Genomic DNA, 113,464 nt, shown 5'->3' on the forward strand with positions numbered 1-113,464 from the left:
GGGTTGGCTTCGAGCAGCGTGCCGAGCATGCGGAAGCCGCCTTCCTCGACCCTGGGCGCGGGCACGTGCTTCAGCACGAGATCGAAGAGCGGCGCCATGTCGTCCTTCGGACCGTCCGGCTCCTCGGCCATCCAGCCCTGCTTGGCCGAGCCGTAGATGATGGGGAAGTCAAGCTGTTCGTCGGTCGCGTCGAGGGCGGCGAAAAGGTCGAAGACCTCGTTGACGACTTCCGAGACGCGCGCGTCGGGCTTGTCCACCTTGTTGACGCAGACGATGGGCTTCAGCCCGATCTTGAGCGCCTTGCCGACGACGAATTTCGTTTGCGGCATGGGGCCTTCGGCCGCGTCGACGAGCACGATGGCGCCGTCGACCATGGAGAGGATGCGCTCCACCTCGCCGCCGAAGTCGGCGTGGCCGGGGGTGTCGACGATGTTGATGCGGATGTCCTTCCAGACGACCGAGGTCGCCTTGGCGAGAATGGTGATGCCGCGCTCTTTTTCGAGATCGTTGGAGTCCATCACGCGCTCGGCGACGCGCTGGTTCTCGCGAAAGGCGCCCGACTGACGCAGGAGACAGTCGACGAGCGTGGTCTTGCCGTGGTCGACGTGGGCGATGATGGCGATATTGCGCAGCTGCATGTGCCGGCTTTCAAATGAAACAGCCGCGACCCGGTCCGGGGCGGGGAGCGGCCCGGAGCGCGGCGGCGGCTTCATGTTGCGATGCGGCGGGTTTTAGCCGAACGCGGGGGGAATTGGAATGGGGAAGACTAAGGGGGCGGGAATCGGAGCGGGAGCGTCTCCGAGCGCTGGGCGCGACAGCGGCCATTACTTCCTTTCAACCGAAAAGTTCTACAAGATTAATAAAATTCGTAAATAAGGAGCGGAATCCGATCAAATGGCATCGGCGGCAGCACTCCAGAGCCGATACCGGACAACAAGCGCAGCTTTGCTCGACTCAGACTACTCGGATTCTGCTCCGGCTTGCCTTTGCAAGCAAAGCGGCCACAGCTCAATTACGTAAATCATTTTAATTTTACGTTTACAAAAAGAGCCTATAAATTCGACAGCGGCTAACTGATTTTTGAGATTTAATACTTGAGTATGAAAAAAATTAGTGTATGCTCCAATTGAAGCAATTTTTAAATTGCTTCAAGGATGAAGTAGCAAAAATTTGAGCGAATAAGGAGCTTATAAAAATGGTTTTACAACTTCTGAAATCTGAAGATACGACAATTGTCGACATCAAAGAGCACCAGGGCTGGTACGCTTGGGAAAACCTCCAACCGCCGGGACCACACAGGCTTCACGTCATAGGGGATGTTGTGGTCTCGAATCCGGGCGTGGAGGCGAGCTTGGTCGAAAAATATCCTCAAGGCTTCAACCCAACCATTCTACTCCTTGAATTAATTTTGGTTCAAAGACCGGGAATCTGGCCGCAGGTGCTCGTTAAGAAGCAAGTTCATTTCGAAAAGATTACTCAAGACATCCCTTACAAATATAGGTCTGTGGAGATTTTCTCAGGTGGAGATATACAGCCAATCGTTGCCCTTCCCGTGGATGAAGTGAAATAATGGCAACCTGATCCAAGCAATATACAGCTACGCAGCTCAAACGCTGCGTAGCTCTCAACTCACATAAACCTTGTCCGGCAGTTCATCCCCCTCCGCCCCCGGCGGCGCCGCGCGCGCCAGCAGCCGGCCGCATTCCTCGATCGCCGCCACAAACCCATCCGCGCACCGCCCCTGACCCAAAAAGGTCAGCAAAGGCTCCAGCGCGGCCTTCCATTCCGCGTCGGAAATCTTCCCCGTCAGCCCCTCGTCGGCGACGATGCGGGCGTAGTGCTCCGCGAAGGAGACGAAGATCAGCACGCCCGTGCGGCCCTTCGTTCCCGTCACGCCCCGCGCGAAAAACTGCTCGATGGCGGCGCGCTCGGCGCGGCGTTTCTTCACAAAGCGGGGGGTGAGCGCGAGGCGCAGCGGCATCCGCCCCACGATGAGCGCCGCGAACATGAAGACGCCGATCTGGATCGCATAGATGTCGATGGCCGACAGCGCGGTGAATTCCGCCAGCGGCCAGGGCGTGGCCAGCGCGAAAAAGGCCGCCCAGAGCGGCGGCACATAGGCGTAATCCGACGCGCGGCGCGCGAGCGCGCAGACGATTTCGCCGGACGTCTTTTTCTCCGCCTCGCCGATGGCCTGCGCGATGCGGTCGAGATCCTGCTCCGAGAGCCGCATCACCAATCCCCCGAGGCGCCGCCGCCGCCCGACGAGCCGCCGCCGCCGGAGAAACTGTCGAAGCCCCCGCCGCCGCCCCAGGAGGAGCCGCCCGAGGAGCCGAAGTCGTCCCATCCGCCGCCTGACGGCGGCAGGATGATGACGGGCGGCCCGCCGCGGCGATAGCGCCGGTAATGCGCCGGCCGCGAACCGGCGCTCCTCGCCATCATGATGAAAATGAAGATGAACAGCGCAAAGATGACGAGCGGCAGAAGCTCCTCGAACAGCGAGGGCTCCGGCGGCAGCTTCTTCACCCACTCTGATTTGTCGCCGCTCAATATCTCGATGATCCCGTCGACGCCGCTCTCGATCCCGGCGTTGAAATCGCCCGCCTTGAATTTGGGCGTGACCGCGCTCGCGATGACGACCTTGGAGAGCGCGTCGGTGAGCACGCCCTCGAGCCCGTAGCCAACCTCGATGCGCATCTTGCGCTCGTTGGGCGCGACGAGAAAAAGGACGCCATTGTTTTTTTTCGCCTGCCCGAGCTTCCAGTAACGGAAGAGTCCGTTGGCGTAGGTCTCGATGTCATAGCCTTCGAGCGAGCGAACCGTCGCGACGACGAGCTGGATGCTCGATTTGTCTTCGAGATCGCGCAGTTTCGAGCCGAGCGCGGCCCGGGTGGAGGCCTGCAAAATCCCCGCCTGATCGACGACGCGGCCGGTGAGTTCGGGATAGGTTGGCGCCGCGATGGCGAGCCCGGCGAGCAAAGCGAAGACCAGGGCGAGAAGCCCCCCCAGCGCGCGGCGATCGGCGAGGGCGCGCATGGTCAGCCGCCGGCGCAGCGGGCGCAGCGCCCGGCGATCTCGACGACCCGCGTGCGCGCCTTGAAGCCGGCGGCGCCGGCGAGCGCCGCGAGTTCGCGCGCGAGCCCGGCGGAGGTCGCCTCCTTCACCTCCCCGCATTGCTCGCAGATGAGGAACACCACCGGCTCCTCGGCGCCATGGGAATGGCCGCAGACGACGAAGGCGTTCTTGGATTCGAGCCGGTGCGCGAGGCCGTTGTCGAGCAGAAAGGCGAGCGCGCGATAGACGGAGACGGGCGCCGGGCGCTTGCCCTCGGCGTCGGCCATGAGGTCGATCATTTCATAGGCGCCGACGGGGCGGTTCGCTTGGGTGAGAATGTCGAGCGCGCGGCGGCGCGCAGGCGTCATGCCGGAGATTTTTGCCGTGTCGTGCGGCGAAGGACTGCTCATACGCGCATTGTAGCGGGCGGCGGACGGAAAAACGAGACCGCGCGCCACGTCCCCGAGGGAAAACGGCCCCTGCAAGACTAAGTCACAGACGCGCAAGGCGTCTGAATGAAAAACTTGCGACAATACCGGATCAGCCGTCCGATCCCGGAAACAGAAAAAAGCAGATCAACGGCAAAACGAGCGTAACCGACGTGCGAAGCGCCGTGAAGCCGGCGCCGCGCGGACCGATAAACTTGGAGAAAATTCGATGAGTCCTGAATTCACCGCTTTGTTCATGATCGTCGCTTTCATGCTTGGCGTCGTCATGGTCGTCCTTGGCGGCGTCGGCTTCATGCGCGGCAATCTCGTGCTCATGCAGACGCGCTCGAAACTCGCGCAGGGGATCGTTTTCGCCGCAGCGGGGGCCATGTTCGTCGGCGGAATCGGCGTGCATTTCACCGGCAGCAGCAACACCGCCTTTCTCAAGGGCCAGATGCAGCGCGCCTCCGCCTGCGAACTCGAAGGCGAGAACGCTCATCCCGACGCCCGAGGCGGCAGGAGCGGCGTGATCGGTCGCCATATCGTCGCCTGCATGAACGCCGCGGGCTTCCGCTGGACGGACGCTGCCCCGCGCTGCCAAGAGGCGCCGGTCGCGACCAACGCCTATTGCTACGAGCCGGCGGACTGGTTCGATCGCGCGATCGTCACGGCGCAACTCGCCTTCGATTGAGACAGGGCCCCTGAGTCATGGCCTCGCGCAGGCGGCGGCGAATTTACGGAACTTCTCGGCGGCGCCCTTCAGGGGCGCCGTCTGCCGGGAGGCGCCAATGACGACCGTCAGCGCGTCCGCCCCCGCGAGCGCTGCGAAAATCGGGTCGCCGGCGCCGATGCGCCCCTCGAAACCGGGAACGCCGGCTTCTTCGTTGGGCGTCAGCTTTCCGGTTATCCTGGCCGAGACGCCGCCCGCGGAAATCACGGCGGTCGCGCTTTTTCCGGGCTTCAGCTTTTCCGAGGTCTCGGTAACGAAAAACGTCGCCGTTCCGCTTCGCGGCTTGCAGGAAAAGCCGCCAAAACTGTCGTCCGACTCGGGGACGGCGTAGCTGAGAAAGACCCGCCCGGGCTTTTTCTCTTCGAGCCCGGCGAGCGTCCAGACGCGCGTCTCCCCGGCGACGGCGGCCGGCGGCCCCCAGAGAAGCGCGCACAGGCCCAGACCCACAAACGCGCAGTTTACCATCGACGCCGCTTTGAGAGCCATGATTCCCCCGCCTCCCCGCTTTTCATCGACAGTAAAGCTTTCATTGGAAGAGTGCAGCAGCTTTCAATTCTTGCAGGAGTTTTTCATGTCTTTGGACGAACAGGCCGCGCTTTCGCTGCGACGCGAAATTTATGCGGACGGGGCCGCCCTGACGGCGGACCTCATCCGCCTCCTCGACTTGGGCCGCGCGGAAAAAGCCGAGCCTTCGCCGGCCTTCGCCGACCTCCTCGCCGAAGTCGCGACCGACGTCCTGCTCCGCCAGGTCGATCCGCCGAACTATATCCGCCAAGGCGACGCGGACACGCTCGTCCGGCGGCTCTCGCAGGGCGGCGGCCTCGCCAACCGCGCCGAATACGGCATGTTGATCCGAGTCATCCGCAACGCCGTGTCGGTCCCGCCCTCGCTCGCGGCCTTCGCCGTCGGCGAGATCGAGCGCGCGATCGTGTCGGGCGCGGCCGGCCATGCGACGGGCGTCGTCGCCCTCGAGGACATGGAGGCGTTGCGCACGGTCGTCTTCGCGGCGACCGCGGCGGACGCGGATTTGCGACGTTCTGGCGCAGTTGAAGTCTTCCCCGGCGCTGAAAACCTTAGTCGGCGGCCGCGCGCGCGGCGCATGACGGCCTGCGCCGTCTGCTCGGCGAGAGCTGAGGCGCGCCGCCGCGGCGGATGAAATTTCAAATTGCGTCGCCGGGCCCGCTCACTATAGTCCGCCGCGAATTTCCACCGAGCCCGAGCCGCACATGACCCGCGCCAAGAAAGAGATCAAGAAAGTCGTCCTCGCCTATTCCGGGGGCCTCGACACCTCCATCATCCTCAAATGGCTGCAGACGACCTATGGCGCGGAGGTCGTCACCTTCACCGCCGATCTTGGCCAGGGCGAGGAGCTGGGGCCGGCGCGCGAGAAGGCGCTGCTTCTGGGCGTCAAGCCCGAAAACGTCTTCATCGAGGATCTGCGCGAGGAATTCGTGCGCGATTACGTCTTCCCGATGTTTCGCGCCAACGCCGTCTATGAGGGCCTTTATCTCCTCGGCACCTCCATCGCGCGGCCCCTGATCGCCAAAAAGCAGATCGAGATCGCAAGGCGGATGGGCGCGGATGCGGTCTGCCACGGCGCGACGGGCAAGGGCAATGATCAGGTCCGCTTCGAACTCGGCTACTACGCGCTCGAGCCTGACATCGCCGTCATCGCGCCCTGGCGCGAGTGGGATTTCCAGTCCCGCACCGATCTCATCGCCTTCGCGGAAGCGCATCAGATCCCGATCGCCAAGGACAAACGCGGCGAGGCGCCCTTCTCCACCGACGCCAACCTCCTGCACACCTCCTCCGAAGGGAAGGTGCTTGAGGATCCGGCGCAGGAGACGCCCGATTACGTCTATTCGCGCACGGGCCATCCCGAAGACGCGCCGAACGAAGCGCAATATGTCACGATCGACTTCGAGAAAGGCGACGCGATCGCGATCGACGGCGTGACGATGTCGCCCGCGACGCTGCTCGCGAAGCTCAACGAGCTCGGCCGCCTGCACGGGATCGGCCGGCTCGATCTCGTCGAGAATCGTTTCGTCGGCATGAAGTCGCGCGGCATGTACGAGACGCCCGGCGGCACGATCCTGCTCGTCGCGCATCGCGGCATGGAGAGCCTCACGCTCGACCGCGGCGCCGCGCATCTCAAGGACGAGCTGATGCCGCGCTATGCGGAACTGATCTACAACGGCTTCTGGTTCTCGCCCGAGCGCGAGATGTTGCAGGCCGCGATCGACCATTCGCAACAGCATGTCACCGGCCGCGTGCGGCTGAAGCTCTACAAGGGCTCCGCGACGCTGGTGGGCCGCGAGAGCCCATGGTCGCTCTACGACCAGGATCTCGTCACCTTCGAAGAGGGCGGAACCTACGACCAGCGCGACGCCGAAGGCTTCATCAAGCTCAACGCGCTGCGGCTGCGGACGCTTGCGAAGAGGGCGGCGCGCGGCGCAAAGAGGTAACGGACGGGCGGCCTGCCTGCCCCTGTCTCTCCCCGCAGCGGGAAAATATCGGGGCCGGGAGGTCAGCGCCGCTCCCGAGCCACCTCCCGCCAGCCGATGTCTCGGCGGCAGAAGCCGCCCGGCCAGTCGATCGCGTCGACCGCCGCATAGGCCTTGGCCTGCGCCTCGGCGACGCTTGCCGCCAGCGCCGTGACGTTCAGCACGCGGCCGCCCGCCGCGAGTAGGCGCGCGCCTTCGACGCGCGTGCCGGCGTGGGTGACGATCACGTCCGCCATCGCCTCGGCCTTTTCGACGCCCTTGATCTCCGAGCCCGTCAGCGGCGCGCCGGGATAGCCCTTCGCCGCGAGCACGACAGTGAGCGCCGCCCGCGGCGAGAAACGCGGGCGCTTTCCGGCAAGGTCGCCGCGCGCGGCGGCGAGCGCGAGGGCGAGCAGATCGTCCTCGAGCCGGGGGAGGATGGCCTGCGCCTCCGGGTCGCCGAAGCGGTTGTTGTATTCGATGAGCTTCGGGCCATCGGCCGTCAGCATCAGCCCGGCGTAGAGAACGCCCTTGAAGGGCGCGCCTTTCTCCCGCATCGCGCGCATAGTCGGTTCGATGATCTCGGCCATGACGCGCGCCTCGATCTCCGGCGTCACGACGGAGGCCGGGGAATAGGCGCCCATGCCCCCCGTATTCGGCCCCGTATCCCCGTCGCCGACGCGCTTGTGGTCCTGCGCCGTGGCGAAGGGAACGGCGCGCGTTCCATCGCAGATCGCGAAGAAGGAAGCCTCCTCGCCTTCGAGAAACGCCTCGATCACCACCTCCGCGCCCGACTGGCCGAAGAGTCCCGCGAACATGGCCTCGACCGCCCGCTCCGCCTCCTCCAGCGTCTGCGCGACGACGACGCCCTTGCCGGCCGCGAGGCCATCCGCCTTCACGACGATGGGCGCGCCCTTTTCGCGCAGCCAGGCGAGCGCCGCGTCCTTGTCCGAGAAGCGCTCATAGGCGGCCGTGGGGATGCCGTAGTCCCGGCAGAGATCCTTGGTGAAGCCCTTGGAGCCTTCGAGCTGCGCCGCCGCCTGCGTCGGACCGAAAGCCAGAATTTCGGCGCGCGCGAGCGCGTCGACGAGGCCGCCGATCAGCGGCTGCTCCGGGCCGACGACGACGAGCGCGACTCCGTTCTCGCGGCAGAAGCGAATGACCGCGCCATGATCGCCCGCGTCGAGATCGACGTTGACGCCCACGCGCGCGGTCCCTGGATTGCCGGGGGCGACGTAAAGGCTCGTCAACAGAGGGCTTTTCGCCAGCGCATTGGCCATGGCGCACTCGCGCCCGCCCGATCCGATGAGAAGCACGTTCATGAGCGCCTTTTCCCTGCCTCGACCCGCGACGCGGCCCCGTTTACGCGGTTGCGCGCGGAAAGGAAACCGCTTCCCTCCGCGCCCGCAAATGCTCTAAACACGGCCGCACGTTTTCCTGAACCCCCGAGACGAAGCCAATGGCGCGCCAATTCATCTATCACATGCAGGGCCTCACCAAGACCTATCCGGGCGGCAAGAAGGTTCTCGACAACATCAACCTTTCCTTCTACCCGGACGCCAAGATCGGCGTGCTCGGCGTCAACGGGGCCGGCAAGTCAACGCTGCTGCGCATCATGGCCGGCATCGACAAGGACTTTACGGGCGAGGGCTTCGTCGCCGAAGGCGCGCGCGTCGGCTATCTGCCTCAGGAGCCGCAGCTCGATCCGGCGCTGAACGTGCGCGAAAACGTCATGCTCGGCGTGGCGGAGAAGAAAGCCATTCTCGATCGCTACAACGATCTCGCCATGAATTATTCGGACGAGACCGCGGACGAGATGACGAAGCTCCAGGACGAGATCGAGGCCAAGGGCCTGTGGGATCTGGACAGCCAAGTCGATCAGGCCATGGACGCGCTAGGCTGCCCGCCGGACGACGCCGACGTGACCAAGCTCTCGGGCGGAGAGCGGCGCCGCGTGGCGTTGTGCCGGCTGCTGCTCGAAAAGCCCGACATGCTGCTGCTCGACGAACCGACCAACCATCTCGACGCCGAGACGGTGAACTGGCTCGAGGGCCATTTGCGCAACTATCCGGGCGCGATCCTGATCGTCACCCACGACCGCTACTTCCTCGACAATGTGACGGGCTGGATCCTGGAGCTCGATCGCGGCCGCGGCATTCCCTATGAGGGCAATTACACCAGCTGGCTTAAGCAGAAGCAGAAGCGTCTCGCGCAGGAGGCGAGCGAGGACAAGGCGCGCCAGCGCGCGCTGGAAGCCGAAAGCGAGTGGATCGCGGCCAGCCCCAAGGCGCGCCAGGCCAAGAGCAAGGCGCGCATCCAGCGTTATGAGGAGCTCGTCGCCAAGCAGAACGACAAGGCGCCCACCACCGCGCAGATCATCATTCCGGTCGCGGAGCGCCTGGGCCAGAACGTCATCGACTTCGAGCACATCTCCAAGGCCTTCGGCGACAAGCTGCTGATCGACGATCTTTCCTTCAAGCTGCCGCCCGGCGGCATCGTCGGCGTGATCGGCCCGAACGGCGCGGGCAAGACGACGCTCTTCCGCATGATCACGGGGCAGGAAAAGCCCGACAGCGGCACGATCACGATCGGCGAGAGCGTGCAGCTCGGCTATGTCGACCAGTCGCGCGACGCGCTGCACGCCAACAAGACCGTCTGGGAGGAGATTTCGGAAGGCAATGAGGTGATCTACCTCGGCAAGCGCGAGATCAACTCCCGCGCCTATTGCTCGGCCTTCAACTTCAAGGGCGCGGACCAGCAGAAGAAGGTCGGCCAGCTCTCGGGCGGCGAACGCAACCGCGTGCATCTCGCCAAAATGCTCAAGAGCGGCGCGAATGTCCTGCTGCTCGACGAGCCGACGAACGATCTCGACGTCGACACGCTGCGCGCGCTGGAAGAAGCGCTGACGGACTTCGCCGGCTGCGCCGTGATCATCTCGCACGACCGGTTTTTCCTCGACCGCATCGCCACGCATATTCTCGCTTACGAAGGCGACTCGCATGTCGAGTGGTTCGAAGGAAACTTCGCCGATTACGAGGAAGACAAGAAGCGCCGGCTGGGCGTCGACAGCGTCATTCCTCACCGGTTGAAATACAAGAAGTTTACGAGGTGACCCCAAAAACCCGACGCCGGAGATCTGCCGCATGGCCCTTCGCCACGACGAACTGAAAAAAATTATCGCGGAAGGCGAAGGGCCTCTTGTCGAATTCAAGGAATCGGCGGCAGCAAAGAAAATTCCAGAGGCGGTCTGCGCATTCGCCAACGACATCAACGGCTCGGCGAAGCCGGGGCTCATTCTGATCGGCGTAAAGGACGACGGGACTGTCGTCGGCGCCACCAGTGACGACGAGTCGCTACAGAAGTTGGCGCAGATCCGCACGGATGGCAGCATTACGCCGACGCCCTCGATGACGATTGAGCCTCTGGAAGTTGATGGAAAGACCGTTGTAGCGATCAGCGTCAGCCCATCGGATTCCCCCCCTGTCCGATATAAGGGAGCCGCCTTCATCCGGGTGGGAACCACAGTCAGCCGCGCTACGGCCGAAGAAGAGCGCCGTCTTACCGAACAGCGCAGGAGTCGGTCCCTGCCGTTTGATGCGCGGGGAATCGCTGGATGCGGGATAGACGAACTGGATCTGAATCGATTCCGCCTCGACTATCTCCCGCAAGCGGTCAATCAGGCGGTTCTAGAGGAAAATGGCCGGACAACAGATGAGCAATTGTCGGCGCTGAAGCTGACCGACTACGGTGGATGTGTCACCCCCACAGGCCTGCTTGTTGCCGGTAAAGACCCGCTGCGGTTTCTGCCTGGCGCCTTCGTGCAATTCCGCCGGGTCGCTGGAAGGGAAATCACCGACGAAACCGACGATGAAATGCGCGCGTCCGGGACGCTCGACGTCGTCGTGCGGCTCATCGAGGATAAGCTCCGCGCGCACAATACGATTTCGCTCACGATTGGCGGCTCGCGCCATGAACGCCGGGCCCTTTATCCGGAAGCTGCGCTCCAGCAGGTTTTTCGCAATGCAATCATGCATCGCGACTACGAAGTATCCACGCCGGTCCGAGTGACTTGGTTCGATGATCGAATCCAAATCGACAACCCCGGGGGCCCGTTTCAGATTCCCTTGAACAGTTTCGGCAAGCCGGGATTCACCGGATATCGAAACCCCAACATCGCGGAGGCGATGCGGAATCTTGGACTTGTCGAAAGATTTGGCGTTGGATTGCCTCTCGCGAAAAAGGCTTTGAGAGAAAATGGAAATCCAGATCTCGATCTCCGGGCGGATGAAAATTTCGTATTTGCGGTATTGAGGAGACGTCCGTGAAAACAATCGCTTTTTTCAACAACAAGGGAGGCGTGGGCAAAACGTCGCTCGTCTTTCATCTTGCCTGGATATTGAACGACCTTGGCCATCGGGTCGTCGTTGCCGATCTTGATCCGCAAGCGAACGTAACGACCTTTTTTCTAGGAGAGGAGCGCGCGGCGAGTCTGCTGGAGTCGAAGAATGAGACCTATACGATCTATCAGGCGTTGCTGCCCCTGCTCGAAGGCATAGGGGATCTTGCCGAGATTGATCCTCAAAACATATCGAATGGTTTGAGCCTCATACCCGGCGACCTCGCGCTTTCGAGCGCGGAGGGTGAGCTCTCGACGCAGTGGTCGCAAACCCTATCGTCCGACGAGGCGCAAAAAAAGAGAGCTTTCCGCATCGTATGCAGCTTCTACCGAGCGATCGAACGCGTCGCTCGAAAGACGGATGCCACAATTGCATTGATCGACGTCGGGCCCAATCTCGGGCCACTCAACCGCACCGCCCTCGTTGCGAGCGATTATGTCGTTCTACCGATAGGCAGTGACGCCTTTTCGCTTCAAGGACTGAAGAATGTCGGCAAGACCTTGAGCGGTTGGAGGACGGAGTGGGCCGAAAAGCGTCGGCGATTTCCTGCAGGACTGCAGATCGCCCTGCCGGAAGGCGAGATGAAGGCCATCGGTTATGTCGTCAGCCGCTTCGCCATGCGCTCCGGCCGGCCAGCCAAGGCCTACTTCAATTGGGCGTCGCAAATGCCCCGCGCCTACCGTGAGTATGTTCTGGGAGAGAGCGACGGCGCCTGCGCGGATCCTGCGGATGATCCTCATTGCCTCGCTGAGTTGAAAGACTACCGGTCTTTGATGCCGATGGCGCAAGACGCCAACAAGCCCATTTTTTATCTCCGCGCATCGGATGGGGCCATTGGCGCGCATCAGGCGGGCGTCGCCGACGCTGGCCGGGATTTTAGGAGCTTGGCGACAAAAATACTGGAGCGCCTGCAATAGAAGGCTGTCAACGACGCTCCCGTCTATACAGTTTCCGCAGCTCGTCCTTCGCATTCTTCAGCACGCGGCGGCGGTCGGCGGGCAAGTCCCTGCCGGCGCGGTTGATGTAAAAGGTCAGCATCGACATGGCGGATCGGAAAGGCGTCTCCTTGCGGCGCGCGCTCTCCTCCGCCGACCGCTTGAGCGACAGCGCGATTTCCCGCGGGTCGTCGCGCGTGAAGACGCCCGGCTCGAGGTCGAGCGCATTGCTGCGGCGCGAAACTTCCGCGGACCAGCGGGCCTCCTTCCGCGCGTCGCGCGCCGTCATGACATCCTCGCTAAAACGCCCCCGGGCGAAAGAATAACTGAACGCCCCGCGAGAAAGGAAAAGGCCCGGCCGCTTTCGCGACCGGGCCGACGCCCCTTGAAAACCTGCCCTGAAACGCCAACCCCTCGAGAACGCCCCTGAAACAACTGCATCGAACACACATAAGGTGACCCTTTTTTAACTCCCTGTGTGTGCGCCGCCGCACGGAACGCGCGTGAAGCAGCGCCCTTGCCGCCACGATTTCGCCATCTGGCCGTGGCGACTTACGTCGAGAAATGTGCGGGGCGCAGAGAGGGGAAACGTCTCACAAATGAAATCAATCGCCTATTGCACGCTGGCGGCTCTCGCCCTCGCGGGCTGCGCGCAAACCGGATCGCCCATCGCCTCGGCGCCCGAATCCTATGTCAACGAGCCGCGGCCCGAGGAGACGCTGAAGGGCAAGGACGCGCTCGGGTCCCGGATCGCCCATTTCGCGCGGCTCTACGACATTCCCGAATCTCTTATTCACCGCTCCGTGCGGCGCGAGAGCAATTACAATCCGGCGGCGCGGCACGGGCCCTATTGGGGGCTGATGCAGATCCGTCACGACACCGCGAGGGGCATGGGCTATCACGGTCCGGCGAGCGGCCTGCTCGACCCCGACACGAACCTCACCTATGCGGTTCCCTATCTCGCCAACGCCTACAAACTCTCGGGCGGCGACGAGGCCCGCGCCATCCGGCTCTACGCCGGCGGCTATTATTACGAGGCCAAGCGCCGCCACATGCTCGACGAACTCCACAAGACGGCGCTCACCTCCGAATGACGCTCGGCTACTGGCTTTTGGGCGTGAAGGTGGAGCGCACGCGACCGCCTTGCGCCCCGCCGCCCTGCACGGTCGCGACGCCGCTCGTCACGTCATAGACGAGCCGGTCGCCCTTCACCACATTGTCGCCCTGGGTCAGGGTCACATTGCCGGTGAGATAGACCTTGTTCTCGGCCTTGTCGTAGCTGCCGCGGTCGCCCGCGCCGATCTGATCCTTGGAAACGAGCGTCACCGGCCCGTCGGCGTCGATGTGCCGGACGCGGTCGTTGCTCGTCGCGCCGCCGGCGGCGGCCCCTTTCCCTTCCAGAAAAATTGTCAGGCGCGAAGCCTTCAGCGTCGACGGCCCATTCGTGACGATCACGCCGCCGGAATAGACGAGCTTCTGCTCCTGGTCGAAATAATCGAGCTTGCCGGCGTCGATGTTGAGGGGATCCCTGGCGGTGGCGCCGGGGAGAATGCCCCCCGAACGGCCGCTCTTCGCGCATGCCGGCGCAGCGACGAGAACCGACGCCGCGACTGCGGCGAAAATGATCTGGCGTTTCATCTGTCTCTCATTGCGCCGCGCGCGCTCCATCCCCGGGCGCCCCGCTTTCCCCATAGAGCACGGAGCGCACATGGCCCGAGAACGTCGCGCGCCGCTCCTTTTGCGAAAATTCCGCGCGATCCGCAACGACGTCGCCGCCCTCGATCTTCAGGGTCACGGGCTTGTCGGTGGTCATCACGCCCGCTTTGAAATCCATCACGGCGGCGTCCATCCGCATGTCGAGATCCTTGTCGGCGCGGATCGTTACGCCGCCGCTCATCTCGGCGCGATCGTTTTTCGCGGTGTAGTGGGCCTTCGCCGCCGTCATGACGACCGAGCTTTCCCCCTGTGTCTCGACCCGCACGTCGAGGCCGTCCAGATCGAAGACCTCGGGCGTGCTGATGTCCTGAACGCCAACGCGCGCCCGGATTTCGTAGGGGCGGCCGTCCTTGCGATAGCCGACGAGCTTGGGCGCCTCGATGACGATGCGGTTTCCCTTCAGCGCCACCCTGGCCAGATTGAGGTCCACGGGCAGGAAGCGCAACGACCCGGCCAGAAGGCCAAGGCCGACGATCGCGACGGTTCCGCCGACGCCCCAGAGAATCAATCTGCGCAGCCGGGCGACGCGCGCCGTGTGGCGAAGGGCGTCCGGAAACGCGCTTTCGCGCCGCGCGGTGAGCGCGGAGAGGCGGTCGCGCGACGCCGCCGGGCGATTGGCCGCCGCCCGGACGTTGACGGGCGCGGGCGCGCCCGGCGTAGGTTTCTCTGGCGAGGTCGTGGCGGCCGGGACGTCTCCGGCGCTTCCGTCTGTCATGGCGCGATCATGGGGCGGCGCGGTGGCGAATTCGAGGCGCCGCGCCGCTCATTCGTGCGAGAAAATATCCGCCTCCTGCCAGCCGGCGAGATCGAGCCGCACCCGCGTGGGGAGAAAATCGAAGCAGGCCCGGGCGAGATCAGTCCTGCCCTCGCGGGCCAGCATGGCGTCGAGCTTCTCCTTGAGCTGGTGCAGATACAGCACGTCCGAGGCGGCGTAGGCCTGCTGCGCGTCGCTCAGCGTCGCCGCGCCCCAGTCTGAGGACTGCTGTTGCTTGGAGATTTCGACGCCCGCCAGTTCCCGCGCGAGATCCTTCAGCCCGTGACGGTCGGTGTAGGTGCGGGTCAATTTCGAGGCGATCTTGGTGCAATAGACCGGAGCGGGCATCACGCCGAATGTCTTCGCCAGGATCGCCAGATCGAAGCGGGCGAAATGGAAGAGTTTCAGAACGTTCGGATCGGCGAGAAGCTTTTCGAGATTGGGCGCCCGCGTTTGGCCGCGCGCGATCTGGACCAGATCGGCGTAGCCGTCGCCAAAGGAGAGTTGCACGACGCACAGCCGGTCCCGATGCGGGTTGAGCCCGAGCGTCTCCGTGTCGATGGCGACGATCCCGGCGGCGGGGACCGCGGACGGAAGGTCGCCCTGATGCAAGCGAATGGTCATGAGAGTCGATTCGTCGATGGCGCTTTCCGCTTTCCTTACCCAAAAGCGGAAAGCTTGTCGAAAGGGGCGGCTAGGCCCTCTTTCCCGGCGACCGGCCTCGGGAGGCCGACCCGCCGGTGAAAGGGCGCTCGCCTTCCTGCAGCCGGTCGCCCACGAAGCGGGCCCATCCGATCAGCAATTCGCAAACGGACGAGGTGATGGCGGCGTAACGGAACCTTTTGTTGGCCGCGAGGGCGCGCAGCGACAGGCCGAGATAATGAGCCTCGACCAGCGCCTGCTCGAGCCGAACCTCGTCATTGTCGATTTCCTTGGCGTTTTCGTCGTTTTCGTTCAATTTCCGATCTCCTGGGGTCCGGCGCCCGCCGGGGGCGTCCGTTTTCGACGAAAACGATCATTGCGGGAGCTTCGGCTCGACGGCAGGCACGTTCCCGGCGTTAACATGTGACCGTAACGGACGGGTTGCTTGGGAGCATTGGATTTGAACGGTTTCACGATGGCCGACTCTCAGCTGAAATTGACCGTGCTCGAGGAGTTGCACCGCGCTTTCGACAGCGGCCTCGACGGCGTGAGCGACCGCCAGCGCCGGCTTCTTTCCTATCTCGTGACAGAGGAGCTCGAGGGGCGCGGCGACCGCCTCAAGGCCTATACGATCGCGACGGAGGCGCTTGGCCGCCAGAAGGACTTCGATCCGCAGCAGGACAGCATCGTCCGGGTCGAAATCGGCCGGCTGCGTCAGACGCTGGAGCGTTATTATCTAACTGACGGCAAGAACGCCCCGGTCGTCATTTCGATCCCCAAGGGCCAGTATCGCCCGGTCTTCCTCGCCGCGCCGGCGCCGCCAGAGCCCCCGCCAGCCCTCGCGGCGCCCGCCCGCCGACCCCGGCGGTTCGCGCCTTTCGCGGCAGCAGCGCTAGTCGTTGCGTGCCTCGCGGGACTCGGCGCCTGGAAATTCGCGCTTTCCCCCGGCGAGCCGCCCGAGGTCGCAGCCGGCGCGCGCAGGGGGCCCGTGGTTGCGATCACGCCCTTCGACCTCCATGCCGACAAGGACGGGGTCGCATATGTCGCCGGCGGGCTGCAGGCCGATCTCGCGGACGCCCTGTCGGGCTTTCAATGGCTGACGGTCGTTCCCCTCAACGACGAGGGCGACCTCTCCGGCGCCGAGGCGCCGGGCGCGCGGCCGGATTTCATCGTTCGCGGATCCCTGCGCCTGATCGGCGACGCGGTGAAGGCGAACGTTCTGCTGCTGCACGGCCGCACACGGAGCGTCCGCTGGACGAAAAGCTACGACTTCAGATTGCGCGCGGGCGAGGTCATGGCCATGCAGCGCGATCTCGTCCTGGCGATCGGCCGGGACGTCGGCAGCCCCTTCGGCATCGTGGCCGACATCGCCCTTGCTGAACAATCGGCCGGCTCCGCGCCGTCGGACGAAGCCTTCGCCTGCCAGCTGCGCGCCTTCAATTACTGGAAGACCCTCAAATCGCAGGATTACGCGCCGGCCCGCCGGTGCTTCGACCAAGCCGCGGCGCGGGGGCCGCTCGACGCCGCGAGCCTCGCGATGGACGCCATCCTGACGCTCGATCCGCAAAACCAGACCTTTTCCCGCCGGTCGCTTCAGGAGGCGCGCAACGAGGCCGCGCAACTTGCCGCGCGCGCCTATGACATGAACAGGGTCGAATTCTTTCCGCGCGCCGCCCGCTATATTTCGGCGCTCTGCATGGGCGACGTCGAGACCTTCGAGGCGGTGGCGTCGGAAACGATCGAGCGATTTCCCAATAATCCCATTGCGCTCGCGGATGTCGGCTCCCGCTTCGTGCTGAGTTCCGGCGACCCCGCGCGAGGGGCGCCGCTGATCGAGCGGGCGCGGGCCATCGCGCCGGATCTAACGCCGGTGGACACGGTCGCGCTGGCCGTCGACGCGCTCCGGCGCGGGGCCTACGACGACCGCCCGCGCCTGCGCCGCGCGGCCGCGAGGACGGATTACGCCATCCTGCTGATCGTCGAACTGGCGCTCGCCGCCGCGCGCGGCGATGACGAGGAAAGCGACCGGATGCGGGCGCGCCTCGCGAGCCTCGGCTTTCCGGACCAGAAAACTATCGGCGACGCGCTCGAGACGACCTGCTGGTCGCAAAATATCCGCGACCTCGTGAAATCCAAGGCGACCCTCGCCTTTCGGGACGCGCGCGCCCCATAGGCGGGCGTTCCGGTCGCGGGAATTCGCGCGAGCGGCAAAAAATCGCGCCAAAGCCGAAAACTGGGGCGCAGTACGATCGCAAAAGTCCGCCAACTTCTTCGGATTGCGCTCGGACCGCGACGATGCGCCCCTTGCCAGCCGGTTCGCCGGCGTCCAATCTCGCTGCACCGCAGCGCAACCTAGGAAAAACGCTTGGCCGACGAGACCAGCAGCTTCAACGGCGTCGAAAAACGCTTCAACGCCCTTTTCATCGAACTGTCGATTCGCCTGTTCGTGATCGGCTTTCTGGCCTACTGGACATTTGTCATCATCGCCCCTTTCGGAGCAATGATCGTCTGGAGCGTCGTGCTCGCCGTCGCGCTCTACCCGCTGTTCGACCGCCTCGCCGCGGCGCTGGGCGGCCGCCCGACAATGGCCGCCGTGCTGATCGCTCTCGCCGCGCTCGTTCTCGTCATCGGGCCGGTGACCTGGATGGGCGTCGGCTTCATCGACCCGGTGAAGAGCTTTCTCGCTGGCTTCGACAACGGCGACATCGCCGTTCCGCCGCCGCCGGAAACCGTCAAGAACTGGCCGCTCGTCGGCGCGCAAATATACGCTTTCTGGGAGCTCGCCTCGACCAATCTGCAAGGGGCGCTCGCCCAGATCATGCCCCAGCTCAAGCCGGTCGGCGAATATCTGCTGGGCATGGCGCGCAACGCCGGCGTCGGCACGCTCAAATTCCTGCTGTCGGTGATCCTTTCCGGCTTTCTGCTCGCCTACGCGCGGCAGCTCATGGTCGGCATGCGGGCGCTGGCGCGGCGCATCGACCCGACGAACGGCGAAAACTACCTCAACCTCGCCGGCGCCACGATCAACGCCGTCTCCCGCGGCGTCATGGGCCTTTCCATTATGCAGGCGGTGGTCGGCGCGGCCGGCATGTATCTGTCGAACGTCCCTGGCGCAAGCCTGCTGACGATCGCTATTCTCGTTCTAGGCATTGTGCAGATCGGTCCGCTGATCGTCGTCGCGCCCGTCGTCTTCTGGGCCTGGACGACCCTCTCGACGCCCGGGGCCATCGGCCTGACGGTGTGCATGCTCACTGTTAATTACATGGATAACGTGCTGAAACCATTCATCTTCGCCCATGGCTTGTCGACGCCGATCCCGGTGATCTTCATCGGCGTCATCGGCGGCGTGCTGGCGCATGGCGTCGCAGGCCTCTTCGTGGGGCCGGTCGTGCTCGCCGTCGTCTGGGAGGTGGGCAACGCCTGGATCGCGGAAGATATGGCCCCGGCCGCGACGGCGACGGCCTCAGAGGCGCCGGAAGCGCTCGCCCCGCCGCCGCAGGCGGGAGAGATCGAAGCCTCCTGACGCCTATTTGCCGCGCAGGGCGTTGAGCACCTTCAGGCTGGCGCGGCCGTTGCGCGGGAGGCCGACGCGGCCCTGATAGTCGGCGATCGCCTCTTTGGTTTTGGTTCCGATCACCCCGTCGGGATCGCCGACGTCATAGCCGGCGCGGATCAGGAGCGACTGCAATTCGCGCCGCTCGGCGCGCGAGAGGCCGGGGTCGTCCGTCGGCCAGGGCGTCTGGATGCCGGGACGCCCGCGCAGCATGTCGGAGAGAACGCAGATGGCCAGCGCGTAAGACTCGGCGGCGTTGTAGGCGTAGATCGCGTCGAAGTTTTTCGTCACGAGGAAGGCCGGGCCGTTCCTCCCGGCCGGCAACAGCAGCCCGGCCGAACCGCCGCCGAGGCCGCCGCCGTCGAGCCGCGTGACGCCGCGCGACTCCCAGAAGGACATGGGCTGCTTGCGCGTGCGGCCGGAGGGGCCGGCATAGCCGTCCGGCAACTTCACCTCGAAGCCCCAGGCTTCGCCGGGCCGCCAGCCGCTCCTGCGCAGGTAATTCGCCGTGGAGCCGAGCGAGTCGGCGGCGGAGCTCGCGATGTTGCGCCGCCCGTCGCCGTCGAGATCGACCGCCGCGCCGAGGAAGGTCGAGGGCATGAACTGCGTGTGGCCGAAGGCCCCGGCCCAGGAGCCCATGAATTCCTCGGCGCGAATGTCGCCGCTGTCCAAAATCTTCAGCGCGGCGACGAACTCCTTGCGCCAGTAATCGTTGCGCCGCGGAGCCTCGCAGGCGAGCGTGGCGAGCGACTGCACGACCGGGCGCTTGCCGAAGCTCTTGCCGAAATCGCTCTCGACGCCCCATACGGCGACCACGGTGGCCGGATCGACTCCGTAGCGCGACTGGGCCGCGTGGAGCGCGCCCGAATATTTGTGCAGCATCGCGCGCCCTTCCTCGACGCGCTCATCGTCGACGAGGCCGGCGACATAGTCCCAGACCGGAGTCGTGAACTCCGGCTGCTTGTCCATGAAGCTTACGGCGTCATTGGGCTCCATGCCGTCCGTCGCCGAAGCGATGGTCTGCTGGCTGACGCCGGCGCCAGCGGCCGCGTGACGCAGGCCAGAGAGGCAGGAGGTCCATTCCGCGCGGGCGGGCGCGGAAAACGCGAAAAGCGCGGCGGACGCGAGGAGGAGATGATTCGCCTTCATGACGGCAGGGTAACGCAAGAAGGCGGGATTTTCACCGCCAGAGGCGCTTCTCCATGGCGTTTGCCTCCATCGGCCTTGCATGAAATCCGGCGGATGAAGGCGAGCGCGCGGCGACGATCGAGCAACCGACACGCCATGCAAAAGAAGCGCGCGCCGACCCGCTGCGGCGGCTCGGCGCGCCGAATGAGCCGATTCCGAAATTTACTCGCAGATGCGGCGCGGCCGGAAGCCGATCACCTCGCCATATTCGTCGAACACCGGCCGACGCTGCGTCCAGCAATGCACGGGCGGCGGCGGAGGCTCGACATAAACGACCGGCGGCGGGGCGGGCTGGGCGAGCGCGCCGCCCGCGAGCGCGCCAAGCGCGAAGCCGCCGATGCCCGCGGCGACGGCGGCGCCGGCCGAATCGGCGCGCGCGGGCGCGGCGGCGGAAAGCGTGACAGCCCCGATCGCCAAGGCGGCGACAATCGCGGCGAGGATCTTTCGCATCTCAACTCTCCCAAAGGGCGACGGCGCCCGAAAAGCCTCTTCGCTTCGTGACGTTAACCGTCAAGGAGTCGACGAAAGGTAAATGCTAGGCGAAAACTCGGAACCCTCGCCGCGCGTTTTCTCAGATGGACGACACCTTGGCCTTGGCGCCGGGCCTCGTCGCGGGGCGCGCGGCGGCGCCCGCGTCCTTAACGGCCTCCCAGCCGCCCTTTGGCGGCAGCACGTCGTTGGCTTCGCGGATCGGCTCCTTAGCATGGAAACCGGCCGCCAGCGCCTTGGCCGCGGCAAGATCCTTCGAGTCCAGCCGCGCGCCGACCTCGTCGCGCTTCTTGGCGGCGTCCGCGTCGCCCTGATCCGCCGCGGCCGAAAACCAGAGATAGGACTGGGTCAGGCTCTGGCTGACGCCGAGACCGCGAGCGCAGAGGATCGCCAGATTGTACTGGCTGTCGCGTACGCCGAACTCGGCCGCCTTGCGGAACCATTCCGACGCCGCGGCGTAGTCCGGTTTGCCGCCGTCGCCGCCCTCGGCGAGCAGCACGGCCAGATTGTGCATCGCGCGGGCGTTGCCGGCCTCGGCCGCCGATAGATACCACTTGCGGGCGCGCGTATAGTCGCGATCGACGCCGACGCCCTTCTCGTAGAGCGATCCCAGCCGGTACTGGGCGGGAGCGAGGCCCTGCGCCGCGGCCTTTTCGAACCATTGCGCGGCGGTCTTGGCGTCGCGGGCGACGCCCCGGCCGTCGGCGTAGCGCACGCCGAGCTCATATTGGGCGGCGGGCTCGCCCTGCTGCGCCAATGTCTTGATGACGGCGATCGAGTCTGGCGCGGCGAGCGGATTGGGTTGGCCGATGGCGCCGACGGGCGTCGAATCCACGGGGGCGGCCAGGCTCGCGGCGCCGCCTGCCGGCTTGTCTGACGGAACATTGTCCACATGGGGCGGCGCAATCATGCGCGGCGGCGGCGGCGCGGGCTTTTCTGGCGCGGGCGCGGGCGGCGCCTCCTTCGGCGCGACGGCGGGCGCGGGCGGGGCCGCCTCGGCCTCCGCCGGCGCGGCCTCGGCCTGCTGATGCTCCTGATGCGCGCCCGGCCCGTCGACGCCCTGGATGCCGACGCGCGCGATCTGATAGGCGCCGATCAGAAGAACCAGCGCGCCGAGGCCGAGCAGCAGCGGACGCTTGCGCTCCTGAATGGCGGCGCCGATCGCCGACGCCTTGCCGGCGGCGCGCGCGCGATCTTCCTCGACGGATTCAGCGCGGGCTGCGCCGCGACGAGTCTGCTGCGCCCTGGCGGCGGCTTCCGCGTCCACCGCGGCCTGCTGCGCGGCGCGGCGCGCGGCGGCGATGAAATCCGTTTGCACCGAGCCGCTCCGACCGCCGCGATCCTCCGCGTCGGCGCGCGCCGGCGCGGAGAAGTCGGGCTCGCGCCGCGCGGGCTTCGGGGCGCCGGGGGGAACAAGGAAATCCATCAAATCCTCGTCGCCGCTCGTCTCGACGCGCGAACGGCGCGGCTCCACGGCCGGCTCGGGAACGCGCGCGGCGGCGTCGGGACGGCGCGCCGGGGCGGGATTGCCGGCGGGCGCGAAGGCGGCGGCCGGGGCCGCGCGCTCCGGCGCGTTGCGGATTTCGCTCAGCTCGTCCTCGAACATGGCGAGGCGGTCGACCACGCGCTCCAGCGTTTCGTGCACCGCGAGCAGCGTTTCATGGGTGCGCTGGCCGCTCTCGTCCTGAATCTTGCGGATGTCGGCGAGCTCGCGCTCCAACGCCTCGCGCAGCGCGCCGGGGCCCGGGCTCGCCTGCCGCAGAATGTCCTGCGTCGCGCGGCGCACGGCCTCCTCGGCCGCCTGGGTCGTCGCAGCCTTGGCGTCCTCCATCTGGGCGACGAGCGCGCCGATCCGCGACTCTATGCCCGCGAGCGCGGCGGCGCTGTGGTCGTTTCGGTCGAGGCGCTGCGAGAGCGCGCTGATCTGGCTTTCGAGCGCCTTCAACGCGCCCGCGTCGTCGCGCGGATCGAGCGCATTGTTCATGCGCGCGGCGAGCTGCTCGACGAGCGCGGCGAGGTCGTTCTGCCGCGCCTCGACGCGCGCGCCTTCCTCGACGCGCTGCACAAGCGCCGACTGCATCCGCTCGAGACGCTGGGAAATTTCGTCGAGCTGCGGGTTATTCAGCGGCCGCGCGAGGAAGGCGCCGAGTTTCGGATTGGCGCTCGGATCCTCGAGGCGTTCGACCTTGTAGGCGATCTGCGCGAGCTGGTTCTCGATCGCCGCGAGATCGGGGCCCTTCGCGCCGGCGGCGAGCGCGCTCTCGATCTTGTGATCGAGTCCGCGCACGAGTTCCTCGATATAGCCCACGTCGGCGGACTGATCGGAGGCGGCGCCCTGCTCCAGCCGTTGCGCCAGCGTGCGGTGGACGAGGTCGATGCGATGGGCAAGTTCCGCGAAGCGCTCGTCGGCGACCGGCCGCGCGAGCATCGCCTCGATGCGCGCGATCGACTCCGCGGGCAAGGGATCGACGATGCGCGTTTCGAGCTGTTCGATCTTGCGGCCGATTTCTTCGAATCCCGGAGCCGGATCGGCGAGGCGCGTCTCAAGCCGCTCGATCTTGCGGCCGATCTCCTCGAAGCCCGGCGCATGGGGCTTGGCGTCGAGCGCCGCGTCGATCTTCTTGGCGAGCTTCGCGATGAGCTGCTCGAGCGGCGCGGTGTCGACGGACTTTTGGGCGCTCTTGTCGATGCGTTGCGAGAGCGTCTTGCCGAGGGCGTCGATGCGCTCGCCGAGTTCGTCGAACCGCCTGGCGCCCGCGCGGGCGACTGCGTCGTCGAACTTGCTCGCCAATTGCTCCAGCCGGCGGTTGAAGGTTTCGAAGCCGCTGCTCGTCTCGGCCGAGACGATCGCGCGAATGGAGCGGACGAGTTCACCCATGTCGAGCGCGGCGGCCGCCTTGGCGGCTCCGGGCCCCGTATGCGCGAGCGCATCGACGCGCTGGGTGAGGTCGAAGAGCCGCGTCTCGATCTTTTCGAGCGGCAGCGGACGCGCGGCAAGAGCGCCGAGCTGTTCCTTGATTTCGCGCGTCTGCGCGGCGAGCGCCTCGATCGCGGCGGCGTCGGCCCCGGCCGGCTGCTGCAGCGCGTCGAGCCTTCGGCCGATGGTCTGCACGTCGGCGTGGAGATTGCGCACGATGGGGCTCGGATCGAGCTCCTTGATCACGGCGCGCAATTCGCCCGCGATGCGCTCGGCCGGCGCGAGCAGGTCGTCGGCGACGCCGCGATGGCGCTGCATGTCGACGCGGTGCGCAAGATCGCGCAGCGCCGTTTCGACGGCGGCGACGGAGGCGCGCGGCGCGAGATCGCCGATGGCGCGCGACATGTCCTCGACCTCGCGGCGCAGCCCCTCGACCTGACGCATCACGACCATCTGCTGGTCGGCCCGCTCGCCGGCGTCCTGCCGGATATCGTCGAGTTGATGCGAGAGCGCGTCGAGCGAGGCGTTGAGGGCGGCGAAACGCTTCGCGGGCGGCTCGCCCTCCCACGGATCGGGCGCGGGCGGCGGCGCAATGGGTTCGTCCAGCGCGCGCTGACGCTGGGTGATGTCGGCGATGGCGTCGACGAGCGGCCGGCGCGGGGCCGGGTCGGCGCGGCGCAGACCCTGCTCCAGGGCGGCGGCGCTGGCGCCGTTCAGATTCGCCGCGGCGACGGCCGGGGCCGGCGGCGGGACGGCCGGTGCGGCGGGCGCCGCCGCTTTCGTCGCGCGGTCGCGCGCGTCGTCGTCGAGGCGGCGGGCGATCTCGGCGAGGCGTTGGTCGAGGCCGCTCAGCGCATGTTCGAAGTCGGCCGTGCGGTCCTCGCTGGAAAGACGGTCGAGACGCGATTCAAGACGCGCGAGCGCGGAGCGGATCGGCCGCACGCTGGCGCTGGCGGCTGGCTGTTCGCTGAGGCGGCTCTCGATACGGCCGAGCCGCTCCGCGAGATAGGCGAGCCCTTCCTCGGCCGTCTCGCGGCCGCGCTGGCCGTTCTCGATCAGGCCGGCGATATTGTTGAGCGCGCGGGCCGTCTGGCGCTCGCTTTCCGCCGCGCGCTGCGCCAAGGCTGCGACGGCGCGCTTGACGGCCTGGCCCTCGGCGCCGCGCTGGCCGCGCTTGATCAGATCCGCGAGATTTTCGAAGGCGCGCGCCGTGTGGCGCTCGCTTTCGGCGACGCGGCGCTCCACGATGGCGGCGGCGTCCGCGACGATCGCCTGCGGATCGAGCCGCGGCTCGTCGCCGGAGTCGCGCCCGGGGCGTCCGCCGAATGTCGGCTCGCGCTTTTCGCGGCCCCGGCGTCCGCGCGGTTCGCGGTCGGCGGCGTCGATCTCGTCGCGGCGCTGGCGGCGGGACGCCTCGCGGCGCTCTTCCGCGTCGCGACGCTCCTGCGCCTCGTCGCGCCAGCGACGCGGCTGCTCGTGATCGTCGCGCGGGCGGCGGGCGTCGTCGGCGTCTCCCCGCGAGCGGGCGAGACGGCGGGCGACGGCGTCGAGCCGGTCGCCGTCGTCGTTCGCCTCGTCGCGGTCGAACGCCTCGTCGAGATCGTCCTCCGCCTTGTCGCGAATGGCGTCGTCGAGCCAGTCGCCGAGGCCTTTTCCCGATCGACGCGCCTCGGCGCGGGCGCTCTCGCGCGCATCGTAATCGAGACCACGGAATTTGCGGGAAAAAGCCTTGGTCATGGGTGTGTCCGGCGAGTCCGGCCTGCGGAGTGCTCGAGAGAGAACGAAGGGAACCGACTCAGGGCCGCGCGAATCGCGGGATACTCTCGACGCCTCGGCGCCGTCGCCATGGACTTTCCGTCAATCAAGGTAAATAAGCCGTTAAGGGCATCCTTTAGAAACCTATTTCCATTCACGATTCTTTGCGAACCCTGTCACCCGCCCGCGATTCGGGCGTCCCGGAACAGAAAACATTGCCGACCGCCCCCATCAAGCCGCCTTGAGCCGCGTTCACGGACTATTGCGCGGGTCGCGCGCGCTCTCTACCTAACATTCGAAGGACGTCTCCCCGGCCAGCGAAACATGGTCGGCGGCCGACATGCAAGGAGCACTCGATGCCGAGCTACAGAGCGCCTGTCGACGACACGCTTTTCCTTCTCAACGACGTCCTGCAATTCCAGAGATTCGCCAATCTCAAGGGTTTCGCCGACGTCACCCCCGAGGTGATGGCGCAGGCGCTCTCCGAGGCGGGCAGGCTCTGCGAGGAGATTCTCGCGCCGCTCAACCAGTCCGGCGACGCGAACGGCTGCAAGCGCAATCCCGACGGGAGCGTGACGGCGCCGGCGGGATTCCGGGCGGCCTACGCGGCCTACGCCGCCGGCGGCTGGATCAGCCTCCCCGTTCCGGAGGAATATGGCGGTCAGGGCCTGCCCTATACGCTCTCCATGCCGATGAACGAATTCGCCTCGTCGGCGAACATGGCCTTCGCCATGTATCCGGGGCTGACGCAGGGCGCGCTCGCCGCGCTGCTGACCCATGGCTCGGAGGAGCAGAAGAGGCTCTATGTTCCGAAGATGGCGGAGGGCCGCTGGACCGGCACGATGAACCTCACCGAGCCGCAATGCGGCACGGACCTCGGGCTTCTCACCGCCAGGGCCGTCCCGCGCGGCGACGGCAGCTATTCGATCTCCGGGCAGAAGATTTTCATCTCCGCCGGCGAGCACGATCTCGCCGAGAACATCATCCATCTCGTCCTCGCGCGCATCGAGGGCGCGCCGGCGGGCGTGAAGGGCATTTCGCTCTTCATCGCGCCTAAATTCCTCGTCAATCCGGACGGATCGCTCGGCGAACGCAACCGCGTCTCCTGCGGCTCGATCGAAGAGAAGATGGGCATTCACGGCAACGCCACCTGCGTGATGAATTACGACGGCGCGCGAGGCTTTCTGATCGGCGAGGAAAATCGCGGCCTCGCCGCCATGTTCGTGATGATGAACGAGGCGCGGCTCGGCGTCGCCGTGCAGGGGCTGTCGCAGTCGGAAGTCGCCTATCAGAACGCTCTCGCCTATGCGAAGGAGCGCCTTCAGGGCCGCGCGCTGAGCGGGCCGAAACATCCGGACAAGAAAGCCGATCCGATCATCGTGCATCCGGACGTGCGCCGCATGCTGCTCGAAATCAAGGCCTTCAACGAGGCCGCGCGCGGCCTCGCCCTCGCCGCCGCTCTAGACAGCGATGTGGCCCACCGCTCGGACGATCCGGCCGCGCGACAGGCGGCGGCGGATCGCCTTGGCCTGATGACGCCCGTGCTGAAGGGCATGTTCACCGACATCGGTTTTGAAAATGCGGTGAAGGCGCAGCAGGTCTTCGGCGGCCATGGCTACATTCGCGAATGGGGCATGGAGCAGTTCGTGCGCGACGCGCGCATCGCCATGATCTACGAAGGCGCCAACGGCATTCAGGCGCTCGACCTCGTGGGCCGCAAGCTGCCGCGCGACGGCGGCCGCGCCATCATGGCCTATTTCAAGGACGCCGCCGAACTTCTGGGAGGCTTCGCCGTCAACGAAGCCATGAAACCCTATACGCTTCCTGCGCAAGCGGCGCTGGACGATCTGCAAAAGGCGTCGATGTGGCTGATGCAGAACGCCATGGCGAAGCCCGACAACGCCGGCGCCGCCTCCTATGACTACATGCATCTCCTCGGCCGCGTGGCGCTCGCCCTGATGTGGGTGCGGATCGTCGCCGCGGCGTTGGCGAAGAAGGCGCGCGAACCCGAATCGGCGCCGCTAATGGACGCCAAGCTCGCGACGGCGCGCTTCTACATGGAGCGAATGCTGCCCGAGACCGCGCTGCGCCTCGCCCGCATCACGAGCGGCGCCGACACGATGATGTCGCTTGCGCCTGAGATGTTTTGAGGCCGCCGCAAAAAGAATGAGAAAGAGGAAACGTCATGCCCGAAGCCTTTATTTACGACGCCGTCCGGACGCCGCGCGGCCGCGGCAAGCCGGACGGTTCGCTGCATGAGGTCTCCTCGCTCGGCCTCGCGGTCGCCGCGCTGACGGCGATCAAGACGCGCAACCATCTCGAAGGCCCCGAGGTTGACGACGTCATTCTCGGCTGCGTCGACCCGGTTGGCGAAGCGGGCGGCGACATTGCGCGCGCGGCGGCGATTGCGTCGGGCTATTCGCACAAGGTTCCCGGCGTGCAAATCAACCGATTCTGCGCGTCGGGGCTCGACTCGGTTAATTTCGCGGCCGCGGAGATCATGTCGGGACAGCACGAGCTCGCGATCGGCGGCGGCGTCGAAAGCATGAGCCGGGTCGGCATCGGCGCCTCGGGCGGCGCCTGGCCGGTCGATCCGACCATCGCCGTCCCCTCCTATTTCATGCCGCAGGGCGTCTCGGCCGATCTCATCGCGACGAAATACGGCTTCTCGCGCGACGACGTCGACGCCTACGCTGTCGAGTCGCAAAGGCGCGCCGCGAGGGCCTGGGACGAAGGCCGCTTCAAGAAGTCGGTCGTTCCCGTGAAGGACGTGAACGGCATAACCATCCTCGACCGCGACGAACATATGCGGCCCGGCACGGACATGCAGTCGCTGGCGAGCCTCAAGCCCTCCTTCGCCTTCTATGCGGAGCAGGGCGGCTTCGACGCCGTGGCGATCCAGGCCTACCCCGCCATTGAGAAGCTGAATTACGTGCATCACGCCGGCAATTCGTCGGGCATCGTCGACGGGGCGGCCGCCGTGCTCGTCGGCTCGAAGGAAGCCGGCGAGAAGCTGGGGCTGAAGCCGCGCGCCCGTGTGCGCGCCTTCGCCAATATCGGCTCGGAGCCCGCCATCATGCTCACCGGCCCGGTGGACGTCACGAACAAGCTGCTCGCGCGCGCGGGCATGGCGCTGTCGGACATCGACCTCTTCGAGGTGAACGAGGCTTTCGCCGCCGTCGTGCTGCGCTATTTGCAGGCGTTCGATCTCGATCCCGCGAAAGTGAACGTCAACGGCGGCGCCATCGCCATGGGGCATCCTCTTGGCGCGACCGGCGCGATGCTCGTCGGCACCGCGCTGGACGAATTGGAGCGCAGCGGCAAATCGACCGCGCTCGTGACGCTCTGCATCGGCGCCGGCATGGGCACCGCGACGATCATCGAGCGGGTGTGATTCAGGCCCCCTCCCCACCCCTCCCCCGCTGACGCGGGAGAGGGAGCAGAGCGCCGCTTTCATCGAGACTGTTGATCGCGAGCGTCCCCTCTCCCGCAAAGCGGGGGAGGGACAGGGGGGGGGGAAACCAACAATTCGGGAGCGAAACAATGAACTTCGCCAATTTCCGCTACGAGACCGGCGCCGACGGCGTTGCGCTCCTCACCTGGGACATGCCCGGCCGTTCGATGAACGTCATCACGCCGGAGGTGATGACCGAACTGGAGCAGGCGATCGACACGGTCGTCGCCGACCCGAACGTCAAGGGCTGTGTCATCGCCTCCGGCAAGAACGCCTTCTCGGGCGGGGCGGACCTGACCATGCTGCAACAGGGCGCCGCGCAATACGCCAAGGCGCTCAAGGAGCAGGGCGAGGAAGCGGCGAACAGGCTCTTCTTCGAGAATTCGCGCAAGCTCTCTTTGCTTTATCGCAAGCTGGAGACCTGCGGAAAGCCCTTCGCCGTCGCGATTAACGGCGTCTGCCTCGGCGGCGCCTTCGAACTCGCCCTCGCCTGCCATTATCGCGTGATGGCCGACGACGACAAGACCAAGGTCGGCCTGCCGGAGATCAAGGTCGGCCTCTTCCCCGGCGCCGGCGGCACGCAGCGCGTCGCGCGCATCATGCAGACGGGCGACGCGCTTCAGTTCCTGTTCCGCGGCGATCAGGTGAAACCAAAAGCGGCGCTCGGCGCCAAGCTCGTGCACGAGATCGCGCCGAAGGCCGAGATCGTCGATCGCGCTCGCGCCTTTATCGTCAATGGCGGCAAGGCGCAGGCGCCGTGGGACGCGAAGGACTTCAAGAACCCGTCCGGGAAGGTGTTCTCGCCGACCGGCATGATGATCTGGCCGGCGGCCAACGCCATTCTGCGCCGCGAGACCTACAACAATTATCCGGCCGCCCGCGCGATTTTGCATTCGGTTTATGAAGGGCTGCAATTGCCGATGGATCAGGCCCTGACCGTCGAGTCGCGCTGGTTTGCGCATATACTGCGCTCGAAGGAAGCCGCGGCCATGATCCGCTCGCTCTTCCTCTCGAAGAACGAGCTAGAGAAGGGCGCGCATCGCCCGGCCGATGTTCCTCCGACAAACTTGAAGAGGATCGGCATTCTCGGGGCCGGCTTCATGGGCGCGGGCGTCGGCTATGTGTCGGCGCTGAACGGGCTCGAGGTCGTTCTGATCGACCGCGATCAGGAAAGCGCCGACAAGGGAAGAGCGACGATCGACAAGCTCATCTCCGGCTCCGTCGCCAAGGGACGCGCGACCCAGGCGGACAAGGACGCGCTGCTGGCGCGCGTCAACGCCACGCCCGATTATGCGGCGCTCGCGGGCTGCGACCTTGTGCTCGAAGCCGTGTTCGAAGACCGCGCGGCGAAGGCGGAAGCGACGAAGCGCGCACAGGACGTGGTCGGCGGCGACGTCATCTTCGCCTCCAACACCTCGACGCTGCCGATCACCTCGCTCGCCGAGACGGCGCAAATCCCAGAAAACTTCATCGGCATCCATTTCTTCTCGCCCGTCGAGAAGATGCTGCTCGTCGAAGTCATCATGGGCGAGAAGACCAATGACCGCGCGCTGGCGACGGCGCTCGACTTCATCCGCATCATCAAGAAGACGCCCATCGTCGTGAACGATACGCGCGGCTTCTACGCCAATCGCTGCGTGCTGAACTTCGTGCGCGAAGGGCAGATCATGCTGACCGAGGGCGTGCCGGCGGCGATGATCGAGAATGTCGCCAAAATGGCCGGCATGCCGGTGGGCCCGCTCTCGCTCAACGACGAAGTGGCGCTCGATCTTGGCTGGAAAATCCTTCAGGCGACGAAGAAGGATCTCGGCCCCGCGGCAATAGATCCGCGCCAGGAGCGCGTGCTGCGCTACATGGTGGAGGAGCAGGGGCGCTTCGGCCGAAAAAACGGCAAGGGCTTCTACGACTATCATCCCGACGGCAAGAAAAGCCTGTGGCTTGGCCTCTCCGCGCTCGCCGAAGCGAAGCTCGATCCCGATGCGCTCGACGTGAATGAATTGAAGCAGCGCTTCCTCGTCACGCAGGCCGTCGAGGCGGCGCGCACCATCGCTGAGGGCGTCGTGACCGATCCGCGCGAGGCCGACGTCGGCTCGATCCTCGGCTTCGGCTTCGCGCCGTTCACCGGCGGCACGCTGAGCTATATCGACGGCATGGGGACGAAGGCTTTCGTCGCGCTCTGCGACAGTCTCGTCGCCAAATACGGCCCGCGCTTCGAGCCGCCGCAGCTTCTGCGCGACATGGCGGCGACGGGCGAGACTTTCTATGGGCGCTTCATGCCCAAGCCGCTGGCGGCGTGACCGCCGCGAAGCGCGCCGGAGCGGCCCGGAACGTCGACGCGACAATGGCGCGCTTCGCCCCCGACGACGGGGGACATGACATCCCCCCGCGCCGCCGTTAAAAGATTGACGCGGCGCAGTCGGTGAGTCGCGCGCCCGTCCGGACTTTCTGATGCCTTTCTTCGTCCTTCCTTTCCCGACCATCGACCCGGTCGCGATCAACGTCGGGCCCTTGCCGATCCGCTGGTATGCGCTCGCCTATATCGGTGGGTTCGTCTTCGCCTGGATCGGGATGCGCCGGCTTGCCGGCGAGCGCGGGCTCTGGGGTCCGGATCAGCCGAGGCCCACGGTCGAAGGAATCGACGACCTTCTCGTCAACGCCGCGCTCGGAGTCATCATCGGCGGACGGCTCGGCCATGTGCTGATCTACGATCCCTCCTTCTACCTCGCCCATCCGCTGGAGATTTTTCAGACATGGAAGGGCGGGATGGCCTTTCACGGCGGCCTCCTCGGCGCGCTCGTCGGGATGGCGCTCTTCGCCCGCAGCCACAAAACGTCGTTTCTGACGGTCACGGATCTCTGCGCGGCGGTGACGCCCGTGGGCCTCTTTTTCGGCAGGCTCGCCAATTTCATCAAGCCGGAGATGTGGGGGCGCCCGACCGACGTTCCCTGGGCCATGGTCTTTCCGCCGGCGGGCGACGCGCCGCGCCATCCGAGCCAGCTGTATGAAGCGGGCCTCGAGGGCGTTGCGCTGTTCGTCGTGCTGTGGTTCGCCGCGAAGAGCGGCGCGCTGAAGCGGCCCGGGCTCGTCACCGGCCTGTTCGGGATCGGCTATGGACTCGCCCGCATCTTTTGCGAATTCTTCCGTGAACCCGACCCCGTGCAGGAGGCGCTTCCCCACGGCTTCACCATGGGCATGGTCCTGTCCCTGCCCCTCGTCGTCATCGGCGCGATCGTGGCGACGGTCTCGCTGCGCCGCCGGAGCGCGCTCGCATGAACCCGCTGAAACAGGAAATCGCCGCGACAATCGCCCATGACGGGCCGATGACTCTCGAACGCTACATGAGCCTGTGCCTCAGCCATCCGCGTTACGGCTATTACATGACGCGCGATCCTTTCGGCGCGGGCGGCGACTTCATCACCGCGCCGGAGATCAGCCAGATGTTCGGCGAGCTCGTCGGCGTCTGGGCGACCGAGGCCTGGCGGATGAGCGGTTCGCCCACGCCCGCGCGGCTCATCGAGCTCGGGCCGGGCCGCGGCACGCTGATGTCGGACGTGCTGCGCGTCGCGCGCATCGCGCCGGGCTTTCTGGACGCCGTCACCGTGCATCTCGTCGAAACGAGCGAGACCCTGCGCGCCGCGCAGAAGCAGACGCTCGCGAACGCCGGCATGGAGGTGAGCTGGAGCGCGGACGTCGATCAGACGCCGCCCGGCCCCGCCTTTATCCTCGCCAATGAATTTTTCGACGCGCTGCCCGTTCGCCATTACGTGAAAACGATGACAGGCTGGCGCGAGCGCCTCGTGGGGCTCGACGCCGCCGGCGACCTCGTCTTCGGCCTCTCCGATCAGGCGGAGACGTCGCTCGCCGCCCCCGCCCGCGAGGGCTCGATCATCGAGGTGAGCGCCATCGCGCAACGGCTGATGGGGGAGATCGCGGCGCGGCTCGCGCGCGAGGGCGGCGCGATTCTCGTCATCGACTACGGCTATCTGGAGACCTCGCTCGGCGACAGTCTCCAGGCCGTCGCGCGGCACGCCTATGTCGATCCGCTGGCGGAGCCGGGCGAGGCGGATCTGACAGCCCACGTCGATTTCGCGGCCCTCGCCCGCGCGGCCACGGCGCGGGGGGCGAAAGTGATGGGGCCGGTGACGCAGGCGCATTTCCTGCTTCAGCTCGGCATAGAGCGTCGCGCGCAAGCGCTCATGAAGCGGGCGACGCCGGAACAGGCGCAGGACATCGTCGACGCTTTCGACCGCCTCACCGGAACTGAGGATCCCCGCCGCCATATGGGCGCATTGTTCAAGGTAATGGCGGTGACGCATCCGGACATGCCCGACATGCCGGGGTTCATCGTGTGACGCCTCGTCCGCTCCCCGCTCGCGGGGAAAGGACGCGGCGCTTCATCAGGATCGACTCATGACCATCCCCCCCGCCCTCACCGCGCGCAACCTCCATCTGCCCGGCGTGCGCCACGCCTTTTTCACCCGGCAGGGCGGCGTATCCGACGGGGTCTACGGCTCGCTCAACGGCGGGGTCGGCTCAAGGGACGCGCCGGAGCGGGTCGCCGAAAATCGCGCGCGCATGGCCGCGCGGGTCGGCGTGCCTGCGGAGCGCCTGCTCGTGCCGTTCCAGATCCATTCGGCGGACGCCCTGACGGTCGCCGCGCCCTGGACGTCGGAGGAAAGGCCCCGCTGCGACGGGCTCGTGACGCGCGAGGCGTCGCTCGCGCTCGGCGTCACCGGCGCCGACTGCGGCATGCTGCTCTTCGCCGACGCGCGAGCCGGCGTCGTCGGCGCCTGCCATGCGGGCTGGAAGGGCGCGCTCACCGGGATGATCGAGGCGACCGTCGCCGCCATGGAGGCGCAAGGCGCGCGCCGCGCCGACATCCACGTGGCGCTCGGCCCGGCGATTGGATCGGCGAGCTACGAAGTGGGGCCGGAGTTCTCGGCCCGCTTCATCGCCGAAGACGCCGACTATGCGCGCTTCTTTTCGCCCTCCCCGCGGGCGGGCCATTCCATGTTCGACCTGCAGGGCTTCATCGCCGCCCGCGTCGAGCGGATCGACGTCGCCTCCTACGAGGCCCTCGGCCTCGACACCTACGCCGACGAATCGCGCTGCTTCAGCTACCGGCGCAGCGTGCATCGGGGGGAGCCCGATTACGGGCGGCTCGTCTCGGCGATCGCGCTCGCCTGACGTTGTCTCTCGCGCTGGCGTTCCGCTACTTCGTCGCGTAGGTGAACAGCATGGAATGCGGCAGGCCGCGCGGCGGCGGCGGGAAGGGCGCCGCGGCGCGCACGGCGGCAAGCGCGGCGGCGTCGAGGTCCGGCAACCCGCTCGTCCGATAAACCGCCTGATGGGTGAGATTGCCCATTTCGTCGATGTAGAAGGCCACGACGCCCTTCGACGGCATTTGCAGATCGCGCACGCGCGGCGGAATCCGCATATGCGGCATGATGAGGCCGTAAAGGATGCTCAGATAGGTCGTCTTCGCCTGGCCGCCGCCGACCGGCGACGTCTTGGGCGGCGCCGCCAGCTTGAAATCGGGCAAGGGCGCGAGCGCCGCCACCTGATCGGCGATGGACATGGCGTCGCCCTTCTTGGCGGGCTTCGCATCCTTCGTCTCGGGCTTGTCGATCGGCGTCGGAACCTTCTCCGCGCGCTCGATGATTTCGGCGTCGGGCTTGTCCTCAACCTCCTTCTGCGGCGCGGGCTCGGGCGACTTGTCGCCGTCGGCGTCGTCTTCGGCGTCCTTCAGCCCTTGCGGCTTCTCATCCTTGGGCGCGACTTTCTCGGGCTCGTTGCGCTTGGTCTTGGCCTCTTTCGCCTCCTCCGGCGCATTCTGCTCGCTCTTCTCCTTGCTCACGGCCTTGGGCGCGTCAAAGGCGGGTTTCTCCTCGATCGGCGGCGGCGGAGGCGGCGGCGGCTTCTGCTGCTCCTGCTGTTTCTGCTCGGGCGGCGGCTCCGGCGGCGGCGGCTCCTCTTTCTTCTCTTCCGGCGGCGGAGGCGGCTCGGTGATCACCTCGACCGGAATCTCCTCGACGGCCGGCGGAACGAGCGCCGATCGCCGGTCCTCCCACAGCAGGAAGGCCAGAACGGCGAGATGAAGGAAGAGACAGAGGAGCAGAAAGGCCAGGAACCGGGGACGCGGCGACATGCCTCCGCCGCGGCGCGGCTCGAACAGCCGCTCCATGGCGACAGCGGCGAGCGCTGCGCCCCGCGGCTTCTGTCTGACCGTCTCGTTCATCTCGATGGAGAAACCCGTCGCCGCAATGGCGCACCCTGCCCGCCAAGCACAGGAAAGAAATTAGAAGAGTTTTGCCACAGGCGACGCCCGCTTCGCAAACTTTCCCGCCTTTTTTTCGACCATTGCGGGAATGGCGCTTTATGCCGCAGCCATTTCGGCCCCCGCCGGGCTTATATGATGATTAGCTAATTAAACAGGCGCGGCGCGGCCGTGCTTTGCGAAGGGACGGACATATGCGCAAAAGGCTCGGGCTCACGCGGCGCGGATTCCTGCTCACGGCGGCGGCGCTGGCGACGCCGTCTTTCGTCCAGGGCCAATCCATGTCCCGCGTCGCCCCCCGCAAGGCGAGCGAAGACTTCGCCGCGGACGTGGACATCGAATTGGTCTGCAAGCGCGAGGCGGTTCGGATTCTCGACGGGCGGCCGACGCAGGTCTGGCGTTACGTCGGCAATCTCCTGAAGGGTCCGGCCAATGCGCTGACCGCGCTGCCCGACTCCTATCTCGGGCCGCTTCTGCGCTTCACGAAGGGCCAGAAGGTCCGCATCCGCCTGCGCAACGATTTGCCGGAGCGGACGATCGCCCACTGGCACGGGCTGCATGTCCCCATGGCGATGGACGGCCATCCCTCGGCCGCGATCGAGCCCGGCGAGACCTATGTCTACGAGTTCGAGATCCGCAATCGCGCGAGCATGAATTTCTACCATCCGCACACCCACGAGGCGACGGCGACGCAGGTCTATCACGGGCTCGCGGGCGGCATCGTCATAGAAGACGAGGAAGAGCGCGCGCTCGGCCTGCCGTCGGGCGAATACGAGATTCCGCTCGTCATTCAGGACCGCACGTTCGACGACGCCAATCAGCTCGCTTATTGGGGCGGCATGCACCGCGACATGTTCGGCTTCTACGGCGAACGCATTCTCGTCAACGGACGTCCCGATTACCGCCTCGACGTCGCGAGCCGCGCCTATCGCCTGCGCATCCTCAACGGCTCCAACGCGCGCATCTACAAGCTGCAATGGGACGACGGGACGCCGCTGACGGTCATCGGCGTCGACGGCGGCCTGCTGGAGAAGCCGGAAGCGCGCCCCTATGCGATGCTGGCGCCGGCGGAGCGCGTCGATCTCTTCGTCGATTTCAGCGGGCGGAAAGTCGGCTCGAAGCTCGTCATGCGCAGCGGCGAATTCGACGGTCTCGTGCCGCCGATGGCGCAGCGCATGGGCGGCGGCGGTCTGATCGTCGGGGACGACTATCCGCTGTTCACGGTCAATGTGGCGCGCGACGCGACGGAGACCGTAAGGCTACCTGAGAAACTCGCGACGATCCGGCGCTACCGGCCAGAAGACATCGCCAACAACGACGATCCGCGCCCGATCGCGATTTCGATGGGGCACATGTCGATGATGCTCAATGGCCGCGGCTACGAGCACGACAACGTGCTGCCGATCGAGCGCATCCCCGTCGACACGGTGCAACTCTTCGAAATCTTCCACGACCATGGCGGCATGCGCGGCGGCATGGGAATGCGCGGCGGCATGGGAATGCGCGGCGGCATGGGGATGCGCGGCCGCATGATGGGCGGGGGCATGATGGGCGGGGGCATGATGGGCATGATGAACATGGCCCATCCCATTCACCTGCACGGGCAACCCTTCGAAGTGCTGAGCCGCGTCTATGAAGGCGGCGACGAAGAGGCCTATGCGACCATTCGCGAAGGGCTCGTCGACAGCGGTCTCAAGGATACGGTGCTCGTCGCGCCGGGCGAGCGCATCCGCATCGCCAAGCCCTTCGGCGACTTCAAGGGCCGCTTCATGTATCACTGCCACAACCTCGAACATGAGGACATGGGCATGATGCGCGAGTTTCTGGTGGAGTGAACCGAGCCGCCGCCCGCGAAACGGGATTGGCGGCAGGTCAGCAAATAAAAGGGCCTCGCGCAAAACGCGCGAGGCCCCTGTCATTTCGCAGCCGAAAAATCAGTGCTGCATGCCGCCCATGCCGCCGCCGTGGCTCATGCCGCCCATCATACCGCCCATGCCGCCCATCATGCCGCCGCCGCCGCCCATCATGGACCCGCCGACTTTCATGATGGAGGTCATGGTTTCGCTGGCGATCTTCTTCTGCTCGTCGGAAAGCGCAGTGAAGAGCGGCTCGATGGCCGCCTTCTGCGCGCGTACGATCTCGAGATGATCCGCCATGTGGTTCTCCATTTTCTCGAGCTTCTTCAGAACGGCGGGCTTTGCCGGGTCCGCGCGCTCCTCGGCCGGCGCGCATTTGGCCTGCGCCTTTTGCGCCGCGGCGCGCCAGGCGTCGGCGAAATTGTTCCATGCTGAGATCTGCTGATCGGTGAGCTTCAGTTCCGCCTTCAGATAGGCGAGGCGTCCTTCAAGATGTTCGGTGAAGCCGCACATCATGGTCTGCATCATGCCGGCCATGCCTCCACCGCCGCCATGAGACATCCCCCCCATGCCGCCGCCCGACATGCCGCTCATCCCGCCGCCGCCATGGTTCATTCCGCCGCCCGAACCGCCGCCGTGGCTCATGCCGCCCATCATGCCGCCCATGCCGCCGCCGCCATGGTCCATGCCCTTCATTCCGCCCATTCCCCCCATGCCGCCCATCATGCCGCCGCCGTGATGGCCCGCATGTTCATCGGCCGGCGTCGCGGCCGCGGCGGGAGCGGCGTCCGGTTTGGCGGCCTCGGCCGCCGGCGCGGCGGTCTGCGCCTTGCCTGGGTCGGCCCATTGCGTGGGCGCGGGCGCCGCTCCGCCGTGCATCGAGTGGTCCATTTTGCTGTGGTCCATCTCTGCATGCTCTTCGGCGCGGGCCGAGGCGAGGCCGGCGGCGAGCAGCAAGGCGACCGCGCTCGCCGTGAAAGCTTTGCCGCGCAAAAATCTGTTCTGCGTCGTCATGAGAACCTCCCCCGAAAAATTGCTCTCTGTCCGCCGTGGCGTCGAGACGAGCGCCGTGCGGCGATGCGCCCGCGACACTCGCGAACCTGCGCGCCGATCGCGCGAAGGTCCGTAACTTTGTCACAGATCAAACTCTCAAGCGAGCCGACACATCGTCGCGCCGCAGCAATCAGGCGGCCTTGTTTTTCTCCGCGATTCCGACCAGGGCGCGCAGAATACGGCGTGCGCCGGCGAGACGCTGCTTCATGGTGTCGAATTCGCGAATGAAGACGATGCGCATGTCTGGGCGCACCTTCGCCGAGGCGCCCTGTTCCGCGACATAGCGCACGAGCCCGGCGGGATCCGCGAAATGATTGTCGCGGAAGGATATGATGATTCCTTTCGGCCCCGCGTCGACCTTTTCGACATGCGCGCGGCGGCACATGGCCTTGATCGCGACGATCTCGAACAGTTGCTCCACTTCGGGCGGAATCGGGCCGAAGCGGTCGATCATCTCGGCGGCGAAGGCCTCGATGTCCTGATCGGTCTCGAGCGTCGAAAGACGGCGATAGAGCTGCAGACGCAGCGTAAGATCGGGGATGTAATCTTCCGGGATCGTGACCGGCGCGCCGATGGCGATGGTCGGCGACCAGGCCTCTTCCTGCGGCTCCTCGACGCCCGCTTTCAGCAGCGTGATCGCGTCGGAGAGCATCTGCTGATAGAGTTCGTAACCGACTTCCTTGATGTGTCCCGACTGCTCCTCGCCGAGCAGATTGCCCGCGCCGCGAATGTCGAGATCGTGGCTCGCGAGCTGGAAGCCCGCGCCGAGCGTATCGAGCGATTGCAGCACTTCGAGACGCTTTTGCGCCTGCGGCGTGATCGCGCGGTTTGCGGGGGTGGTGAAGAGCGCATAGGCGCGCGTCTTCGAACGGCCGACGCGACCGCGCAACTGGTAAAGCTGCGCGAGGCCGAACATGTCCGCGCGCCAGACGATGAGCGTATTGGCGGAGGGAATGTCGAGCCCCGATTCGACGATCGTCGTCGAGAGCAGGATGTCGTACTTTCCGTCGTAAAAGGCCGACATTTTCTCTTCGAGTTCGCTGGCCGGCATTTGCCCGTGCGCAACGACAAACTTCGCCTCGGGCAGATTCTCGCGCAGGAAGGCGGCGGCCTCTTCGAGATCGTCGATGCGCGGGCACACGAAAAAAGCCTGCCCGCCGCGATAACGCTCGCGCAACAGCGCCTCGCGAACGATCAGGGGATCGAAGGGCGAGATGAAGCTGCGCACGGCGAGGCGATCCACCGGCGGCGTGGTGATGAGCGAGAGTTCGCGCACGCCCGTCATGGCGAGTTGCAGCGTGCGCGGAATGGGCGTCGCGGAAAGCGTCAGCACATGCACTTCCGCGCGCAGCTCTTTCAGGCGCTCCTTGTGGCCGACGCCGAAATGCTGCTCCTCGTCGATGATGACCAGGCCGAGATCCTTGAAGCTTACGCCCTTGCCGAGAAGGGCGTGCGTGCCGACGAGAATGTCGACTTTGCCTTCGCCGAGCTCCTTCTTCGTCTCGCGAACCTCCGCCGCGCCGACCATGCGCGACAGCCGCCCGATCTTCACCGGCAGGCCCGCGAAGCGCTCGCTAAAGGTTTTGTAATGCTGACGCGCGAGCAGCGTCGTCGGCGCGACGACGGCGACCTGCTTGCCGTTGATCGCCGCTGTGAAAGCGGCGCGCAAAGCGACCTCCGTCTTGCCGAAGCCGACGTCGCCACACACCAGCCGGTCCATCGGCCGGCCCGAGGCGAGATCGTCCAGCACGGCCTCGATCGCGGCGAGCTGGTCTTCCGTCTCGTCATAGGGAAAGCGCGCGCAAAATTCGTCGTAGAGCCCTTCCGGCGGAACGAGCTTGGGCGCCTGCCGCAACTGCCGCTGCGCGGCGATGGCGATGAGGCCCTTCGCCATTTCGCGGATGCGGTTCTTCATCCGCGCCTTGCGCGTCTGCCAGCCCGCGCCGCCCAGTCTGTCGAGCTGCGCTTCCGTATCCTCGCCGCCGTAGCGTGTCAGAAGCTCGATGTTCTCGACCGGCAGATACAGCTTGTCCCCGCCCGCGTAATGCAGTTCGAGACAGTCGTGCGGCGCGCCCGCGGCGGTGATGGTTTCGAGCCCGACGAAGCGGCCGATGCCGTGGTCGACATGCACGACGAGATCGCCCGCCATGAGCGCGGCGACCTCGCCGAGAAGATTTTCCGTCGCCTTGCGCTTGCGCCGGCGGCGCACGAGACGGTCGCCGAGAATGTCCTGCTCGCCGAGCACGACATAGGCGTCGGTCTCGAAGCCGCGCTCGACGCCCAGAACCGCGAGCGCGACGCCGCCCCGCCCCCTGGCGAGCGCGGCCGGGAGGGCGCCGACGAGCGCGAGATCGTCGAGCCCGTGCTCCTGCAACACATGGCCGAGACGCTCGCAGGAGCCGTCCGACCAGCCAGCGACGATGACGGTCTTGCCCGCGGCGCGCAGCGCCTGCACATGATCCGCAGCCGCCTGGAAGACGTTCACCTCCGGCTCGTTGCGCTCGGGGGCGAAATCGCGGCCCGGCCGCGCGCCGCAATCTATGGCGCCGGACTCGTCGGCGGCGAAAGGCGTGAATTGCGCGCCGGCGCGCGCCTCGACTGCGTCGCGCCATTCCTCGCGCGTGAGATAAAGCGCGCGCGGCTCCAGCGGCTTGTAGTTCGACGCGCCGGGGTCGAGGTCGTGCGCCTCCTTGCGCGCGTCGTAATAGTCGGCGATCTGCTTCAGACGCTCATCCGCCGCGTCCGCGATCAGCGAATCGAGCATCAGCGGCGCGTCGCCGAGATAGTCGAAGAGCGTGTCCATCCGCTCGTAGAAGAGCGGCAACCAGTGCTCCATGCCATGATGGCGCCGGCCCTCGCTCACCGCCTCGTAAAGGGCGTCGCCGCGCGTCTGCCCGCCGAAGCGCGCCGCGTAATTCTGCCGGAACCGCCGCATCGTGTCGGAGGTGAGCCGCAATTCGCTCATAGGCGTGAGATCGAGCGCGCGCAGTTGCCCCGTCGCGCGCTGCGTCTCGGGGTCGAAACTGCGGATCGATTCGAGCGTGTCGCCAAAGAAATCAAGGCGGATCGGTGCCGGCAGTCCCGGCGGAAAAAGGTCGATGAGGCCGCCGCGCTGGGCGTATTCGCCGGTCTCGCGGACCGTGCTCGCGCGCAGGAAGCCGTTCGCCTCGAGCCAGAGCGCCAGCTCGTCGAGCTTCACAACATTGCCAGGCGCCGCGGAGAAGCTCTCGGCCGCGACCATCTTTCTCGGCGGCACGCGCTGGAGCAGACAGTCGGCGGTGGTCGTGACGACCCGCGGCCGGTCGGCGGAAGAACTGGCGCGGGCGAGGCGCGAGAGCGCCGTCATGCGGCGCGCGACGACATTGGCGTGGGGGGACACGCGGTCGTAGGGCTGGCAGTCCCAGGCGGGAATGTCGAGGACTTCGACCTCGGGATTTGCGAAGCGCAGCGCCTCGCGGAACGTCGCCGAACGGGCCGCGTCGCGCGCGACATGGACGAAGACGGCCGGCCGGCCTTCCGATTCGCGCGCCAGCGCCCGGGCGAGGTCGGCGCAGAGAAAGGCGTCGAACCCCTCGGGGGCGTGGGAGAAAAGCACACGCTCGCCCTTTTCCAGACGCGCCCGCGCGGTTTCGAGGGCGCCCGCCGCGCCCGCCGTTTTCAGCGCAGCTTTGCTCAATGGATCGGTCCGTCGTGCGTGTGGAAGGCGACGATGGCCCGGTAAAGGGCGGTGTCGCGCTCGGGCGGCGGCGCGACCGCGCCGGAGAGCCAGCTCAAAAGCTCCGCGTCCGGCAGGTCGAGCAGGGTCTCCAGCTCGTCGAGGTCCGACTCGCTCAGCGCGTCGAGCCGGGCGTCGACGAAGCCGCCCATCAGAATGTCGAGCTCCCGCATGCCGCGCCGCCAGGAGCGAATTTTGATGCGACGGCGGCGGATGTCGCTGTCGCTCGGCGCGGAGCCGTCGGTGGGGCAATGGTCGGACATGCGAGGAATCTGGGCTGCGCGGCCCGGAAAACCGCGGGCCGCAGTGGAAAGAGGCTTAGCCCAGCATGCCGCGAAAGGAAAGCAGGGGCGCGGGCGCCGCGCGAGGCGCTTGACTTCGGAAAGCGACTGCCCTATCCCGCAGTCCTCGCGCGAACAACGCGCCGCGCGGGGGAGTAGCTCAGTTGGTTAGAGCGCCGGCCTGTCACGCCGGAGGTCGCGGGTTCGAGCCCCGTCTCTCTCGCCATCCCAATCAACGACTTGCCGTTTCTTTCGACGATCCGTTTCGCAGGGGTTCGGCGGCCTCCGCGGCGTCGAGGTCCGCGGGAACGTCAGGCCGCATGAGATGCGGGCGCGACGCCCCGTGATTGGCGCGCCGCCGGCGCCGTCTCTGCGCGTGGCGGCGCGTCGGCAAGGACCATGGGTCCGGGCCGTGCGCGGATCGAACTTCCCGGCCCGCTTACCTGACGAGGGGCGCGGCCGGGTCCAACGCCCTGCCGAAGACCTCGAACACGTGACTCAGTTCGTCGCGGCTGGGAGGGATGTCGAGGATCACCGTCCGGAAGCCCAAGGCGAGATAGCGCCGGAACTCCTCGGCGACGCGGGAATAATCGCCGACGAGATAGGGGCAGAACGTCTTGTAGTTCTGCATTGGGCCGAGCCAGTAGATCGAGTTCCCCTGCACCGGCTGTTCGCCGAGCGCCGAGAGCTGCTTGTGCCAGACCGAGTCGCTCACTTTCATCGCGAGCTGGTGCGTCACCTGCCCCCGGCGATCCTCGGGGAATCTCTCCCGCGCGACGCGCCACGCCTCTTCGTCGCTGGACCGAGAAACGATTCCAACGCGCAAGCCGCTGTCGAGTTCGCTGTCGACAGGAGCGCCTTCGGCGGCCTCGATCTCGGCAGGCTGCGGGTATTTGATCGCCGTCGCGCCGATCGCCCTCGCTGCGGCGACTCCCGCAGGGGAAGAACCGGAAATGAGAATCTCGGGAAAGAGCTCCGGGGGCAGCGGCGGCGTGAGCTTCAGCTTCGTTACCGCGTAATATTTTCCGGAGAAGTCCACGGGCTCCACGCCTTCGAGGAGCTTCCGAATGATCTGCGTGTATTCCGTCGTGCGCACATAGCGATCGTCATGCGGCGTGACGTCGCCGAGCGCCGCCAGATCGGTGACGAAACCGCCCGCAAGCATGTTGAGGGCGATGCGCCGTTTGTGCAGGAAGGCGATCGTCGAAATCATTTTCGCGACCGTGTAGGGATGCATATAGATCGGCTGAACGGCCACGAGCGGCATGAGCCTGTCGGTGTTCTCGACGACGACCTGAGCCACGAGCCAGGGATCGACCAGACCATTGTCGGTATAGATCAACATGCCGGCGCAGCCGAACTCCTCGCTCCATTGGGCCGTCTCGACGACGCGCGCGAGATAATGATCGCGACCGACGTCCTTGGACTGGGGGCAAGTGGAGAAGATCTGGACACCCTTGTCGGAAAGAGCGTTTCTCATGTTCATTTTCATTGCCTCCCGCTGTTATGGTCTTTAGTGAAATCGAGGGGGCTCGCACGGCGAGGTCGGACGTGGTTTCTTTTTTCGTCGTCGGCGAAGGCCGGCCGGCCAGAGCCGTTCTCGACGCGATGGTCAAGACGCCGGCTGCGACGGTCGACGGCGTCGCGCTCGTCGATCCGCCGACGAATCCGCTCGCCCCTTTCGCACAAGCTCACGGCCTGCCTGTCATGGAGGTCGCCCGCTTTCTGACGGAAGCAAAGACGTTGCCCCTGCAGCCGGGCGGATGGCTGATCAATGCGAACAGCACGACAATCATTCCCGCCGACGCGCTCGCCCGCTTTCAGGGACGCAGCCTGAATCTTCATCCGGGCCTCTTGCCGGAATACGCCGGCCTCCATACCCATCAATGGGCCATTCGCAACGGCGAAACCGAATTCGGCGTGACGATTCACCGGATGGAGGCGGGGGTCGACACCGGCGCGATCGTCGGCCAGCTGCGCTTCCCCATCAAACCGGAGGATACGGGACTGTCGCTGTTTAGCCGATGTCTGGCCGCTGGATCGGATCTGTTCGCACGCGTCGTCGGACAGATCGTTCGCGGCGAGACGCTCGCCGACATTCCGCAAGATCTCTCCAGGCGCAGGCTCTACCGAAGCCGGGACGCGATGGACGGGCGCATCGATTGGCGCAACCACGCGCAGGCGGTCGTCGATTTCATCCGGGCCGGAAACTATGAGCCCTTCGCCTCGCCCACCTATACCGCGCGGCTCGACCGAGCGGCGGGCGGCGACGTCGAGGCGTTGCGCGGCCTTCGCGAAGACCGGGCGTCGACGGGCGAGGCGGGATCTCTCCTGGAGATTTCCGAAGAGGGCCCGCTCATCATGTGCGGGGACGGCGGCGCGGTGCGCATCGTCAAGGCGCGTTGCGATGGACAACCAATGTCCGTCGAGCGCTGGCGCGCGTATTTTGCGCAACTTCCGTCCGCCCGCCTGCAAGGGCGAGGCGGCGGAGACGCAGAAGGGTGCGTCGTCGCGCTCAATTGAACAGAAAGCCATCGTCCCCCTGTAGTTCGGTCAGATTGAACACGCCCGCGGCAAGCGGCGGCTTGTCCGTTCCCCACCAGAAGGCCGGGATCTGTTTTCTGCGCCAGAAGCCGAGCGCTGACATGGCGCGCGCGGTCATCGGACAAGAGGTGCGGCTGTAGATCGCCCCGGCGCCGCGCTCGACAAGCGCATGGACAGTCGCGCTCACGATCCAGTCGACGACGTCGAAGCGCGCTGCGTGCACATGCGTAATTCTCGCCAAAAGCCCGCCGTTCGGCGTCTCGTGCAATCTGCTGATGGAGACGCCCACGAGCCGGCCGTCGCAAAAGAAATTCAGGACATGAAAATTCCCCAAAATCGAAGGAGCCCGCATGAGCCAATCGAGAAAGTCGGCCTCGAGCTCGGGCGCGAGGCCGTAGGGCGCCGCGGCGGGTATGTTCGCGATCTCGCCGCGCACATGCGTCTTGACCTCACAGCCGCTGGAGGGGGCCGGGAAGCGCGGCATGTTCCATGTCAGCGGAATATCCGGAACGAATCGCGCCAGACGCAGAGCGGCCCATGACCGTCTGCGCGCAATCAGCTCGGCAAGCGTCTTCGCCGAGACGCCGAGGAAGAAATATTCGACATCGGGAAGCCGCATCCATTTCAGTCGGGGCAACAATTCCTGCGTATCGCTCGTGCCGCCGACAACGACGATCGGCTCCGGCCGGCGCATCACCCGGCGCATCAGATGCAACCCGAGGCCGAGCGACCGGTATTCGGGCAGGCAATACCAGTCGCAGGTCTCGCGAACCGTCTCCTGTGCGCGGCCGATCCGATAGGGGCGAAGGAACGAGTCCAGAATGCCGACGCATCGCCCGTCATCGAAGGCGACCAGGGCATCCCCATGCGGCCGATCCAGATAGCGCCAGGAGAAAAATCCGTTCGCTGTCTCCTCCGTCCAATCTCGCTTCCAGGAAAATTTGACGAGGAGGTCGCGCACTTTCGCGTGATCGGCGTCCGCAAGCGCAAGAAAGGTGATGCTCAACGCCGTCTCCGGTGGAAATAGCTCATCGAAACGCGGTTTCGCAATCCTATGTCTCCGCGGATCGCGCCGTCGCTACGAAGGGTCGAAAGCATCGACGAGACTGCCGAGCGTAATTCCCTTCTCGGCGTCGATACGCTCCGGGTTGAACAGAACGCCGCAGCGGTTTTCAACCTCGAGAATAATGTCCAGCAAATCCTTCGAACTGACCAGGCCGACGTCCAGAAGACGGGTCGAAAGATCGATTCCGGCGCCGTTTCCGGAAGGGGATCGCGCTGCAAAAGGGCCAAGCATGTCGAGGATCGCGTCCAGGATCATCTTGCTCTTCGTTTCGGTCTGTAACATTGCGCTTTCGCCTGGTTCAAAGAGTTACTTTTCGAGGAGCGTTTTCAACGCTCCATAGTCGGTCTTTCCGTTGGCGTTGAGGGGCAGTCGGGAAATTTCGCGCACCTCGTCCGGAACCATGTAGAGCGGCAGCCGCTCGCGGCATTTTTCGATGATGTCCGCCGGGCTTCGGCCGGATCCGGAAACGAAGCCGACGAGGCCCAGCGCGAGGCCGCCATCGGAAACGGGCCAGGCGATGACGGCGACCGAATCCGTCGCCGCCGCGGATCTCATCGCGTTCTCGACTTCGAGCAGCTCCACGCGATGGCCGCGGATCTTCGTCTGTCGATCGAGGCGTCCGCGGAAAACAAGCCCCAGCTCCCCGGCGTCGACCGCCAGATCCCCGGTTCGGTACCACCCAAGCCCGGGTTCATCCGCGCCGTGAGGCGGTTTGAAACGCGCCGCCGTCAGTTCCGCGTTTCGCCAATAGCCGCCCGCGACCTGCGAGCCGCCGAGACACAATTCTCCGGCCTCCCCTTCCCTGACCGGATAGCCGCAGTCGTCGATCAACATCGTCCTCTGGCCAGGCAGAGGCGTTCCGATGGGAACGGTCTCCAGATTGTCGAGCTCCGCACAGGGATCGCTCGGCAGGCGATAGGCGGTGAAGGCGATCGTCGCTTCGGTCGGACCGTAAAGATTCTCGACGGTCGAATTGGAGGCTGCGGCCTGCCAGCTGCGCGCCAGCGCGACAGGCAGCGCCTCGCCGCAAAAAAGACTCCATCGCAACGACGGGAAACAACCCGGCTTGAGCATCCGCATCTGCCGCATGAAAGCCGCCGTCGAGGGCACCGAAAGCCAAAATGTGAGTTCTTGCTTGCGAATGAAATCGCTGATGCCGACGAGAGCGCCTTCGGGAATGCAGCAGACGCATGCGCCGGCGCTCCAGGCGAGAAACATGTCGTGCACGGACAGGTCGAAAGAAAAGTCGAACAGCTGGCTGAATCTGTCCGTGGACGTCGGCTGGAAACGCTCGCGGACGTTTTCGATATAGGTCAGCGCATTCGCGTGGCTGACCAGCACGCCTTTTGGCGCGCCGGTGCTGCCCGAGGTGAACAGCAAATATGCGCCGTCATTCGCAGAAGACTCCGGGCGCGCAGCCGCCGGGTCAGAGTTTTCGATGTCCCGGGCTGAGACGAAGCGATGTTGCGGCGCGCGCGCGATCCACTCGACCGGCGCAGGAAGATCCGGCGACAACACCGTGAGTGGGCGATCGAAGCACTCGACGAGCGGCAGGACAACCTCGGCTGAACGCGCATCCACGATGAGCGTGTCGATCATCGACGCCGATAAAATCGCTCTCAACCGCTCGATCGGGAATTTGGGATTGAGCGGCGCATAGGCGCTGCCCGCCATGAGGCTCGCCAGGACGCCCGCATAGGCCGTCAGGCTCCTGTTCGCCAGAACCCCGCACTGGGTCTCGACGCGCGCAAGCCCTGCGCCGCGCGCCGCATTAATCGCGCCGGCAAGTCGAGCGGCCGTCCGGCGAAGCTCCGCATAGGAGACGTGGCCCCCGTCGACCCAAAGAGCGGGCCGATCGGCGTTCGCCGCGCTCGACGCAAAAAACAGATCGAAAAGCGAGGCGGACACAGTTTGCGTTTTATCGACGTTTGCAACAGGACAATTCACTGGAACGATACTCTTTAGCTACGCTTGAACGATTTCATGTTAGCATAGCCGCTCCAGACGAAAAACGAAAAGTCAATTTATGGAAAAGACGCTCGGACTTTGCTTGAGCTTGTCTGCTAGCGTCAGCAAAACGTTCAGCATCGGACGTTCCGGCGAAGCGGCGTAGCTGGGGGTTCACGAAATGCATAAATTCGATCCATGGCGTATCGACTCGCCCAAGGTTGCGCTTATGCGCCAGGATCGCCGCTCTATCGAGGGGGCGCTGATCGAACTCGGGCCGCGCGCTCGAAACGCATGCGACGACTAATCAAGCGCATGAACGCCCGCCTCGACATCTCCGCTGCCTTCTTCCTATCAACCAAGAGCAGGACAATGCCGGAAAAAGAAGAAAATAAACGGCCAATCGCGGTGATCATCGGTCAGCTGGGCCACGGCGGAAGCGAGCGGCAACTCTATATGTTTCTCGCCCATTGCGACCGTAGCCGCTGGTCGCCGACGCTTTATGTATCCAGCGACCTCGGCGAACTGGTGACGTGGCGCGATCCCATTGCCGCCTTGGGCGTTCCGATCGTGCAGCTGAATGGTGGACGGCTCGCCAAGATGCGGCAATTCCGTTCCGCCTGCATCGCTCAAGGCGCGCGCAGTTTCTTTTCATGGTCGTCTTATACGAACGGCTTTGGCCTCGCTTTGACGGGCCTCGGCGTGCACAGGATCGGTTCGTTTCGCAATGCGTCTTTCGCGGATCTTCCGAGCCGCTTTCGAGGCGTCTGGGAGTGGGCCGGGCTGGCGGGCGTTTCCGCGGTGGTTTGCAACTCCCTCGAAACTCAGGTCGAACTCCAGAAACGCGTCGGCAAGACCAAGACGATCGTTTACGCGCCGAATGCGGTGAACATATTCGACGTCGAGCAGATTCGAAGCTGGCGCGAAGCGTGGCGCGCGCGGCTTGGCGTTCCTCCTGACGCGGTCTTGATCATCGGAGTCGGCCGAATCGCGCCTCAGAAAAATTTCGGGAGATTTATCGACGCTATCGCCGAGGTAAGAAAATATGCTCCGGTCAGCGCCATCATCGTCGGCCGAGACGACGGGCCACTGCCGGAACTTCTCGAGAGAGCGGCCGAGCTCGGTGTGCAGGAGATTGTGCGATTCCTTGGACAGGCGCCTGATGCGCGGGAGGTGATGTGCGCCGCCGACGTTTTTCTGCTGACCTCCGATTACGAGGGGATGCCGAATGTGATCCTCGAGGCGATGGCTGCGGGTTTGCCATGCGTGTCGACAAGGGTGAATGGCGTCGCCGATCTGATCGACGAAGGCTCCTCCGGTTTTATCGCGGACAACAATGCCCTTGCGATTTCGAAGCCGCTGATCGAATTGGCCGCCAATAGAGAGTTGCGACTCGAGATGGGCGCGCACGCGCGCCGATCGATGGAGCAAAGGAGGCCGGAAATCGTGGTCCCGGAATTGTGGAAACTGTGCGAGGGGTGAGAGCGCGGCAAGGTTTTGCTTCAGTTCGAGCCACCGACTTGGCCATGGCGACGAAGCGTTTTGCTCGCGTTCGGCCCATGTTTCGGCCCATGTTCAAGCCGCCGCCTGCAGCTTCCGCAGTCGGACCAAATTAATGGCGGCCGCGAAGGCGAAAGCCGAGTCGAGCCTCTCTCTGTCTGGAAAATTCCCCTTCGATTTTCCGGCGTCGGTCTTGATTCAGCCGAAGCCCTCCGCGATCCGCGCCGCGGATGCGCCGGCTGAGCCCGCAGCCTTCGCGCCGCGCGTCGAGCGCCGACAATCAGCCGCCGGATGTTCTGCGCCACAGGCGGCGTCACTCGCATCGTCCCTGCTTGGTAGACGACGTCCGCGGCGCCATGGGGCTTGTCGACGCCGAGCATGGTTCGCATGGCAGCCGGTCGGCGCACTGTTCGACAATATGGGGAACAACATCGGCGCGTATGGCGCGAGGGGCTTTTAAACAGCCCTGAAGCGAGCCTTGCTGGATGTAAACCGGCAAAACCGAGGGGCAGGAGGCCCCTCCGCAGCGGGGCCTCCTCGGTCACGAAATCAACAGCCGCTTTGTCTGGCCGGACAAGTTGTCAGGGCGTCCACGCCTCTGGAAGAAAACTGCCTGGATTGGTGTTGCTGCGGTTGCCCGTGAAGGTTACGCCCCCCGGCCATCTATCCGCGGTAATGACGCCAGGGAAGACCGTGTTGCTTTGGATGATGACGTTACTCATGCTGCCCGACCCGTATGACACGGCCTGCCGCCGGGGAGCCTTCATGACGTTGTCCTTTATGATTGCGTTGTTGAGACTGGCGTAGATATAGATATGCCCGTCGCGCCATCTGTTCGCGCCAATAAAGGTATTGTTGAGCACCCTCAGTCCGTTGCTCGTCCCTGGATAGAGTTGAATCGGCCATCCGTGACTGATGTTGTAGAATAGGTTGTTCGTGACTGAGAGATTATGAGTGCCGTCGACATACAGGCCGTGATCGTGATTCTGGTAATAGAGATTGCCAGGAGCGCACCCGTTTTCGCCCGGACCAAGACGGCCGATATCATGGAAGATATTGCGGTCCAGAGTGATATTCACGCCACCTTGACTGTAGTAACCGGCGATGCCCGTCGACATGTCCGTGCAGAAACGGCCAATATCATGCACGAGATTTCCCTTTAGCGTGATGTTGGACCCCCGCAGACTGAAAGCGATCGTGCGGAACCCAGAAAGTTCGAAATCTTCGAAACGGACGTAATTCACGCTCGAACTCACATAGACGCCCGAGGTCGTGGAATAATCTCTACCACTGAGCTTCGCGCCCCATTTGTTCGCCGACCGGAAGGTGATCCAGGCGCCCGGCGTTCCGCTCCGCCATACGTTGATCAACTGGGCCGATGTCGTAGTGAAGACGCCGTCCCCGACGAGAACGATATCTCCAGGCACAACTATGTCCGCGGCTCTCTGTATCGTTCGAAATGCGGAAGTCGACGAAAGACCCGAATTGGAGTCGCTTCCCGCGACTGACACATAGTAAGTGGCGGCCCAACCGCTTGCCGGCCACAGCGCCGCGACAAGCGACGCCTTTCGCAGGATTGTCGAGATCATTCGCACAGTGATGGTCCCCTCTCGTTGCAGGATGCTCGAAAGATGCGCATGCAGATCAGCCGGAGTCGGAAACCTGAGCTCGAATATCAATCAGCCCCCATGGCTCATGATTCGTTCGGCTGAATTCCAGCTATAAGCTCCAACATGGCGAGAACTTGCCCAAGACAGCGCAGCTTTCGGATAAGATCCGACAAAACGATGCGCCCCATCCCATTTTCCGCCATCCTCACCGCGTGAACCTTGCTCAACGAAATAATTCCAAGAGCGCCGATCGCTGAGGCGAGGATGTCGGCCCACAATCTTCAACTTGACTACTTGAGTTGGCGTTTCACTACGAGACGCCATACTGCGATCCAACCAGCCGTTCGGGACGCCGCCAACGCGCCAAACAGTCAAGCTTGAATTTGCTGCGCTCCCGGCGAGAATCTCAGAAGAGCTTCAAACCCTAGGAAGAGATTGGTTACCAAAGTGCTACTCAAGGAAATTGGCGATACCGGCGTTGAAGCGCCGGAACTGGCTCAGGGCACCTGGCAATATCGCGGCGGTCCGGAAGCGCTACGCCTCGGGATCGAATGCGGCGCATGCTTCATCGACACGGCCGAGGGCTACCGAAACGAAGCCCTGGTCGGAGAAGCAATCAAAGGAATCCGTGACCGCGTCTTTCTTGCCAGCAAAGTGTCGCCGCGTCACTTCCGTTACAATGACGTGATCAAGGCCGCGGAATGCAGTCTGAAACGGCTCGGCACAGACTATCTGGACCTTTATCAGCTCCACTGGCCGAACTACACCATCACGCTCTCGGAAACCATGTCAGCGATGGAAAAACTCGTCCAAGACGGAAAGGTGCGCTTCATCGGCGTCAGCAATTTCTCGGCTGCGGAGCTCGCGCGCGCGCAAGCCCAGCTTTCGAAGACGCGCATCGTCTCCAATCAGATTCGCTATAATCTTCTGGATCGCTCCGCAGAGGCGGAGATGCTTCCTTATTGCGAGCGTCAAAGGATTACGCTGCTCGCATACAGTCCCTTGGCGACCGGTCTCGACGATCTTCTGCGCGCAGACGCCGAGGATGCGATTGGCCAAGTCGCCCGGAGCCTCGGCAAGACTCGCGCGCAAGTGGCCCTCAACTGGTGTGTCTCCCAGCCGGCGGTCGCCGCCATCTTCAAAGCTGAAAAGACCGAACATGTCGAGGAAAATTGCGGAGCGTCGGACTGGCGTCTTACGCCCGACCAGCGGCGCTTCATCTCAGAGCGCGTTACGCCAAATCGTAACAGAAACGGCGTCGAGCGCCTGGCGCGACGGATCTTGCGTCGCGTTCTTCAGCACACCGGACGCGATCTCGGGAATCCGGAAAGCCTGCAAAGATACTGAGCCTTCGAGCGCGCTAACCCATCTTATTCAGCGATGAGGTCATTTTGGGTTGGCGAGCGTAGCGTAAGACATTGAATTAGTGTATGGATTAGTTGCTTACGCTGATCCCTCACGCCATCGCATCGCAGCCACACCCGCCATGACCGAAGATAACCTCCTCCCATTCTCGTTTCCAGCCGTTGGCCGCAAGAAGATCACTGCAGCCTTCGATGGTGGCCGCATCACCTCGGATGCTGGCGTGATGCTCTTGGGGCAAGCCGAGCATCGTCTGGGCCTGGCGGACAAGCTCGCCGCGGTCATTGCCGATCCGCGTAATCCTTTGTTGATCACCCATTCGCTCGCCAGCATTTTTCGCGCGCGCATTCTTGCTATCGCCTGCGGTTACGAGGATGCGGACGATCTCGATCATCTCCGCAAGGATCCGGCCTTTAAGATCGCCTGCGGGCGCTTGCCCGATACCGGGAACGATTTGTGTTCGCAGCCGACCATGTCGCGTTGGGAGAATGCGCCGACCTTGCGCGAAATCGTGAAGCTCGGCCGCGTGCTGATCGATCTTTATTGCGCCAGCTACGCCTCGCCTCCGGAAGCCGTGACGCTCGATATCGACGACACCTGCGACGTCGTGCATGGTCATCAACAACTGTCGCTGTTCAACGCGCATTACGATGAGCGCTGCTTCCTGCCGATCCATATTTACGACACCGCGACTGGACGCCCTGTCGCCATCATTCTACGTCCGGGGAAGACGCCGACGGGCAAGGAAGCGTGCGGTCATTTGCGCCGCATCATCCGTCGCATCCGCGCCCATTGGCCGACGACCAAGATCACCATTCGGGGCGACGGCCACTATGGCCGCCGCGAGGTGATGGATTGGTGCGAGGACAATGGCCTCGATTATGTTTTCGGCCTGTCCGGCAATAAGCTTCTCGCCGCGGCCGTCGAAGAAAGGGCCGACGATATCCGCACCCGTCGCGCGTTGGAACAGATGCCTGTCCTACGTGGCTACGCGGAAACGAACTACGGCGCCAGATCTTGGCGGGCCGAGCGCCGCGTCTGCGCCCGCATCGAAGCGACGGAACTGGGGCTCGATATTCGCTATGTTGTCACCAACATCGCAAATGGCTCGCCCGAACATATCTACGACACGCTCTATTGCGCGCGCGGCCAGATGGAAAATCTGATCAAATTGCACAAGAGCCAGCTGGCGTCGGATCGCACCTCCTGCCGGGCGCCGCTCGCCAATCAGATGCGGCTCTTCCTTCATACAGCCGCCTATTGGCTGATGCTCGAACTGCGCGACGCCATTCCAAAACCCCACCCGCTCGCCGTCGCCGAATTTGCCACCTTGCGCGAGAAGCTGCTCAAGATTGGCGCGCGTATCGTCGAGGCTGCAAGCCGCATCCGGCTTGCGCTGGCCAGCGCTTGCCCACAAGCCGGCCTATTCCGATATTTGGCCGGCGCGTTACAGTCGGCAGGACCGTGAACGACGGGGCAGAGCCTACGTCCGCAAGCCCCAGATAGGCCATCGTTTCAACTCCAACGCGTTCAAAAAGCCCGCACCTTACCCAGCGGTAAAACGCAAAGCGGACCCGCGTCCACGATCATGCCGCGGAAAAACTCGGCGAATCTCGGCGGCTGCGCGAATAGGACGGGCTAACGTGAGTTCGGCAATCCTAGCGGGATCGCGACAAGCGTCGCAGCTTCACGAAGCTCAGATTTTCGAGGGGAGAGGCTTCCCTGCGGGGCAGTCGTACCCCCTCGTCGAATGCGCCGCCGATCAGGCGCGCCCAGGTCTCGCCGGCAAGGCCGTTCAGGAAATTGTCGGGACCATGAACAGCCGCCAGCAACTCCGGGTCGCGACCGTGCACCAATGTGGCGCCGCCGCTATACGCGAAGAGATATTGGGCGGAGAGCAAGCTCGGAATGATTTCAGGCTGCGTACGGCCGTTCACCGCCGCCGCGCCCATCGCCGCCGCCCGCGAGAAAAGGTCCGCGACGACTGGGTCGGCGTTCGCCGCAGATGTGAAGATCTGCACGACCCTCAGCGTGTCGTTGGGCCTGCCATGCGCCACATAACCGCCAATCGGCTGCCCGCGCCGGCTGTGGACGATACGGGCAATCAATTCGCCATAGCGTTCTTTTCTCGCCGCATGTTCCAGCAGGAACGCGAGCGCCGCCTCGTCGAAATCAGGATGCAAAGCGAACGATTGCGCGATATCGCGCACGATCGGAGAAAGCGCAGAAGGATCGACGTCTTCTCCCGAAGCATTCGGCGCCGATTGCGGCGCCAGTCGCCGGGCCGAGACCATGTCGAACAATGACGCGGGCCCGCGCAGCAGGCCGAACCAGGGCGCACGACGCGCAGCCGCCGTGACGAGCCATGACATAGGCCGCAAAACCCTGATCCAATTGAGGCTGCGATTGGCGACGACCTGTCCGCCGAGCTTGCGCCACATCGTCATCGAGATCTGATTTGTCGTCTCGGTGAGCGACAGATCCTGCGGACCGGAGAGAAACGAGCGGAGCAGGCGCGCGCCCGCCAAAGGATCCTGAAGAGAAGGGTCGGCCATCAGATTGCCGGCGAACGCCGCCCGCAACCTGCGGCCGCGATAGATCATGGGCACGGGATAGATCCCGATGAACCCGCTTATCGAACCATCGGCTTGGGCGTAGACGAGTGACGATAATTCCGAATCCGCCCAGGGATGGCGGCAGAAGATTTCGCGGAGGTAGTCGACAAGCGTATCCGGCGCCGCAGCTTGCGACCGCAGAAAAACCTTGAAAAAGAGGTTCGCAACCGCGCGCGCGTCCTCTGCCATGAAGGGACGAACCGCTGCCGCCATCGCCTTGCTTCCTTCGACAAGCTGTTTTCGAAATCGCCGGCCGTCGCCTCCCTATCCGCGCGGGTCGTTCGGACGGATAAGAAGCGGCGGAGAATGAAGATATTCCGCGACCCTGCGTTTCGCCGCAATATCTCGCCACACCGTCTCGATCTGGGAAACGCTCAACCCGGAACTCTTCGCCAGTTGCGCCGCCGGGACGCCATTATCGAGCGCATAGAGGCACAGGTCCATCGTCGCATGGTCGACCGAGAAGTAATATTCTTCCTGGCTTTGCGGCATCGACCATGTATCGGTCGTCGGCGGCCTGCGGCTCACCTCTTCCGGAACCCCGAGATATTCCGCCAGTTGATAAACCTGCGTTTTGAACAGATGGGCGATCGGCTTGACGTCGGCGGCTCCGTCTCCGTTCTTGACGAAAAATCCCTGATCATATTCCAGCCGATTGGGCGTGCCGGCGACGGCGTAGTTCAGGCGATCCGCATGATAGTATTCGATCTGCTTGCGCGTACGTTGCTTCATATTCGCCGCAGCGATGATGGCGAGATATTCCTCGAGCGGCAGACGCCGCCGCTCCTCGACGCCGCCAGGAGAACGCACAACGAGGCTCGACAGATTATACCCCTGCCCCCGCATGTCGGAATCGATGACGACCTTGCATGTCCATCCCTCGCCGAAATCCGGAAATATACGGCGGATTGCGGCGTCACGACGTGCGTAACAACCACTCGCCTTCAGGATCGGGCCAATATCCTCGAGCACAGACTGAATGCCAAGCGCGCCGGCGACGAGTTTGCCGAGACGCAGACTTTCAGGGTCAGAGTCATATTCGGGCATGAACAAGCCCAGCACACGCTCGGGGCCGACTGCGGCGACTGAAAGCGCGGCGGTGACGGAACTGTCGATCCCGCCGGACAGGCCAACGACGATTCCACGGCGACGAAGCCGGCGAAGCTGATCGCGAAGGGTCGTCACGATAACGCGCGTTTCGGCGGCGGCGTCGAGACGCAGAGCCTCTTTCGAGAAATCCGAAACCGACGACCTCGCATCAGTCAATCCGTCCATCATGCCCTTCTCCTAAAGGCGCGCAGCTTCACGCCTGCTCACCTTTCCACTCTCCGTCTTCGGAAGTTCGTCTCTAAATTCGACATGCTTGGGAACCATGAAGTCCTCGAGGTGACGAGCGCAGTGACGGATCACTGACGCGGCCGTCAAAGCCGCGCTTTCATCGGCCGAAATAATCGCCTTTACCGCGCTCCCGAGAATCGGGTCTGGAACGCTGGTCACCACAGCTTCTCGCACGCCGGGGAGCGTGAAAAGGACATTCTCAACTTCCTTGGGGCTCACCTTTTCGCCCCGCGTGATGATGATGTCGTCCTTGCGTGCGACAAAGAAGAGATAGCCTTCATCGTCGGTTCTGAACAGGTCTCCTGTATAGAGAACCTTTTCCCAGGGAAATGGCCCGGGCCGCAGCGCTTTCGCTGTCGCTTCGGGATTCTCCCAATAGCCTTTCATCACATGCGGGCCGCGAATGACGAGTTCCCCGACATGGCCCGGCGGAAGCCTTAAACCGTCATCATCGACGACGTAAGCTTCCGTTCCCGGAATGGCGAAGCCAACGGAGGCAGGGCGCGCGGCAAGTTCTTCCGGAGGCATGTACGCCCCACGAATGCATTCGGTCAGGCCGTACATCGAAAAGACGCGAGCCGTCGGAAAAAGTTCGTGCAAACGGCAAATGTGAGGCGTCGGCAAAGCCGCAGCAGCGTTCGTGATATAACGTAAACTCGGCAACATGCCCGGCTCAAGATCACGCATTTGACAAATCAACGCCGCGATGGTTGGCACGAGGGGAAAACCTGTTGCGCGTTCGGCGCGCATCTTCTCCAAGATGGTCTGTGGAAACGCAAAAGACTTTTCGAGGACCAGCGTCGCGCCGACTTTAACCGATGTGAATATCTGCCCGAGCCCATAATTGAACGCAATCGGCAGCACGCTAAGAATTACATCGTCGCAGGTGTTTTCGAGATATGTCGTAATCGAGGAGATCGCCGCGACGACATTCTGGTGCGTCATCATGACGCCCTTCGGGGAGCCAGTCGATCCGGACGTGTAAACCAACATCGCGAGATCGAGTTCGATACCCGGCCGAGCAATGGGACCGACGCCTTCCGCAAGCCATTCGGAAAGGCGCCCGCCGCCCGGAATCCCCGAAATGTCTCCGCCTGCGCCGGAGACAGCGACGCTCTTCAGGCTCGACGCATGTTCGGCGGCCTCGCGCACGACCGGCAGAAGCGCATCTTTCACGACCAACGCCGTCGCACGGCAATCCCGGATAATGAAAGCGAGCTTTTCAGCCTTCATGGAGGCGCCGACCATCACCACGACGCCGCCAGCTTTCATGACGCCGAAAAGTCCGACGACCGCCTCCCAGCAGTTGTCCGCAAAGATCACGACGCGATCCCCACGCGACAGTCCCCGCCGTTGGACCGCGCCCGCAAATGCGGTCGCCATAGCGTCGAGCTCGCGATAACTCAGCCGGACGCTTCCCACAACCAGCGCCGTTTTCTCGCCATGAGATCTGGCGCTGTCCTCCAGGAAGCGTTCGACGCGCATATGCGGTTTTCCCCGCTCTTTCGGATCAATTCGCCGCCACAGCGCCGGCTGGTTCGGCTCCTGCGACGGTCTTGCGGTTTACGAATGAAACAAGGGCGTCGATCGAATCGAAGTTGGCGGGAACCACTTCGCTATCCGCGATTCTGAGCCCGAACCCCTCCTCGAGAAACCGCACCATTTCAAGCACCGCGGTCGAGTCGAAGATGCCGCTCTCGAGAAGCGATTCATCGCCCGCAACGGAATCCGCATTGTCCTGGAATAGAAAATTCTCCGCGATGAACGCCCGAATTTCGGCCTCGACCTTTTCCGCCATTCTGATTTCCCTTTATCTTGTCACTTGGCCTATACAGGCGGCGCGGCAATCATCGTACGACGGGCGCCGAGGAAGACGTCGCTCCATAACTGACCCGAAAGAACGCCCACAAGACTCATGTTGTCGCGCGCGCCGGCGACGCCGCCACCCGCGCACTTCGTCGCTAATTTCTCGACGGCCGCCGCGTCGAAGAGTCCGGCCTCCAGTATCGCCGGACGGGAAAGTCTCTGAGCGACATAGGAGGGCGGGTTTTCGCCGAAAAACGAACTGCTGTCCGGGGCGCGATAGGGTTGCTTGGCGCGATTGCCGATCGACGACGGAAGACGGGCCGCCATGCTTTCGCGCAAAATATGCTTTTCCCGAAGCGTCCGAAGCTTCGAGCGCGTCGGGATCGCGGCGGCGAATTCAACGACACGGTGATCGAGAAAAGGGAAACGCCCCTCGACGCCATGGGACATCGCCACTCTGTCGCCCTGCGCCGACAAGATATAGCCAGGGAGCAGATAAGTAGATTCAAGATACTGCGCCTGCGCCAACGGGCGCCATGTCGAGAAGGCGGGCGGCAGGTCGTCGCGAAGCTCCTCCAGCGCGTCGTAGCCCTTGAGCGCAGCCTTCAGATCCCCCGAGAAAAAATTCTTTATACGCGCCGTCGTCCTGAAACGAGGGATATGAGAGAATAGCGGGTCTGAGGTCTTATCGAGCGAGATCCCGAAGAACGCGCTGAGGTAAGCTGGATTCTGCGCCTGAACCGCCGGGAGATAGGGGTAAAGCCGTCGAAACAGGAGCGCGCGTCGCGACGAACTAGGCTGGCGAGCGCAGAATGCGCGCACCTTTGCTTCCTTGAAAATATCGTAGCCGGCAAAAACCTCGTCGGCGCCTTCCCCCGATAAAACGACTTTGTATCCCGCGTCACGGGCGAACGCCGACAATCGATGCAGGGGCGCCGGCGCCGTACGCAGGATCGGCCGTTCGACATGCCACATTACTTCGGGAAAGCTCTCTCCAATTTCGGACCCGCCACAGCACATCGACGAATGCGCCACCCCCAGCGCCTCGACCACATGCCTCTGAAATTCGCTTTCGTCGAATTCCGAAGGTTCGAAAGTGACCGAAAAGGTTCGCAACCTTTCGGACGCCACGTCTATCGCCAGAGCCGTCACGATCGAGGAATCGAGCCCGCCGCTGAGATAGGCGCCGACCGGAACATCCGAGCGCAAGCGAATTCTCGTTGCGTCAGCCAAAAGATGGCGCAATTCCTCGGCCATTGAAGGCTCGTCGACGACGCGACGACTGTCTTCGTCCGCCGTCGGAAACGCGAGACGCCAGTAGCGCCTCATTCGCACCGAGTCCCGTGTCGCCACCATTGTGCAACCCGGCGGCAGCTCTTGAATGTTCCTGAATACCGTTCGTGGAGCAATCGTCGTCCACAAGGTGAAGATCTGATCGAAGCCTATCGGATCGAGTTCGACCGCGACATCCGGAAGCGTGGCCAGCGCCTTCACTTCCGACGCGAAACAAAATCGCTCCTTTGTTTTTGTCCAATAGAGCGGTCTCACGCCCATCCGGTCGCGGGCGAGAAACAAACAGTCGCGCACGCGATCCCAAATCGCGAAGGCGAAATCGCCGACCAAGGAGTCGACGCAAGCTTCGCCTTTTTCCTCGTAGAGGCGGAGAATGACTTCCGTATCGGACCTAGTGCGAAAGCGATGGCCGCGCGCGACGAGCTCATCCCGCAATTCGACATAGTTGAAAATTTCGCCGTTGAAGGTGATCGCAAAATCGCCGCCCTCGCTTTCGAGGGGCTGCCGCCCGCCGGCGACGTCAATGATGCTCAGCCTGACATGCCCAAGCGCAACCGGCCCATCGATGAGGACGCCACGGCCGTCGGGGCCGCGATGCGCCAGAGACGCGACCATGCGCTCGATCGAAATGCGCGCCGGTTCTTCAGAAAGCCGCCCGAAAACTCCCGCAATCCCGCACATCCGCTCTTTATCCGAACAACTCAAAGGCGCTGAGACAAATGTTGGCGCGCTGAAACTCAACTCCTTCAGCGGCCGAATGTTCCAATCGTCCGATCTGGGCGCGCCGTGAACAGGCTCGATTTTGAAAATGGCAGAGGTCAAGCCTGTTCATCATAGTCGTTGCATCATGTTAGTGGCTGGAACAATATCTCTTCGCTAAGCATTATCTACACTGACCACGCTTAAAATGGCGACCGCAAAGGCGCAGGGCGTCAGGAGCTAAGAAAAATGTCATTTTACGGTTTTCAGCGTCATCCCTCCAGAATGGACAAGCTAACGCTCTTCTGCGGCTCATTCGGAATTGATTGAACGGGAGCCCAACGCTGCTCCATCGAGGGATGTTTAATGGCTCAAAAACAATCAAATGATGGCGCCGCCAATGAGTCCGCGAAAGCTCGGGCGGCTCGGTGTCTGCTTTGGGCCTTTTCGCAATTCGGCGTGAATTTCATACTTCGCAGGCTTTTGTGGAGAAACAAGATTTCCATCCTCATGTACCATGATCCCTCGCCCGAGGCCATGGATAGCCATCTCGAATATCTCGGACGGGTCTCGACAATCGTGCCGTTCGAGGAACTATGGAATCCGAAGTCGACGGGGCCTCGGGCAATTGTCACGATCGACGACGGCATGGCGACGAATGCAAAGCTCGAGCCTGTGTTTAAAAAGCACGGCGTTCGTCCCATGCTGTTTCTGTGCACCGGGATCATCCGCACGGGCGCCGGCTACTGGTGGATCGGCCGGGAGCGCGGGTTCGTAGATCGCTTGAAGAAAATGACGAACGCTCAGCGAAAGATCGCCCTGAGCAAAGTCGGTTTCGAGCAGATGCAAAGCGTAAGCCCGCGCCAGGCTCTGACGCCCGACGAACTCGCGGCGATCAGCGCGTGGGCGGATTTGGGCGCGCATACGAGATTTCATCCCATCTTGACGCGTTGCGACGACGAAGAGGCGCGCCAGGAAATCGCCGGCTCTAGAAACGAGCTGACATCCGCGATCGGGCGCGATTTCGATCATTTCTGCTACCCCAATGGCGACTACTCCGAACGCGAGATCGCCTACGCGAAGGAAGCCGGTTTTCGATCCGCGCGCACCTGCGATCCCGGATGGAATTCGGCGGGCGTCGATCCTTTCCGATTGAAGTCCTTCTATATCGACGACGCCGCATCGGTCGACAAATTCGCGTTTCAACTGACCGGGATTTCCGCCTTTCTATCGTTTTATCTGAAGAAATTTCGCGCGGCGCCGGAGGACACGCGCGGACATGGCGCGCCGCCCCGCCACACAAACCGCTTCCTCGAGAAGCATTCTTCCGCCAACTCTTCGAGCGCCTGAGCGATCATGAGCACAGTTACTCCGGCAAAGCCCGAAAGCATCGCGGTCGTCATCGGACAGCTTGGTCCGGGCGGGAGCGAACGGCAACTCTATTTTTTTCTACGACACTGCGATAGAAGCAGATGGTCTCCCAGGGTCTACGTATCGAGCCTCATCCTGGGAGACTGGGCGGATCAACTCCGGGACATGGAGATCCCTATTACTTTGTTGCATGGGAGCAGGTTGGATAAATTTAGGCAATTGCGCGCGGGCTGCATCGCGCAGGGCGCCAAATGCTTCTTTTCTTGGTCTTCCTACACGAACCCTTTCGGACTCGCGCTGACAGGGCTCGGCATTCGTCGCGTCGGGTCCTTTCGTAATGCTTCCTTTGCAGATCTGCCCACGCGGCTACGCAAAGCTTGGTCCTATCTGAGCGTATCGGGCGTCTCCACGATCGTGTGCAATTCTCGGGAGACTTACGCTGATATCGCGGCGCGCTACGGCGGAAAAAAGCGGGTCGTTTACGTGCCGAACGCTGTCGATATTTTTTCGCCGGAGCAGGAGCGCGTCTGGCGCGAGGAGTGGCGAAGCCGGCTGGGACTGGACGACGATTCGATCCTCATCGTGGGCGCCGGGCGGCTGGCGCCCCAAAAAAATTTCGCTCGCTTCATCGATGTCGTCGCAGAAGTCTCCAAAAAGGCGTCCGTGCGGGCCGCCATCGCCGGACTGGACTTCGGATGTCTCGCGGATCTCGAGGCGCGAGTCGCGCGATTGGGCCTGACCGACAAAATCAAGTTTCTCGGCCGCCTGTCGGATGCGCGGGAACTGATGCCCGCCGCTGACATATTTCTTCTTTCCTCCGACCATGAAGGGATGCCGAACGTCGTGCTCGAATCGATGGCCTCCGGTACGCCATGCGTGTCCACCAATGTGAACGGCATCGGCGAACTCATCGTCCAAGGCGTCAATGGTTTCGTCGGAACGAACGACGTCCTGGATCTTTCGGGCTATGTCTTGCAGCTCGTCGAAGATCGCGAACTGAGGCGCAGCATTGGCGCGCGAGCGCGCAGCTCCATCGAGAGATTCGGGCCGACTCGGGTTGTCCCCGAGCTTTGGAGAGTCTGCGAAGCGGAGGAGGAACGTTCACCGGCGCGCCAAACGTCCGTCTCGGACATTTCCGCCCGCGCCGAATGAACGGGGGATGTATTGGAGTGAGAAACACGAGCCCTGTTCTCGCCATCCAAAAATCGACAACAGTCTGGACACGATCGAGAAACAGGAGGTGAATGCCCGTCTGCGAAGGTCGGCGGCGGTCTGGATCAAATTCCGACTGCAACGCCGAACAAAGTGACAATGTCATGCAAGATTTTCAACCCGTTCCGGTCACAGTGATCATGCCAATCCGTAATGAGGCGAATTTCATCGGGAAGAGTCTCGAGGCCGTCATCGGTCAGGATTACCCGCCGTCGCTTCTGGAAATTCTTGTCGCCGACGGCATGTCGAATGACGCGACGCGACAGATAATTGCGCGACTTGCGGCCGCGCATCCGGACGTCTCCGTATCGATCCTCGACAATCCGCGAAGGATCGTGCCGACCGGCTTCAACCTTGCTTTGCGCCGCGCGCGCGGAGAAGTGATCGTGCGCGTGGACGGCCACACGATTGTCGCACACGACTATGTTCGTCAATGCGTCGCCGCGTTGCAGAGATCCGGCGCAGACAATGTCGGCGGCCGCATGGAGGCAGTCGGCGAAAACGCTTTCGCCACGGCCGTGTCGCTCGCGACCAGCTCTCCTTTTGGGGTCGGCGGCGCGCGGTTTCATTATTCGGATCGCGAGGAGTGGGTCGACACCGTCTACATGGGCGCCTGGCCGCGCCGCGTATTCGAACGTTATGGTCTCTTCGACGAGGAGCAGGTCAGAAACCAGGACGACGAATTCAATTACAGACTTCTGGAACGCGGCGGGCGCATCCTGCTCAGCCCCAGGATCAGGTCGCAATATTTCACGCGCAGCAGCCCGCGTCTGCTATGGCGCCAGTATTATCAGTATGGTTACTGGAAAGTACGCGTGATGCAGAAGCATCCCGGGCAGATGCGGCCGCACCAGTTCGTCCCGGCGATTTTCGTGGCGGCGCTGTCGCTCTGCGTCTTGGTCGCGCCCATTCACTGGATGGGACGCCCAGGCCTTGCGGCGACGGCCGGCGCCTACGCGCTCGCCAATATCACGGCTTCCGCGCGGATCGCCGGACGCAACGGTTGGGGCATGTTCCCCGCGCTCGTCGCATGTTTCGCGATCCTCCATGTGTCTTATGGTTTGGGTTTCCTCGTCGGGCTCGTGAAGTTCAGGAATCGCTGGGCGGACGGCGAAATCGACAACCCACTTCTTTCACCATTGCCACCATTGCAGGGGGAAAGTCTCGATAATGCAGACGCCCATTAGAGTGTTGATGGTCACCAGCGAATGGCCGACCTCGGATAACCCCTACCTCGTGCCGTTTCTTGTCCAACAGGTTGCTTTCCTGCGTCGCGCCGGCGTCGAGGTAGAAATCTTCGCGTTCCGCGGGGCCAAGAATCCCTTCAATTATTTGAAGGCGATCTGGCGTTTCAATCGCCAATACCGAGACAGGAGTCGCTTCGACCTGGTGCATGCGCAATTCGGGCAGGCGGCGCTCATTCCCTGGCCGAAGCGTTGGCCTCTGGTGATCACGTTTCACGGCACGGATATTCTCGGTCAATTATCGCCGGAGGGCGAACTGACGCGCCAGGGGCGGCTGCTTATCCGGCTCGGCCGGACCGCGGCGCGCTTCGCCGACGCCGTCGTCATCGTCTCGGACGCCATGCGCCGTAATCTTCCTCCCGGCGTTCCAACCTATGTTCAGCCGACGGGGGTCGACCTCGACGCGCTGCCTCAAATGACGCGCGCGCAAGCCCGCGAGCGCCTTGGGTTGCCGCAGGACGAAAGACTCATCCTTTTCGTGGGAAGTCCGCACAATCCCCTCAAGCGCTACGCGCAGGCGCAGGAAGCCGTCGCGCTTCTCAATAAGCGACTGCCGGCGCGGCTCGTGCTCGGATGGGGGAGACAGCACAAGGAAATCATTGAACTGATGCTCGCCTGCGACGTTCTCGTCGTCACGTCGCAACAGGAAGGATCGCCGACGATCTTCAAGGAGGCGCTCGCCTGCGACCTTCCCATCGTTTCCGTCGAGGTAGGCGACGCCGTCGCACGCTTTGGCGATGTCGATGGTTGCGAAATCACTGCCGACAGAAAGCCGGAGACGGTCGCCGCCGCATTGGAGCGGGTTCTTCGGCGCGGAGAGCGAATTAAGGGGCGGGAAGCGGTCGCCGCATTGGATGAAAAGGTTCTGGCCGAGAACATGATCGCCATCTATCGAACCGTTTTGCGGAAGGCCGCGCAGGGCAGCAGCGACGCGAGCATGCTGGAGCGGGCCTGACGACGCCTCGGCCCTTCGGCCGTTTGCAGAGAAGGGGCTTCGGGACATGCGTCGAACCATCTTGCCGGGCGCAGTTGTTGCGGCGGCAATGATTTTGTGCGGAAACGCTCGCGCCTCCATTTATTACGTCGCGCTTGACGGCAATGACACGAAAGGCGACGGATCGATCAGGAAGCCGTGGCGGACGTTGCAAAAGGCGGCCGACAGCGTCGGCGCTGGAGACACGGTGATCGTCAGACCGGGAATCTATTCGGCGGCGAACGGCAACAATGTCTCGATCGGCGCAAGCGGCGCGCCGGGCAAGCCGGTCACTTTCCGGTCGGAAACGAAATGGGGCGCGAGGATCGACGGGCGCGACGAAAACGCCGCCGTCGGATTTTACGTCAACGCCAGCTACGTTACCATCCAGGACTTCGACATATCAGGTCAGACATCGATGGGCGCTCGCAGCAATCCTGGCAACCACGACCTGCTTTTTTCAGGCAACAAGTTTCACGACATCGGCCGCATTTGCACCGATACGCCCTACGGAATTGCGGGTTTTTTCGGCAATAACGGAGCCGGCGTCACGCTGTCCGACAATGTGTTTCACGATATCGGAAGACTTGGGCCGGGAGAAAACGGCTGCGCGCCGCGAACGCTCGGCTATCAAAACCTCGACCACGGCGTTTATCTCGCATCCGTTTCCGACGTGGACATCAGAGATAATCTTTTCTTCAACATCAGGCATGGCTGGTGCATCCAGATTTATGATGGCGACGGCGGCGTGACGGATCTTCTGCGCGTCAGGGGAAACAAATTTGTCGGGCCAAGCGGCTGGCGCGACGGGCAGATCCTGATCGCAAGCCCCACGCGAAATTCCGTGATCGAGGGAAATGTCTTCATTGGGGCCTCTGGCCGATCGATCGAATTTTACGAACCGGGCGAACAGCGAAACAATATTGCCCGCGGCAACGTCAGCTACCCGCAAGACATCGGCGCGCCTCGCCAAGGCTGGAGCTTCACGAACAACCGCACCGAGCGCCCGTCGGAAACGGGATCCCAGCGACAAGGTACAGATTCGGAGAGGCGGGACCGAGACTCTCCTCAATAAAGTCGACAATTGCGCCGACCCTGGAACGACGAGACCCACAACCAATTGCGCGAGCGCCTCTCCGCCTTCGTCGCAGCCGACAACTTCCCCACGCGGCTGATGACGCTCCGCGGCCTCACGCCACATGAATACGTCTGCAAAATATGGACGGACGAGCCGGAGCGGTTCAGAAATGATCCGACCCAGCTCACTCCGGGATTTTATACCAACCCGCGCGGGCTGTGACCCACGGGGGATTCCCGAATCGGCGAATGTCTGATTCGTCCCCCCCCCCTGAAGAACGCGGCTCAGGCCGGGCTTGTTTGATTTTCTGACTTTTCCGGCTGGGCGAAGGCGCGGAGGAGGAAGGCGCACAAAAGCGCGAGCGATTTGAGCAGGCGCCGGAAGTTGTAACCGGCTGCGGCGAGGACGGCGCTGGCGGCGTCGCCGGTCGTATGGGCGAGGTGGTTTCGGCCCATGCGGCGATCGGCCTTCAAATGACCGATGACCGGTTCGACGGCGGAGCGTCGCCGCAGTTCGCGCTTGATCGTCGCGCCGATCTGTCGCTCCATCTCCGGGATCGCCACGGCCAGCGTGTGACCGTCATAGGGCGCGCCCGCCAGCGCCTTCACATGCGTGACGAACTGGCCGCCCTTCGAGGCGCGCAGCGTGGTCGCCGCCGACGCCTTGACGCCGAATCCAGCGCTCGCACAGGGCTTCGTCGGAGAGGTCGCGCATGCGCTTCAAGATCGCGAGCCCGGCCATCAACCGCGTCGAAGCGCTGCTCGAGAAAACCCCAGCCGATCGCCGCGGCGAGCTTCGGCAGCGGACGCCCCATGTCGACAGTCTGATCGAGCCGCGAGCGAAACACATCCTTCCGCCCGCTATCCCGCCGCTCCTTCGGCCGCATCGCGACTCTCCCTCGCCGATATCGAGGAGAGGACAGGTTCACAACAAACGCCGCCGATCAATTTGCAAGGAAACCGACCCAAACACAGGCGAAGCTTGCGAAAACGATTACGTCGACTGCGCCGAAAACCCCCTCACATCAGAGCCTTCCAAGTTGTTCACGGACGACAAGACAGCCAAATAGTTATTTTTGTGATGGTGGGCGGCACAGGGATTGAACCTGTGACCCCTCCCGTGTGAAGGGAGTGCTCTCCCGCTGAGCTAGCCGCCCGTCGCGTTTTTGCGAAACGACTTCCGTGTAAGAGACGGAGTGGCGCGTCGTCAAGTCCGCTCGAAGGCGCAGGCGCCGAGAATTGCTTCCGCCGCGGGCCAGAGATCGTCGAAATGCGAAATCACCCGGTCGGGCGCGAGATCGCGGACGGGAATCTCCGTATAGCCGAAGTCGACCGCGACGACCGGCGCCCCGGCGTTCCGCGCGGTGTCGATGTCTGTTTTCGAATCGCCGACCATAATCGCCCGGCGCGGATCGCCGCCCGCGGCGTCGATCGTCAGCGCCAGCGTGCGGGGGTCGGGCTTGTGCATCGGAAAGGTTCCGCGCCCGCAGATCGCTGCGAAGCGGTTGGCGGCCCCGAGCCTTTCGAGCAGCAGACGCGCCAGCCGTTCAGGCTTGTTGGTGCAGACCGCGAGGCGGAAGCCGGCGCCGGCGAAACGGTCGAGCGCCGCCAGAGCGCCTGGGAAAAGTTCGCTCTCGTCGGCAATATGGTCCTCGTAATGCGCCAGAAAATCCTGCACCAGCGGCTCGACGCGCGGCGCCGGGAGCGGCGCGCCGTTCAGCGCGAAGCCGCGCTCGATGAGCGCCCGCGCCCCGGCCCCCACCAGGCTGCGCGCCGAGGAGGGCTCCACGAGCGGCAGGCCCTCGCGCGCGAGCAGCGCATTGAGCGTCCCAACGAGGTCGCGGGCGGTGTCCGCCAAAGTGCCGTCGAGATCGAAAACGAGAATGGGCGCGGGCTGGTTCATGGCGCGGGGGTAAAGGCCCCGCTCGCGCAGATCAAGCGCCTTGCGGGAAAATTCGCTCATCCCGCGCCTCCCCGCCGCGTGTAGACTGCCTGCATCCGATTCGCGGACAAGGAGAAACGAATGCGTCGATCGCGCTTTTTCCGTTGGCGGAGCCTGACTTGCGTCGCGGCCCCCCTTCTGGCCGCGAGCCTCGCGACGTCGTCGGCCTCCGGCGCCGGCAATTACGAATTCCTCGCCGCGCCGCAGACGGATTTGAACCGCGTTTTCCGCCTCGACAAGGCGACCGGGGAAGTCGGCGCCTGCCAATATGGGCTGAAGGAGGGCTCGGCGATCGGCGTCACGCTCTGTTACCCTCCGGGGGAGGGGGCCAAGGCGGGAGCCTTCAGCGACTATGCGCTCGTCGCCTCGCATCACACGGGCGAGGGCGGCGTCTTCCGCGTCGACCTGCGTTCCGGCATGATGTCGATCTGTTTCGTGCTCAACGAGAGTTCAGTGGTCTGCACGCCGGCGGCGAAATGAGGGAGCGATCCGCCTGTTCGCGCCGGGGGCGGTTGAGTTCGCGGGCCGAAAGTTCTATCGGCGGGGAGCCGGCCACCGTCGCGGCGGCGCAGCCCATCTGGACGCGAAAATGACCAATATGTCCGCCGACGCGATGAAGCGCGCCGCCGCCGAGGCCGCGCTGGAATCCGTCACCCATGGCATGCGGCTCGGGCTCGGCACCGGCTCCACCGCCGCGCATTTCGTCGATCTCCTCGGCGCGCGCGCGCGCGCCGGGCTCGAGGTCGTCGGCGTGCCCACTTCCGAACGCACGCGCGCACAGGCGGAAGCGCTGGGGATCAAGCTCTCGACGCTCGACGAGACGCCGGAACTCGACCTCACGGTGGATGGCGCGGACGAGTTCGACTCTTCCCTGCGTCTGATCAAGGGCGGCGGCGGGGCCCTTCTGCGCGAAAAAATTGTCGCGGCCGCCTCGAAGCGCATGTTCGTCGTCGCCGACGCGACCAAGGAAGTGGCGACGCTCGGCGCCTTCCCGCTGCCGGTGGAGGTCGACCGCTTCGGCGCCCGCTCGACTCGGCTGCATATCGAGCGCGTCGCGCGCGGCCTGGGGCTCGAGGGCCCGATCACGCTGCGCATGACAGCGCCGCAGGAGCCCTATCTCACCGATGGCGGCCATTATATCTTCGACTGCGCCCTCGGGGCCATCGACGCGCCGGAGACGCTTGCGCGGCGGCTCGAGGCCATCCCGGGCGTCGTCGATCACGGACTGTTCATCGGTCTCGCGACGGCCATTTTCGTCGCGGGCGCGAGCGGCGTGCGCATCATCGGGGACGTGACGGGCGGGGGTTTATGAGCGGTTGCGACTACGATCTCGTCGTCATCGGAGCCGGCTCGGGCGGCGTGCGCGCCGCGCGCGTCGCGGCGAGCCATGGCGCGAAGGTCGCCGTCGCGGAAGAATTCCGGGTCGGCGGCACATGCGTCATTCGCGGCTGCGTGCCGAAAAAGCTCTATGTGCTCGCCAGCCGCTTCAGGGACGATTTCGAGGACGCGAAGGGCTTCGGCTGGCGCGTGGGGGACGTTTCATTCGACTGGCCCTCTCTCGTGTCGGCGAAGGAAAAGGAAATCGCCCGCCTTTCCGGCCTCTACGAGCAGACGCTGGCGAACGCCGGGGTCGAGCTGGTCCGCGCCCGCGCGACGGTCGCGGGGCCCAACGACGTGCATTTTTCCGACGGGCGGAGCGTGCGCGCGCGCTACATTCTCGTTGCGACAGGCGGCGCGCCGGCGCTCGCGCCGCATGTGCCGGGCCTCGAATGGGGTCTCTCCTCCAACGACATCTTCGACCTGCCGACCTTCCCGCAACGGCTGCTGGTCGTCGGCGCCGGCTATATCGCCGTCGAATTCGCGAGCGTCTTCGCGCGGCTCGGCGCGCAGGTCTATCTCGCCTATCGGGCCGACTGGCCGCTGCGCGGCTTCGACGAAGATGTGCGCAGGCGCGTCGCCGAGGCGCTGACGGCCGCGGGCGTCGCGCATCACGCCGGCGCGCTGCCGACCCGCATCGACAAGACCGCGAGGGGATACGCCGTCGCCATGAGCGACGGCGAGACGCGCGAGGTCGACGCCGTGCTCGTCGCAACCGGGCGCCGGCCGGCCACGCGGAATCTGGGGCTCGAGGGCGCGGGCGTGGCGTTGCGCGAGAACGGCGCCGTCATCGTCGATGGCCATTCGCGCACCAATGTCGCGTCGGTCTATGCGGTGGGCGACGTCACCGACCGCGTCAATCTCACGCCCGTCGCGATCCGCGAGGGACACGCCTTCGCCGATACGGTGTTCGGCGACCGTCCGACGACGGTGAATTACGACTGCGTGCCGAGCGCCGTCTTCACCACGCCCGAAGTTGGCGCGGTCGGGCTTTCCGAAGCCGCCGCGCAGGAGAAATACGCCGCGCTCGACATCTACGAGACGAGCTTCCGGCCCATGCGCGCGACGCTTTCCGGCCGCGCCGAACGTGTTTACATGAAGCTCGTCGTGGACGCGGAGAGCCAGCGCGTCGTCGGGGCGCATATTTTCGGGCCTGAGGCGGGCGAGATGGCGCAGCTCGTCGCGATTCCTATGGGCATGGGCGCGACCAAGGGCGACTTCGACGCGACTATGGCTGTGCATCCGACGGCGGCGGAGGAACTCGTGACGATGCGGTCGCCCACCCGCCAGTGGCGGCGGGAGGGCTGAGGATGGCGGTTCTCGCCCTCGCGCCTACGATCCCGCCGTCATCCGTTCAGGCGCGGGTCGGCCTGGCGCGGGCATGAGTTTGTCGATAATGCGCCAAAGCGTCCCCCGCGCCGCGCCCGTCCGCGCCTCCGTCAGCCGGGAGAAACCATAGGCGCAGGCTACGGCGGCTGAGAGGACGGCGATCGCCACGGCGTAATTCGCCCCCGTCGCGAGCCGCAGCGCCCAGTCGCGCCCGAGGGCATGGCCGACGCCGGCGCGGGCGATCATCACGATGGGCATGTGGATCGCATAGAGCGAGAAGGAAAAGCCCGCGAGCGGCGCGTGCATCCTCCAGCGCAGGGCCGAAAAGCCCGCCTGCGGTCCGTCGCGGAAGGCGAGCAGGAGATTGGCGAATAGCGCCGCGGCCGTGAGATCTGCGACCGCCGTCAGCCACGGATGCGCGGCGAGCAGCGGCCCGCGAACGAGGAGCCGGATCAAAATCACCGCGGCGGCGAGAAGGGCGAGCGAGAGCCCGCGCGAGCGGATCAGCGGCCGCGGGGCGCGCGCCGCGAAGGCGCCCATCGACCAGATGACGAAGCCGAAGGGAAACCAGCTCGCGGGCGCGGAAAGCGCCGCCGCGAGGCCGAGGCCCAAAGCAAGGCCGCCGAACCGCACGCCCGCGGAATAATTTCCCGCGAAGGGCAGCATGAGCAGCGGGAAGCAGACATAATACCAGAACTCGCAGGCGAGCGACCACAGCGGGCCGTTCGTGCCGAAATGATCGAAGACCACGCCCTGGAGATTGAACAGGCTCGCGGCGAAGAGCCCGGCGGAGAAATGGCCGAGAACCATCGGCCCGTCGTAGACGCCTGCATCCGCGAAAAAGGCGCGGCCGAGCGAATCGAGCGCGAGCGTCAGCAGGAGAGTGGGGACGAGAACGACATAAATGCGGGCGATGCGACGCGCGAAGTAGTCGCGCAGAAAATCCTGCCGCCGGGCGATGGCCGCCAGCGCGCCGCCGCCCACGAGCCAGCCCGAGAGCACAAAGAACCCCACGACCGCCTGATGGCCCATTTCCGCCGCGGTGAAGAACCACCAGACATAGGCCGGCGCGGCATGCGGCGCGCTCATGATGTCCGCCTGATTGACGAACATGTTGTTGACATGGAGCAACAGCACGGCGAGGGCGCCGAGCCAGCGGGCGGCCTCAATGAGCTGCGAAAGCAATGCGGGCATCGGCCTCCGTCGGGTTCGGGCTGCGCCTTTCCGGCCCCGCTTATAGCCGCCGATGGCGGGCCTCGCCAGTTCGCCCCAGGGCCGCCCGGCGCCGAAAAGGTCGCATTGCCGCGCATTTTCCTCTATAAGCGCCTCTCGCGCCGGGGCTGCGGCGTCGGGAATCGCCCGCTTGGGCGCTGATTTTCACGGAGTTTGGGAAAGTGGAACGCTGGACGCCGGGCAGTTGGAGAAATTTGCCGATCGAGCAGACGCCGGTCTACCGCGACCAGGCCGCGCTGGCCGACGTTGAAAATCAGCTCGCCGGCTTTCCGCCGCTCGTCTTCGCCGGCGAGGCGCGCAATCTGAAGCGCCAGCTTGCCGACGTCGCCGCGGGCAAGGCTTTCCTGCTTCAGGGCGGCGACTGCGCCGAGAGCTTCAACGAGCACTCCGCCGACAACATCCGCGACTTCTTCCGCGTCTTCCTCCAGATGGCCGTCGTGCTGACCTACGCGGCCGGCTCGCCGGTGGTCAAAGTGGGCCGCATCGCCGGCCAGTTCGCCAAGCCGCGCTCCTCGCCCGTCGAGAAGAAGGGCGACCGGGAGCTGCCGAGCTATCGCGGCGACATCATCAACGACATCGACTTCACCGAAGAGTCGCGCGAGCCCGATCCGCAGCGTCAGCTGCTGGCCTATCGCCAGTCGGCGGCGACGCTGAACCTGATCCGCGCCTTCGCGGCGGGCGGCTTCGCCAATCTCGAGAACGCCCATCGCTGGATGCTCGGGTTCGTCAAGAGCAGCCCGCAATCGGAGCGCTACCAGAAGCTCGCGGACCAGATCACCGAGACGCTCAGCTTCATGCGCGCGATCGGCCTCGATCCCGAGCACCATCCCGAGCTGCGTCAGACCGATTTCTACACGTCGCACGAGGCGCTGCTGCTCTGCTACGAGCAGGCGTTGACGCGCATCGACTCGACGACGGGCGATTATTACGCGACGTCCGGCCACATGCTGTGGATCGGCGACCGCACGCGCCAGGAAAACGGCGCGCATGTCGAATTCATGCGCGGCATCAAAAATCCCATCGGCCTGAAATGCGGCCCGAGCCTCACGCCCGACGGGCTGATGCGCCTCATCGACGCGCTCGACCCCGAGAACGAGCCGGGCCGGCTGACCCTCATCTGCCGCTTCGGCGCCGACAAGATTGGCGACGCCCTGCCGGCGTTGGTGCGCACGGCGTCGCGCGAGGGCCGCAACGTCGTGTGGTCCTGCGACCCCATGCACGGCAACACCATCAGCGCGGGGGGCTACAAGACGCGGCCCTTCGACCGCATCATGTCGGAGATCCGCAACTTCTTCGCCGTGCATCAGGCCGAAGGCTCCTACGCTGGCGGCATCCATCTGGAAATGACCGGCAAGGACGTCACCGAATGCACGGGCGGAGCCCGCGCGATTTCGGAAGACGATCTGCGCGATCGCTACCATACCTATTGCGACCCGCGCCTCAACGCCGAGCAGGCGATCGAGGTGGCGTTCCTCGTGGCGGAGCTTCTGAAGGCCGAGCGCATCGCCCGCGGCCTGCCGGAGCAGCACGCGGCGGAATGACGCGCGCAGGCGGCGGGCGACGCGCGAGAACAGCGAAGCGGGGTCCGGCGTCCTGAAAGCGCTCGGGCCGAAACCTCGCGCGGTTTCGCAGGAGGCGCGCCATGGGCGCGGTCAATGACCCCTTCGACCTCCGGCGTTTTCTCGACGCGCAGCAGGGCAATTACGCCCGCGCGCTCGCGGAGCTGCTCTCGGGCCGCAAGACCGGCCACTGGATCTGGTATGTCTTTCCGCAACTGAAGGGGCTCGGCTTCAGCCAGGCGAGCCAGTTCTACGGCCTGTCCGGCCTCGAAGAGGCCCGCGCCTATCTCGCGCATCCCATTCTCGGCCCGCGGCTGCGCGACTGCGTCGCGGCGATGCTCATGACGAACGTCCGTTCGGCGGAAAGCGTGCTGGGCCACGTCGACGCGCTGAAGTTTCGTTCCTCCATGACGCTCTTTTCCTGCGCGGCGCCGGGGGATCCGCTTTTCGCCAAGGCGCTCGCGCGATTTTTCGCGGGCGGGGAAGATGCGAAGACCCTCGCTCTCCTGAAGGGCGACGGGCGCTGACGCGCGCCTTCACCCCGCCGTCGTTTCCTGCGGCTCGCGCACGGTCATGGCGTTGCCGTGCCAGACGAAATCGTCGAAGAGCAGCGCGTCGACGAACATGACCGGCAACATCAGATCGCGCATCAGCAGAGCGAAGGGCTTGCGCCAGTCGAGCGGAAAGCCGCAGACGCGGGCAAGCCACAGTTCGCCGCCGTGAAGCGCGCCGACGATGGCGGCCGCGGTCAGGCCGACGGTCGCTGCGTCGCCGCCGAGCGCCAGCGCCGCATAGGCGCCGAGCACCACGGCCGCGAAACTGCCATTCATGAATTCCGGCGCGTAATGCGCGGGGAAAGTGACCCGGCGCAGCCGCGCCCAGCGCACGTGGCGGGAATAGACCTCGCGCGCCGTGCGTTTGCCGAGCGGTTGCTCGAAGGGCATGTCGACGAGGCGCACCGTCATATTCTGCGCGCGGATGATCTTGGTCGAGGCGGCGTCTTCCGCGATCTCGGCGCCGAGCGCGCGAATGCCTCCGGCCCGATCGAGAACCTCACGCCGCCACATCATGTTCTTGCCCTGCGCGAAGCCGGCGCCGATCGCCTCGGCGCCATATTGCCAGCGCGCCTGGAAGGTGTTGAGAATCGCGCATTCGACCATCGCCCAGAAACCTGCGGGGCGCGAGCCGATCGGCATGGACACGGTCATCGCCGTGTCGGGCCGGAAGGCGGCGAGCATGGTCTGGATGTAATCGCGCGGCGGCAGGGCGTTCGAATCCGCGAGGATGATCCAATCGTGGCGCGCGGCTTCCCAGCCCTTCACGCAATTATTGAGCTTGGGGTTGGCGCTCACGTAATCGTCGCCGACGAGAAGCTTCGCTTCACGCTCCGGATGCCGCGAGATGAGCCGCTCGACGAGCGGTATGATCGGATCGTTCGGCGACTGAACGCAGAAAATGATCTCGTAATTAGGATAGTCGAGATCGAAGGTCGCGCCGAGCGTCTCTTCGCTGAAGGGTTCGAGGCCGCGCAGGGGCCGCACGACGCTCACCGGCGGCGCGTCGGGCGGCGGCGGCATGTTGCGCGCGCGCGCCCGGCATTTGCGGCCCATGAGCCACATGCTGGCGAAATTCATGACGAGGATGAAGGCGCACCAGCCGGCGCAGACGAAGGCGAGGATCATCGGGGACTTGGGCTTAGGAGCCGAAACGGGCGGATGAACGGCGCAGGCTCGCGGCTGCGCCGGTCTGGCGGCTGGCGCTGCGAACGAGGCCGGGACGCGGCCAGCTCAATATTCCGCCTGACAAGGGCGCCGGCTCTTGGCAAAAGGGCTGCGGCGCGAGAATCCTTTCGCGACGCGTTTCCTGCGAAAACTCCTGACGAAGCTTCCTCATGACATCTCCGATCGTTCGTTTCGCGCCCTCGCCGACCGGCCGCATCCACATCGGCAACGCGCGGGTCGCGCTGTTCAATCATCTGTTCGCCGCGTCGCACCATGGACGATTCATACTGCGGTTCGATGACACCGATTCCGCCCGGTCCACGGAGGAATTCGCGCGGGGGATCGAGGTCGATCTCGCCTGGCTCGGCGTCGTCGCGCAGGAGACGTTCCGGCAATCGCAGCGCGTCGCGCTCTACGAGGCCGCTGCGGAAAAGCTGCGCGCGCAGGGCCGCCTCTATCCCTGCTTCGAGACGCCGGAGGAACTGGAGAAGCGCCGCAAGATGCAGCAGGCGCGCGGTCTCCCTCCCGTTTACGACCGGGCGGCGCTGAAGCTCACCGACGCCGATCGCGCTCGGCTCGCGGCGGAAGGGCGCCGTCCGCACTGGCGTTTCAAGCTCGAGCCTGGCGTCGTGACATGGAACGACCTCGTCCGCGGGCCCTCGCATATCGATTGCGGCGCGCTGTCCGACCCGGTTCTGATCCGGGAGGACGGCAGTTTCCTTTACACGCTGCCTTCCGTCGCCGACGACATCGACATGAGGATCACCCATGTCATCCGCGGCGAGGACCATGTGACGAATACGGCGGTCCAACTGCAGCTTTTCGCGGCGCTCGCGCCGCAGGCGCCGCCGCCCGCCTTCGCCCATCACAATCTGCTGATCGGCGCGACCGGCGAGGGGCTGTCGAAACGCACGGGCGCGCTCTCCATCGCCGCGCTGCGCGAGGAAGGCTATGAGGCCATGGCCGTCGCCGCGCTCGCAACGCTCACGGGGTCGTCCGACAATGTGCACGCCGTGCGTTCGCTCGACGAACTTGCGAAAAGCTTCGACCTCGCCCATGTCTCGCGCAATCCCGCGCGCTTCGATCCCGCCGACCTCGAGACGCTCACCCATCGCACGCTGGCGCTGTTCGATTTCGACGACGTGCGCGACCGCCTCGCGGCGCATGAGGTCGTCGGCTGCAAGGCGGCGCCGCTCTGGCGCGCGGCGCGCGGCAATCTTTCGCGCTTCGACGACATTCTGACCTGGTGGCGCGTGGTCGAGGGCGAGATCGCGCCGGTCCGCGAGGATCCGGATTTTCTGGCGCAGGCGGCGGCGCTGCTCCCCGCCGAGCCCTGGGACGAGACGACATGGGCCGTCTGGACGGGCGCGGCGAAGGCTGCGACGGGCCGCAAGGGAAAGGCGCTGTTCCATCCATTGCGGCTCGCGCTGACGGGCGCGGAAAGCGGGCCGGAACTCGCCGCGCTCCTGCCCTTGATCGGCCGCGCCAGGGCCGCGGCGCGGCTCGCGGGCTGACGCGGCGATTGGCGCGGGCGCAGCCGGCCGGCGTTTCGCCGGGCGCCGGGACCGGATAGGCTCACGCGGCGCCGAATCGAACGCGCCGGGCGTGCGCCCGAAATGATCAAGGGACTGTTTCGTGGGCCATTCGCCGAAAGCGCTCGCTCTCATCCGCCACCTTGCGTCCCGCCCCGGCCATGACGAGGTGAAAGCGGGTTTCCGCGATCTGCTGGTCGAGGAATTCGGCGTCGCGTTCGGCGACATCAAATTCGAGCAGCGCATCGAAATCCGCAGCCGCACCGACGCGCTGATCGGCCGCACGGTGTTCGAAGCCAAGCGCAATCTCGACGCCGAACGGGCCGACGTATTGCGCAAGATGCCGGATTACCTCGCCAACCGCGAGGCGGAGACCGGCGAAAAATTCGTCGGCGTCGCCTCGGACGGGCTGATCTGGACGCTTTACGCGCTTGAAGACGAAAAGCTCGTCGAACTGAAAACCTTTCGTTGCGACCCCGAGCAGCCCGGCGCCTTCCTGTCCTTCCTCGACGGCGCGCTGGCGCTGAAAGCGTCCCTGCCGCCGGACCCGGCCACGATCCGAGAGGAACTGGGCCGGCAGTCGGTCGCCTATCGCGCCGCCGACCAGGCGCTGCGCGCCCTCTGGCGCAAGCTCTCGGGCGATCCGGCCATCGCCCTGAAGCGCCAGCTCTGGGCCGAACTTCTCAAACTCGTCTACGGCCGGGACGTCGACAGCGAGGCGCTCTGGCTTCAGCACAGTTTTCTCGTTGTCGTCGCGAAATGCATCGCGCTCGCGGTCATGCGCATGCCCGAGGACGATCCCAGGCGGCTGCTGTCGGGCGAGGCCTTCGCCGCCTCGGGAATCGCCGGGGCGGTCGAGAGCGATTTCTTCGACTGGGTCGCGGCGGACGCGGAAGGCGAGGCGCTCGTGCGGCGCATCATGAACCATGTGCGCCGCTTCCGTCTCGCAGAGGTCGAGAGCGACGTGCTCAAGGTTCTCTACGAAAGCCTCATCGACCGCGACGAGCGCCACGGGCTCGGCGAATATTACACGCCGGACTGGCTCGCGGCGAAGATCGTGCGCCACGCCACCACGGCGCCGCTCGAACAGCGCGTTCTCGATCCCGCCTGCGGGTCGGGAACCTTTCTGTTTCACGCGATCCGCAACTTCCTGCGCGAGGCGGAAGAGGGCGGGATGCCCGCCGCGCGGCGCGCCGGCGAGGTCTGCGAACATGTGGCGGGGATGGACATCCATCCGGTCGCCGTCATTATTGCGCGCGTCACCTATCTCCTCGCCCTGTCGCCCGTGCTCGCCCAGCGCTCCGGGACGATTTCGGTCCCGGTCTATCTCGGCGACGCCATGCAGCTGTCGATCAGCCAGATGATGGCGGGCAAGGAGCTGACGATCCGCGTGCCGCCCCCGCCGGCCGGCGGGAGCCAGAGCGGCGAAAGGGACGCGCAGGGGCGCGAGCAGCTCGACTTTCCGGAAACATTCTGCCGCGACCCCGGCCTGTTCGACAAGGCGATCGAGCGGATGCGCACCGGCTCCGAACAGGGGATGAGCCGGGCGCAGATCGAGGCGGCGCTCTACCGCATCACCGAGCAGCATTACCGCGCCGACGTCACCGAGGAACAGCAGCGCGCCATCGAGGATCTGGGCAAGACCTATCTCACCTTCGACCGCCTGCGCCGCGAGGGCCGCGACTCGGTCTGGGCCTATGTCGCGCGCAATCTCTCCCGCCCGCTCTTCCTTTCGGCGGCGGGCGGCTGGGCGCATGTCGTCCTGGGCAATCCGCCCTGGGTCGCCTACCGGCACATGAGCGAGGATTTGCAGAAGCGCTTCAAGGCGCTGGCGCGCGAAGAGAACGTCTTCGCCGGCGGCAAATTCGCCACGCAGAACGATCTTTGCGCGCTCTTCGTCATCCGCGCCGTCGGGCTCTATTTGCGCTCGGCCGGCCGCCTCGCCTTCGTGCTGCCGCTCGCGGCGCTCACGCGCGGGCAATATGAGCGCTTTCGCACCGGCGCCTTCGACAGCGTCCGCATCCAGTGGGACGAGGCCTGGACGATGGACGACAGCGTCCAGCCGCTCTTTCCCGTCCCCGCCTGCGCGGTTTTCGGGCGGCGGCGCGCGACCCCGAAACCCATGCCCGGCAGGGTGCGCGCCTATTCCGGCGCCCTGCCGATGCGCGACGCGCCCGAGGAGGTCGCCGACGCGCGGCTCGCCGTCGCCGAAAACGCCCCGGCGCCGGAGACGGCCCAATTCGAGGGCGGCTCGGCCTATCGCAAGATGTTCCGCGACGGAGCCACCCTTTATCCGCGCATGTTGTGCCTCGTCGAACGGAAAGTCATGGGGCGTCTGGGCATGGACATGAGCGCGCCCTATGTCGTCAGCCGCCGCAGTCCGCAGGAGAAGAAACCCTGGAAGGAGCTGCCGGGGATCGAGAACAAGGTCGAGGCGGAATTTCTCCATCCGGTGCTGCTCGGCGAGAGCGTCCTGCCCTATCGCGTCTTCGCGCCCTTCGAGGGCGTCGTGCCCGTGACGCCGAAGGGCGAGGTTCTGGACGCGAAGGCGGCCGCCGACCGCGGCATTGGCGGGCTGCACGGCTGGATGCGTAAGGCGGAGAAGGTTTGGAAAGATTACGCCGAAAGCGGCGATATGACGTTGGTCGGCCGGTGGAATTACCATAACGAACTTGGGGCGCAATTTCCGCTGGCGCCGCTGCGGGTCGTTTACGCCAAGGCGGGAACTCTGCCCGCCGCTTGCGTCCTGCGCGACGCGACCATGGTGCTGGATCATATGCTGTATTGGACGGCGCCCGCGAGCGAAGCCGAAGGGCGCTACCTTGTTGCCATTCTGAATAGCGAGACCGCGCGCTCGCGCATTGAAAAACTGCAGGCGCGCGGCCAATTCGGCGCGCGTCATTTCGACAAGGTTATGTTCAACCTCCCCATCCCGCGCTTCGACCCGAAAAACCCGGTCCACGCCGCGCTCGCCAAAGCCGCCGCGAAAGCCGAAAAGATCGCCGCCGCGACGCCGCTGCCCGAGGGCGTCAAGTTCCAGCGCGCGCGGCGCCTCGTGCGCGAGGCGCTCGCGCAGGCGGGAATCGCGCAGGAGATCGACCGCCGAGTCGCCGAACTCCTCGACGGCGGGGCCCCCTGAGCTATCGAAGCGCCGCGACGCCGAAGAGATAGGGATGCAGGAAGAGGACGAGCAGGAAGACGGCCGTCCCGACGCCCAGTGCGATGGCGTCGCCTTTCGTGAAGGCGTCGAGCCGCGGCGCGCCGAGATCCCCGCGCCTTTTCACGGCGATGCGGTCGTAGACGCCGAAGGCGAGGAACGATCCGAAGAGCAGCATGCCGCCGAGATCGCCGTTGGCGAGGAGATGCGCGGCCGCCCAGCTCTTGATCGCGACCAGCGTGGGGTGGCGCAGCCATCCCCGGATGCGGGAGGGCGGCGCGCGTCGGCTCGCTATGGCGACGAAGGCGAACCAGACGAGCGGCATGGCGAGATGGCGCATGCCTGCGGGCGGATCCCAGATCTGGATGATTCCCTCCGCGCGGTAGCGCGAGAATCCCCAGATGATGAGCAGCAGCCCCGCGCCCGCGACGAGCGAATAGGCGCCCTTGTAGGCCTGAAGGCCCCAGCGCTCGATCACGGCGGCGCGCGCGCCGCGGAACGTCGAAAAGACATGCGCGCCGATGAAGAGCGCGATTCCGAGTATGAGAATGACCATGGGCGCTCCCCCGCCGTCAGTGGTTCAGAAACACCGCACCTGCGCCTCGGCTTGAGCGCGGCGCAGCGTTTCTAGCACGTCTCGCGCCGCTCCCGTATTGCGCATCATGCCGCCGATCTGGCCCGCCTGCTGGCCGACGCTCGCCACGGTTTCGGCGGCGACATAGCTGTCGTAGGGCAGGATGCTGGCGATGACGTCGATCGAACAGGCGCATTGCTCAAGCGCGAGCCGCGAATCGCCATTGGCCTTCATGCAGCCGAAGACGTAATCCGCGCGCGCGGCGGTCGGATAGTCGTTGATGTCCGCCGCGAGCGCAGGCGCGGCCGCGAGCAACAGAGCGGAAACAAAGCGGCGCATCGATCTCCCCTTTCGAATTCCCTGTCTTTTCAAACGATATCGCGTCGAACCGCAACCGTGAACCGCTCCCGCGCGCCGGCGCTCTAATCGGCGCCTCTTGATCGCCGCCGCCCGCTCGCACAGTTTAATCGAAACCGTCGCGCGAAGGGGCGGCGCGCGCGCGACATTCGCAATCGACAAGGAGGAAGCCTCAATGCGCAGCCTTCGACGCGTCGTTCTCGGCGCGCTCGCCGCGGCCGCTCTCGCCGGCGGCGATCCGGCCTCCGCCCACGGCAATCTCCGGGGAACGGAAGACGCCTGCGTTTTGAAGATCGGCCCGGATTTCATGTATTTCGCGGGCTATCAGCCGGGCGCTTCGCGCAAGCGGTTCTGCGAGGAAATTCCCGCGACGGGCGACACCATCTTCGTTTTCGATTATGCGCAGCCGGAAATGCGCGATATGACGGCCGACTTCCGAATCGTCCGCGACGTCGGCGAAGAAGCAGAGGCCGCAAAGCTCGAGGCGATCACCGTGGCCTATCTGCCGCCGAAGGTCTATCCCAACGGAACGCTGAACTTCGAGCATGATTTCACGGAGAGGGGCGATTACGTCGGGATCGTTACTGTCGACGGACCGCACGGCGAACATTGGGTGTCGCGTTTTCCCTTCTCGGTCGGACGTCTCTATTCCGCGCGGACGCCCTATTATTTGTTGTCGGCGGCCGCGATCATCGCGCTGCTGGCGCTGCTTTGGGGAAGCAATGAAAAGCCCGGACAGGAAAGGTCATAACGGGCTGCGCCGTCATTGCGGCGTCATCTCGAAAGCGTATCGACGAAGCCAGAGCCGGTTGGCGCAATCTCGCCGCAGGTTCGAAAACGCCGGGCCGGAGGTACGCCCGGCGTTTTCTTTTGCAGTAACGGCCCCTTTTCGTTCGCAAGAACGGCCCCGTCAAGGCTCCTGCGCCGAATTATATAAAAAAATCGCGATGTTAGACACTTGCGCGATATATCAGGAATCGATCATTCTCTCGTCGGAGGAAAACGATGAGCGGTTCGATCCGAAAATTCGCTGGTTTTGTCTACAACCCTCAAACGGGGCTGCAAAAGGACGGCGTTCCGATACATCTCGGGCCGCAAGCGCGCCAATTGCTCGAACTCCTGCTCGACGCGAACGGCGCCGTCGTTTCAAAAGCGGAGATCGCGTCGCGGCTCTGGCCGGAGCGGCCTCCGTCCGACGACTCCATTGACCGCTGCGCCTATCTTTTGCGCAGGCCGCTGCGCGACGCGGGCTTCGGCGATCTGATCGCCACTTATTACGGTCGCGGTCTGTCATTGCGGGCGCGGGTGGAGACGGTTGCGCTGGACGGCTCCGCTCCATGCGGGGAACGCGCCGCTCCTAGCGGGCGCATCTTCGATCTCTATCGGACCGCGTATGAACTGGCGGGAAGCCGCAAGCGCGACGGTTTCGAACGCGCCGAGGCGGCGATCGAAGCCGCAATGCCGCGCGATCCGGACTCGCCGGCGATCTGGTCGCTATCGGCCGATCTCGCCGTCAGTCGCGTTCTGTATGGCCTCATGCCGCCGGAGCGGGCCGTGACGCAGATCGAACGGACCGCGGGCCGCGCGCTTGAACTCGCGCCCGACTACGCCGCCGCGCTGGCGTCCCTTGGCTGGGCGCGCGCCGCGCTGAGGCGCCTGCCGGAGGAGGGACTCGCCATGCTCGACCGGGCGGTGGCGCAGGATCCCCATTACGGCACGGCGCGCGTCTATCGAAGCTGGGCGCTGGCGGCGCAGGACCGGCTGGAGGAAGCAATTGAAGACGCCGAAGCCGGCCTCCGCGCGTCGCCGCTCGATCAATTCCCGCTCGGCGTGCGCGCCTGGTTGCGGATGTGCGCCGGCGATCTCGACGGCGGCGGCGAGCAGGCCCGGCGAGGTCTCGAGATTCGTCCCGACGGCGGCTGGCTGTGGGCCGTGGCGGCCATCACGGCGAGCCTGCGGGACCGTCACGACGAGGCGATCGAGACGGCGCGCAAGGGACTCGATGTCCTCCGCGACGATCCGACGCTGCTGGCGGTGCTTTCCTACGTCCTCGCCGCGGCCGGACAGAAGGACGAAGCCGACGGCGCGCTCGTCGCCGCCAGCGCGGATGACGAGGTTTCCCCGCCCCCGCTGTTCGAGGCCGCTGCAATGTTGGCGCTGGGTCGCCGCGCCGACGCGGTCGAGGCCCTGGCGCGCGGACGGGACATGGGTTGTCCCTGGTTCGTCTTCTTCGGCCACGATCCGCGCCTCGCGCCGTTGCGGGACGACATCGCCAGAATTCGGGCGGCCGCGCCGCCGGCGACCGCGGGCGGTTGAAATCGGCCCGCCGTGGCCTTATTGCCCCGAGCAGGAGCGCGCCGCCCGCGCCAGCCAAGGGGAACGCAATGATCGGTCGTCTCAATCACGTCGCCATCGCCGTCGACAGCGTCGAAAGGGCTTCCGCGGTCTATCGCGGGGCGCTCGGCGCCAAGGTCTCCGAGCCGGAGACGGTCGCCGAGCACGGCGTCACGGTGGTTTTCGTCGAACTGCCGAACACCAAGATCGAGCTTCTGGAGCCCTATGGCGAGAATTCCCCGATCGCGGCCTTCGTCGCGAAGAACCCGTCGGGCGGCATCCACCATGTCTGCTACGAGGTCGACGACATCATCGCCGCGCGCGACAAGCTGAAGGCCTCCGGCGCGCGCGTGCTCGGCGACGGCGAGCCCAGGATCGGCGCTCACGGCAAGCCCGTGCTGTTCTTGCATCCCAAGGATTTCTGCGGCACGCTCGTCGAACTCGAGCAGGCGTGAGGCCATGCCTTTCCCGCTGCCCCTCGCCCTGGCGATCTATGTCACGATCTGGTGGATCGTCCTGTTCGCCGTTCTGCCGCTCGGCGTCCGCTCGGCGGAGGAGGCGGGCGAGGAGCGGCCCGAGGGCTCTGATCCGGGCGCGCCCGTCGCGCCCCATCTCGCGAAGAAGGCCGCGCTGACCACCCTGATCGCGGCGGCGATTTTCGGTTGCGTCGCGGTCGCGGCGAAATTCATGGCGCCGTGACCCGGCGCGCGGCCGGAGAATAATTTCCCGGCCGGAACCCCACGGGGTTGACCAGCCGAGCGGCGCCCGGTAGTTGAACGCGAGCCGCAGTCGCGGCGAAAGCGAGCGGACCGACCCGCCCGCCAATTTTCTCCGACGTTCCTGAAGAACATCGGAGATGTCGAGCGCGTAGCTCAGTCGGTAGAGCATCTGACTTTTAATCAGGGGGTCCCGGGTTCGAGCCCCGGCGCGCTCACCAGTAAAATCAAATAGTTACGCAAGCATCTGCCAGAGAGCCAGAAGCCTAATATTTCGCCAAGGTAAGCGTTGAGGTAAGCGCTTGCGGGCGACAGGGAGCGAAGGAGCCGCCGTCCTCGCTCCACCCATTGCAAGCCGAGTGTCTGCGACCGGGTCGCCGCTGCCCAGCCGACGCCCTTGTCCCATGCGCTCGGGGCTCACGCTGCGAAATTCTCAAGGCTCAGGTGATCCCCTCTCGCTCCATTGCGCGCCGAATCGCAAAAGGTTTAGCTAAAACCAAGCTGAGACTGAAATTATCAATAAAGCCTAGGCCGTGTGGACGAATTGACGATTGAAGATTGCTTGGGGATTCCCACGCGGAATCAGGCATGATTCATAGGGCTCCGACTGAGTCGGAGACCAGAAGCCATGTCGACGCGGATGGATGAGGAAGACTGGGCGCATACGCTCGCGGTGTTTCGTGCCTGCCTTCCGCGTCGCGGACGCAAAGGCGAGGATGACCGCCGTTTCCTCGAAGCGCTTCATTTCTTCACGGTCGAAAACGTGCGATGGCGCGCGCTGCCGGAACGGTTCGGCAACTGGAACAGCGTCTGGAAGCGCTTCGACCGGTTGAGCAAGGCCGGCGTGTTCGAAGCCTTCTTGGATGCGCTCGCCTCCATGAGTTCGACGGCGCATCTCATCCAGATGTTCGATTCAACCATCGTGCGCGCGCACGTATCGGCCGCAGGCGCCAAAGGGGGCAAGAAGCGCAGGCGCTCGGGCGTTCGCGCGGCGGGTTCACCACGAAAATCCACGCCAAGTCGGACGCGTCGGGCGACATCATCGCTTTCGATCTGACCGGCGGCGAGGCTGCCGACGCGCCGCATTTCGAAACGCTTCTCGACATCGGCCCCGATCAGCCGCGCGCCGCGATTTGCGACAAAGGCTACGCCAGCAAGGCCAATCGCGCGGCGGCGAGGGCGCGCGGCGTCGCGCCCGTCATCCCGCACAAGGCCAATGAAAAAGTCAAACCGAAATTCTTCGCCAGGACGCTCTACAAAGCCCGCGCCCGCATCGAGCAGGGCATGGGACGCATCAAACGTTTCAAGCGCGTCGCCCTACGCTGCGAAAAGACAGCCCGAAACTTCCGGTCCATCGTCAGTTTCGCTGCGGGCCTCTGCTTGATCAAATTCGTCCACACGGCCTAGCCCCTTAAATTCCGGACATGGATTCCACGCTCTTTTCGGTTGACCTGCTGGCGATGAACTCGCGCGGAGAACGCTATCCAAGCGCGCGATGCGGGTGAAGCTCGTTATAGTGCTCGAACCATTTGGGCAGCTGGCGGATAACGGTTGCGGCGTCTGGCGTTGGATTCACGGCGACGTAATCGCGTTTGAACGTTCGCACAAATGCTTCAGCCATTCCGTTCGACTGCGGGCTTTGCACGGGTGTTGTCAGCGGCAGAAAGCCCATGTCTTTGGCGAAGTTGCGCGTTTCAATCGCCGTGTAGCATGAGCCGTTGTCGCTCAGCCATTCGATCGCTGCTGGGAGGTGGTTGAGCTGGCCAAAGCGCTGCTCGGCGGCTGCAACCATGAGGTCGCGGACATCCCCGCCCTTGACGCCTTCGGTCGTGGCGACATGCCCCACGGCTTCTCGATCGCAGTAATCAAGCGCGAAGGCGACGCGGACTTTCTCGGCATTGTCGCAGGCGATCTCGAAGCCGTCCGAGCACCAGCGGAGGTTCGATTGCTCGACGGCGATCTTGCCATCATGTCTCCGTTCATCGCGCCCGCCGGAGTGGCGCTGCAGCAGAAGCCCATGGACGCTCATAACCCGGTAGACGCGCTTACGGTTGGCGGGAATGCGGCCCTCGACGATCGCCTGGCGGCGGAGTACGGCCCAGACGCGGGCGTAGCCATAGGACGGCATGTCGGCAATCACGGCCTTGATCTCGGCTAGGAGCCTGTCCTCCGGCAGCGGCGGGCGGCCTCTCCGCCTCGGAGGACGCCCGGCCGCCCTTTCGGCGATATTCGAGCGGGCCACGCCGATCGTCTCGCAGACGGCCGTCATGGTGAACCGTCCTTGGGCAGCGACAGTGACCGCAACGCCCGTTTTTTTGACTCCGTCGCGATCTCGAGCGCTTCCTTAAGAATCTCGGCCTCGAGCGTTTTCTTGCCAAGGAGCCGTTGCAACTCGCGGATTTGCTCCTGGCTGGCGCGCAATGCGGAAGCCGGAACGACCTCCTCCTCGGCGCGAGCGGCGGTCAACGCCCCTTGCTCGGCAAGACGTCGCCAGGTGAAGAGCTGGTTGGGCGAAACGCCGCGCCGTCGGGCGACGAGACTAACCGTGACGCCCGGCTCGCGGGTTTCGGCCACCATCTCCAGTTTCTCGGCGACGGACCAGCGACGGCGGCGCTCCGGCCCCGTCAAGATCTCAGCTTTCGGATAAGAACCAGTCATAGACACGGAAATACTCCTAACCCTTATCTTAAGGGTGGGCCGTGTCCGGGCAATTAGGGGGCTACGTCAAGATACGCTTCAGCGCGAGCACGGCGCCCTCGCGCATCAGCACCCGTCGCGTGCTCTTCGTTTTGCCCGCGTGCTCCAGCAGCAGCGACTTGTTCTCCCAGTCCACGTTTCTCCAGATCAGCGTCTCCGATTCATCCCCCCGCAGACCCGTGTTCGCGAGCAGCAGGATGTAATCCATTGCGGTCTGAACACTGCCCCAGTAAGTCAAGTTTATGGTCCCGGCGACGGACGGTCATAAATTGATTGCGTTTGCGACGAGGGAGTATCGCCTCTTGTCCGGTCGTAAACCGCTTTCGCTTCTTGGATCCGCTTGCGGACAGTCAAAGGAAAATCGACTGGACCTATATTCTCTATACCCATTCCAGTGCCTAAAACACTAATCATTCCGTAATTAAACATTCTTCCTAGGGTCTGTACCCGATTGAACTGAACGTCGCGCCGTGATTCAAGCTCTTCAGGAGGGCTTGATTCGTGGCGGACAATTTTTGGCTCAGCGATGAGCAATGGGCGGCGATTGCGCCGCATCTTCCGATGGTCCACACCGGGCCCAAGCGCCAGGACGATCGCCGCATCATCAGCGGCATCGTCCATCGGCTGCGCGAGGGCTGCCGATGGCGCGCGCTTCCCGACGAGTATGGGCCGTATACGACGGTCTTCAACCGATACAATCGCTGGAGCCAGCGGGGCCTGTGGCAACGCATATTCTCGGCGCTCGTCGCAAGCGGCGACCCGCCAGCGCTCACCATGATCGACAGTTCGGCGGTCAAGGCGCATCGCTCGGCGAGCGGCGCCAGAAAAGGGGGGCGCAAAATCAAGCCATCGGCCGCTCGCGCGGCGGCCGCACGACGAAAATCCACGCGCTCGTCGACGAAGAAGGACGACCGCACGCCTTCCTGCTGACGGGCGGACACGTCGCCGACGTCACGGGCGCGGCGACACTGCTCGCCGCGACCGCGCCGAGCGAACAAATGATCGGCGACAAGGGCTAAGACGCGGATCATTTGCGCCTCTTCCTGCAAGCACGCGGCACGACGCCGGTCATTCCCAACAAGACCAACCGCAAGCGGCTCTTTCCCTTCGACGCCAAACGCTACCGCCTGCGCAACGTCATCGAGCGGACGTTCTGCCGGTTGAAGGACTTTCGAGCCATCGCCACACGTTACGACAAAACCGCTCGAAACTTCCTCGCCGGCCTGTGCATCGTTGCCGCCCTCCGCTATTGGATCAATTGAGTCCAGACCCTAATACAGATTGAAACAATATTACAGACTCAACCTGATTCAAATTCATTTCCATGACCTTCCGCCCAACCCAACCCCTTTTCACTATGATTCTGTGGGAGGTGACTGCAATTTCAGTTGTAAAATAATCGATAGTCGAAGATACGCCGAGCACGACTCCAAATAAAATAAGTGTGACTCCTACGAGCGGAGCGAAAGATAGAAATAGTGCACCTAGAGCGGTTTCCTCTCAAAGCGGCTCATAGCCGGCGGCGGCAAAGAAGTTGGCGCATTCGGTTGGCGTGAACGCGTTGAGCAAGGCTCCGATCCTGTTCCACAAGGCGTCGATGTTGCGTTCGGCGGCCGCGCGCAGAAGCGCCTTGAGCTTTGAGAAGGCCTTTTCGATCGGGTTGAAGTCGGGGCTATAGGGCGGCAGGTAAAGCAGCGTCGCTTTGGCGGCTTCGATCGCCTTGCGCACGCCAGCGCCTTTGTGGCTGCCGAGATTATCCATCACGACGATGTCGCCTGGTGAGAGCGTCGGGACGAGCACCTGGTCGACATAGGCCTGAAACCATTGGCCGTTGATCGGGCCGTCGAGAACCATTGGCGCCGTCAGGCCGGTGAGTCGTAGTCCGGCAACGAAGGTCGTGGTTTTCCAGTGTCCGTGCGGAACGCTGGCGCGCAACCTTTCGCCTCTCGGCGCGCGTCCGTTCTTGCGGGCCATGTTCGTGCTCGCCCAGGTCTCGTCGATGAAGACAAGCTTTTCCGGATCGAGATCGAGCTGGTTCTCGAACCACGCCTGGCGACGCTTCAGGATGTCCGGCCGGTCCTGCTCGCTCGCATGGGCGGTCTTTTTTTCCAGGTAATGTTGTGGCGGGCGAAGAAGCGCCACAGCGCGCCGATGCTGAAGCTGTGGCCTCGCTCGGCAAGCTGCGCGGAGAGTTCCTTCAGCGTGATGTCGCACGTCTCCTCGATAAGCGAGAGGATCAGGCTCTTGTGCGCGTCGATGCGCGCCGACCAGCGATCCCCGCCGCGCTTGTAGGAGGCCGGACTGCCGGTCTCGTTCTGCCGTTGACACCATCGGACCGCGCTGGACGCGGAGACGCCGAAACGTTCCGCCGCCTGCCGCCGAGACATGCCGCCAGAAACAGCGGCCACCACGCGTTCCCGAAGATCAAGCGAAAGGGTCTTCTTCGACATGCCTGCCAGCCTCCTTCGCCAGCAGACAGTTTGAATCAGACCAGAGACGATTCGGGAATCCCTCTCGATTCATTCAGACAAGAAACCGCTCTAAAAATACGCTATATGCTGTCGGAAGATAAATCGACCAGTTGAGAGGACTCTGATAAGCGACTCGCTCCCCCGGGAGAAGAACGCTGTCAACATAACCCATAATGACCTCCATCTGCTGCTGCGTGTGGTAATTTATACATACGATGAGTCGGCGCAAGGCGACCAGATTCAATTCCAAACCGCTCCTAATCTGAGGAATCCCCGCCAGTAACTCACGACTGAATCGTGACCGTAGCGCTTCTCAATCATTCTTTCATTGATTGCTGCTTGGTTCGCCAGAACGCACGATGCCACGTGTTTACGTGACGGAGTTGTTGTTCGAAGCATCGCGTAGGAATGAAAATGGAGCTATGGCCGAATGTGGGTGACGGGCGCTGATCAAGCGGCGTGGCTTTCTCTGGCGTCGCTGCTTGCGACGCCGTCGACGAATCTGACGCCTTCGATGAGCCGAGGCAACTGATTTGCGCCTTTCAATCTGCGCCAGGTTTTTGACGCCGCTCGAATGAGGGTGAAGACCATGATCTTCACCGTCTTCTGGGACAGAGCGCCCTTGGTGCGCACCGTCCGATGCCGGACGGTGGCGAAGACGCTCTCGATTGGATTGGACGTTCGCAGGTGATCCCAGTGTTCGGCGGGGAAGTCGTAGAACGCCAGCAATGCCTCTTCATCCTTGGTCAGGCAGGCGACGGCCGGCGCGTATTTGGTCCCGTATTTTTCGTTGAAGAGGTTTATCGCCGCGCGCGCCGCCGCCTTGGTTTCTGCGTGGCGGATCTCCTGCAGGTTGGCCTTGACCGCCGCCGCCATGGACTTCGGGAACTTGCCGAGAATATTGGAGATCTTGTGGAACCAGCATCGCTGACGCCGCGCGGCTGGATAAATCTCGTCCATTGCTTTCCAGAACCCCAAAGCGCCATCGGCAACCGCAAGTTCGGGGGAGATTGTCAGGCCCCGCGCCTTGAGATCGACAAGCAACTCACGCCAGCTTTGCGCGCTTTCCCGGGCGCCCACATGAAAGCCGAGAAGCTCCTTTTTGCCTTCGGGCGTGGCGCCGATGATGACAAGAATGCATTCCGCTTCCGGCTCCATCCGCGCCTGTAGATAGACGCCGTCCGCCCAGATGTAGACATAGCGGCGAGCCGAGAGATCCCGACGTTGCCAGCGACCATGCTCCTCCTGCCAAGCCTCGATCAGACGAGCGATCACGCCCGGCGATAGGTTCGGGGCCTCTGGGCCGAGAAGGGCCGTCAGCGCCTCCTGAAGGTCGCCCATCGAGACGCCCCGCAGATAAAGAACCGGCAACAAGGCGTCGAGGCTGCGCGACCGGCGCGCCCATCTGGGCAGAATGTTCGAACTGAAGCGAACTTTCGCCGACGCCGGCGCATCGGCGGCGCGATCCCGGACCTTTTGCCGCTGAACGGTTATCGGCCCGATCCCGGTCTGGATGACCCGTTCTGGCCCGACGCCATGCCGCACAACACGTTGGCGGCCATCAGGCAGCCGCTCGTGGGAAAACATCTCGACGAAACTGTCCGCTTCAGCCTTCAGCGCGGCCGCAAGCATGCGTCGTGCGCCTTCTCGGGCAATCTCCGTCAGGGGATCGGAGATCAGACCCCGCTGCCGGAGATGGATGATCGTGCTATCTTCTTCCATGGCGTATCGCTCCTTTGGAGGAGCTGGCAGGATTCAGCACCCCCCACGATACGCCGCCTTTTCAGGCCCAATCACCCAACTTCAGTCATAGCTCTTGACGAAGTCCTCCGCGTCATAACCCCTGTCGGCCGCGAGCGTGATCCGCCTCGCGCGATCGGCGCGCGGTTCGATCATATGCAGCGCCGCGACGCGTTCGGCGTGGCCGTCGGCTTTCGTCAGGCAGGCGTCGACGAACAGCGCGTTGCGGTTCTCCATCAGCGCATGGCCGATGAAACACAGCTTCGCCTCCTTGCCGGCGCCCTTACGATAAAGCCGCGCATCCGGGTCGCTGGTCGAGGCATGCGTGTCGTTCGAACGCTTCTCGCCATGGAAATCCGCTTCGCGGTTGCGCACGCCGCCGCCGCCCGGAGGCGGATCGTCCGTCCCGTCCATCGAGCCTTCGTCCGCGCCTTTCGGCGTGAAGCTCTTCATCGACGCCCAGGCTTCGATCAGCGCGCCGTCGACCGAGAAATGGTCGTTGCTCAGGAGCCGCTTCACGCGCGGCTGCGCCAGCACGGCGGAAAGAAACTTCGCCGCGACGTCGCCGTCGAGCAGCCGGTCGCGGTTCTTCGAGAAGACCGAATGATCCCAGACGGGATCGTCGATCCCGAGCCCCACGAACCAGCGAAACAGCAGGTCGAAATTCAGCCGCTCCATGAGCTGACGCTCCGAACGGATCGAGTAGAAGGCTTGCAGCAGCATGGCGCGCAGCAGCTTCTCCGGCGGGATCGAGGGCCGGCCCGTCGCGGCGTAGAGCGCCGAAAAATCCCCCGCCAAAGCAGCCAGCGCCGCGTTCGCCAGCTCGCGAATGGCTCGCAGAGGATGCGATTTGGGAACGCGCGCCTCGAGGTCGACATAGCTGAACAGCGCGCCAGACCGCCCATCCTCGCCCCGCATCCGCTCCTCCCCCTTGTCCAAGGACAAAGGGAATCACATCAGCGCTGCGCGCGCGAGGAGTTTTTCAACAGCCTGCTAGTGAGCAACCACTGCGATGCCGGCTCTGTAAATGACAGATATCTCGGGGCGTTCCGGCCGCCGAGGTAGACAGGGAAATATGCATAAAATCGCGTGGCTGGCTGGGGCGGGAGGATTCGAACCTCCGTATGGCGGAATCAAAATCCGCTGCCTTACCGCTTGGCGACGCCCCAAAGCGCCCGCTCTCCTTAATGCGCCGCGCGCGGCTCCGCAACCCGGAACGCGGCGGCGCAGCGTTGGTCGAGCTATGGCCGAATGTGGGTGACGGGCGCTGATCAAGCGGCGTGGCTTTCTCTGGCGTCGCTGCTTGCGACGCCGTCGACGAATCTGACGCCTTCGATGAGCCGAGGCAACTGATTTGCGCCTTTCAATCTGCGCCAGGTTTTTGACGCCGCTCGAATGAGGGTGAAGACCATGATCTTCACCGTCTTCTGGGACAGAGCGCCCTTGGTGCGCACCGTCCGATGCCGGACGGTGGCGAAGACGCTCTCGATTGGATTGGACGTTCGCAGGTGATCCCAGTGTTCGGCGGGGAAGTCGTAGAACGCCAGCAATGCTTCTTCATCCTTGGTCAGGCAGGCGACGGCCGGCGCGTATTTGGTCCCGTATTTTTCGTTGAAGAGGTTTATCGCCGCGCGCGCCGCCGCCTTGGTTTCTGAGTGATGGATCTCCTGCAGGTTGGCCTTGACCGCCGCCGCCATGGACTTCGGGAACTTGCCGAGAATATTGGAGATCTTGTGGAACCAGCATCGCTGACGCCGCGCGGCTGGATAAATCTCGTCCATTGCTTTCCAGAACCCCAAAGCGCCATCGGCAACCGCAAGTTCGGGGGAGATTGTCAGGCCCCGCGCCTTGAGATCGACAAGCAACTCACGCCAGCTTTGCGCGCTTTCCCGGGCGCCCACATGAAAGCCGAGAAGCTCCTTTTTGCCTTCGGGCGTGGCGCCGATGATGACGAGAATGCATTCCGCTTCCGGCTCCATCCGCGCCTGTAGATAGACGCCGTCCGCCCAGATGTAGACATAGCGGCGAGCCGAGAGATCCCGACGTTGCCAGCGACCATGCTCCTCCCGCCAAGCCTCGATCAGACGAGCGATCACGCCCGGCGATAGGTTCGGGGCCTCTGGGCCGAGAAGGGCCGTCAGCGCCTCCTGAAGGTCGCCCATCGAGACGCCCCGCAGATAAAGAACCGGCAACAAGGCGTCGAGGCTGCGCGACCGGCGCGCCCATCTGGGCAGAATGTTCGAACTGAAGCGAACTTTCGCCGACGCCGGCGCATCGGCGGCGCGATCCCGGACCTTTTGCCGCTGAACGGTTATCGGCCCGATCCCGGTCTGGATGACCCGTTCTGGCCCGACGCCATGCCGCACAACACGTTGGCGGCCATCAGGCAGCCGCTCGTGGGAAAACATCTCGACGAAACTGTCCGCTTCAGCCTTCAGCGCGGCCGCAAGCATGCGTCGTGCGCCTTCTCGGGCAATCTCCGTCAGGGGATCGGAGATCAGACCCCGCTGCCGGAGATGGATGATCGTGCTATCTTCTTCCATGGCGTATCGCTCCTTTGGAGGAGCTGGCAGGATTTAGCACCCCCCACGATACGCCGCCTTTTCAGGCCCAATCACCCAACTTCAGTCATAGCTCTCGGCCGAGACCGGCCGAGGCATGTAGTAGACCGTGCTGCGGGCGAGGCCGGGCGCCTTCGCCTGCCGCGCGATCGGGAGGTCATGGCCGTGGTCGATCATCTTTTTGCGCTTGGCAGGCCAGCCTTGCCGAGCGCGCCGGACAAAAAATCGTTCTCCAAAGTCAGTTCGCCGATCTTGGCGTGAAGCGCCTTCAAATCCACGACGGCCTCTTTGGGCTCCGCCTTCTCCTGCCCGAACACGCCCGCCGCGCCTTCCAGAAGCTGGCCCTTCCAGGTCGTGATCTGGTTCGGATGGACGTCGAACTGCTGCGCCAGCCCGGCCAGCGTCTTCTCGCCCCTGATCGCGGCCAACGCCACCTTCGCCTTGAACGCCGGAGAATGCGTCCGGCGGCTTCGCTTCGTCATCGGATGCTCCTGAGTCGCCGCGAGAATCCTCGCCGACGTCAGGCAGAAATTCCACTCATGCAACTGTCCGAATTTGCGGGGCCGGCTAAATTTTGGAACCTGTAATCGCTAACATGCGTTAACAAAAGCCCAATGAGTAGCGGACCCATATAGTTCAGTTAAAGCGCATGGGGGATAAAATGTTTGTAAGCAACATGCTCAAGGTATCGATCGGAGCTTCCGGTCTTCTCGCTAGCGTTGCAGTTAATGCCAACGCGCAAAGCTTTCAACCTATTGGTTTATTTGGAGGAAGCACAACAAATGTTATTCAGATGAGCCGGGATGGTTCGACGGTCGTCGGGAATTATCAGGCAGGTGGATATGTTCACGCTTTTCGATGGCGATCAGGTACTTTTCAAGACATTCACTTAGGGTCGACCGCCTCGGAAGCTCTGGGCACCAACCTCGATGGCACGGTTGTCGTTGGGACCTATATACGAGCTTGACCCAAATCTGATTTGAGCCTATGGTAGTCTCCAGCTACGGAGACGATTCGTGATTCCCCAGATCGACAGCCTTTTCGACCTGTTTTCGGCCTTCCCGGACGAACAAGCTTGCCTAGACCACTTGCGCGAAATGCGCTGGCGCGATGGCGAGTTCTGCCCGTATTGCGGCGATGGCCGCATTTATCACTTCAGCGATCGGAAAACCTTCAAATGCGGGGGTTGCCGCCAGCGGTTCTCAATCAAGGTGGGGACCATATTCGAAGACACGAAGCTTCCCCTTCGTAAGTGGTTCATGGCGATTTGGATGATCACCAACCACCCCAAGGGCATCGCGTCCACGACGCTCGCCAAGGACCTTCAAATCACTCAGAAAACCGCTTGGTTTGTGCTCCAGCGCCTTCGTTATGCCGCTCAGACAAAATCGTTCAACGCGCCGCTCAAGGGCGATGTTGAGGCGGACACGACGTTCGTTGGCGGCAAAGAGAAGAATAAGCACGCCAAGGACCGCAAGGACGGCACGCAGGGCGGCGCCGGTAAGGCGGTTGTTCTGGGTATTGTCGAGCGCGACGGCGAGCTTCGCGCCGAACATGTGCCGGATCACAAGGGCAAGACGCTTCAGGGCAAGGTGCGCGAGAACGTCGCCAAGGGCTCCGCCATCCTGACGGATGAAGACAAGGCATTTATCGGCCTTGGTGACGATTATACCCACCTTGGCGTGAACCATTCCGCTGGCGAGTATGTCCGTCTGGGCGGCTTTGCCCATACCAATACGATTGAGAGCGTCTGGGCCCTTCTGAAGCGCCAGATTATCGGCATTCACCATTGGGTTTCGCCAAAGCACCTGCATCGCTACGTCGCCGAAATGACGTGGCGCTACAACCGCCGTGATATGCGCGTCGGCGCGCGCATGAACGACATTTTCGCCTGCGTTGAAGGCCGTCTTACCTACAAGGAACTCATCGCATGAACGCGAATCGGGATGACGAAGACAAGCTCCCCGGCATGAGCTTTGATGAGGCATTGCAGCGTTTCACGCAAACAGACCCGCAAGAGGTCGCGATTCTCACAAACGCTTCCATGAAAGATGCTGAGATTGAAAGGCTGATAGAGGAGTTTGAGCGAGCGGCACACTTCACGGAAGATGGACAGGAATTCTGGTTTGCCCGCGATCTGCAAACCCTCCTTGGCTACGATCGGTGGGAGAACTTTCAGTCTGCGATTGAAAGGGCAAAGGCTTCTTGCGCAAGCACCGGCGAGCCTGTCGAGGATCATTTTCGTGACGTCACGAAAATGATCGAATTAGGCAAAGGCGCAGTTCGCGCGGTGAGCGACCTCAGCCTTGACCGATATGCCTGCTATCTAATCACACAGAACGCTGACGCTCGAAAAAAGCCAGTGGCTTTCGGCCAAACCTATTTCGCTATCCAAACGCGCCGACAAGAGTTGGCAGACCAAGCGGGGACTGCGGCTGTCCCCATGTCAGAAGATGAAAAGCGCGTTTTCCTCCGCAACCAGATCAAGGCGCACAACATCAAGCTGTCGAGCGCCGCCAAGGATGCTGGTGTTGTGACCCCGCAGGAGTTTGCGATCTTCCATGGTCGGGGGTGGCAGGGCATGTATGGCATGAATGTCGCCCAGATCAGGAAATATAAGGGCCTTCCTGCCAGCGCAGAGATACTGGATAGGATGGGGAGCACAGAGCTTGCCGCGAACTTCTTCCGGGTTACCCAAACCGAGGAAGCTCTTCGGAGAGAAGGCGTAAAAAACAAGCAGCGCGCCTACGCCACTCACTATGCGGTTGGCAGGCAAGTTCGGGACGCGATGCTGAAAATCAGCAAGATCGCTCCGGAGGACCTCCCGGCCGTCGAAAGCATCAAGAATTGCGAAAAGCGCCTAAACGGTAAAACGCCCGCGCCTTCGCTTCCAAAAGCGGCGCAAGCGCCAACACCAGCGTCAACGCCCGCAACAGCCGCTCCCGTGCCGCAACCACCTGTCGCACCGGAGGCACTCGAGCTGAAGCCAATCAGCCTACGGCACGATCTGTGGAAGTTCGCGCTTCTCATCATGGCCACGCGGGAGGACGGCACCATATCGACAACCGACCTGATTGCGGAATTGCCGAATTACATCCAGGTCCCCGAAGGAAGCCAAGAGGGGCTTTCTGGCCGAAATGACAACAAGTTCTCGCAGATCGTCAGGAACCTCAAATCGCATAAGACCGCGAAGACAAACTTTATTTATCAGGGCTTTGCGGAGGATATTAAAGGCGGCTTCCGCATCACTGACAAAGGGCGCGAGTTTGTGAAATCCTACTTCTCCGGCTAATGCCGGGGTGGGCAGGTCACACTCGTATATAAATCCCTTGTCGTTGGATACCATGGTTATGGAGGCTGCAACAACACGCATGGATTCCGTTGGACGCCGGACAGTGGACCGGTAGATGTTGGATATCCTAGCGGCGGTAATTACAGCATTTTCTATGGCGCAAGCGGCGATGGAACAGTCAGCGTTGGAAGTGCAGGTTTATGTTTCAGTTGGCCAACCAACGCGGGGGCCGCTGTTTTTACGTCAGGTGGCTGGTCACTTCTGCCAACTCCCTCTGGGGGAACTCGTTCCCACGCTACCGCTGCAAACGGTAACGGTAGAATTGTGACTGGCTATACGGATTTTCCTGGTTATGCCGAGGCCACCATGTGGACGCAAGCAAGTCCCCCTACTGCCGCTCGGCTAGGTTACCTAGGTACTGGCAACAATAGCTGGGCAGGCGATGTCAGCGATGATGGGAGAGTGGTTGTTGGGACGAGTTTCATCGAGCCGGGGAACTCTAGCACGCAGCAAGCCTTTCGATGGACAGCCGATACTAACCTCATGACTTCACTTGGTGTACTTTGTGCTGGCTCTTCCAGCATCGGAGCGGGTGTTAGCGCTGACGGAAATGTCGTTGTTGGCGACAGCTGCGGAAAAGCCTTTATATGGACTAGCGGCGAGGGTATGCGCTCAATCCAGCAGTCGCTGATTGATTCCGGGGTTACAGGACTTGATGGTTGGAATCTAAAGCGTGCTTTGGCGGTATCGAATGATGGTGCCGTAATACTAGGAAAGGGGGACGGACCTGCCCCTTACGGTTCCAATGCGGGGTGGATCGCCCGGCTGCCGCGCTCCCCGAGTTCTTTGCTGAGTGCTCTTATCACTTACGTTCACGGTCTTAACCTCGCTATGGGGATTGAAAATTCCCTAGATGTCAAGCTTTCGGCCGCCGAAAGCTCCCTCGCGGCCGCCCGCAATAACAGCGTCGCGACGGCTTGCAATCAACTAGGGGCATTTATCAATGAGGTCTCAGCTCAATCCGGGAAAAAATTGACGACTGCTCAAGCCAGCAAGTTGATTGCTGATGCCAATGCCGTCAAGAATGCATTACATTGCGGGTAATTGTAGGCTTATGAAATAAGTCTGTCCATCCGGACCGGACCGAGGAAGTTGAAGTAGAGATGCTTCAAATTTTCCTGGAGGTTCGGATGGACATCGCGAGAGCGTCAATTTGACGCCACGCGGTCCATCGGAAATGGCGGGGCATAAAAATTGACCTCGCCCCCTGAATGCCCTCGTTCATAACCAGACTCTGTTCCGTGTCTGGCCCTTTTGCGCCCTCGCGGCGAAGGCTTCGGGCGTAAGCCCGCCAAGGCTGCTGTGAGGCCGGTTGGCGTTGTAGTCGATCCGCCAAGCTTCGATGATCCGCTTGGCGGCCGGCAAGTTCCTGAACATGTGCTCGTTGAGACATTCGTCGCGGAAGCGGCCGTTCAGGCTCTCAACGAAAGCATTTTGAGTTGGCTTGCCCGGCGCAATGTAATGTAATGCCAATCGACGGCGTTGTCCTCCTGCCAGCGCAGGATTGCGTGCGAGGTCAGTTCCGTTCCGTTATCGCTGACAATCATCAGCGTCTTCCCGCGCCGGGCGATCAGCGCGTCGAGCTCTCGCGCAACGCGACGGCCGCCGATCGACGTGTCGACGACAAGCGCCAGGCACTCCCGGGTGAAGTCGTCGACCACGACGAGCACACGAAAGCGACGGCCGTCGCTGAGCGTATCGGACACAAAGTCGAGGCTCCAACGTTGATTGCGCCCTTGCAGAAGCGTCATAGGCGCGCGTGTTCCGATCGCTCGCTTTCGTCCGCCGCGCCGCCTCACGGTCAGCCGTTCTTCCCGATAGAGCCGAAACAGCTTTTTGTGATTGACGACGACGCCGGCGCGCTTGAGCAGAATATGCAGTCGCCGGTAGCCGAACCGTCGCCGCTCATTGGCGAGTGTCGTCAATTGCTCGCGCAACACCCCGTCACCGGGACGAGATGAGGCATAGCGATAGGTTTTCGGCGCAATGCCGATAAGATCGCAGGCGCGACGCTGCGAATAGCCATTGGCTTCGATCGCCCAGTTCACGACTTTTCTGTAAACGCTGTTTTGCTCCCACCTGTTTTGAATGAGTTGGGGCGACGATAATCGGAGCGAAAGGGGCTCCGACACATGTCGATTTCAGAGCGTAAGCATATGTCGGAGCCTGACGTGGTTCCGGTGCGGCGGATCGAGGTCTTCACGGGCGCGGGGCGTCGGAGGACGTGGGGCGCATTCGTCTTGCCGAGACTGCGGCCGGGATCGCATTTGTAGAACCAGACGCGCCGCGTCGGCGCGCCTTTCTCGAAAAACAACACGACCGTCTTCACGCCCGCGCCCTGAAACGTGCCTTGCGGCATATCCAGCACCGTATGCAGATTGCAGGTCTTCAACAGCTCGCGCCGCAGGCTCACGCTGGCCTTGTCGCTGTTCGAGAGAAACGTGTTCTTGATGACGATGGCCTCGCGCCCGCCCGCCTTTAGCGACTTGATGAAATGCTGCAAAAAGAGAAAGGCCGTCTCGCCGGTCTTGATGGGGAAGTTCTGTTGCACTTCCGCGCGTTCCTTGCCGCCGAAGGGCGGATTGGCGAGGATCACGTCGAAGCGGTCTTTCTCCTGTAGATCGCTCACATTCTCGGCGAGCGTGTTGGTGTGCAAAATGTTCGGCGCGTCTACGCCATGAAGGATCATGTTCATGATCGCAATGACATAGGCGAGGCTCTTTTTCTCCTTGCCGTAGAAGGTGCGGCTTTGAAGCGTCTTCAAATCCCCCGTCGAGAGGCCCTTCTTCGCGCGCAGATAATCGAAGCTTTCGCATAGGAAGCCCGCCGAGCTGCACGCGCCGTCATAAATGCGCTCCCCGATCTTCAGCTTGACGACCTTTATCATCGCGCGAATGAGCGGGCGCGGCGTGTAATATTCGCCGCCATTGCGCCCGGCGTTGCCCATGTTCTTGATCTTCGCTTCATACAGATGGGAAAGCTCATGCTTTTCCGCCTGCGTCTGAAAGCGCAGCTGGTCGACAAGCTCCAGCGCGTCGCGCAGCGAATAGCCGCTGCGGAACTTGTTCTTTATCTCGCCGAAAATCTCGCCGATCTTGTATTCGATCGTGTCCGGGCGCTCGGCGCGGTCCTTAAAGCCATTCAGGTAGGGAAGGAGGTTCTTGTCGACAAAGTCGATGAGGTCCGGCCCCGTCAGCGTCTTGCGATGGGCAAGCGAGCCATCTTCCCGCTTCGGCGCGGCCCATGTCGACCAGCGATGCGGCGGGTCGATGATATAGGAATAGCTCTTGCCGTGCAGTTCGGCCGCGAGCGCGCGCTCCTTTTCGAGGTCGTCGAGATATTTGAGAAACAGAATCCAAGAGGTCTGTTCGGTGTAGTCGAGTTCGGTCGTGCACCCCGCCTCTTTCCAGAGAACGTCGTCGACGTTCTTGAATGTCTGCTCAAACATGAAATCGAAGCCCCAAAGCCGCTAAGGGACCAGCGCCCGGCGCTTCAAGTCGCTGGGCGCTGGACCGAATCGGTAGCATAGCCGGGGCTTTTGCGAAAAGAGGCAGGCCTAGCCCCGCTTTTTGGAGCGCTCCATTTGCTCGGCGAGCTTTCGGAGTATGTCGGGGGTAAATTCCTCCGCCGTTCCCGCGCCTTCGCTCGCCAGCCCCCGGATAATCTCCCCCTGCCGATGGTCGGGAAGCGAGCCGTAGCTGCAAAAGGTCGTGAGCACATGGTCGTGACCGAGATTCTGCGACCATGCCTTGAATTGCTCGGCGTCGAGCCGCAACTCGTAGGCGCGTTTGACGAGGGTATTACGGAAGCTGTGCGGGTTAAAATAGGGCAGTCCCGCCCGCGCGCAGGCCTCCTTGAAGATCGCCCGCACGGGTTGGGCGTTGGCCCACGGCTCCCGCGCGAGGCCGCTCGCCGCGAAGCACTGGTCCGCGCCCGGCGCAACGCGGGTCTTGGGGAAGAGCGGGTCTTGCGGGCCGAAACCCCGTTCCTCGCGCAGATAAGTGACCCATTCGGCGACGATGCGCCGGAAGTCTTCGCCCACCGGGAAAAACCATGTCGAGAAGGTCTTGCGGCGCTTCGTGCAAACCTCGCGGGCGTCTTGCTCCAATAGCCCGTTGTCCAAGTCGATATGCTTGAGCCTGAAAGAGACGGTCGCCGCGTCGCGCGCGCCCGTCAGGATGGTGAAGGCGACAAGCGCCCGGTCGCGCCGCTCGATTTCCGTTTCGGCCGGCATGGCGTCGAGCATCGCGCGGATTTGCGCGAGCGTCGGGCATTCCTTGCGCCGATGCGCCCCGGCGACGCGCGCGACGTTTTCCGTGAGGTTGAAATACTCGGCGTCGGCATAGCGGATTTTCGAGCGGTAAGCGGCTTGGTCCGCCAACCAGATGAAAAACGCCTTGAGCGCGGCGAGCGTCGATTTGATGGTCGACGCCGAGAGCGGCGCGCCGGTTCTCACATTGCGTTCGGCCAGCAGATGCGCCTTGAAGCCGCGCGCCTGCTCGACATGGAACTTCCGAAAGTCGCGCCGCCTGTTGTATGCGTCGAAACGTTCGATGGCCTTGGCCGCGCCATCGAGCGAATGTTCGTCGCGCCCCTTCACGTCGGCGAGATAGTGGAGATAGGCGCGCTTGGCGCGCTCGTTCGCGGGTGTTCTTTTCGAGGTCACGTGCGGTCCTTTTCGAAGTCAACATTCGAGGGAGGGGCGGGGCTATCGCACATGCGCGATTGTGCGGTCGGGCGCGCAATGCTCAGATCGCCGCATACCGCCCCGATTTTCGCCTCTGTGACGAAGCGGTGAATCAGCCCGCCGCAGTCAGGACAAAGGCCGCGCAGAAGGCCGCGACCGGGTTTCGTGGGGATGAAATCCGCCATGTCGCAGGCCGGGCGCTTCGGCGCGCCACAGCGCACGCAGAACATTTCGGCCGGGGCGGCATGGTTGTTTCTTGGGCTGGCGCGCCTTGATGAAGTCGCGCAGTTCGGTCCCGTGGATGAGAAGCGGGCGCTTCGGCTCGATCACGGGCAGGCCGTCGTCTATCCATCGCGCTATGGTGTGCTTGTGGACGCCCAGAAGCTTCGCGGCTTCCGGGATGCTGTAGGCGCGATGGCGTTTGACGAGGCCGGCGTTATACCGCCGGGCCATACGTCACTTGCCGCGTTCGACGAGGGCGAGAATGTCTTCGGCGCGCCACGCGGTCACGCGGTTGCCGAGCTTCACGGGTTTGGGAAAACGCCCGTCCTTGACGCCCGACCACCACGTCGAGCGGGCGACGGGAATCGGGCCGTTGGGCGCGAGGATCGAAGAAAGCCGGACAAGGCCGGTTTTCGGGAAGTTCGAAGTCGTCTGCGTCTTTACGTCGCCGCGTTCAGGATTGTGAACCATTTCGCCTTTCGTCCAAGCTTTTGGACGATGCGCAAGCCAGTGACAAATTTTTTGACCGTCGCCGGCTTGCCGGGTAGGTTTGGCCCGCTCTAGCAGAGCACGGGTTTCGACCCACCGGCCGCGTTAACCCTGGCAGGGGTTGGCGCGGCCTTCATCGTCTTACTTCCGAGCGGGAAGTTCGCTGAGGACCGGGGCGGTCGCTCAACGTGATTTAGAAGCCGACGCGCTCGGAGTTGCAAGGGGGTGTGAGGGTCTGTGCACAACCGATCCACAAGTCCATATTTATCCACAGAGCCAATCAAGAACTGCAATCGAATCAAGGCATCAAGAAAATCAAGTGAAAAATATCTGTTCTACTTTGATTCGCAATGGCCGGCGACGTCAGGCCCGCAACTGAACGATGGTCGCGCCACGCAGCATTTCTTCGCATCTTTGCGCCCACCAGCCCATCATCCGAACGCGCTCTTCCCAAAAATCGGCGCGCGCATAGGCCCGGCGAACTGAGTCATTGTCGACATGGGCCAGCTGGCGTTCGATGGCGTCGGGGTTCCACAGGCCGCTTTCGTTGAGAATGGACGACGCCGCCGAACGGAAGCCGTGGCCAGTCATTTCGTCTTGCGCGTAGCCGAGCCGGCGCAAGGCCGCATTGATCGTGTTCTCGCTCATCGAGCGGTCCGCCGAGCGGACGGAAGGGAAGAGGTAACGCCCGTGGCCGGTAAGCGACTGCAACTCGCGCAGAAGCGCCAGCGCGGCCGGGGCGAGTGGAACGCGATGCGGGCGCTTCATCTTCATCTTTTCGGTCGGTATCGCCCAGACCGCCGTTTCAAGGTCGAACTCCGCCCATTCCGCCCCGCGTAGCTCGCCGGGACGGACGAAGGTCAGCGCAAGCAATTCGAGCGCGATACGGGTTTCCGGTGCGCCCTCATAAGCGGCGATGGCCCTCAAGAGGCCTCCAAACGCCTTTGGCTCTATAATCGCGGCGCGGTGCTGCACGATCGGGGCGGCCAATGCGCCTTTCAGTGCGCCCGTCGGATCGCTCTCAGCGCGCCCTGTGGCGACGGCGTATCGGAAAACTTCGCCGATGGTGGCGCGAAGGCGCCGGGCGGTTTCGCGCCGCCCCCGCGACTCGACGCCGCGAAGCACGCCCAAAATCTCGGCGGCCGTGATTTCCGCGATAGGACGCGGCCCGATGGCCGGGCGCGCAAGGCTCAACAGCCATTCGAGCTTGCTTAGGGTCCGTTCGGCCTTCCCCTCGCGGCGCTTCTTGTCGAGAAGTTCATCGGCGAGGGCGGCGAAAGTATTGGCCTGCGCCGCCAGCTGAACGGCCTTGGCCAGCTTTCTGGCGATGGCGGGGTCTTGGCCGTCGCTCAGAAGCCGTTTGGCCTCATCTCGGGCATCGCGCGCCTCGCGAAGCCCAACGGCGGGATAAACGCCGATGGCCAAGACCTTCTGCTTGCCGGCGAAGCGGTAAGCCATGCGCCAACGCTTCCCGCCGTCGGGCTCCACCCACAATTGAAGCCCGCCCGCGTCCGAGAGCTTGGCGGTCTTTTCGGCGGGTTTGGCCGCGCGAGTCTGAGCGTCGGTCAGCGGCATGTTGGTATAGACCTTGTTGGCGGATGGGGGCCTACCAACAAATATACCAGCGGATTTGATGGACACAAACGGATGCACTGGGACGCCCTAGGACGGCATTTTACCCCTAATGCATTGATTTTCATTTATTTTTGGACGACTTCGAACCGCATCGGACGGTGATTTGGTGCCGCAAGAGGGATTCGAACCCCCGACCCCATCATTACGAATGATGTGCTCTACCAGCTGAGCTATTGCGGCGAAGCGCTTATTGGACGGCGCGGCTTTCTCTTATCGGCGCGCGCCGGGATTTTCAAGCGGCCTTCGGTAGAGATTTCAGGGAATTTTGCGTCACGGCCCGTTCAGCGCCGGCCAGTCTTGGCGCCCGTCTCCGACGGGAGTTCCGCAAGCGCCTGCTGGCGCAACTTTTCGATCTCGAGGCGGGTCTTCTTGGCTTCTGCGCGCGCGACCTTCGCCGCGCGGCGAACGGGCATGTGTCCGAGCCAGGACGAAACGCCTCCCGCGAGCACGCCGATCGCCATCGAGGCCAGAACGACGAGAAACATCGGCGCCTCGAAATAGGGCGAGGTCGCCTCGTTCGGCGCGAAGGGATCGAGGCCGATCTTCACCGTTCCGCGATTCGCCATGGCGAAAAACAGAATAATCAGGGCCAACGGAACGAAGACAATGATGCGCAGGACGGATTTCATGACCTCTCCCTGATGTCGGCGGCGCGCCGGATTGGTTCGACAGCGCATTGGCCGGGGAGCCCGGCGTCATGTCTCCGCCGCGCCCTTCGCGGGCGCGGCCAATCGGCGGTCAGCCGTCGTAGTTTTCGTTGAGACGCTCGCGCATCTCTTTGCCCGTCTTGAAGAAGGGCACGCATTTTTCCTGTACGGCGACCTGCGCGCCGGTGCGCGGGTTGCGACCGGTGCGCGCATCGCGCTTCTTGACGGAAAATGCGCCGAAACCGCGCAGTTCCACACGGTCGCCGCGCGCGAGCGCCGCAGTGATTTCGTCGAGAATCGTGCTGACAATGGTCTCGACGTCGCGCTGATAAAGATGCCCGTTGCGACGCGCAATTCTCTGAATGAGTTCGGATTTGATCATGGACCGGTCCGCTTCGTAAAATTCGAGTCTTCAACGTCGCTTGCGCCGAAATCAGCGCGGGTCGGAAACGTGCCAAATCGCCAAAAGGCCGTCAAGACCGCTGCTTCTGTCGACGGCGGCCGCCTGCTCGAAAGCGCCCGCGAGCGACTCGAAACCCAACAGGCGGGCGGCGCCGGCGGCCCCTTCCACGAGGCCCAGCCGCTCGAGGCTCGACTTCTTCTTCCACTCGCGCACCGGCAGATTCTTCGAAATATTCTTGTTGGTCTCGAGCCAGCCGATGGCTTCGCGCTCTCCGCCGATCATGTCGACGAGTTTGAGCGGCAGGCCCTGTCGGGCGGTGAAGACGCGGCCGTCAGCCACCTTCGCAAGTTCGGCGTCGTCGAGATGTCGGCGCTGTTTCACGAGATCCTTGAACCAGGAATAGGAATCCGCCACCAGACTCGCGATCGCCGCCTTCGCCGCCTCGTTCGTCGGTTCGAAGCCGTTGGGCGAGGCCTTGAGCGGGGAAGACTTCACTTCCTCGACCTTCACCCCGACCGAATCGAGCAGTTTGTAGAAATTCGGAAACTGGAACAGAACGCCGATAGAGCCGACGAGCGAATTGCCGTGCGCGACGATTTCGTCGGCTGCCAGCGCCGCGATATAAGCGCCGGACGCCGCGACCGTGCCGACGACGGCGACGACCGGCTTTTTTTCGTTCAGCCGGCGCAATTCATCGTAGAGCTTCTCAGCGCCCGTCGTCGTGCCGCCGGGGCTCTCGATCGTGACGAGAAGCGCCTTCGCCTGGTTCGATTCGCCGATCTTCTTGATGAGATCGATCGTGTCCTTGTCGCCTGTGATCAGGCCCTGGATCGACAAGCGGGCGATATGCGGGGTGAGCTTGTCCGTGGAGTCCGCGCCCGAAAGCTTGGAAAAGCCGACGAGCAGCGCCAGTCCGCCGGCGGCGATGGCGGCCATGCGCCACCAGCCCAATTTGCGCCGCAACCGACGGCGGTCGAGCAGATAATCGGTAGACGCCGACATTCGTAATTTCCTCGCCTTGACGCTCTTACCTAAGACGGAGTCGTGCGCTTGAAAAGCCGTGACGGGGCGCCGGGTCCATCATCCGCCCTCGGTCCGCTGCGTCGCGTCCAGCAGCCAGGCCGCATATGCGGCGTTCGCATCCGCTGCGTCGATCCGCAGGATTTCGGGAATTTCATAGCTGTGAAAACGCCGAACCAGGTCGGCGAGCGCAGAATAATCCTCGCGTCGATGCTTCAGGTGCAGAAGGAATTCGCCTTCCTCGCAAACTGCGCCTTTCCAGACGTAAAGGCTCTGGACCTGTGCGATTTGCACGCAGGCGGCGAGCCTCTCCGCGAGCGCGGCGCGGGCGATCTCTCGCGCCTTTTCGGCCGAATCGACCGTCGTGAGAAGGATGGAGACGTCGCTCACGTCAGCCGCCGACGACCGTCGTAAACACCTGCCCGCCGCGCGCGAGGGTGATCTTCCAGTAATAGGCGCGACTCGACGCCACGCGTTCGAGATCGCGGGTCGAGCCGATCTTCTGGTCGTTCACGGCAAGCACGACGTCGCCGCGTTGCAAATTGAGCTGCTGGGCGACCGACCCCTCGTCGATCTCGGAAACGACGACGCCGGCCGCCGCCCCCTGCAACGATAATTCCTCGATGACGGCCGGCGAAATATTAATCACCGTCGCGCCGGCGAAGGGCGACGGCCCCTTCAGTTTCAACGGATCGCGCGGCGGCGTCTCTGGCGCGGGCGCGAGGCGGATCTGCGCGATGATTTTCTTGCCCGCGCGCAGCGCCCCGAGCGTCGCCTGCCCGCCGAGCGGGCGGGTGGCGAGACGGAAGCCCACGGCTTCGGGATCGTCGGCGGGCTGACCGTCGACCGAAACGATGACGTCGCCGCGCTTGAGCCCCGCTTCGGCGGCCGGTCCCTTCGGATCGACGTCGGCGAGCAGCGCGCCCGCCGGGCGTTCGAGGCCAAGGCCGTCCGCGATCTCCTGCGACATAGTTTGCAGCGTCGCGCCGAGCCACGGGCGTTTGACCACCTTGCCGCCGCCCTTGGCCGCGGCGAGCACGCTCTTGACCATGTTCACGGGGATGGCGAAGCCGATGCCCACCGATCCACCGGACTTGGAAAAAATCGCGGAATTGATGCCGACGACCCGCGCGTTCATGTCGACGAGCGGACCGCCGGAATTGCCCGGATTGATCGCGGCGTCGGTCTGGATGAAAAAGCCGTAGTCGGAAATGCCGACATGGGTGCGGGCCAGCGCCGAGACGATGCCCTGCGTCACGGTCTGCCCGACGCCGAAGGGATTGCCGATGGCGAGCGTGAGATCGCCGACTTCGAGCGCGTCGGAATCGCCGAGCTCCATGGTGGGGAAATTAGATCCCTCCGTCAGCTTCAGCACGGCGAGGTCGGTGCGCGGATCGCGCAGCAGGATTTTCGCAGGGATTTCACGCTTGTCCGCGAGCGCCACCTTCACGTCGGTCATGCCCTCGATCACGTGATTGTTGGTGACGACGAGGCCGGAGGGGTCGACGATGACGCCGGAGCCGAGCGACTGGGCGGTGTTGGGCCGGCCCGGCATGGCGCCGCCTTCCCCGAAGAAGCGGCGGAAGATCGGATCGTCGAGGAAGGGATTTGCCGGCATGCGCTCGACGCGGGAGGCGAAGACGTTGACGACGGCCGGCTGCGCCTTTTTGACGACGGGCGCGAAGGAAAAGGCGATTTCGGCGCGATTCCTCGGAACAGCGGGACCGTCGAGCGTCGAGACCTGCGCCGCGGCGGGCGCCGGCGCCGTTCCGCCCCGGAGGTCGCCGCCCGAAATTCCGGCCGCGCAGAGGCTCGCGAAAAGAACATGGCGCAAATGAAGGCGCATCGGCCGCTCCGGTAGAGAATCGCTCGCCAGCAATATAGGCGCGAAAGGCGGCCGGCGCGAGAACGCCCGGGAGATGGAAAAACACAAGAAAAAAGGCGGCCCCGCGAGCCGCCTCTTGTCGTTGGTCATCGCGTGAGAGAAAGGCCTCAGCCCGTCTCTTCCTCGCCCGCGGCGGGGCCGGAATCCTGGCCGCGCGCGTCGACGTCGCGGTCGACGAATTCGATCACCGCCATCGGCGCATTGTCGCCGTAGCGGAAGCCGGCCTTCAGCACGCGGGTGTAGCCGCCGTTGCGGTCCTTGTAGCGCGGGCCGAGCACGTCGAAGAGCTTGCCGACGAGCTTGACGTCCTTGATCTGCGCGATGGCCTGACGGCGGGCGTGCAGATCGCCGCGCTTGCCGAGCGTCACGAGCTTCTCGACCACGGGACGCAGATCCTTCGCCTTGGGCAGAGTCGTCACGATCTGCTCATGCTTGATGAGCGCCTGCGCCATATTCGCGAACATAGCCTTGCGGTGCTCATGGGTGCGGCCGAAACGGCGCTTCTTGTGACCGTGATACATGCGGCTCTCCGTTGGTTATGCGGCCGCCGTGCCAAGGAACGGCCGTCGATTATCTTTCTCTCGCCGCCTCGCGGGGGGAGAGGACAGGCTCAGTAGTGCTCTTCGAAGCGCTTCGCGAGGTCGTCGATGTTCTCCGGCGGCCAGCCGGGCACTTCCATGCCCAGATGCAGGCCCATCTGGGCGAGAACTTCCTTGATCTCGTTCAGCGACTTGCGGCCAAAATTCGGGGTGCGGAGCATCTCGGCCTCCGATTTCTGGATGAGGTCGCCGATATAGACGATATTGTCGTTTTTCAGGCAGTTCGCCGAACGCACCGACAGTTCCAGCTCGTCGACCTTCTTGAGCAGCGCCGGGTTGAAGGCGAGCTGCGGGATCGACGGCGCGGCCTCCTCGCGGCGCGGCTCCTCGAAATTGACGAAGACGTTGAGCTGATCCTGCAGGATGCGCGCGGCGAATGCGAGCGCGTCGTCGGGCGAGATCGCGCCATTCGTCTCGATGGTCATCGTCAGCTTGTCGTAGTCAAGCACCTGGCCTTCGCGCGTGTTCTCGACGCGATAGCTCACCTTCTTCACCGGCGAATAGAGGCTGTCGACCGGAATGAGGCCGATCGGCGCGTCCTCGGCGCGGTTGCGGTCCGCAGGAACATAGCCCTTGCCCGTCGAGACGGTGAATTCGATGCGAATCTCGGCTCCCTCGTCGAGCGTGCAGATTACGAGGTCGGGATTGAGAATCTGAACGTCGCCGGTCGCCTGAATGTCGCCGGCGACGACGGCGCCGGGGCCGGTCTTCTTGAGGGTGAGGCGCTTCATGCCCTCGCCCTGGTATTTGATGGCGATGTCCTTGATGTTGAGGACGATATCGGTCACGTCCTCGCGCACGCCCGGGATCGACGAGAATTCGTGCAGAACGCCGTCGATGTGAATCGAGGTGATCGCCGCGCCCTGCAGCGAAGAGAGAAGAATGCGGCGCAGGGCGTTGCCGAGCGTCACGCCGAAGCCCCGCTCGAGCGGCTCGGCGACGGCGGTCGCCACGCGGCGCGGATCGTCGCCGGGGGTCACGTCGAGCTTGTTCGGCTTGATGAGTTCCTGCCAGTTCTTCTGGATGCTCACTGGGACGCCTTTCCTTGAAGCTCCTGAACGCGGCGCCGGCGGGGAGGAGCCGGGGCCGCGCGCGAAAATGCTCGGATGAAACAACGGCTCGGAGGCCGCGGCGTCAGACCCGCCGGCGCTTGCGCGGACGGCAGCCGTTATGCGGGATCGGCGTCACGTCGCGAATGGAGGTGACGGTGAAGCCCGCCGCCTGCAGCGCGCGCAGCGCCGATTCGCGGCCCGAACCGGGACCCGAAACCTCGACTTCCAGCGTGCGGACGCCATGTTCTCCGGCCTTGCGGGCTGCGTCTTCTGCGGCCATCTGCGCGGCGTAGGGGGTCGACTTGCGCGAACCCTTGAAGCCCATCGAGCCGGCCGACGACCAGGACACGGTGTTGCCCTGCGCGTCGGTGATGGTGATCATGGTGTTGTTGAACGTCGAATTGACGTGCGCGACGCCGGAGACGATGTTTTTGCGCTCACGGCGGCGAACGCGTGTAGTGTCCTTGGCCATTTTTCCTGGTCCTTCAAGCGCGCCCGTAACGCCAGGCGCTGGGGATGATCTTCACGTCGTCATGACCGGGCTTTTCCCAGCCATCTTTCGGCAGGCGACGCCCGGAACGAGTCCGGGGATGACCGCCTATCCAGCCAATCATTTCTTCTTGCCGGCGATCGGCTTCGCCTTGCCCTTGCGGGTGCGGGCGTTGGTGTGGGTGCGCTGGCCGCGGACGGGCAGCTGGCGGCGATGGCGCAGGCCGCGATAGCAGCCGAGGTCCATCAGGCGCTTGATGTTGATGGCGACTTCGCGGCGCAGATCGCCCTCGACGAGATAATCGCGGTCGATCGTCTCACGGATCTGCAGGACTTCCGCGTCGGTGAGTTGAGCCACGCGGCGCTCGGCCGGGATGTTCACCTTCTCGCAGATTTCGGCCGCCTTCCTGGGACCGATGCCGTGAATATATTGAAGCGCGATGACGACGCGCTTGTTGGTCGGGATGTTGACGCCTGCGATACGTGCCACGATCTTCTCCATTTGGCGCGACGCCGTGGGCGCCGCTGGATGACCCCGCGTCCGGTGGAGGCCGGCCCTTGCGGGTTTGGGTTTTGGGCTTTTCCAGAACGCAAAAACGGAAGCCCTCCGAAGAGAACTTCCTCGAATTTTCGTCGGTAAGGAGCCGATAACCAGCGCTTACGCGCGAGTCAAGCGCAAATGCGGCCCGACGCGCCTTTATTCGCCCACAGCCAGCGTCGACCGTCGATGCGCCGCATGAGACCCGAATTTTCGCTGCGCGTCCAGCCCCAGACCGAGCCCGACGGCGCCGAACATGTCGCCCTCGACCACTCTTGCTCCCGGCGTCCGGCCGGTCACGGCGGCGCGGACCGCCGGAATGGCGGTCGAACCGCCGGTCAGAAAGACCGCGTCGATGCGGTCCGCGGTCAGCCCCGACGCGGCGATCGTTTCGTCGAGGGTGCGCGTCAGCGACCGCAACTGATCGGCGATCGCCTCCTCGAGCGTCCCGGCGCCGACGCGCGCCGCAAAACCCTGCTCGACTTCCGAAAGGTCGATCGTCGCCGCCTCGGACTTCGACAGTTCGATTTTCGCGCGCTCTACGGCGAGGGCGATGGAATGGCCGCGCCTGGCGTCGATCGTCTCGGCCAGCCGCGCGATCTTTTCCGGCGCCAGCGAGAGGCGCTTCAGTTCTTCGAGCTCGCGAGAAACCCTTTGCGTGTAGAGCAGATTGATGCGGTGCCAGGTGGCGAGATCGACGAAAAAGGCGTTGGGAACCGGCAGCGCCTTGTCGCCGAAGGGCATGCGCATGTCGCTCCCCAGGCCGAGGTGCGGCATCACCGATTTCATGCTGAACAACCGGTCGACGTCGGTTCCGCCGATGTGCACGCCCCTGCTGGCGAGAACGTCCTCGGCCCTGTCAGTCTTCCGCCGCCCCTCCGGCGAAACGCGGACCACGGAAAAATCCGACGTGCCGCCGCCGATGTCGGCGATCAGCGCATATTGTTCGTCCCGAACGGTCTCTTCATAGGCCAGCGCCGCAGCGATCGGCTCATACTGAAAGGCGACCTCCCGAAAGCCCTGCGCCCGGGCGACGTCCTCCAGCGCGTCCTGCGCGCGGCGGTCGGCGGCCGCATCGTCGTCGACGAAATGGACGGGACGGCCCAGCACGACGCTCTCGACATCCGCGCCGACGGCGCGATCCGCGGCCTCTTTCAACCGCCCGACGATCAGTCCGACGATGTCCTTGAACGTATAGCTCCGGGCGCGGATTCGCGTTGTTTCATCCATCAGCGCCGTGCCCAGAACGGATTTCAGGCTGCGCATCAGCCGGCCCTCGACGCCATCGACATAGGCGGCGATGGCGGCGCGTCCGAAAACAGGCGTCCCGTCGGAGAAATCGAAGAAAATGGCGCTGGGCAAGGTTCGGTTGTCGCCTTCGAGCGGCGCCAGTTCGACGCCGTTTGGGCTTCGAACTGCGACCGTCGAATTGGATGTGCCGAAATCGAGGCCGCAGAAGGTCGATGCGTCCATTCGGAGCGTGACTCTTGAAGGGGGCAAAATGGATCGGCCCGGCTGAGCCGGGCCGGGATGCGACGATCAGCTGCCGATCGACTTGTCGATCGCGGCCGTCACGTCATCGATCGACAACATCCCGTCGATCTGTTTCAGTTCGCCTCGCCCGGCGTAATGCGCTGAGACCGGCGCCGTTTGCGCCCGATAGGCGTCGAGGCGGGTCTTGAAACTTTCTGGATTGTCGTCGGCGCGGACTTCCTTGCCCGCGGCGAGCGTCTCGGCGACGCGCTTGCGCATCCGGTCGACGAGCGCATTTTCGTCAACGACGAGTTCCAGCACCGCGTCGAGTTTCAGGCCCTTCCTGGCGAGCAATTCGCGGAGCGCCTCGGCCTGGGCGACGGTTCGCGGAAAGCCGTCGAGAATAAAGCCGTTGGCGCAGTCAGGCGCGTCGATCCTTTGATCGATGATGCCGATCACCATTTCGTCCGGCACCAGTTGGCCGGCGTCCATGATTGCCTTGGCTTTCAGACCGATGGGAGTTCCCGCCGCCACCGCCGCGCGAAGCATGTCCCCGGTCGACAGCTGGGGAACTCCCAGCTTTTCGACCAGGCGCGCGGATTGAGTTCCTTTGCCGGCGCCAGGAGGGCCGAGAAGGACGAGCCTCATTTCCGGCGCCCCTTCAGCTTGGTCTTGCGGATCAGGCCCTCATATTGTTGGGCCTGCATGTGCCCGTGGATCTGCGCGACAGTGTCCATGGTGACGCTCACCACGATGAGCAGCGAAGTGCCGCCGAAATAGAAGGGCAGATTGGCGTAGGCGATGAGACCTTCCGGCAGCAGACAGATGATGGCGAGATAGGCCGCGCCCAGCACCGTGATCCGCATCAGCACGTCGTCGATGAACTTCGCGGTCCGCTCGCCCGGGCGGATGCCCGGCAGGAAGCCGCCGTGCTTCTTCAGGTTGTCCGCAGTCTCCGTCGGGTTGAAGACGATGGCCGTATAGAAGAAAGCGAAGAAGACGATCAGCCCCACATAGGCCAGCATGTAAAGCGGCCGGCCGTGGCCGAAATAGGCGGAAATGGTCGCGAAGATATTGTCCGTGCCCTGCGTCTGATAGAAATTCGCGACCGTCGTCGGCAGCAGCAGGAGCGAAGAGGCGAAGATCGGCGGGATGACCCCCGCCGTGTTCAACTTGAGCGGCAGGAAGGAAGTCTGTCCTTCATAGACGCGATTGCCATGCTGACGCTTGGGGTATGTGATCAGCAGGCGACGCTGGGCGCGCTCCATGAAAACGATGAAGGCGATTACGACGAACGACATGGCGATCACGCCGAGTATGATCCCTGTCGAAATCGCGCCCTGTCGCCCGAGTTCGAGGGTCGAGACGATCGCCGACGGGAAGGCTGCGACAATGCCCGCGAAGATGATGAGGGACGAACCGTTGCCGATGCCGCGAGAGGTGATCTGCTCGCCCAGCCACATGAGAAACATCGTGCCGCCCACGAGCGTCACGACCGTGGTGATGCGGAAGAACAGGCCGGGTTCCGTCACCACGCCCTGCTGTCCCTCGAGGCCGATCGCCATGGCGTAGGCCTGAAAGGTCGCCAGCGCGACGGTGAGATAGCGGGTGTACTGATTGAGAACCTTGCGGCCCTGTTCGCCCTCCTTCTTCAGCGACTCGAGCGTCGGGAACACCGACGTCAGAAGCTGGATGATAATGGAGGCCGAAATATAGGGCATGATGTTGAGCGCGAAGATCGCGCGACGCTGGACGGCGCCGCCGGCGAACATATTGAAAAGCTCCAACATGCCCTTGGACTGGCCGAAGAAGCTCTTCGCGAAGGCTTCAGGGTCAATGCCGGGCAAAGGCACATAAGTGCCTAGCCGATAAACGATTAAAGCGCCCAGGGTGAACCAGATGCGTTTCTTGAGTTCCTCGGACTTGCCGAAGGCGGAGAGATTGACGTTGGCCGCGAGCTGCTCGGCTGCCGATGCCATGGAGGAACTCCCTCGTCGCGCCGATTGGATCTACGGCGCCTTTTTGTTGGCGGGCGCGGGGAGCGGAGGCCCGCCCGTTCGCGCGCCCGGCGATTGCGTGAGGCTTCTATAAGACAAAGCGGCCGCCCTTGCGAGAGCGGCCGCCCAAAAACATGGCTCAGGCGGATACGCCCTCGCCCGCGAGGATCTTGACAGAACCGCCCACGCCTTCGATCGCGGCGATCGCGCCCTTGGAGGCGGCCGCCACTTCGAAAGCGAGCTTCGCTTTTATCTCGCCCTGCCCGAGGATCTTCACGCCGTCTCGGGGCTTCGCCACCACACCGGCGGCGATGAGCGCCTCGAGGGTGACCGGCGCCGAGG

101 protein-coding genes, 5 tRNA genes and 6 pseudogenes (2 of these 112 only partly in view) are annotated in these 113,464 nt (G+C 64.0%); 48 read left to right on the top strand and 64 right to left on the bottom strand.

What is annotated here, in order from left to right:
* A protein-coding gene (gene typA / locus ACV959_RS15940; RefSeq protein WP_475737541.1) for a translational GTPase TypA crosses the window boundary here: on the bottom strand, nt 1-638 show its start. The gene continues 1,186 nt to the left of window position 1, outside the view; 638 of the gene's 1,824 nt are visible here — the first part of the coding sequence; the start codon lies at nt 636-638; its stop codon lies off the left edge, out of view.
* A gap of 557 nt (nt 639-1,195) precedes the next feature.
* Here typA and ACV959_RS15945 point away from each other — a divergent pair.
* On the top strand, nt 1,196-1,570 hold the full coding sequence (locus tag ACV959_RS15945) for a hypothetical protein (RefSeq protein WP_475737542.1): 375 nt from the start codon (nt 1,196-1,198) through the stop codon (nt 1,568-1,570).
* Nucleotides 1,571-1,624: 54 nt separating this feature from the next.
* On the opposite strand, the gene ACV959_RS15950 is transcribed toward ACV959_RS15945, so the two are convergent.
* The 3 genes from ACV959_RS15950 to ACV959_RS15960 are packed head-to-tail and all read right to left on the bottom strand — an operon-like array spanning nt 1,625 to nt 3,464.
* Entirely contained in the window at nt 1,625-2,233 is a 609-nt protein-coding gene (locus ACV959_RS15950; protein ID WP_475737543.1) for a TPM domain-containing protein, read from the bottom strand.
* On the bottom strand, nt 2,233-3,036 hold the full coding sequence (locus ACV959_RS15955) for a TPM domain-containing protein (RefSeq protein ID WP_475737544.1): 804 nt from the start codon (nt 3,034-3,036) through the stop codon (nt 2,233-2,235). The genes ACV959_RS15950 and ACV959_RS15955 overlap by 1 nt, the downstream gene beginning before the upstream one ends.
* Nucleotides 3,037-3,038: 2 nt before the next feature.
* A complete protein-coding gene (locus tag ACV959_RS15960) occupies nt 3,039-3,464 on the bottom strand; it encodes a Fur family transcriptional regulator (RefSeq protein ID WP_475737545.1) in 426 nt (141 codons plus the stop codon).
* Nucleotides 3,465-3,711: 247 nt separating this feature from the next.
* Between ACV959_RS15960 and ACV959_RS15965 the strand changes: the two genes are divergently transcribed.
* Nucleotides 3,712-4,173: a hypothetical protein gene (locus ACV959_RS15965; RefSeq protein WP_475737546.1), complete on the top strand. Its 462-nt coding sequence runs from the start codon at nt 3,712-3,714 to the stop codon at nt 4,171-4,173.
* A gap of 15 nt (nt 4,174-4,188) precedes the next feature.
* On the opposite strand, the gene ACV959_RS15970 is transcribed toward ACV959_RS15965, so the two are convergent.
* Nucleotides 4,189-4,698 (bottom strand): hypothetical protein, encoded by a 510-nt coding sequence (locus ACV959_RS15970; RefSeq protein WP_475737547.1) that lies wholly within the window; start codon nt 4,696-4,698, stop codon nt 4,189-4,191.
* Between the two features lie 85 nt (nt 4,699-4,783).
* On the opposite strand from ACV959_RS15970, the gene ACV959_RS15975 reads away from it, so the two are divergent.
* A complete protein-coding gene (locus ACV959_RS15975; protein WP_475737548.1) occupies nt 4,784-5,368 on the top strand; it encodes a hypothetical protein in 585 nt (194 codons plus the stop codon).
* 70 nt (nt 5,369-5,438) lie between these two features.
* The gene (locus tag ACV959_RS15980) at nt 5,439-6,677 is read left to right on the top strand and encodes an argininosuccinate synthase (RefSeq protein ID WP_475737549.1); all 1,239 of its coding nucleotides are present in this window, start codon (nt 5,439-5,441) and stop codon (nt 6,675-6,677) included.
* Between the two features lie 62 nt (nt 6,678-6,739).
* Here the strand turns inward: ACV959_RS15980 and purD are convergent, their stop codons facing one another.
* Nucleotides 6,740-8,017, bottom strand: coding sequence for a phosphoribosylamine--glycine ligase (gene purD / locus ACV959_RS15985; RefSeq protein WP_475737550.1), 1,278 nt, complete (start codon nt 8,015-8,017; stop codon nt 6,740-6,742).
* 137 nt (nt 8,018-8,154) lie between these two features.
* On the opposite strand from purD, the gene ettA reads away from it, so the two are divergent.
* Genes ettA through ACV959_RS16000 form a run of 3 tightly spaced genes read left to right on the top strand, consistent with a single transcriptional unit; the run spans nt 8,155 to nt 12,009 of the window.
* Complete coding sequence (gene ettA, locus ACV959_RS15990; RefSeq protein WP_475737551.1) at nt 8,155-9,807, top strand: energy-dependent translational throttle protein EttA; 1,653 nt, start codon at nt 8,155-8,157, stop codon at nt 9,805-9,807.
* 31 nt (nt 9,808-9,838) lie between these two features.
* Nucleotides 9,839-11,020, top strand: coding sequence for an RNA-binding domain-containing protein (locus ACV959_RS15995; RefSeq protein ID WP_475737552.1), 1,182 nt, complete (start codon nt 9,839-9,841; stop codon nt 11,018-11,020).
* Nucleotides 11,017-12,009, top strand: coding sequence for a ParA family protein (locus ACV959_RS16000; RefSeq protein WP_475737553.1), 993 nt, complete (start codon nt 11,017-11,019; stop codon nt 12,007-12,009). Before ACV959_RS15995 ends, ACV959_RS16000 begins: the two co-directional genes overlap by 4 nt.
* A gap of 7 nt (nt 12,010-12,016) precedes the next feature.
* On the opposite strand, the gene ACV959_RS16005 is transcribed toward ACV959_RS16000, so the two are convergent.
* Complete coding sequence (locus tag ACV959_RS16005; RefSeq protein WP_475737554.1) at nt 12,017-12,316, bottom strand: DUF3175 domain-containing protein; 300 nt, start codon at nt 12,314-12,316, stop codon at nt 12,017-12,019.
* A 310-nt stretch (nt 12,317-12,626) separates the two neighbouring features.
* Here ACV959_RS16005 and ACV959_RS16010 point away from each other — a divergent pair, with 310 nt between their 5' ends.
* Nucleotides 12,627-13,121, top strand: a complete 495-nt coding sequence (locus ACV959_RS16010) for a transglycosylase SLT domain-containing protein (RefSeq protein ID WP_475737555.1) — start codon at nt 12,627-12,629, stop codon at nt 13,119-13,121.
* 7 nt (nt 13,122-13,128) lie between these two features.
* On the opposite strand, the gene lptA is transcribed toward ACV959_RS16010, so the two are convergent.
* From lptA to ACV959_RS16030, 4 genes are all read right to left on the bottom strand, one after another.
* Entirely contained in the window at nt 13,129-13,665 is a 537-nt protein-coding gene (lptA, locus tag ACV959_RS16015) for a lipopolysaccharide transport periplasmic protein LptA (RefSeq protein WP_475737556.1), read from the bottom strand.
* Between the two features lie 7 nt (nt 13,666-13,672).
* Nucleotides 13,673-14,458, bottom strand: coding sequence for an LPS export ABC transporter periplasmic protein LptC (gene lptC, locus ACV959_RS16020; RefSeq protein ID WP_475737557.1), 786 nt, complete (start codon nt 14,456-14,458; stop codon nt 13,673-13,675).
* A gap of 48 nt (nt 14,459-14,506) precedes the next feature.
* Nucleotides 14,507-15,121: a ribonuclease D gene (locus ACV959_RS16025; protein ID WP_475737558.1), complete on the bottom strand. Its 615-nt coding sequence runs from the start codon at nt 15,119-15,121 to the stop codon at nt 14,507-14,509.
* 70 nt (nt 15,122-15,191) lie between these two features.
* Nucleotides 15,192-15,455 carry a hypothetical protein gene (locus ACV959_RS16030; protein ID WP_475737559.1) on the bottom strand — a complete coding sequence of 88 codons (264 nt, stop codon included), beginning with the start codon at nt 15,453-15,455 and terminating at the stop codon, nt 15,192-15,194.
* Nucleotides 15,456-15,599: 144 nt separating this feature from the next.
* On the opposite strand from ACV959_RS16030, the gene ACV959_RS16035 reads away from it, so the two are divergent.
* Together ACV959_RS16035 and ACV959_RS16040 are read left to right on the top strand one after the other, a co-directional pair.
* Nucleotides 15,600-17,312, top strand: coding sequence for a hypothetical protein (locus tag ACV959_RS16035; RefSeq protein WP_475737560.1), 1,713 nt, complete (start codon nt 15,600-15,602; stop codon nt 17,310-17,312).
* Between the two features lie 192 nt (nt 17,313-17,504).
* Nucleotides 17,505-18,662, top strand: a complete 1,158-nt coding sequence (locus tag ACV959_RS16040) for an AI-2E family transporter (protein ID WP_475737561.1) — start codon at nt 17,505-17,507, stop codon at nt 18,660-18,662.
* A gap of 3 nt (nt 18,663-18,665) precedes the next feature.
* Here the strand turns inward: ACV959_RS16040 and ACV959_RS16045 are convergent, their stop codons facing one another.
* The 3 genes from ACV959_RS16045 to ACV959_RS16055 all read right to left on the bottom strand — a co-directional run bounded on the left by ACV959_RS16045 (nt 18,666) and on the right by ACV959_RS16055 (nt 25,023).
* Nucleotides 18,666-19,841, bottom strand: coding sequence for a lytic murein transglycosylase (locus ACV959_RS16045; RefSeq protein ID WP_475739696.1), 1,176 nt, complete (start codon nt 19,839-19,841; stop codon nt 18,666-18,668).
* 201 nt (nt 19,842-20,042) lie between these two features.
* Nucleotides 20,043-20,330, bottom strand: coding sequence for a hypothetical protein (locus ACV959_RS16050; protein ID WP_475737562.1), 288 nt, complete (start codon nt 20,328-20,330; stop codon nt 20,043-20,045).
* A gap of 121 nt (nt 20,331-20,451) precedes the next feature.
* Nucleotides 20,452-25,023 carry an SEL1-like repeat protein gene (locus ACV959_RS16055; RefSeq protein ID WP_475737563.1) on the bottom strand — a complete coding sequence of 1,524 codons (4,572 nt, stop codon included), beginning with the start codon at nt 25,021-25,023 and terminating at the stop codon, nt 20,452-20,454.
* 374 nt (nt 25,024-25,397) lie between these two features.
* Between ACV959_RS16055 and ACV959_RS16060 the strand changes: the two genes are divergently transcribed.
* The 6 genes from ACV959_RS16060 to ACV959_RS16085 all read left to right on the top strand — a co-directional run bounded on the left by ACV959_RS16060 (nt 25,398) and on the right by ACV959_RS16085 (nt 33,682).
* Nucleotides 25,398-27,191 (top strand): acyl-CoA dehydrogenase C-terminal domain-containing protein, encoded by a 1,794-nt coding sequence (locus ACV959_RS16060; RefSeq protein ID WP_475737564.1) that lies wholly within the window; start codon nt 25,398-25,400, stop codon nt 27,189-27,191.
* A 35-nt stretch (nt 27,192-27,226) separates the two neighbouring features.
* The gene (locus ACV959_RS16065; protein ID WP_475737565.1) at nt 27,227-28,435 is read left to right on the top strand and encodes an acetyl-CoA C-acetyltransferase; all 1,209 of its coding nucleotides are present in this window, start codon (nt 27,227-27,229) and stop codon (nt 28,433-28,435) included.
* Nucleotides 28,436-28,584: 149 nt separating this feature from the next.
* A complete protein-coding gene (locus ACV959_RS16070) occupies nt 28,585-30,792 on the top strand; it encodes a 3-hydroxyacyl-CoA dehydrogenase NAD-binding domain-containing protein (protein ID WP_475737566.1) in 2,208 nt (735 codons plus the stop codon).
* A 151-nt stretch (nt 30,793-30,943) separates the two neighbouring features.
* Nucleotides 30,944-31,768, top strand: a complete 825-nt coding sequence (gene lgt / locus ACV959_RS16075; RefSeq protein WP_475737567.1) for a prolipoprotein diacylglyceryl transferase — start codon at nt 30,944-30,946, stop codon at nt 31,766-31,768.
* The gene (locus ACV959_RS16080) at nt 31,765-32,847 is read left to right on the top strand and encodes a class I SAM-dependent methyltransferase (RefSeq protein WP_475737568.1); all 1,083 of its coding nucleotides are present in this window, start codon (nt 31,765-31,767) and stop codon (nt 32,845-32,847) included. The genes lgt and ACV959_RS16080 overlap by 4 nt, the downstream gene beginning before the upstream one ends.
* A gap of 58 nt (nt 32,848-32,905) precedes the next feature.
* The gene (locus tag ACV959_RS16085; RefSeq protein ID WP_475737569.1) at nt 32,906-33,682 is read left to right on the top strand and encodes a purine nucleoside phosphorylase YfiH/LACC1 family protein; all 777 of its coding nucleotides are present in this window, start codon (nt 32,906-32,908) and stop codon (nt 33,680-33,682) included.
* Between the two features lie 25 nt (nt 33,683-33,707).
* Here the strand turns inward: ACV959_RS16085 and ACV959_RS16090 are convergent, their stop codons facing one another.
* Nucleotides 33,708-34,733, bottom strand: a complete 1,026-nt coding sequence (locus tag ACV959_RS16090) for a TonB family protein (RefSeq protein ID WP_475737570.1) — start codon at nt 34,731-34,733, stop codon at nt 33,708-33,710.
* A gap of 233 nt (nt 34,734-34,966) precedes the next feature.
* Between ACV959_RS16090 and ACV959_RS16095 the strand changes: the two genes are divergently transcribed.
* A complete protein-coding gene (locus ACV959_RS16095) occupies nt 34,967-36,607 on the top strand; it encodes a multicopper oxidase family protein (RefSeq protein WP_475737571.1) in 1,641 nt (546 codons plus the stop codon).
* A 99-nt stretch (nt 36,608-36,706) separates the two neighbouring features.
* Here the strand turns inward: ACV959_RS16095 and ACV959_RS16100 are convergent, their stop codons facing one another.
* The 3 genes from ACV959_RS16100 to ACV959_RS16110 form a co-directional block, all read right to left on the bottom strand.
* The gene (locus ACV959_RS16100; RefSeq protein ID WP_475737572.1) at nt 36,707-37,642 is read right to left on the bottom strand and encodes a Spy/CpxP family protein refolding chaperone; all 936 of its coding nucleotides are present in this window, start codon (nt 37,640-37,642) and stop codon (nt 36,707-36,709) included.
* A gap of 169 nt (nt 37,643-37,811) precedes the next feature.
* Nucleotides 37,812-41,357: a transcription-repair coupling factor gene (mfd, locus tag ACV959_RS16105; RefSeq protein ID WP_475737573.1), complete on the bottom strand. Its 3,546-nt coding sequence runs from the start codon at nt 41,355-41,357 to the stop codon at nt 37,812-37,814.
* Entirely contained in the window at nt 41,354-41,659 is a 306-nt protein-coding gene (locus ACV959_RS16110) for an FAD assembly factor SdhE (RefSeq protein WP_475737574.1), read from the bottom strand. The genes mfd and ACV959_RS16110 overlap by 4 nt, the downstream gene beginning before the upstream one ends.
* A gap of 167 nt (nt 41,660-41,826) precedes the next feature.
* On the opposite strand from ACV959_RS16110, the gene ACV959_RS16115 reads away from it, so the two are divergent.
* Nucleotides 41,827-41,903, top strand: a tRNA-Asp gene (locus ACV959_RS16115).
* Nucleotides 41,904-42,116: 213 nt separating this feature from the next.
* On the opposite strand, the gene ACV959_RS16120 is transcribed toward ACV959_RS16115, so the two are convergent.
* A complete protein-coding gene (locus ACV959_RS16120; protein ID WP_475737575.1) occupies nt 42,117-43,163 on the bottom strand; it encodes an LLM class flavin-dependent oxidoreductase in 1,047 nt (348 codons plus the stop codon).
* Between the two features lie 65 nt (nt 43,164-43,228).
* Here ACV959_RS16120 and ACV959_RS16125 point away from each other — a divergent pair, with 65 nt between their 5' ends.
* The gene (locus tag ACV959_RS16125; protein ID WP_475737576.1) at nt 43,229-44,200 is read left to right on the top strand and encodes a methionyl-tRNA formyltransferase; all 972 of its coding nucleotides are present in this window, start codon (nt 43,229-43,231) and stop codon (nt 44,198-44,200) included.
* Here the strand turns inward: ACV959_RS16125 and ACV959_RS16130 are convergent.
* The 3 genes from ACV959_RS16130 to ACV959_RS16140 all read right to left on the bottom strand — a co-directional run bounded on the left by ACV959_RS16130 (nt 44,193) and on the right by ACV959_RS16140 (nt 47,195).
* On the bottom strand, nt 44,193-45,227 hold the full coding sequence (locus ACV959_RS16130; protein ID WP_475737577.1) for a GNAT family N-acetyltransferase: 1,035 nt from the start codon (nt 45,225-45,227) through the stop codon (nt 44,193-44,195). The genes ACV959_RS16125 and ACV959_RS16130 overlap by 8 nt on opposite strands.
* 72 nt (nt 45,228-45,299) lie before the next feature.
* Nucleotides 45,300-45,569, bottom strand: a complete 270-nt coding sequence (locus ACV959_RS16135; RefSeq protein WP_475737578.1) for a hypothetical protein — start codon at nt 45,567-45,569, stop codon at nt 45,300-45,302.
* Between the two features lie 24 nt (nt 45,570-45,593).
* Nucleotides 45,594-47,195 (bottom strand): amino acid adenylation domain-containing protein, encoded by a 1,602-nt coding sequence (locus ACV959_RS16140; protein ID WP_475737579.1) that lies wholly within the window; start codon nt 47,193-47,195, stop codon nt 45,594-45,596.
* A 411-nt stretch (nt 47,196-47,606) separates the two neighbouring features.
* On the opposite strand from ACV959_RS16140, the gene ACV959_RS16145 reads away from it, so the two are divergent.
* Nucleotides 47,607-48,716 carry a glycosyltransferase gene (locus tag ACV959_RS16145; RefSeq protein WP_475737580.1) on the top strand — a complete coding sequence of 370 codons (1,110 nt, stop codon included), beginning with the start codon at nt 47,607-47,609 and terminating at the stop codon, nt 48,714-48,716.
* A gap of 599 nt (nt 48,717-49,315) precedes the next feature.
* On the opposite strand, the gene ACV959_RS16150 is transcribed toward ACV959_RS16145, so the two are convergent.
* Entirely contained in the window at nt 49,316-50,161 is an 846-nt protein-coding gene (locus ACV959_RS16150; RefSeq protein WP_475737581.1) for a right-handed parallel beta-helix repeat-containing protein, read from the bottom strand.
* A gap of 630 nt (nt 50,162-50,791) precedes the next feature.
* Here ACV959_RS16150 and ACV959_RS16155 point away from each other — a divergent pair.
* Nucleotides 50,792-51,691 carry an aldo/keto reductase gene (locus ACV959_RS16155; protein ID WP_475737582.1) on the top strand — a complete coding sequence of 300 codons (900 nt, stop codon included), beginning with the start codon at nt 50,792-50,794 and terminating at the stop codon, nt 51,689-51,691.
* Between the two features lie 139 nt (nt 51,692-51,830).
* A complete protein-coding gene (locus tag ACV959_RS16160) occupies nt 51,831-53,174 on the top strand; it encodes an IS1380 family transposase (RefSeq protein WP_475737583.1) in 1,344 nt (447 codons plus the stop codon).
* Nucleotides 53,175-53,364: 190 nt separating this feature from the next.
* On the opposite strand, the gene ACV959_RS16165 is transcribed toward ACV959_RS16160, so the two are convergent.
* The 5 genes from ACV959_RS16165 to asnB are packed head-to-tail and all read right to left on the bottom strand — an operon-like array spanning nt 53,365 to nt 59,439.
* The gene (locus tag ACV959_RS16165; protein WP_475737584.1) at nt 53,365-54,534 is read right to left on the bottom strand and encodes a hypothetical protein; all 1,170 of its coding nucleotides are present in this window, start codon (nt 54,532-54,534) and stop codon (nt 53,365-53,367) included.
* A 51-nt stretch (nt 54,535-54,585) separates the two neighbouring features.
* Nucleotides 54,586-55,599, bottom strand: coding sequence for an NAD(+) synthase (nadE, locus tag ACV959_RS16170; RefSeq protein WP_475737585.1), 1,014 nt, complete (start codon nt 55,597-55,599; stop codon nt 54,586-54,588).
* Nucleotides 55,600-55,608: 9 nt separating this feature from the next.
* Nucleotides 55,609-57,144, bottom strand: coding sequence for a class I adenylate-forming enzyme family protein (locus ACV959_RS16175; RefSeq protein WP_475737586.1), 1,536 nt, complete (start codon nt 57,142-57,144; stop codon nt 55,609-55,611).
* Nucleotides 57,145-57,169: 25 nt separating this feature from the next.
* Nucleotides 57,170-57,457, bottom strand: coding sequence for an acyl carrier protein (locus ACV959_RS16180; RefSeq protein ID WP_475737587.1), 288 nt, complete (start codon nt 57,455-57,457; stop codon nt 57,170-57,172).
* A 29-nt stretch (nt 57,458-57,486) separates the two neighbouring features.
* Nucleotides 57,487-59,439, bottom strand: a complete 1,953-nt coding sequence (gene asnB, locus ACV959_RS16185) for an asparagine synthase (glutamine-hydrolyzing) (protein WP_475739698.1) — start codon at nt 59,437-59,439, stop codon at nt 57,487-57,489.
* A 528-nt stretch (nt 59,440-59,967) separates the two neighbouring features.
* On the opposite strand from asnB, the gene ACV959_RS16190 reads away from it, so the two are divergent.
* From ACV959_RS16190 to ACV959_RS16215, 6 genes are all read left to right on the top strand, one after another.
* Nucleotides 59,968-60,807 (top strand): polysaccharide deacetylase family protein, encoded by an 840-nt coding sequence (locus ACV959_RS16190; RefSeq protein WP_475737588.1) that lies wholly within the window; start codon nt 59,968-59,970, stop codon nt 60,805-60,807.
* Nucleotides 60,808-60,813: 6 nt separating this feature from the next.
* Complete coding sequence (locus tag ACV959_RS16195; RefSeq protein ID WP_475737589.1) at nt 60,814-61,980, top strand: glycosyltransferase; 1,167 nt, start codon at nt 60,814-60,816, stop codon at nt 61,978-61,980.
* 164 nt (nt 61,981-62,144) lie between these two features.
* Complete coding sequence (locus ACV959_RS16200; RefSeq protein WP_475737590.1) at nt 62,145-63,227, top strand: glycosyltransferase family 2 protein; 1,083 nt, start codon at nt 62,145-62,147, stop codon at nt 63,225-63,227.
* Nucleotides 63,211-64,239, top strand: a complete 1,029-nt coding sequence (locus tag ACV959_RS16205; RefSeq protein WP_475737591.1) for a glycosyltransferase family 4 protein — start codon at nt 63,211-63,213, stop codon at nt 64,237-64,239. Before ACV959_RS16200 ends, ACV959_RS16205 begins: the two co-directional genes overlap by 17 nt.
* Before the next feature lie 88 nt (nt 64,240-64,327).
* Entirely contained in the window at nt 64,328-65,332 is a 1,005-nt protein-coding gene (locus ACV959_RS16210; RefSeq protein ID WP_475739699.1) for a right-handed parallel beta-helix repeat-containing protein, read from the top strand.
* A gap of 9 nt (nt 65,333-65,341) precedes the next feature.
* Nucleotides 65,342-65,557: a hypothetical protein gene (locus ACV959_RS16215; RefSeq protein ID WP_475737592.1), complete on the top strand. Its 216-nt coding sequence runs from the start codon at nt 65,342-65,344 to the stop codon at nt 65,555-65,557.
* A gap of 62 nt (nt 65,558-65,619) precedes the next feature.
* On the opposite strand, the pseudogene ACV959_RS16220 reads toward ACV959_RS16215, so the two are convergent.
* A pseudogene (locus ACV959_RS16220) lies at nt 65,620-66,009 on the bottom strand (IS5/IS1182 family transposase); the annotation flags it as partial.
* 38 nt (nt 66,010-66,047) lie between these two features.
* Between ACV959_RS16220 and ACV959_RS16225 the strand changes: the two are divergent.
* Nucleotides 66,048-66,404 (top strand): hypothetical protein, encoded by a 357-nt coding sequence (locus ACV959_RS16225; RefSeq protein ID WP_475737593.1) that lies wholly within the window; start codon nt 66,048-66,050, stop codon nt 66,402-66,404.
* A gap of 12 nt (nt 66,405-66,416) precedes the next feature.
* Here the strand turns inward: ACV959_RS16225 and ACV959_RS16230 are convergent.
* Together ACV959_RS16230 and ACV959_RS16235 are read right to left on the bottom strand one after the other, a co-directional pair.
* Nucleotides 66,417-66,491: transfer RNA gene (locus ACV959_RS16230), tRNA-Val, on the bottom strand.
* 50 nt (nt 66,492-66,541) lie between these two features.
* Nucleotides 66,542-67,237, bottom strand: a complete 696-nt coding sequence (locus ACV959_RS16235) for an HAD-IA family hydrolase (protein ID WP_475739701.1) — start codon at nt 67,235-67,237, stop codon at nt 66,542-66,544.
* A 120-nt stretch (nt 67,238-67,357) separates the two neighbouring features.
* Here ACV959_RS16235 and ACV959_RS16240 point away from each other — a divergent pair, with 120 nt between their 5' ends.
* From ACV959_RS16240 to gor, 3 genes are all read left to right on the top strand, one after another.
* A complete protein-coding gene (locus tag ACV959_RS16240) occupies nt 67,358-67,756 on the top strand; it encodes a hypothetical protein (protein ID WP_475737594.1) in 399 nt (132 codons plus the stop codon).
* Between the two features lie 109 nt (nt 67,757-67,865).
* Nucleotides 67,866-68,588, top strand: a complete 723-nt coding sequence (rpiA, locus tag ACV959_RS16245; protein ID WP_475737595.1) for a ribose-5-phosphate isomerase RpiA — start codon at nt 67,866-67,868, stop codon at nt 68,586-68,588.
* Complete coding sequence (gene gor / locus ACV959_RS16250) at nt 68,585-69,961, top strand: glutathione-disulfide reductase (protein WP_475737596.1); 1,377 nt, start codon at nt 68,585-68,587, stop codon at nt 69,959-69,961. The genes rpiA and gor overlap by 4 nt, the downstream gene beginning before the upstream one ends.
* Before the next feature lie 24 nt (nt 69,962-69,985).
* Here the strand turns inward: gor and ACV959_RS16255 are convergent, their stop codons facing one another.
* Nucleotides 69,986-71,176, bottom strand: coding sequence for an acyltransferase family protein (locus ACV959_RS16255; RefSeq protein ID WP_475737597.1), 1,191 nt, complete (start codon nt 71,174-71,176; stop codon nt 69,986-69,988).
* A gap of 200 nt (nt 71,177-71,376) precedes the next feature.
* On the opposite strand from ACV959_RS16255, the gene ACV959_RS16260 reads away from it, so the two are divergent.
* Entirely contained in the window at nt 71,377-72,756 is a 1,380-nt protein-coding gene (locus ACV959_RS16260; protein WP_475737598.1) for a class II 3-deoxy-7-phosphoheptulonate synthase, read from the top strand.
* 101 nt (nt 72,757-72,857) lie between these two features.
* Nucleotides 72,858-73,301 carry a DUF1810 domain-containing protein gene (locus ACV959_RS16265; RefSeq protein ID WP_475737599.1) on the top strand — a complete coding sequence of 148 codons (444 nt, stop codon included), beginning with the start codon at nt 72,858-72,860 and terminating at the stop codon, nt 73,299-73,301.
* Between the two features lie 9 nt (nt 73,302-73,310).
* On the opposite strand, the gene ACV959_RS16270 is transcribed toward ACV959_RS16265, so the two are convergent.
* Nucleotides 73,311-74,456, bottom strand: a complete 1,146-nt coding sequence (locus ACV959_RS16270) for a ceramide glucosyltransferase (protein WP_475737600.1) — start codon at nt 74,454-74,456, stop codon at nt 73,311-73,313.
* A 209-nt stretch (nt 74,457-74,665) separates the two neighbouring features.
* On the opposite strand from ACV959_RS16270, the gene gltX reads away from it, so the two are divergent.
* Both gltX and ACV959_RS16280 read left to right on the top strand, forming a co-directional pair.
* Nucleotides 74,666-76,009, top strand: coding sequence for a glutamate--tRNA ligase (gene gltX / locus ACV959_RS16275; protein WP_475737601.1), 1,344 nt, complete (start codon nt 74,666-74,668; stop codon nt 76,007-76,009).
* Between the two features lie 121 nt (nt 76,010-76,130).
* Nucleotides 76,131-79,166 (top strand): N-6 DNA methylase, encoded by a 3,036-nt coding sequence (locus ACV959_RS16280; RefSeq protein ID WP_475737602.1) that lies wholly within the window; start codon nt 76,131-76,133, stop codon nt 79,164-79,166.
* 1 nt (nt 79,167) lies between these two features.
* On the opposite strand, the gene ACV959_RS16285 is transcribed toward ACV959_RS16280, so the two are convergent.
* Both ACV959_RS16285 and ACV959_RS16290 read right to left on the bottom strand, forming a co-directional pair.
* Nucleotides 79,168-79,740, bottom strand: a complete 573-nt coding sequence (locus ACV959_RS16285) for an NnrU family protein (RefSeq protein ID WP_475737603.1) — start codon at nt 79,738-79,740, stop codon at nt 79,168-79,170.
* 24 nt (nt 79,741-79,764) lie between these two features.
* A complete protein-coding gene (locus ACV959_RS16290; RefSeq protein ID WP_475737604.1) occupies nt 79,765-80,097 on the bottom strand; it encodes a hypothetical protein in 333 nt (110 codons plus the stop codon).
* 193 nt (nt 80,098-80,290) lie between these two features.
* On the opposite strand from ACV959_RS16290, the gene ACV959_RS16295 reads away from it, so the two are divergent.
* The 7 genes and pseudogenes from ACV959_RS16295 to ACV959_RS16325 all read left to right on the top strand — a co-directional run bounded on the left by ACV959_RS16295 (nt 80,291) and on the right by ACV959_RS16325 (nt 84,572).
* Nucleotides 80,291-80,866, top strand: coding sequence for a hypothetical protein (locus ACV959_RS16295; RefSeq protein ID WP_475737605.1), 576 nt, complete (start codon nt 80,291-80,293; stop codon nt 80,864-80,866).
* A gap of 254 nt (nt 80,867-81,120) precedes the next feature.
* Nucleotides 81,121-82,431: a winged helix-turn-helix domain-containing protein gene (locus ACV959_RS16300; protein WP_475737606.1), complete on the top strand. Its 1,311-nt coding sequence runs from the start codon at nt 81,121-81,123 to the stop codon at nt 82,429-82,431.
* Between the two features lie 68 nt (nt 82,432-82,499).
* Nucleotides 82,500-82,904, top strand: a complete 405-nt coding sequence (gene mce / locus ACV959_RS16305; RefSeq protein ID WP_475737607.1) for a methylmalonyl-CoA epimerase — start codon at nt 82,500-82,502, stop codon at nt 82,902-82,904.
* Between the two features lie 4 nt (nt 82,905-82,908).
* Entirely contained in the window at nt 82,909-83,148 is a 240-nt protein-coding gene (locus tag ACV959_RS16310) for a DUF1467 family protein (RefSeq protein WP_475737608.1), read from the top strand.
* A gap of 162 nt (nt 83,149-83,310) precedes the next feature.
* Nucleotides 83,311-83,386 (top strand) — tRNA-Lys (locus ACV959_RS16315).
* A 419-nt stretch (nt 83,387-83,805) separates the two neighbouring features.
* Nucleotides 83,806-83,964, top strand: a pseudogene (locus tag ACV959_RS16320) (hypothetical protein); the annotation flags it as partial.
* Entirely contained in the window at nt 83,934-84,572 is a 639-nt protein-coding gene (locus tag ACV959_RS16325; protein ID WP_475737609.1) for an IS5 family transposase, read from the top strand. The pseudogene ACV959_RS16320 and the gene ACV959_RS16325, both read left to right, overlap by 31 nt.
* A 73-nt stretch (nt 84,573-84,645) precedes the next feature.
* Here ACV959_RS16325 and ACV959_RS16330 read toward each other — a convergent pair.
* Together ACV959_RS16330 and ACV959_RS16335 are read right to left on the bottom strand one after the other, a co-directional pair.
* Nucleotides 84,646-85,823 (bottom strand): IS3 family transposase gene (locus ACV959_RS16330; protein ID WP_475737610.1). Its coding sequence is split into 2 segments (ribosomal slippage): nt 84,646-85,490 and nt 85,490-85,823, totalling 1,179 coding nucleotides; the frame shifts between segments, so codons are not numbered across the junction.
* Between the two features lie 61 nt (nt 85,824-85,884).
* Nucleotides 85,885-86,070, bottom strand: a complete 186-nt coding sequence (locus ACV959_RS16335) for a tyrosine-type recombinase/integrase (protein ID WP_475737611.1) — start codon at nt 86,068-86,070, stop codon at nt 85,885-85,887.
* A gap of 353 nt (nt 86,071-86,423) precedes the next feature.
* On the opposite strand from ACV959_RS16335, the pseudogene ACV959_RS16340 reads away from it, so the two are divergent.
* Nucleotides 86,424-87,124 (top strand): annotated as a pseudogene (locus ACV959_RS16340) (IS5 family transposase).
* Here the strand turns inward: ACV959_RS16340 and ACV959_RS16345 are convergent.
* The 7 genes and pseudogenes from ACV959_RS16345 to ACV959_RS16375 all read right to left on the bottom strand — a co-directional run.
* Nucleotides 87,117-87,287, bottom strand: coding sequence for a PH domain-containing protein (locus ACV959_RS16345; RefSeq protein ID WP_475737612.1), 171 nt, complete (start codon nt 87,285-87,287; stop codon nt 87,117-87,119). The pseudogene ACV959_RS16340 and the gene ACV959_RS16345 sit on opposite strands and share 8 nt — an antisense overlap.
* A 75-nt stretch (nt 87,288-87,362) precedes the next feature.
* Nucleotides 87,363-88,312 (bottom strand): IS630 family transposase gene (locus ACV959_RS16350; protein ID WP_475737613.1). Its coding sequence is split into 2 segments (ribosomal slippage): nt 87,363-87,968 and nt 87,971-88,312, totalling 948 coding nucleotides; the frame shifts between segments, so codons are not numbered across the junction.
* Nucleotides 88,313-88,783: 471 nt separating this feature from the next.
* Nucleotides 88,784-90,055: an IS256 family transposase gene (locus ACV959_RS16355; RefSeq protein ID WP_475737614.1), complete on the bottom strand. Its 1,272-nt coding sequence runs from the start codon at nt 90,053-90,055 to the stop codon at nt 88,784-88,786.
* A 96-nt stretch (nt 90,056-90,151) separates the two neighbouring features.
* Nucleotides 90,152-90,991, bottom strand: a pseudogene (locus ACV959_RS16360) (IS5 family transposase); the annotation flags it as partial.
* 176 nt (nt 90,992-91,167) lie between these two features.
* Nucleotides 91,168-91,242 (bottom strand) — tRNA-Gln (locus ACV959_RS16365).
* A gap of 102 nt (nt 91,243-91,344) precedes the next feature.
* Nucleotides 91,345-92,616 carry an IS256 family transposase gene (locus ACV959_RS16370; protein WP_475737615.1) on the bottom strand — a complete coding sequence of 424 codons (1,272 nt, stop codon included), beginning with the start codon at nt 92,614-92,616 and terminating at the stop codon, nt 91,345-91,347.
* Between the two features lie 96 nt (nt 92,617-92,712).
* Nucleotides 92,713-93,116: pseudogene (locus ACV959_RS16375) on the bottom strand (transposase); the annotation flags it as partial.
* Nucleotides 93,117-93,295: 179 nt separating this feature from the next.
* Between ACV959_RS16375 and ACV959_RS16380 the strand changes: the two are divergent.
* The 4 genes from ACV959_RS16380 (at nt 93,296) to ACV959_RS16395 (ending at nt 97,030) form a co-directional block, all read left to right on the top strand.
* Complete coding sequence (locus ACV959_RS16380; RefSeq protein ID WP_475737616.1) at nt 93,296-93,601, top strand: hypothetical protein; 306 nt, start codon at nt 93,296-93,298, stop codon at nt 93,599-93,601.
* 49 nt (nt 93,602-93,650) lie between these two features.
* Nucleotides 93,651-94,568 (top strand): IS1595 family transposase, encoded by a 918-nt coding sequence (locus ACV959_RS16385; protein WP_475737617.1) that lies wholly within the window; start codon nt 93,651-93,653, stop codon nt 94,566-94,568.
* Nucleotides 94,565-95,926: a DNA damage-inducible protein D gene (gene dinD, locus ACV959_RS16390; protein WP_475737618.1), complete on the top strand. Its 1,362-nt coding sequence runs from the start codon at nt 94,565-94,567 to the stop codon at nt 95,924-95,926. The genes ACV959_RS16385 and dinD overlap by 4 nt, the downstream gene beginning before the upstream one ends.
* A 366-nt stretch (nt 95,927-96,292) precedes the next feature.
* Complete coding sequence (locus ACV959_RS16395) at nt 96,293-97,030, top strand: hypothetical protein (RefSeq protein WP_475739702.1); 738 nt, start codon at nt 96,293-96,295, stop codon at nt 97,028-97,030.
* A 177-nt stretch (nt 97,031-97,207) separates the two neighbouring features.
* On the opposite strand, the pseudogene ACV959_RS16400 reads toward ACV959_RS16395, so the two are convergent.
* The 20 genes and pseudogenes from ACV959_RS16400 to rplO all read right to left on the bottom strand — a co-directional run.
* Nucleotides 97,208-98,043 (bottom strand): annotated as a pseudogene (locus ACV959_RS16400) (IS3 family transposase); the annotation flags it as partial.
* A complete protein-coding gene (locus ACV959_RS16405) occupies nt 98,031-99,434 on the bottom strand; it encodes a class I SAM-dependent DNA methyltransferase (RefSeq protein WP_475737619.1) in 1,404 nt (467 codons plus the stop codon). The pseudogene ACV959_RS16400 and the gene ACV959_RS16405, both read right to left, overlap by 13 nt.
* A gap of 108 nt (nt 99,435-99,542) precedes the next feature.
* Nucleotides 99,543-100,652 carry a tyrosine-type recombinase/integrase gene (locus ACV959_RS16410; RefSeq protein WP_475737620.1) on the bottom strand — a complete coding sequence of 370 codons (1,110 nt, stop codon included), beginning with the start codon at nt 100,650-100,652 and terminating at the stop codon, nt 99,543-99,545.
* A gap of 147 nt (nt 100,653-100,799) precedes the next feature.
* Nucleotides 100,800-101,126: a helix-turn-helix domain-containing protein gene (locus tag ACV959_RS16415; RefSeq protein ID WP_475737621.1), complete on the bottom strand. Its 327-nt coding sequence runs from the start codon at nt 101,124-101,126 to the stop codon at nt 100,800-100,802.
* A 3-nt stretch (nt 101,127-101,129) separates the two neighbouring features.
* Nucleotides 101,130-101,366, bottom strand: a complete 237-nt coding sequence (locus ACV959_RS16420; RefSeq protein WP_475737622.1) for a helix-turn-helix transcriptional regulator — start codon at nt 101,364-101,366, stop codon at nt 101,130-101,132.
* 381 nt (nt 101,367-101,747) lie between these two features.
* On the bottom strand, nt 101,748-102,959 hold the full coding sequence (locus tag ACV959_RS16425) for a tyrosine-type recombinase/integrase (protein WP_475737623.1): 1,212 nt from the start codon (nt 102,957-102,959) through the stop codon (nt 101,748-101,750).
* 164 nt (nt 102,960-103,123) lie between these two features.
* Nucleotides 103,124-103,199: transfer RNA gene (locus ACV959_RS16430), tRNA-Thr, on the bottom strand.
* A gap of 101 nt (nt 103,200-103,300) precedes the next feature.
* Complete coding sequence (locus tag ACV959_RS16435; RefSeq protein ID WP_475737624.1) at nt 103,301-103,648, bottom strand: LapA family protein; 348 nt, start codon at nt 103,646-103,648, stop codon at nt 103,301-103,303.
* 109 nt (nt 103,649-103,757) lie between these two features.
* On the bottom strand, nt 103,758-104,048 hold the full coding sequence (gene ihfB, locus ACV959_RS16440; RefSeq protein ID WP_475737625.1) for an integration host factor subunit beta: 291 nt from the start codon (nt 104,046-104,048) through the stop codon (nt 103,758-103,760).
* A gap of 51 nt (nt 104,049-104,099) precedes the next feature.
* Nucleotides 104,100-105,071: a signal peptide peptidase SppA gene (sppA, locus tag ACV959_RS16445; RefSeq protein ID WP_475737626.1), complete on the bottom strand. Its 972-nt coding sequence runs from the start codon at nt 105,069-105,071 to the stop codon at nt 104,100-104,102.
* A 78-nt stretch (nt 105,072-105,149) separates the two neighbouring features.
* Complete coding sequence (gene cutA / locus ACV959_RS16450) at nt 105,150-105,479, bottom strand: divalent-cation tolerance protein CutA (protein ID WP_475737627.1); 330 nt, start codon at nt 105,477-105,479, stop codon at nt 105,150-105,152.
* Nucleotide 105,480: 1 nt separating this feature from the next.
* Nucleotides 105,481-106,935 carry a DegQ family serine endoprotease gene (locus ACV959_RS16455; protein WP_475737628.1) on the bottom strand — a complete coding sequence of 485 codons (1,455 nt, stop codon included), beginning with the start codon at nt 106,933-106,935 and terminating at the stop codon, nt 105,481-105,483.
* A 146-nt stretch (nt 106,936-107,081) separates the two neighbouring features.
* Nucleotides 107,082-107,495 carry a 50S ribosomal protein L17 gene (rplQ, locus tag ACV959_RS16460; protein WP_475737629.1) on the bottom strand — a complete coding sequence of 138 codons (414 nt, stop codon included), beginning with the start codon at nt 107,493-107,495 and terminating at the stop codon, nt 107,082-107,084.
* Between the two features lie 89 nt (nt 107,496-107,584).
* Nucleotides 107,585-108,604 carry a DNA-directed RNA polymerase subunit alpha gene (locus tag ACV959_RS16465; RefSeq protein ID WP_475737630.1) on the bottom strand — a complete coding sequence of 340 codons (1,020 nt, stop codon included), beginning with the start codon at nt 108,602-108,604 and terminating at the stop codon, nt 107,585-107,587.
* 103 nt (nt 108,605-108,707) lie between these two features.
* Complete coding sequence (rpsK, locus tag ACV959_RS16470; protein WP_014890740.1) at nt 108,708-109,097, bottom strand: 30S ribosomal protein S11; 390 nt, start codon at nt 109,095-109,097, stop codon at nt 108,708-108,710.
* Nucleotides 109,098-109,235: 138 nt separating this feature from the next.
* Entirely contained in the window at nt 109,236-109,604 is a 369-nt protein-coding gene (gene rpsM, locus ACV959_RS16475) for a 30S ribosomal protein S13 (protein WP_475737631.1), read from the bottom strand.
* Nucleotides 109,605-109,811: 207 nt separating this feature from the next.
* On the bottom strand, nt 109,812-111,125 hold the full coding sequence (locus ACV959_RS16480) for an Hsp70 family protein (protein ID WP_475737632.1): 1,314 nt from the start codon (nt 111,123-111,125) through the stop codon (nt 109,812-109,814).
* Nucleotides 111,126-111,191: 66 nt separating this feature from the next.
* The gene (locus ACV959_RS16485; protein ID WP_475737633.1) at nt 111,192-111,773 is read right to left on the bottom strand and encodes an adenylate kinase; all 582 of its coding nucleotides are present in this window, start codon (nt 111,771-111,773) and stop codon (nt 111,192-111,194) included.
* On the bottom strand, nt 111,770-113,104 hold the full coding sequence (gene secY, locus ACV959_RS16490) for a preprotein translocase subunit SecY (RefSeq protein WP_475737634.1): 1,335 nt from the start codon (nt 113,102-113,104) through the stop codon (nt 111,770-111,772). The genes ACV959_RS16485 and secY overlap by 4 nt, the downstream gene beginning before the upstream one ends.
* Before the next feature lie 157 nt (nt 113,105-113,261).
* Nucleotides 113,262-113,464: the final stretch of a 50S ribosomal protein L15 gene (rplO, locus tag ACV959_RS16495; RefSeq protein WP_475737635.1), read on the bottom strand. It continues 274 nt past the right edge of the window; the window shows 203 of its 477 coding nt (coding positions 275-477); its start codon lies beyond the right edge, outside the window — the gene reads right to left on this strand; its stop codon occupies nt 113,262-113,264.

This window comes from Methylocystis sp. Se48, assembly GCF_056269425.1.

Excerpts from the sequence above, each read along its gene's own strand:
- ACV959_RS16205 (WP_475737591.1), top strand. The coding sequence starts at position 63,211 with ATGCAGACGCCCATTAGAGTGTTGATGGTCACCAGCGAATGGCCGACC.
- rpsK (WP_014890740.1), bottom strand. The coding sequence starts at position 109,097 with ATGGCCAAGGACACTACACGCGTTCGCCGCCGTGAGCGCAAAAACATC.
- ACV959_RS16110 (WP_475737574.1), bottom strand. The coding sequence starts at position 41,659 with ATGTCCGACCATTGCCCCACCGACGGCTCCGCGCCGAGCGACAGCGAC.
- dinD (WP_475737618.1), top strand. The coding sequence starts at position 94,565 with ATGAACGCGAATCGGGATGACGAAGACAAGCTCCCCGGCATGAGCTTT.
- ACV959_RS16120 (WP_475737575.1), bottom strand. The coding sequence starts at position 43,163 with ATGAACATGAGAAACGCTCTTTCCGACAAGGGTGTCCAGATCTTCTCC.
- ACV959_RS16265 (WP_475737599.1), top strand. The coding sequence starts at position 72,858 with ATGGGCGCGGTCAATGACCCCTTCGACCTCCGGCGTTTTCTCGACGCG.
- ihfB (WP_475737625.1), bottom strand. The coding sequence starts at position 104,048 with ATGATCAAATCCGAACTCATTCAGAGAATTGCGCGTCGCAACGGGCAT.
- ACV959_RS16010 (WP_475737555.1), top strand. The coding sequence starts at position 12,627 with ATGAAATCAATCGCCTATTGCACGCTGGCGGCTCTCGCCCTCGCGGGC.
- ACV959_RS15945 (WP_475737542.1), top strand. The coding sequence starts at position 1,196 with ATGGTTTTACAACTTCTGAAATCTGAAGATACGACAATTGTCGACATC.
- ACV959_RS16145 (WP_475737580.1), top strand. The coding sequence starts at position 47,607 with ATGCCGGAAAAAGAAGAAAATAAACGGCCAATCGCGGTGATCATCGGT.
- gltX (WP_475737601.1), top strand. The coding sequence starts at position 74,666 with ATGACATCTCCGATCGTTCGTTTCGCGCCCTCGCCGACCGGCCGCATC.
- ACV959_RS15955 (WP_475737544.1), bottom strand. The coding sequence starts at position 3,036 with ATGCGCGCCCTCGCCGATCGCCGCGCGCTGGGGGGGCTTCTCGCCCTG.
- ACV959_RS16100 (WP_475737572.1), bottom strand. The coding sequence starts at position 37,642 with ATGACGACGCAGAACAGATTTTTGCGCGGCAAAGCTTTCACGGCGAGC.
- ACV959_RS16240 (WP_475737594.1), top strand. The coding sequence starts at position 67,358 with ATGCGTCGATCGCGCTTTTTCCGTTGGCGGAGCCTGACTTGCGTCGCG.
- ACV959_RS16005 (WP_475737554.1), bottom strand. The coding sequence starts at position 12,316 with ATGACGGCGCGCGACGCGCGGAAGGAGGCCCGCTGGTCCGCGGAAGTT.
- rplQ (WP_475737629.1), bottom strand. The coding sequence starts at position 107,495 with ATGTATCACGGTCACAAGAAGCGCCGTTTCGGCCGCACCCATGAGCAC.
- ACV959_RS16395 (WP_475739702.1), top strand. The coding sequence starts at position 96,293 with ATGTGGACGCAAGCAAGTCCCCCTACTGCCGCTCGGCTAGGTTACCTA.
- ACV959_RS16045 (WP_475739696.1), bottom strand. The coding sequence starts at position 19,841 with ATGAAGGCGAATCATCTCCTCCTCGCGTCCGCCGCGCTTTTCGCGTTT.
- ettA (WP_475737551.1), top strand. The coding sequence starts at position 8,155 with ATGGCGCGCCAATTCATCTATCACATGCAGGGCCTCACCAAGACCTAT.
- lptC (WP_475737557.1), bottom strand. The coding sequence starts at position 14,458 with ATGACAGACGGAAGCGCCGGAGACGTCCCGGCCGCCACGACCTCGCCA.
- ACV959_RS16295 (WP_475737605.1), top strand. The coding sequence starts at position 80,291 with ATGCGCAGCCTTCGACGCGTCGTTCTCGGCGCGCTCGCCGCGGCCGCT.
- asnB (WP_475739698.1), bottom strand. The coding sequence starts at position 59,439 with ATGTGCGGGATTGCGGGAGTTTTCGGGCGGCTTTCTGAAGAACCGGCG.
- sppA (WP_475737626.1), bottom strand. The coding sequence starts at position 105,071 with ATGTCGGCGTCTACCGATTATCTGCTCGACCGCCGTCGGTTGCGGCGC.
- ACV959_RS16200 (WP_475737590.1), top strand. The coding sequence starts at position 62,145 with ATGCAAGATTTTCAACCCGTTCCGGTCACAGTGATCATGCCAATCCGT.
- ACV959_RS16435 (WP_475737624.1), bottom strand. The coding sequence starts at position 103,648 with ATGAAATCCGTCCTGCGCATCATTGTCTTCGTTCCGTTGGCCCTGATT.
- ACV959_RS16480 (WP_475737632.1), bottom strand. The coding sequence starts at position 111,125 with ATGGACGCATCGACCTTCTGCGGCCTCGATTTCGGCACATCCAATTCG.
- ACV959_RS16195 (WP_475737589.1), top strand. The coding sequence starts at position 60,814 with ATGAGCACAGTTACTCCGGCAAAGCCCGAAAGCATCGCGGTCGTCATC.
- ACV959_RS15960 (WP_475737545.1), bottom strand. The coding sequence starts at position 3,464 with ATGAGCAGTCCTTCGCCGCACGACACGGCAAAAATCTCCGGCATGACG.
- ACV959_RS16285 (WP_475737603.1), bottom strand. The coding sequence starts at position 79,740 with ATGGTCATTCTCATACTCGGAATCGCGCTCTTCATCGGCGCGCATGTC.
- ACV959_RS16050 (WP_475737562.1), bottom strand. The coding sequence starts at position 20,330 with ATGCGAAAGATCCTCGCCGCGATTGTCGCCGCCTTGGCGATCGGGGCT.
- ACV959_RS16095 (WP_475737571.1), top strand. The coding sequence starts at position 34,967 with ATGCGCAAAAGGCTCGGGCTCACGCGGCGCGGATTCCTGCTCACGGCG.
- ACV959_RS16065 (WP_475737565.1), top strand. The coding sequence starts at position 27,227 with ATGCCCGAAGCCTTTATTTACGACGCCGTCCGGACGCCGCGCGGCCGC.
- ACV959_RS16210 (WP_475739699.1), top strand. The coding sequence starts at position 64,328 with ATGATTTTGTGCGGAAACGCTCGCGCCTCCATTTATTACGTCGCGCTT.
- purD (WP_475737550.1), bottom strand. The coding sequence starts at position 8,017 with ATGAACGTGCTTCTCATCGGATCGGGCGGGCGCGAGTGCGCCATGGCC.
- ACV959_RS15950 (WP_475737543.1), bottom strand. The coding sequence starts at position 2,233 with ATGCGGCTCTCGGAGCAGGATCTCGACCGCATCGCGCAGGCCATCGGC.
- rpiA (WP_475737595.1), top strand. The coding sequence starts at position 67,866 with ATGACCAATATGTCCGCCGACGCGATGAAGCGCGCCGCCGCCGAGGCC.
- lptA (WP_475737556.1), bottom strand. The coding sequence starts at position 13,665 with ATGAAACGCCAGATCATTTTCGCCGCAGTCGCGGCGTCGGTTCTCGTC.
- ACV959_RS16300 (WP_475737606.1), top strand. The coding sequence starts at position 81,121 with ATGAGCGGTTCGATCCGAAAATTCGCTGGTTTTGTCTACAACCCTCAA.
- ACV959_RS15965 (WP_475737546.1), top strand. The coding sequence starts at position 3,712 with ATGAGTCCTGAATTCACCGCTTTGTTCATGATCGTCGCTTTCATGCTT.
- ACV959_RS16380 (WP_475737616.1), top strand. The coding sequence starts at position 93,296 with ATGTTTGTAAGCAACATGCTCAAGGTATCGATCGGAGCTTCCGGTCTT.
- nadE (WP_475737585.1), bottom strand. The coding sequence starts at position 55,599 with ATGATGGACGGATTGACTGATGCGAGGTCGTCGGTTTCGGATTTCTCG.
- ACV959_RS16025 (WP_475737558.1), bottom strand. The coding sequence starts at position 15,121 with ATGACCATTCGCTTGCATCAGGGCGACCTTCCGTCCGCGGTCCCCGCC.
- ACV959_RS16135 (WP_475737578.1), bottom strand. The coding sequence starts at position 45,569 with ATGTTACAGACCGAAACGAAGAGCAAGATGATCCTGGACGCGATCCTC.
- ACV959_RS16415 (WP_475737621.1), bottom strand. The coding sequence starts at position 101,126 with ATGGCCCGGCGGTATAACGCCGGCCTCGTCAAACGCCATCGCGCCTAC.
- ACV959_RS16425 (WP_475737623.1), bottom strand. The coding sequence starts at position 102,959 with ATGCCGCTGACCGACGCTCAGACTCGCGCGGCCAAACCCGCCGAAAAG.
- ACV959_RS15995 (WP_475737552.1), top strand. The coding sequence starts at position 9,839 with ATGGCCCTTCGCCACGACGAACTGAAAAAAATTATCGCGGAAGGCGAA.
- ACV959_RS16190 (WP_475737588.1), top strand. The coding sequence starts at position 59,968 with ATGTACCATGATCCCTCGCCCGAGGCCATGGATAGCCATCTCGAATAT.
- ACV959_RS16355 (WP_475737614.1), bottom strand. The coding sequence starts at position 90,055 with ATGGAAGAAGATAGCACGATCATCCATCTCCGGCAGCGGGGTCTGATC.
- secY (WP_475737634.1), bottom strand. The coding sequence starts at position 113,104 with ATGGCATCGGCAGCCGAGCAGCTCGCGGCCAACGTCAATCTCTCCGCC.
- ACV959_RS16160 (WP_475737583.1), top strand. The coding sequence starts at position 51,831 with ATGACCGAAGATAACCTCCTCCCATTCTCGTTTCCAGCCGTTGGCCGC.
- ACV959_RS16405 (WP_475737619.1), bottom strand. The coding sequence starts at position 99,434 with ATGTTTGAGCAGACATTCAAGAACGTCGACGACGTTCTCTGGAAAGAG.
- ACV959_RS16055 (WP_475737563.1), bottom strand. The coding sequence starts at position 25,023 with ATGACCAAGGCTTTTTCCCGCAAATTCCGTGGTCTCGATTACGATGCG.
- ACV959_RS15975 (WP_475737548.1), top strand. The coding sequence starts at position 4,784 with ATGTCTTTGGACGAACAGGCCGCGCTTTCGCTGCGACGCGAAATTTAT.
- ACV959_RS16370 (WP_475737615.1), bottom strand. The coding sequence starts at position 92,616 with ATGGAAGAAGATAGCACGATCATCCATCTCCGGCAGCGGGGTCTGATC.
- ACV959_RS16175 (WP_475737586.1), bottom strand. The coding sequence starts at position 57,144 with ATGCGCGTCGAACGCTTCCTGGAGGACAGCGCCAGATCTCATGGCGAG.
- ACV959_RS16255 (WP_475737597.1), bottom strand. The coding sequence starts at position 71,176 with ATGCCCGCATTGCTTTCGCAGCTCATTGAGGCCGCCCGCTGGCTCGGC.
- ACV959_RS16165 (WP_475737584.1), bottom strand. The coding sequence starts at position 54,534 with ATGGCGGCAGCGGTTCGTCCCTTCATGGCAGAGGACGCGCGCGCGGTT.
- ACV959_RS16225 (WP_475737593.1), top strand. The coding sequence starts at position 66,048 with ATGCGCTTCAAGATCGCGAGCCCGGCCATCAACCGCGTCGAAGCGCTG.
- ACV959_RS16060 (WP_475737564.1), top strand. The coding sequence starts at position 25,398 with ATGCCGAGCTACAGAGCGCCTGTCGACGACACGCTTTTCCTTCTCAAC.
- ACV959_RS16180 (WP_475737587.1), bottom strand. The coding sequence starts at position 57,457 with ATGGCGGAAAAGGTCGAGGCCGAAATTCGGGCGTTCATCGCGGAGAAT.
- lgt (WP_475737567.1), top strand. The coding sequence starts at position 30,944 with ATGCCTTTCTTCGTCCTTCCTTTCCCGACCATCGACCCGGTCGCGATC.
- mce (WP_475737607.1), top strand. The coding sequence starts at position 82,500 with ATGATCGGTCGTCTCAATCACGTCGCCATCGCCGTCGACAGCGTCGAA.
- ACV959_RS16485 (WP_475737633.1), bottom strand. The coding sequence starts at position 111,773 with ATGAGGCTCGTCCTTCTCGGCCCTCCTGGCGCCGGCAAAGGAACTCAA.
- ACV959_RS16455 (WP_475737628.1), bottom strand. The coding sequence starts at position 106,935 with ATGCGCCTTCATTTGCGCCATGTTCTTTTCGCGAGCCTCTGCGCGGCC.
- ACV959_RS16080 (WP_475737568.1), top strand. The coding sequence starts at position 31,765 with ATGAACCCGCTGAAACAGGAAATCGCCGCGACAATCGCCCATGACGGG.
- ACV959_RS15980 (WP_475737549.1), top strand. The coding sequence starts at position 5,439 with ATGACCCGCGCCAAGAAAGAGATCAAGAAAGTCGTCCTCGCCTATTCC.
- ACV959_RS16085 (WP_475737569.1), top strand. The coding sequence starts at position 32,906 with ATGACCATCCCCCCCGCCCTCACCGCGCGCAACCTCCATCTGCCCGGC.
- ACV959_RS16420 (WP_475737622.1), bottom strand. The coding sequence starts at position 101,366 with ATGGTTCACAATCCTGAACGCGGCGACGTAAAGACGCAGACGACTTCG.
- ACV959_RS16070 (WP_475737566.1), top strand. The coding sequence starts at position 28,585 with ATGAACTTCGCCAATTTCCGCTACGAGACCGGCGCCGACGGCGTTGCG.
- ACV959_RS16290 (WP_475737604.1), bottom strand. The coding sequence starts at position 80,097 with ATGCGCCGCTTTGTTTCCGCTCTGTTGCTCGCGGCCGCGCCTGCGCTC.
- ACV959_RS16325 (WP_475737609.1), top strand. The coding sequence starts at position 83,934 with ATGGCGCGCGCTGCCGGAACGGTTCGGCAACTGGAACAGCGTCTGGAA.
- gor (WP_475737596.1), top strand. The coding sequence starts at position 68,585 with ATGAGCGGTTGCGACTACGATCTCGTCGTCATCGGAGCCGGCTCGGGC.
- ACV959_RS16270 (WP_475737600.1), bottom strand. The coding sequence starts at position 74,456 with ATGATCCTCGCCTTCGTCTGCGCCGGCTGGTGCGCCTTCATCCTCGTC.
- ACV959_RS16090 (WP_475737570.1), bottom strand. The coding sequence starts at position 34,733 with ATGAACGAGACGGTCAGACAGAAGCCGCGGGGCGCAGCGCTCGCCGCT.
- ACV959_RS16335 (WP_475737611.1), bottom strand. The coding sequence starts at position 86,070 with ATGGATTACATCCTGCTGCTCGCGAACACGGGTCTGCGGGGGGATGAA.
- ACV959_RS16235 (WP_475739701.1), bottom strand. The coding sequence starts at position 67,237 with ATGAACCAGCCCGCGCCCATTCTCGTTTTCGATCTCGACGGCACTTTG.
- ACV959_RS16310 (WP_475737608.1), top strand. The coding sequence starts at position 82,909 with ATGCCTTTCCCGCTGCCCCTCGCCCTGGCGATCTATGTCACGATCTGG.
- ACV959_RS15970 (WP_475737547.1), bottom strand. The coding sequence starts at position 4,698 with ATGGCTCTCAAAGCGGCGTCGATGGTAAACTGCGCGTTTGTGGGTCTG.